We start from the raw sequence: 111,019 nt of genomic DNA on the forward strand, positions 1-111,019 counted from the left end.
GACGATGAAGAAGAAGACGGCGAGCAGTCCGTCGCTCACCCAGTGCCCGAGCGACAGGTCGAGTCCCGTGAACGGGACCGCGAGGTGCGCATGCTTGAACTCGACGAGGTCGTGCCCGATCGGCGAGTTCGCGATCACGAGGCCGAGGACGGCGGCGGCGAGCAGGAGCGACGCGGAGACGCGCTCGGAGCGGAGGAAGTTCATGGCACCTCTGACGGAGTCGGGAACGGCGACGGAGCCGTGCGGAAACAGCGACGACGCTCGGACGCGTCGGCCGACCAGACTTCCCGGCACACCTGCCGTCGAGTCTATCGGTCGGCGCGGTTAGGCTCGCAGCGACGGGTCGCGCTGCGGCCCGTGGAGGGGCGGTGGGTCATGACTCGAACGGCGGGCGGGCACGGCACGGGCGAGCACGTGACGACGGATGCCGCGGCCGCGGCGTCCGTCGCCGGAGACGGGCTGCTCGAGCTCGTCGCCATGGTCGGCCGCCTGCGCGGTCCCGGCGGGTGCCCGTGGGACGCCGATCAGACCCACGAGTCGCTCGTCCAGTACCTGGTCGAGGAGTGCTGGGAGCTCATCGACGCGATCGAGTCCGGCAGTCGCGAGGAGATGATCGAGGAGCTCGGCGACGTGCTCTACCAGGTGCTGTTCCACGCCGACCTCGCTGCGCACACCCCGGGCGAGGACTACGACATCGACGACGTCGCGCGTCACATGACGGCGAAGATGGTGGCGCGGCATCCGCACGTCTTCGGCGATCGCGAGGCCGAGACCGCGGCGGACGTCGTCGCGTTCTGGGACGACCTCAAGGCCAGCGAGAAGCCGCATCGCACGAGCGTGCTCGACGGCGTGCCGCAGGGCATGCCCGCGCTCGCGCTCGCCCAGAAGCTGCTCGGCAAGGCCGAGAAGGTCGGCGTGACGAGGGCGGCGACGGATGCCGCGTCCGCGCCCGCCTCGGAGGCCGAGCTCGGCGACACCCTGATGGCGCTCGTCGCCTCCGCCCGAGCACAGGGGTTCGACGCCGAACGCGCGCTCCGCGGCGCCATCCGTTCGATGCAGGACGACGTGCGCGCCGCCGAGGCCTGATCCGGTCCCTCGCGCGGAGAGCGGTGTTCGACCGCTCGCTGCGCTCGGATCAGGCGATCCGGCTCCCGCGGGGGAGCCGCTGCGCGGGCGTCGCCGTGCGCCGGACGGCCCAGACGAGCGCTCCGGCCGCAAGCAGCAGGTGGATCGCGAGGCCGACGAACCACGAGGGCACCGACCGCTCGTAGACGGCTTCCGGTGTCTCCGTGTCGTCATCGATGACCGCACCGTTCGGGGTCCAGTTCGCGCACTCGTCGTATTCGACCTCGAGCTCGGGCGCGTGCTGCGACTGGCGGACCCCGACCGCGATCCACGTGAACAGGTCGGTCGGGGTGCCGCTCGAGTCGAAGCTCGCCGGCGCGGCATCCGCCACCACCACGTACGGGTTCGCGGCGAGGAACCCCCAGACGTGGTCGAACCTCGGCACGTCGTACGTCCAGGTCTGGGGCGGGAGGCAGGGCGGCTCCTCGCCGGGCGGGACCCCGTCCTCCTCGACCACTTGCCAGTCGACATAGTGGTTGACCGAGCGGACCTCGGACTGCACGGACGCGCCGCCGAGCCCGAACGCGATGAGCGTGCCGATCGAGAGGGCGGCGACGACCAGGTAGGTGACCGCGACCGAGAACAGGGGGCGGTTCAGCAGGCCCGAGAGCCCGACGCCGATCGCGGCGACGACGCCGAGCTCGAGGGCCGTCACGAGCGTAGAGACGGCGATCGTCGATGCCGGGACCTCGCCGAGCGTGACCGCGAAGACGAGGAACGGGAGGGCGGCCGCCAGGAACGCGAGCGCGGTGATCCACGCCGCGAGCCACTTGCCGAGCACGATCTGGGTCGTCGTCACGAGAGTGACCTGGGTCGTGGCGAGCGTGCCCGCGTCGCGCTCGCCGTTGATCGCGTTCGCGCTGAGCGCGGGGGAGACGAGCGTGCCGAGCAGCAGCACGAAGAACACGATCGACGAGAAGACCCCGCCGCCGCCGTCGAGGAACGCGTTCGTCGCAAGCACCAGCAGCACGGTGACGCCGGCGACGAGCACGACGAACACGCCGAGGAGCACGTACCAGGCGACCGTGCGCACGCGCTGGCGCAGGTCGAGCGTCACGACGAGCCAGAGGCCCTGCAGGAACCCGGTCATGCGTCCTCCTCCCCGTTGCGGCTGAGATCGAGGAACACGTGCTCGAGGTCGCCGACCGCCGGAGCGAACGACGAGACCGGGACCCCGGCGCCGACGAGGTGGGCGATGAGCTGCGCGGCGTCCTCCTCGGTCGCGAGCGGGACGATCGCGCCCAGGTTGTCGATGCGCGCCACCTCGCCCCATCCGGCGGCGTCGAGTGCGGTCCGGAGCCGTTCGGGGTCGAGCGAACGCACCCGCCAGTCGCGCGCGGTGCGCGCCGCGCGCGCGATCTCGTCGGCCGCCGCCGTCACGCCGCCGGAGAGGTAGACGGCCTGGTCGGCCATCTCCTCGAGCTCGGCGAGCACGTGGCTCGAGACGAGCACCGTGCGGCCCTCGGACGCGAGGCGGCGCACGAGCGCGCGGAGCCCCGCGCGCGCGACCGGGTCGAGCCCGGAGGCGGGCTCGTCGAGCAGCAGCACCTCCGGGTCGTGCACGAGCGCGCGGGCGAGGCTCAGTCGCTGCTTCTGCCCGCGCGAGAGCACCCGGGTCGGGCGATCCGCGAGTTCGTCGAGGTCGACGAGCCCGATCAGCTCGTCGGCGCGCGCCCTCGCGGCATCCGTCGAACGCCCGTACAGCCGTGCGCTGGTCACGAGCGCCTCCCGCACGGTGAGGGATGCCCACGAGCCGAGCAGGTCGGGCATCCAGCCCATGCGCGCCCGGACCTCGGCCGGATCGGTCACGGGATCGAAGCCCGCGACCCGGATCGTGCCGGCGTCGGGCCGGAGGAGCGAGGCGAGCATGAGCAGCAGGGTGGTCTTGCCCGAGCCGTTCGGACCGATGAGCCCGGCGACGTGGCCGGGCTCCACGGTGAACGTCGCGTCCCGTACGGCGTGCACGTCGCCGAACGCGCGTGCGACCCCGGACACCTCGATGCCGGCCATCCGACCTCCCTCGGGTCGGCGCGGCGCCGACGAGACGCGAGCCTAGCGAGCCGGCGAGCGGGGCAGGCCGCGGATCGCCAGGATGTGGAGAACTCCGTCCGGAAGGGGCGAGCCGTCGGTGCCGTCCGCGCGCTCCGCGCCGCGTTCGGGCGGGGCATCCGCTGCTGGAAGAATGGAGCGCATGGCCCAGACCGTGACGCCCCCGCGCGGCATGCGCGACTTCCTGCCCGCCGAGAAGGCCCGCCGCGAGCACGCGCTCTCGGTGATCCGCGGGGTGTACGCGACCCACGGCTTCGACGAGATCGAGACGCCCGTCATGGAGGACTCGTCGCGCCTGCACGCCGGCCTCGGCGGCGACAACGAGAAGCTCGCGTTCGCAGTCATGAAGCGCGGGCTCACGACCGACGACCTGGCGGCGGCCGCGGCATCCGGCGACGCCCTCTCACTCGCCGACCTCGGCCTGCGCTACGACCTGACGGTGCCGCTCGCCCGGTTCTACGCGACCCACCGGGCCGCGCTGCCGCCGGTGTTCCGCGCCATCCAGATCGCGCCGGTGTGGCGCGCCGAGCGGCCGCAGAAGGGCCGGTACCGGCAGTTCGTGCAGTGCGACATCGACATCATCGGCGAGGCCGGCCCGCTCGCCGAGCTCGAGCTGCTCACCGCGACCGTCGGCGCGCTCGACGCGCTCGGGCTCGAGGGCTGCCGCATCCGCCTGAACGACCGGCGCATCCTCGCCGGCATCCTCGGATCGTGGGGCGTCCCCGAGGAGCTGCGCGAGCGCGCGCTCATCACCATCGACAAGCTCGACAAGATCGGGCCCGACGGCGTCGCGGCCGAACTCGCGACGCTGGGCGTCGAGAAGGCGGACGTCGCCGACGAGCTGCGCGCGCTGGCCGCCGCCGACTGGCACCTCGCGGACGGCGTCGTCCCGCCGCCCGCCTGGCTCGACGTCGACGCGTACCGCGAGCTCATGGCGCTCCGCGACGCCGTCCCGGGCACGCCCGTCGACTTCGACCCGACCCTCGTGCGCGGCATGGGCTACTACACGGGCACCATCTTCGAGATCGCGCACCCCGACCACGGCTACTCGCTCGGCGGCGGCGGCCGCTACGACCACATGATCGGCCGCTTCCTCGGGCACGAGGTGCCCGCGTGCGGGTTCTCGATCGGGTTCGAGCGCATCGTCGACCTGCTCGCCGTGCGCGACGAGGGGCGCCCGCGCTCGGTGGTGCTCGTGCACGACGCCGACCTCGAGCCGTCCGCACTGCTCGCCCTCAAGCACGAGCTCGTGGCATCCGGCATGCGCGTGCGCTTCGAGCGGCGCGTGAAGAACCTCCGCGGCCTCCTCGACCGCGTGACCGCCGACGGCTTCGACGCCTGGGCGCCCGTGAACGCCGAGACGACGGATGCCTCGTCGCTCGCGTTCCGCGACCTCGGCGAGTAGCGCGCGGCTGTCCGCCGACATACGCGAGCGGCCCTCGGAACCGGGGTCCTAGACTGTCCTGCGGGCAACGACGGAGTCGTCCACGCACATCCCCATCACAGAGGAGTTCACTGTGGCATTCATCGAAGCTGTCGGCGCACGGGAGATCCTGGATTCGCGCGGCAACCCCACGGTCGAGGTCGAGGTCCTCCTCGACGACGGGACCGTCTCGCGGGCCGCGGTGCCCTCGGGGGCGTCGACCGGCGCGTTCGAAGCGTACGAGCTGCGCGACGGCGAGGCCGACCGCTACCTCGGCAAGGGCGTGCAGAAGGCCGTCGACGCCGTGCTCGACGAGCTCGGCCCGGCCATCGAAGACCTCGACGCCGCCGACCAGCGCGTCGTCGACGCCGCCCTCATCGAGGCCGACGGCACCGACAACAAGAGCCGCCTCGGCGCGAACGCGATCCTCGGCGTGAGCCTCGCGGTCGCCAAGGCCGCGGCCGACTCGGCCGACCTGCCGCTCTTCCGCTACCTCGGCGGCCCGAACGCGCACGTGCTCCCGGTTCCGATGATGAACATCATCAACGGCGGCGCGCACGCCGACACCGGCGTCGACATCCAGGAGTTCATGGTCCTCCCGGTCGGCGCGCCGACCTACTCCGAGGGCCTCCGCTGGGGCGTCGAGACCTACCACGCGCTGAAGAGCCTGCTGAAGTCGAAGGGCCTCTCGACGGGCCTCGGCGACGAGGGCGGCTTCGCGCCCGACCTCGAGAACAACCGCGCGGCGCTCGACCTCATCGCCGAGGCGATCGGCAAGGCCGGCTTCACGCTCGGCACCGACATCGCGCTGGGTCTGGATGTCGCATCGACCGAGTTCTTCGAGAACGGCGTCTACCGCTTCGAGGGCCAGGACCGCACCGCGGCCGAGATGAGCGCGTACTACGCCGAGCTCGCCGCCGCGTACCCGCTCGTCTCGATCGAGGACCCGCTGGCCGAGGACGACTGGGAGGGCTGGGCGACGCTCACCTCCGAGCTCGGTTCGAAGCTGCAGCTCGTCGGCGACGACCTGTTCGTCACCAACCCGGCGCGCCTCGCCGACGGCATCGCCAAGCACGCGGGCAACTCGATCCTCGTGAAGGTCAACCAGATCGGCACGCTCACCGAGACGCTCGACGCCGTCAAGCTCGCGCAGCGCGCCGGCTACACCGCCGTGCTCTCGCACCGCTCGGGCGAGACCGAGGACACGACGATCGCCGACCTCGCCGTCTCGACCGATTGCGGTCAGATCAAGACGGGCGCGCCCGCCAGGTCCGAGCGAGTGGCCAAGTACAATCAGCTTCTGAGGATCGAAGAAGAGCTCGGCGAGGCCGCGGAGTACGCGGGCCGCTCGGCATTCCCGCGCTTCACGGCGTGACGCGTACCTGAGACGCACGACGGGGGTGGCCGGAGGCCGCCCCCGTCGGTCGTTTCCAGGAGGTGAGGAGGACGATGAACGCTGCACGTCGTCCCTCGCGTCCGGAGCGTACGAGGCCCGGCACCACGAACGCCGACCGCGCCGCGCAGAAGTCCGCGACGCAGAAGTCCGCGGCGGCGAAGACCGCGACCGCGAAGTCCGCGAAGGCGAAGTCCGCGATGGCGAAGCCCGCGAAGGCGAAGCGCGCGCCGCGCCAGTCGATCCGCCAGGTCGCGGAGACCTGGCTCGCCGGCATCCGGTTCTCGGGCTTCTCGATCATCATGATGGGCGTCCTCGTGCTCGCCGTGGTGGTCCTCGCGCCGAGCATCGCGGCGTACGCCGCGCAGCGGCAGCAGATCGCCGAGCTGAAGGCCGACGTCGCCCGGCAGGAGGCCGAGGTCGCGCGCCTCACCGACGAGCGCGAGCGGTGGAACGACGAGACCTTCATCGTGACCCAGGCCCGCGAACGGCTGTACTACGTGCTTCCGGGCGAGGTCAGCTACCTCGTCATCGACGACCGCGATCCCGCCGCCGCGGTCTCCGCCGATCGCGCGGTGTCCGCCGAGGTCACCGAGGCGCGGGGCGACTGGATGCAGACGATGCTGCGATCGGTCATGACCGCGGGGCTCGCTCAGAGCGCGACGGATGGCGCGGGTACCGCGCCCGACCCGGCCGGCACCGAACCCGACCCGACCGACCAGCCCGCCGACGAGGGGACCCGATGACCCGCCCGCCGTTCGAACCCGTCACCGAGCGCGACCTCCGGATCGTGTCGGTCCAGCTCGGCCGACCCGCGCGCGACGTCGTCGGCATCGCGGCGCGCTGCGTGTGCGGTGCGCCCACGGTGGTCTCGACACGCCCGCGGCTCTCCGACGGCACGCCGTTCCCGACCTTCTACTACCTGACGCACCCGGTGGCGACGGCCGCGATGTCGTTCCTCGAGGCCGCGCAGCTCATGGTCGAGTTCACCGAGCTGCTCGCCGACGACGCCGAGCTCCGGGAGGCGTATCGCGCGGCGCACGAGCAGTACCTCGCCGACCGCGAGATGTTCGGCGTCGTCGACGAGATCGCGGGCGTCTCGGCGGGCGGCATGCCGACCCGCGTCAAGTGCCTGCACGCGCTCGCCGGCCACGCCCTCGCCGCCGGTCCCGGGGTGAATCCGATCGGCGACCTGGCACTCGAACGGTCGACGTGGTCGCCCGCTGTCTGCCGGTGCCCCGACTACGGCGTCGACGACGTCGACGAGGAGGCGCCCGCGTGAGTCCGGCCCGCAGCCGTCGCGTTCGGCGACCCGCTGAGCGGTCGTCGAGGCCCGCGCGCCGACGCTCGATCTGGCGTGCGAGCGTCGGCGCCCTCGTCGCCGGGGTGCTCGCGCTCTCCGGGGCCGCCCCGGCGCAGGCCGACACCGTGCGCGACCTCGAGTACTGGCTCAACGATTACGGCTTCACGCAGGCGTGGACCACGTCGCGCGGTGACGGCGTGACCGTCGCGATCATCGACACCGGCGTGAACGGCGACGTCGCCGAGTTGCAGGGCGTCGTGATCGGGGGCACGGATGTCTCGGGCATCGGCTCTCCCGACGGCCAGACGCCGGTCGGCGAAGAGGAGGAGCACGGCACGATGGTGGCCTCGCTCCTGGCCGGTCGCGGCACCGGTGAGGGCAACGGCGTGATCGGCGTCGCGCCCGATGCCGACCTGCTGACGGCATCCGTCGCCTTCGGCCTCGAGACCGGCGCCGAGAAGACGAACGACGAGCAGATCGCCGAGGCCGTGGTGTGGGCGGTCGACAACGGAGCCGACGTCATCAACATGTCGCTCACCCGGAACACGCCCGACTGGCCCGAGAGCTGGGACGACGCGTTCCTCTACGCGTTCGAGAACGACGTCGTCGTGGTCGCCGCGGCCGGCAACCGGGGATCCGGGACCACTCAGGTCGGCGCGCCCGCGACCATCCCGGGCGTGCTCGCCGTCGCCGGCGTCGACCGCGACCAGAATGCGAGCTTCGACGCGAGCTCCCAAGGCATCACCATCGCCGTCGCCGCGCCGAGCGAGGACCTCGTCGGCGTGCTGCCCGACGGCAGCCACGTCGTGTGGTCGGGCACCAGCGCTGCCGCACCGCTCGTGTCGGGTCTCGTCGCGCTCGTGCGCGCCGAGTACCCCGAGCTGGATGCCGCGAACGTCATCAACCGCGTCATCCGCACCGCCGACCCGAAGGGCGAGGAGGTGCCCGGCCCGCTGTACGGCTACGGCATCATCGATCCGGTCGCGGCACTCACTGCCGAGGTCGAGGCGGTGGAGCAGAATCCCCTGGGCAGCCTCGAGGAGTGGATCCGCGTCCACCGGCGCGCCGACGTTCCCGATGAGGAGGGCTCGGGGAGCACCGACGACCAGGAGATCGTGCCGATCGCCGACCCGCCGCCGCCGCGAGCGGACAGCGCGAAGACGCTCCTGCCGACCCCGTGGACGTTGTCTTATATCACGGTGCCGCTCTCGCTGGTCGCCGGGTTTGGTACGCTAGCAGCGCTGTTGGGCATCGGCGCCACTCGGCACATCAGGCGTTCCACGCGGTCCGACGCGTAGGCGACGCAGGCATCACAGATCCAAGGAGTCCATTCACCGTGCCCAAGATTCTGATCGTCGGTGGCGGCTATGCGGGGTTCTACACGGCGTGGAAGCTCGAGAAGTGGCTGCGTCCCGGCGAAGCCGAGGTGACCGTCGTCGACCCGCTGCCCTACATGACCTACCAGCCCTTCCTCCCCGAGGTGGCCGCGGGTTCGATCGAGGCCCGCCACTCGGTGGTGTCGCTGCGTCGTCACCTGAAGAAGACCAACGTCATCACGGCGAAGGTGACCGGCATCGACCACGCGTCGAAGTCCGCGACCATCACGCCCGAGGCCGGCGAGCCGTGGCAGTTCGACTACGACGTGGTCGTGGTCACCGGCGGTGCCGTCTCGCGCACCTTCCCGATCCCCGGCGTCGCCGACCAGGCGTACGGCCTCAAGACGATCGAGGAGGCCGTCGCGATCCGCGACCGCCTGCTCACGAACTTCGACAAGGCCGCGAACCTGCCGGCCGGCCCCGAGCGCGACCGCCTGCTGACGGTCGTCGTCGTGGGCGGCGGCTTCGCCGGCATCGAGGTGTTCGCCGAGCTCCGTTCGTTCGCGAGCGCGCTGCTCGAGTTCTACCCGCAGCTCTCGTTCGACGACACCCACTTCCACCTCATCGAGGCGATGGGCCGCATCATGCCCGAGGTGTCGCTCCCGACGAGCCACTGGGTCATCAAGCACCTGGCCCAGCGCGGCGCCGAGATCCACCTCGACACGCAGCTCACGAGCGCGGTCGACGGCCGGATCGAGCTCTCGACGGGCGAGACCTTCGAGACCGACCTCATCGTGTGGACCGCGGGCGTCATGGCGAACCCGGCCATCGTGCGCACGAGCGACCTGCCCGTCGAGGAGCGAGGGCGCATCAAGGCCCGTCCCGACCTCCGCGTGGGCGACGAGGACGACATCGTTCCCGACGCGTGGGCGGCCGGCGACATCGCCGCCGTGCCCGACCTCACCGGCGGAGGCGTCGGCGGCTACTGCGTTCCGAACGCACAGCACGCGGTGCGCCAGGGCAAGCTCATGGCGAAGAACATCGTCGCGGTCCTCCGCGGCGAGGAGCCGAAGGACTACATCCACAAGAACCTCGGCGCGGTCGCCGGCCTCGGCATCGGCTCCGGTGCGTTCCAGTCGGGCAAGATCGCGATCACGGGCCTTCTCGCGTGGTTCGCGCACCGCGGCTACCACGGCCTCGCGATGCCCACGTGGGAGCGCAAGTTCCGCGTGTTCTGGGGTTGGTGGAACAACTTCTGGCTCGGCCGCGACATCGTCTCGCTCAGCGCCGTGCAGAACCCGCGTGCCGAGTTCGAGCGCTTCGCCGCCCGTCCGAAGCCGGCCGGCGAGGTCGCCGCACCCGCCGCCCCGGCGAAGCCCGAGGCCAAGAAGGCCGTGACGAAGTCGGCGAAGCCGGCCGAGAAGGCCGTCGCCGCCAAGTAGGGCGCCTATGCTGTGACGCGGTGCCGGCCCTCGGGCCGGTACCGCGCTCCCGTAGCCCAATCGGCAGAGGCAGGCGACTTAAACTCGCCTCAGTCTGGGTTCGAATCCCAGCGGGAGCACCGAATCCGGGGTGACCGATGCCGTCGATACCGCCGATCGGCGGCCGGCCGCGGCCGCCTCAGGAGAGCCGGTCGATCCGCCGCAGGATCAGGCCCTCACGGAGGGCCCAGGGCGAGACCTCGAGCGTCTTCGCCTTGAACGCGCGCATGGTCTCGGAGAGCACCACGGCCCCGGCGACGATCTGGAAGGTCCGGTCGGCGGTGATGCCGGGCAGGTTCGGCCGCGCGTCGGCGGGGATCTTCGCCAGGCGCGGGATCCAGTCGTCGAGGCGTGAGAGCTTCAGGATGCTGCGCTCCTCCGAGCCGACGCCCTCCTCGGTGCTCCCGGCGAGCCGGGCGAGCGACCGGATGGTCTTCGACGACCCGACGACGTGGTCGACCTCGGGGATGCCGCCGATCTCCTCGACGGTCGAGCGCAGCACGGCGCGCGCGTGCGCGCGGAGCGCGTCGACCTGCTCGTCGGTCGGCGGGTCGGTGGCGAGGTACTCGATCGTGGAACGGCCGGCGCCGAGGGGCACCGACCGGGCGTGGTCGGGGACCTCGTCGCCGCCGTGCGCGATCTCGAGCGACCCGCCCCCGATGTCGAAGAGCAGGATGCGGCCGGCCGACCAGCCGTACCAGCGGCGCACGGCGAGGAACGTGATGCGCGCCTCGTCGGCGCCGCTCAGGACGTCGAGGTGGATGCCGGCGGCCTCCTCGATGAGGGCGAGCACCTCGGCGCCGTTCGTGGCCTCGCGGATCGCGGAGGTGGCGAACGCGAGCAGTTCGTCGATGCCCGATTCCTTCGCGACAGCGGATGCCTCGCGCACGGCCTCGAGGATGGCGTCGACGCCGTCCTGGCTGATCGACCCGTCGTCGTCGAGGTAGCGCATGAGTCGCAGCACCGCCTTGTGCGACGCGGCCGGGATCGGGCGCGCGCCGGGGTGCGCGTCGACCACCAGCAGGTGGACGGTGTTGGATCCGACGTCGAGAACCCCGAGGCGCATGAGGCGAGCGTAGCGGGAGGCTGGTGCGATGCGCGCGGTGCGTGCATACTGGGTCGAACTGGGACGATCGTCCCAGTTTTCGTGTCTCGCCCAAGGCGCCGAGCACGAGTCCGAGAGGAGCGCCGTGTCCCGCATGTCCGCCGCCGAGCGCCGCCCGGTGCTCATCGAGGCGGGCCTGCGCGTCATCGCGCGCGAGGGCATCGCCGGCGCGAGCACGCGGGCCATCGTGGCCGAGGCGGGGATGTCGCTGGCGAGCTTCCACTACGCGTTCGACTCGCGCGACGCGTTCCTCGACGAGCTCATCGCGACCGTCGTCGCGCGTGAGGCCCAGGCCGTGCTGCCCCTGCCCGACGTCGACGGCGACCTGCGCGAGGTCGTCGACGCGGCCTTCCGTCGCTACCTCGAGCACCTGCGGGCCGATCCGGCGCACGAGCAGGCCATGCTCGAGCTCACGCAGCACGCGCTGCGCGCGCCGGAGCGGCATCCGCTCGCCGTCGCCCAGTACCGGCGGTACGCCGACCTCGCCGAGCGCGCGCTCACGCTCGCCGCCGAGCGGGCCGGCGTCACGTGGCGCGCGCCCGTGTCGGAGGTGGCCGGGGTGCTCATCGCGTTCTCCGACGGCATCACCCTGAACTGGCTCGTCCACCGCGACGACGACGCCGCGCTGGCGGCCGCCCGCGCCGCCGCCGACGCCCTCTCGAGAATGGCGGAACCCCGGTGACCCGGACCCACGACGCCTCGCCCACGCCGCCCGGAGCGGCGTCGACCACGACGCCGGCCGCCGGCGCGTTCGAGGAACCCACCCGCCCGGTCCGCGCCGGTTGGATGGCCGCGTTCGCCGCGGCCTGGCTCGGCATCTGGATGGCGCAGCTCACCCCCGTGCAACTGCTGCTGCCGGCCCAGATCGACGCCGAGCTGCACCCCGACGACTGGATCGAGAGCGTCGTCGCGTTCGGCGTGGTCTCCGGGATCGCCGCCGTCTTCGTCGTGATCGCCTACCCGCTGACAGGCGCCCTCTCCGACCGGACCACGTCGCGGTTCGGCCGTCGCCGGCCGTGGATCGCGGGCGGCGCCGTCCTCTTCGCCGGGTCGCTCGTGCTGCTCGGCCTCCAGCACGAACTGTGGGCCATCGGCGTGGCGTGGGTCGGCGCGACCATCGGCTTCTGCGTGATGACCGCGGCGCTGACGGCGACGATCTCCGACCAGGTGCCGGTCGAGCAGCGCGGCGTGGTCTCGGGGTGGATGTCGGCACCGCAGGCCGTCGGGATCATCCTCGGCCTCGTGCTCGTGACCATGGTGTTCACGGGTCAGCTCACGGGCTATGCCGTGATCGCGGCGGCGCTCCTCGTGCTGGCGGTTCCGTTCCTCCTCCGCCCCGACGCCCCGCTCGCCCCAGCCGAGCGCGCACGCGTGACCGCCCGCGGCATCCTCTCGAGCCTCTGGATCAGCCCGCGCGCGCACCCCGACTTCGGCTGGACCCTGCTGAGTCGCGTGCTCGTCTCGATCGGCAACGCGCTCGGCACGAGCTTGCTGCTGTACTTCCTGATGTTCGGCCTCGGCGACCCGAACGCCGAGGACGACCTGCTCGTGCTGACCCTGATCTACATGGTCTTCGTGATCATCGCCTCGCTCGCGTTCGGCCGGCTCTCCGATGCGCTCGGACGGCGGCGGATCTTCGTGCTCCTCGCGTCGGCGCTGCAGGGGGTCGCGGCGCTGCTGCTCGCCGTCATGCCGTCCGTCGCCGTCGCGATGGTCGCGGCCGGCCTCCTCGGCCTCGCGTACGGGTGCTTCCTCTCGGTCGACCAGGCGCTCGCGACCCAGGTGCTTCCCGATCCCGCCGCGCGCGGCAAGGACCTCGGCATCATGAACATCGCGACCGCCGTGCCCCAGTCGATCGGCCCGCTGCTCGGCGCGCTCGCCGTCGCCGCGACGGGCTCGTTCACGCTCGTCTTCGCACTCGGCGCGGCGTTCGCGTTCGCCGGTGCGGTCGCGGTCTCGCGGGTGCGGGGCGTCCGGTGACGGCCGCGCTCGACCTGCGCGGCGCCACGACGGCGACGACGGATGCCGCGGCGCACGCTCCGGCCGAGCGCGCCGTCGGCGCGCAGCCCTGGCTCGAGCCATCCGCCCACTGGCCGGCGCTCAACGAGGCGACGCGGCACCTGGACGCGCCCGTCGGCGCGCTGCACCTGGGCGCCCTCCGCTGGAACGCGCACGAGATGCTGCGCCGCGCCGCGGGCACGCCGATCCGCATCGCGACGAAGTCCGTGCGAGTCAGGGCGGTGATCGAAGCCCTCCTCGACCTCCCCGGCTACCGGGGCGTGCTCGCATACACGCTCGCCGAGGCGATCTGGCTGGCCGAGCGGATGCCGCGGCTCGACGACCTCGTCGTCGGGTACCCCACTGCGGAGACCGCGGGCATCCGCCGGCTCTCGACCGACCCCGACCTGGCGCGCCGCATCACGCTCATGGTCGACGCGCCCGCGCAACTCGACCTCGTGGACGCCGTCCTCCCGCCGTCGCAGCGCGAGGAGATCCGGGTGTGCCTCGAGCTCGACGCCTCGTGGCACGCGCCCGTGCTCGGTCACCTCGGCGTCCGGCGATCGCCGGTGCACGAACCCGACGACGCCGGCGCGCTCGCCGCGTACGTCGCCGGCCGCCGCGGGTTCCGCCTGGTCGGCGTGATGGCGTACGAGGCGCAGGTCGCGGGCGTCGCGAACGCGCCGCACGGTCGCCCGGTCGACGGGGCCGTCAACCGCTGGATGCAGTCCCGCTCGATGCCCGAACTCGTCGACCGCCGGGCGCGAGCCGTCGCCGCGGTGCGCCGCCACGCCGATCTCGAGTTCGTCAACGGCGGCGGCACCGGCTCGCTCGAGGCCACCGCGGCCGACCCGTCGGTCACCGAGCTCGGCGCGGGCTCGGGCATCCTCGCGGGCCACCTGTTCGACGGCTACGCGCACTTCACGCCCGCGCCGGCGGCCGCGTTCGCGCTCGACGTGGTGCGTTCGCCGAGTGCGCGCCACGCGACGATCCTCGGCGGCGGCTGGGTGGCCTCGGGTCCGCCCGGCGGCGATCGATTGCCGCGGATCGCCTGGCCCGAGGAGCTGAGGATGCTGCCGCGGGAGGGCGCCGGCGAGGTGCAGACCCCGGTGACCGGGCGCGGTGCGCCGCGGCTCCGGCCCGGCGACCGGGTCTGGCTGCGGCACACGAAGTCGGGCGAGCTCGCCGAGCACCTGAACGAGTTCGCGCTCGTCGACGGCGACGAGGTCGTCGGCACCGTGCCGACGTACCGTGGAGAGGGGAAGGCGTTCCTGTGACGGCGAGCGGAGCGGTCTGGCGCAACTGGGGGCGCACCGCGGCGGTGCGTCCGAACCGGATCGAGCGTCCGGCCGACGAGGGCGCCGTGCAGCGCGCGGTCGTCGCGGCCGAGGGGCGGCGCATCAAGCCCGTCGGCTCGGGCCACAGCTTCACGGCGATCGCGGCGGCCCCCGACATCCAGCTCGACCTCGCCGACCTCTCGGGCGTGTATGCCGCGGATGCCGCGACCGGGCGCGTCTCGCTCGGCGCCGGCACCCCGCTGCATCGACTCCCGCACCTGCTCGCGCCGTACGGCCTCGCGATGCCGAACATGGGCGACATCGACCGGCAGACGATCTCCGGGGCGACCTCGACGGGCACGCACGGCACCGGCATCGGCTTCGGCGGCCTCGCGACGCAGGTCGTCGGCGCGCGGCTCGTCACCGGCACCGGCGAACTCCTCACGGTGAGCGAGACCGAGCGGCCCGAACTGCTTCCCGCGGTGCGGGTCGGCCTCGGCGCGCTCGGCGTGATCACCGAGCTCACGCTCCAGCTCGTGCCGCGCTTCGTGCTGCACGCCGTCGAACGGACCGAGCCGCTCGACCTGGTGCTCGACGAGTGGATGCCACGGGTCCGCGAGCACGACCACTTCGAGTTCTACTGGTTCCCGCACACGGCGACAGCCCTGACGAAGACGAACACGCGGCTGCCCGGCGACGCGCACCGTACGCCGCTCGGTCGCGCCGAGCGCTGGCTCTCCGACGAAGTGCTCGCGAACGGCGTCTACCGCGCGATGTGCGCGCTGGGCCGGATCGCGCCCCCGGTCACGCCGCCGCTCGCCCGCCTCGTCGATCGGTTCACGGGCAATCGCGACTTCAGCGACTTCTCGCCGAACGTGTTCACGACGAACCGGTCGGTCCGGTTCCGCGAGATGGAGTACGCGATCCCGCTCGAGGCGATCCCGGAGGCGTTCCGCGCCATCCGCTCGCTGATCGAGGCACGCGGATGGCGCATCAGCTTCCCGATCGAGGTGCGCGCCGCGGCATCCGACGAGAACTGGCTCTCGACCGCCTACGGACGGCAGACCGGGTACATCGCCGTGCACCGGTACTTCCGCGAGGACCCGACCGAGTACTTCGCCGGCGTCGAGGAGATCATGCGGTCCTTCGGCGGACGGCCGCACTGGGGCAAGATGCACACGCAGACGGCCGAGACGCTCCGCGAGGTCTACCCGCGCTTCGACGAGTTCCTCGAGGTGCGCGACCGACTCGACCCCGACCGGCGGTTCGCGAACCCGCACCTCGACCGCGTGCTCGGCGGCGCCGAGGGGCGGGGCGGCCGGTCGACGGTCAGGGCGTTCGACGGCGCAGCGTGATCGACCCGAGCACGATCGACCCGATGATCCACGCCCCGATCACGAGGACCTTCCCCCAGATCCACGCGGCGTCCTCCGAACCGTCGGCGACGGCCGTGAGCGCATCGATCGCGAAGCTCAGCGGAAGCGCATCGCCGATCGCCTGGAGCACCTCGGGCAGCTGGTCGCGGGGCAGGAAGATGCCGCCCAACAGGATCTGAGGGAACACGAGCACCGGCATGAACTGCACGACCTGGAACTCGGTGCGCGCGAACGCGCTCGCGAGGAGCCCGAGCGACGTGCCGAGCAGGGCGTCCGCGACCGCGACCGCGAACAGGAGCCAGACCGACCCCTCGATCTCGAGGCCGCACACCCAGACGGCCCACGACACCGCGATCGCCGTCTGGAAGATCGCGAGCAGGCCGAAGGCGAGCGCGTACCCGAGGATGAAGTCGCCTTTGCCGAGCGGCATCGAGAACAGCCGCTCCAACGTACCCGTCCGGCGCTCGCGCAGCGTCGCGATGCTCGTGACGAGGAACATCACGATGAACGGGAACAGCGCGATCATCGCCGGGCCGATGTCGGCGAACACGTCGGTGTCGGTGAAGATCCACGCGACGAGGCCGATCAGCAGGCTCGGCACGACGAGGAGCAGGCCGATCGTGCGAGGGTCGTGGCGGATCTGGCTGAGCACCCGACCGGCGGTCGCGAGGGTGCGCATCGGGGTCATCGCGGCGCCTCCTCGTCGGTCATCGGCGTCGTCGCGCGCTCGATGAGCGTGAGGAACGCGGTCTCCATGTCGTCGGTGCCGGTCGCGGCGAGCACGTTCGCCACGGTGGCGTCGGCGAGGAGCTCGCCGTTGCGCATGAGCAGGAGCTGGTCGCAGCGCTTGGCCTCGTCCATCACGTGGCTCGAGACGATGAGCGTCGCGCCCTCGTCGGCGAGCTGGTGGAACAGCTCCCACAGCTCGACACGGAGGACCGGATCGAGCCCGACCGTGGGCTCGTCGAGCACGAGGAGCTCGGCATCGCCGAGGAGCGCGGTGGCGAGCGAGACCCGGCTCCGCTGCCCGCCGGAGAGCGAGCCGGCGAGGCGCCGCTCGACGTCGCCCAGGTGCGTCCGCGCGATCGCCTCGTCGACCTTCGCCTTCGGCACGCCGAGCACGCGCGCGAAGTAGGCGAGGTTCTGGCGCACCGTCAGGTCGTCGTAGACGCTCGGCTGCTGCGTGACGTAGGCGACGCGGCTGCGGAGTTCGCGCGAACCAGCGGCCAGGCCGAGGACCTCCACGGTGCCGGACTGCACGACCTGCACGCCCACGATCGAGCGCATGAGCGTCGTCTTGCCGCTGCCGCTCGGGCCGAGGAGCCCCACGATGCGTCCGCGCCGAACGGTGAGCGAGAGCCCGTGCAGGACCGGCGTCTTCGCGCGTCGCACGTGCAGGTCGCGGACCACGATGACGGCCTCGGCGGCGTCGCCGCCATCCGCTCCGCCGGAACCCGGCACCTGAACCGATTCGGTCGGGGCGCGATGACGCGCGTGCGCGGCGGAGGACTCGTCCACGGGCCGAGCCTACGCCCGGAGGCGCGCCTCCGCTCGCTTCGAGTCTCATGGGAGTTCCCCGCACGTCAGCGGCGTGATCGTTAGGATTGAATGTCCGCAGATTTCGTCGCCGAAGCCTCAGGAGTCCCCGCCATGGAATGGCTGATCCCGCTCATCATCGTCGTCGTCCTCGTCCTGGTGATCGGCATCTACCTGTGGGCGACCTACAACTCGCTCGTCACGCTCAACGTGCGCGTCGACGAGGCCTGGAGCGACATCACGGTGCAGCTGAAGCGGCGCGCCGACCTCATCCCGAACCTCATCGAGGCGGTCAAGGGCTACGCCGCGCACGAGAAGGCCGTCTTCGAGAACGTGACGAAGGCGCGCGCCGAGACGCTGTCCGCGAGCGGGCCGGCCGAGGCATCCGCCGCTGAGAACCACATGCAGCAGGCCCTGAAGTCGATCTTCGCGGTGGCCGAGGCCTACCCCCAGCTCCAGGCGAGCCAGAACTTCCTGCAGCTGCAGTCCGAGCTGGTCGACACCGAAGACAAGATCCAGGCGTCGCGCCGCTTCTACAACGGCGGCGTGCGCGAACTCAACACCAAGATCAAGGTCTTCCCGAACACGCTGTTCGTCCGCAGCCTGGGCTTCCACGAGCGCGAGTTCTTCGAGGTGACGGAGGCGGCGGCGATCGCCGAGCCCCCGCGCGTGCAGTTCTAGCCGCCGATGTACCGAGCGATCGCCCGGAACAAGCGCAACTCCGTCTTCACGATCATCCTCTTCCTCGCCATCGTCGGCGGACTCGGCTACCTCGCCGCGGTGATCTACCAGGACCTCACGATCGTCGTGATCACGCTCGTCATCGCGACGGGGTACGCGCTCTTCCAGTACTTCACCGCCGACCGCCAGGCGCTGGCGATGTCCGGGGCCGTCGAGATCCACAGCGTGTCGGAGCATCCGCGGCTGTGGCGCACGGTCGAGAACCTCTCGATCACGACGGGCACCCCGATGCCGCGGGTCTTCGTGATCTCCGACCCCGCGCCGAACGCCTTCGCGACGGGGCGCGACCCCGAGCACGCGGTCGTCGCGGCGACCACGGGGCTCCTCGAGATCATGGACGACTCGGAGCTCGAGGGTGTCATGGCGCACGAGCTCGGGCACGTGCGCAACTACGACATCCGGCTGTCGATGATCGTGTTCGGCCTCGTCGTCGCCGTCGGCTTCATCTCCGACATGTTCGTGCGCATGGCGTTCTTCGGCCGCAACAACAACGGCAACCCGGTCGTCATGATCTTCGGCCTCGTCGCGATGCTCATCGCCCCGCTCGTGGCGAGCCTCGTGCAGCTCGCGATCTCACGACAGCGCGAGTACCTGGCGGATGCCACGGGCGCGATGACCACGCGGCACCCCGACGCACTCGCCCGAGCACTCCTGAAGCTCGAGCAGTACGGGCGCCCGATGCGGCGGCAGAACTCGTCGATGGCGCACCTCTGGATCGCCGACCCGCTGAAGCCGGGCGTCATCGACCGGCTGTTCGCGACGCACCCGCCGATCGCCGAGCGGGTCCAGCGGCTCCACGAGATGGGCCGCAGCTTCTAGATCGCCGCCGCCCTGGTCGATGAAGCGCCGAGCGCGGCGCCCAGGGCGGGGGAGAGGTCGCCGCGACCGGCCACCGACACCTCGTCGACCCCCTGCCATGCCGCCGCCTCGCGCAGCACCGGCGCGAGGCGCTCCGCAAGCTCGGGCGGCGCTCCCTGTTCGGCCCACGCCGACTGCACGCGGAGCACGCCGGCCTTGCGATCGCTCTTGAGGTCGACCCGGCCGACCACACGGTCGTCGACGAGCACCGGGAGCGAGTAGTAGCCGAACTTCCGCTGGGGTTCGGGGGTGTAGATCTCGATGCGGTAGTGGAAGTCGAAGAGGCGCTCGGTCCGCGGTCGGAACCACACGACGGGATCGAACGGCGAGAGCAACGCGACGCCCTCGATGCGGCGCGGCCTGCGGGCGTCGCGATGCACCCAGGCGGGCCCCGGCCGGCCGCCGTTGCCCCAGCCGGGCACCTCGACGGGCACGAGCACGCCCGCATCGACGAGGTCGGCGATCGCGGGGCGCACGTCGGCCTGCCGCATGCGCCAGTAGTCGGCCAGGTCGGCCGAGGTCGCGATGCCGAGCGCGGCCGCGGCCCGCTCGACGAGCAGGCGGATCGAATCGGGCTCGGACGGCCCGTGCTCGAGCAGGTGCGGCTCGAGCGCCTGCTCGGGGAGCGCGTAGACGCGCTCGAACCGGCGACGCTCGACGCAGACGACCTCGCCGGTCCGGAACATCCACTCGAGCGTGCGCTTCGCATCGGACCAGCCCCACCAGGGCCCGCGCCGCTCGTTCGCATCGTGCTCGATCGCGCTCGCCGGCATGGGTCCGTTCTCGGCGAGCTCGGAGCGCAGCCATGCGGCGAGCTCGCGGTTCTCGCTGAGCCAGCCGCCCCACTCGGACGTGCCCTCGCGGCGGTACTCGGCGCGACGGAACTCGAACAGCGGCCACAGCTCTCGCGGGATGAAGGCCGCCTGGTGCGCCCAGTACTCGACGAGGCGCCCCCGGCGCCCCCACGCCATGCGGTCGAGCAGCTCGCGGTCGTACCGCCCGAGGCGGCTGAACGCGGGGAGGTAGTGGCTGCGCTCGAACACGTTCACCGAGTCGATCTGCAGGAGCCCCAGCCGGTCGACCACGCCGGAGACCTGCCGCGTGCCCGGCGTCGTGGGAACGGAGCGCCCGAAGCCCTGGGCGGCGAGGGCGATGCGGCGTGCGAGCGCCGGCGAGACGGAGTCGACCATGGTGCCTCGACCATAGCCGCGACCGCCGACACATGGCCGACCGAGCATGGGTCCGCGCCTAGACTGTGACGGTGACCGAGGCGAAGGGGACCTCGCGTGCGCGGCGGATGCGCGTGCGCCGATCCTCCACGTCCGAGCGGGCGGCCGATCAGGCCCCACGCGATGCCGAGCCGGTGCGCGACGCCGCGGCATCCGTGCCCTACCCGATGCGCGTCGCGGCCGCCTGGTCGTGGCGACTGCTGCTCGTCGGCGGCGTGCTCGCCGTCGTGATCTTCCTGATCATCCAGCTCCGCCTGGTGATCATCCCCGTGCTCGTGGCGATCCTCATCTCCGCGCTCCTCGTACCGTTCTCCGGGTTCCTGCAGCGGCACCGCTGGCCGAAGGGTCTCGCGGTCGCGGCCGCGATGGTCGCGACGCTCGCCTTCGTCGGCGGGCTGCTCACGCTCGGCATCTCCCAGATCGTGCGCGGCTCCTCCGACCTCGCCGAGCAGAGCATCGTTGCGTGGGAGGACTTCCGCTCCTGGCTCCTCGAGGGGCCGCTGCACGTGACACCCGACCAGATCGACCAGTTCGTGCAGCAGGCCGTCGAGGCCGCCCAGTCGCAGAGCGGGGTGCTCGTCTCGGGGGCGTTGTCGGTCAGCTCCTCGATCGGGCACTTCCTCGCCGGGCTGCTGCTCGCGCTCTTCGCGACGCTCTTCATCCTCATCGACGGCCGGGGCATCTGGGACTGGATCGTCGGGATCTTCCCCCGGCGGGCGCGTGCCGCGATCGACGGGGCCGGCCGGTCCGGTTGGGCGACGCTCGAGAACTTCGTCCGCGTCCAGATCTTCGTGGCGGCCATCGACGCCGTCGGCATCGGCCTCGGTGCACTGCTGCTCGGCGTGCCGCTCGCGATCCCGATCGCCGTGCTCGTCTTCCTCGGCTCGTTCATCCCCATCGTCGGTGCGGTCGTCACCGGTGCCCTCGCCGTGTTCGTGGCGCTCGTCTACAACGGCTGGGGCATCGCGCTGGCGATGCTCGGGGTCGTGCTGCTCGTGCAGCAGGTCGAAGGACACGTGCTGCAGCCCCTGATCATGGGCACGGCCGTGAAGGTGCACCCGCTGGGCGTGGTCGTCGCGGTCGCCACCGGGTCGCTGCTCGCGGGCATCCCCGGGGCGCTGTTCGCGGTGCCGGTCGCCGCGGTCGCCAACGTCATGATCATGTACATCTCAGGCGGCGCCTGGAAGCAGGCCGAACCGCCCCCGCCCGCCGAGATCCGATCTCCGCTGTGGCGCACGGTACCCCAGCGACCCGGATACGGACGGTGACATGAACCACGCCCTCGACACCACCTCCACGGCGCCGCACGGCGCGAGCGGGGCCCTGCCCGGGATCCCCGGCCCCACGCTCGCGGACTTCGAGCACGCCCAGCGCACGGTCGCCGCCATCGCGCGCCGCACCCCGATGGAGACCTCGCGCCACCTCGGCGCGATCGCGGGAGTGCCCGTGCACCTGAAGTGCGAGAACCTGCAGCGCACGGGCTCGTACAAGCTCCGCGGCGCGTTCAACCGCCTCTCCGCGCTCACAGCCGAGGAGCGGGCGCGGGGCGTCGTCGCCGCATCGGCGGGCAACCACGCGCAGGGCGTCGCCTACGCCGCGCGCGAGCTCGGCGTCCGCGCCACCATCTTCATGCCCGTCGGCGTCGCGCTGCCGAAGCTCGAGGCGACCCGCGCGTACGGCGCCGACGTCGTGCTCCGCGGCGACTCGATCGGCGAGACGCTCGAGGCCGCCGCACGCTTCGCCACCGAGACCGGAGCGACCGTCATCCCGCCGTACGACCACGCGGACGTCATCGCCGGGCAGGGCACGCTCGGCCTCGAGATCCTCGAGCAGGCACCGGATGCCACGACCATCGTCGTGCCGATCGGCGGCGGCGGGCTCGCCGCCGGCATCGCGAGCGCCGCGAAGCAGAAGGCGGCGGCGCTCGGCCGGAGCATCCGCGTGATCGGCGTGCAGGCGGAGAACGCCTCGCCCTACGTGCCCTCGCTCGCCGCGGGCGAGCCGACGACGGTGCCCGTCGTGCCCACGATCGCCGACGGCATCGCCGTCTACCGGCCCGGCGAACTCAACTTCGAGATCATCCGCGACACGATCGACGAGATCGTCACGGTCACCGAGGACGACATCGCCCGCGCCCTGCTGGTCCTGCTCGAGCGCGCGAAGCTCGTCGTCGAGCCGGCCGGAGCGGTCGGCGTCGCCGCCCTGATGACCGGCAGGGTGCACTCCGACGGGCCGCTCGTGGTCGTGCTCTCGGGCGGGAACATCGACCCGCTGCTCATGCAGCGGGTCATCGCGCACGGGCTCGCGGCATCCGACCGCTACCTGACGCTGCGCATCGGGCTGCCCGACCGGCCGGGCCAGCTCGCGCGCATCTCGGAGCTCCTCGCCGCGGCGAACGCGAACGTCGTCGAGGTGCTGCACACGCGCCACGGCGCGGGCATGCAGATCTCGGAGGTCGCGCTCCAGCTCTCGGTCGAGACCCGGGGCCCCGCGCACCGCGAGGAGGTCGTGGCGACCCTGCGCCGAGCCGGCTACGAGCCCGAGATCATCGCGGAGTGAGCCTCGGGTGACCCCGGAAACGCGGAACGGCCCCTCCTGACGGAGGGGCCGTTCGCGTTCGAGCCGGTCAGTGCCTCACTGGCCCGACCAGGTGTCGACGCCCGTGACCTTCACGGCGATCTCGCGGCCGTTCGGGGCCGTGTACGACGTGGTGTCGCCGACCTTGAGGCCGAGGATCGCCGCGCCGAGCGGCGACTGCTCGCTGAAGACGTCGAGCTCGGAGTCGCCGGCGATCTCGCGGCTGCCGATGAGGAAGCGCTCCTCGTCGCCCGCGACGACGGCGGTGATGACGGTGCCCGACTCGACGACGCCGCTCGAGGTGGGGGCTTCGCCGACCTCGGCGTGGCGGAGCAGTTCGGTGAGCTGTCGGATGCGGGCCTCCTGCTTGCCCTGCTCGTCTTTCGCGGCGTGGTAGCCGCCGTTCTCCTTGAGGTCGCCCTCCTCACGCGCGGCCTCGATGCGCTTGGCAATCTCTTCGCGGCCGGTGGTGGAGAGGTGCTCGAGTTCGCTGTTCAGGCGGTCGAAGGCCTCCTGAGTGAGCCAGGTGACGGTGGCGTCCTGCGCCATGGTGCACACTCCCGTGAATAGACATGTCGCCCCAGCGTCTGCCGGGGCGAATCCCCAATTCTACCGAAGCCAGCAGTTCGAGATCAAACCGGTGTTCGCCTCCTGCGCCGTGCGCACGGTCTCGGTGAACGTCCGCAGCGGTCGGTCGGATGCCGGGATCTCGACGACCTTCCACCCCACGACGGTGAAGTCCTCGTTGTAGGCCTGCACGATGCACGCCGTGGCGTTGCCCGAGGGCACCGAGAGGCGCCAGGTCACCTCGACCGCACGCGTGTCGAGCAGTTCGTGGCCGAGGTCGGTGGCCTGCACGAGCGGCTTGCTGCCGTCGAGGCCCGCCCACACCACCCAGGAGACGAGGACCACCGCGAAGGCGATCGCGGCGCCGACGAGGACGAACCGGTCGCGACGGCGACGGGCCGGGGTCCGGCCGTAGCGGCCGGCGAGGTCGGATGCCGCGGGCGCGTCGCCCTGTGCAGCGCCGGCGGCGGCGGCGGCGACGCCGTCGAGTGCGGCGTCCTCGGCCGCCGCGTCGGCGGACTCGCGTGGGGGCACCGCGCGGCTCCTTCCCGGGTGGATCGTCTAGGCTTGGCTCCCAGCCTAACCGTCCGTCCCTGAAGGGAATCCGATGCTCGTCGCGTCCGCCGTCACCACTCGCGGAGACCGTCGATGAGCCCCGCGCTCGCGTCGGCGTTCACGTTCGTCGCGGCCGCCGAGGAGGAGTTCGACCCGAACGACGTGACCCCCGGCGTGGTCGGCTTCATCGCGACGATCCTCATCATGGTCGCGGTGCTGCTGCTCGTGCTCGACATGGTCCGCCGCATCCGCCGGGTCAACTACCGCGCGGAGGCGCGCGAGCGCATCGAGGCGGAGGAGGCCGCCGCGGCCGAGGCGGCGGCCGGGAACGTCACGTCGGCCGACGACGCGTCCGAGGTGCAGGCGGATGCCGCGGCATCCGATGCACCGCCCGCCGACCGCGACGAGCGGTAGCGCTCGAGCCGTACGCCGGCGACTCGCCGCCGCCCGGCGCCGCCCGTCAGCCCCCGTGGTAGGCGGGCTGGATCGCGATGAGCAGCGTCGCCGCCCAGTGGCACATGAACGCCAGCACCGTGCACACGTGGAAGATCTCGTGGAAGCCGAAGTGGCCGGGCCACGGGTTCGGCTTCTTCAGGCCGTACACGACGGCGCCGATCGTGTAGAGCACGCCGCCCACGATCACGAGCACCATCATCGCCACGCTCGCCGCGAGCAGGTCGCCGAGGTACATCACGGCGGCCCAGCCGAGCAGCACGTAGATCGGCACGTAGAGCCAGCGCGGCGCGCCGATCCAGAACACACGGAAGGCGATGCCGACGAGCGCGCCGCCCCACACGAGCACCAGAAGGAGGAGGCCCTTCTCGGGCGGAAGCGCGAGGACCGACAGCGGGGTGTAGGTGCCGGCGATCAGCAGGAAGATGTTCGCGTGATCGATGCGCTTCAGGATCACCTTCGTGCGCGGCCGCCAGTTGAACCGGTGGTACAGGGCCGAGTTGCCGAAGAGCAGCATCGAGGTCAGCATGAAGACCGCCGAGGCCCACTTCGCGGCCGGGCCGTCGGCGAGGACGATGAGCACGATGCCCGCCGCGATCGTGAGCGGGAAGGTCGCGGCGTGGATCCAGCCCCGCCACGACGGCTTGACGTCGGTCGGATGCTCCGGCGAGGCATCGATGAGGGGGAGGTTCGGCAGGTCGGGGCCGAGACGTTCGTCGGCCGCGACCGCGGCGTCGGCGCGATCGAGTTCGGCCACCGGTCGATGCAGGTGCTCGGCGACGTCTTCTGGCTCGCGCTGGGTCATGGTCACAGCGTAGGACGAGCCCCATCACGGCTTGCTGTGAGTGTCCGATCGCGTGCGGGGGAGTAGCGTGGTCGGGTGCAGACGAGCGATCAGCGCCCCGGTCGCGGCCTCCTCTATCGGCTCTACCAGAACCGGCTCCGCCGGGAACTCGACCAGGCGGAACTCCCACGACACGTGGCCATGATCATCGACGGCAACCGTCGGTGGGCGAAGCAGCTGGGCTACGACTCGGCCGCGCACGGCCATCGCGCCGGCGCGGCGAAGATGCGGGAGTTCCTCGAGTGGTGCGACGACCTCGGGATCTCCGTGGTGACGCTGTACCTGCTCTCGGCCGACAACCTCGGCAACCGGACCTCGGAGGAGCTCGCCGACCTCATCGAGATCATCGCCGAACTCGCCGAGGAGCTCAGTCACTACCGCGACTGGCGCGTCCAGCACGTCGGGTCCGACGCCGGCCTCCCCGAGCCGCTCGTCGCCGCGCTCGACGCCGCCGAGCACCGCACCGAGGGCAAGAAGGGCCTGCACGTCAACCTGGCGGTCGGCTACGGCGGGCGGCGCGAGATCACCGACGCGATGCGCTCGATCGTGGCATCCCACCATGCCGAGGGCCGCAGCCTGGAGGACCTCGCCGAGTCGCTCACGCCCGAGCTGATCGGGGAGCACCTCTACACCGGCGGACAGCCCGACCCCGACCTCGTGATCCGCACCTCGGGCGAGCAGCGCCTCAGCGACTTCATGCTGTGGCAGGCCGCGCACAGCGAGTTCTACTTCGTCGAGGCGCTCGGCCCCGACCTCCGCGAGGTCGACTTCCTGCGCGCCATCCGCGACTACACGCGCCGACACCGTCGCTTCGGCGGCTGATCGCGCACACGTGCCGATCAGGATTCTGTCAGGATATGCCTCGGAGAAGGGGGCACCGCCCGTGAGCATGGACGACTACCTGGCCGGGTTCGGCGAGGAACCCGGCTACCTCGACTACGCCCGGGTGGGCCCGCTGGCGCGCGTCGCGGCGGAGGAGACCCTGGCGTTCACGCAGGTGCTCGAGCGCGCACGCCACGGCAGCATGGAGGCCTTCGCCCAGCAGGACCGGCGGCTCCGCGAGGCGGCATCCGCCTTCACCGGCATCGCGGCCGACCGCATCGTCGCGATCCCGAACACGTCGACGGGCCTCATGCACGCGATGTTCGGGCTGACCGGCACCGTGCTCCTCTCGCCGGGCGAGTTCCCGAGCGTGCCGATCGCCGCGGTGCGGGCGAACGAGGCGCTCCACTCGGTGCAGCCCGCGTGGCTCGAGACCGACCACGGCAAGGTGACCCCGGGCCTGATCCGCGACCAGCTCGAGTCGAACGTCGCCGCGGTCGCCGTCAGCCTCGTCGACAGCCGGACCGGCTACCTGTGCGACCTCGAGGGCATCCGCCAGGTGATCGGCGACCGGCTCCTCATCGTCGACGCGATCCAGGGCTTCGGCATCGTCGATGCGCCGTGGGAGGTCGCCGACGTCGTCGTCACCGGCGGGCAGAAGTGGTGCCGCGCCGGGTGGGGCACGGGCGTCATGGCCCTCTCCGAGCGGGCGGCCGAGCGGCTCACGCCCGTGTTCTCCGGGTACACCGGCACGACCGACGACGAGGTGTGGGACGAGGTGCCGCCGCCCGCGCCCGGCGCGCGGGCGTTCCGCGTGTCCAATCCCGACCCGATCGCGGGGGCCCGCTTCGCGGCCGCGCTCGAGGAGCTCGCCGAGGTCGGCGTGGCGGCGGTCAACGCCCGCGTGGCCGAGCACGTCAGCCGAGTGATCGACCTCGCCGACGAGTTCGCCGTCCCGGTCGTGAGCTCCCGCGACGAGCGGGAGCGCGCCGGCATCGTGGTGCTCGAGCCCGAACCCGAGCAGGTCACCGTGCTCACGGCCTCGCTGCACAACCACGGCCTGACCACGACCACGCGACTCGGCACCGTGCGCCTCGGCGTGCACGCGGCGCTCCACGAGGAGACCGTCGAGATGCTGCGCGGCGCCTTCGTCTCGTTCAACACCGCCGCGGCGTACTGAGCCCTCGCGTTCGAGCCGTCGCGCTCCGAGCCGCCGATTGTGAACAGCGGATGTCGCGCCGCGTGTCGCTTCGGCGGATGTCGCCGGTCGGACGTACCGTCAGGACATCGGGCAAGGCGCCCGGTCGAGTCGGCTCGTGAACCGCTCGTGGGAGGATCGCCGGCCGGCGCGTGAGCCGAGCGAGAGCTCGGGGCAGGAGCGGTCGTGACCTCTGTCGATCCCATCAAGCCCCTCGGACCGGTCGAGCCGGAGGCGCAGCACCAGCGCCGTCCCGGCGAGGCGTCGGCCGGGGGTGCCGCGCAGGACGAGCGCACCTACGTGCTGGACACGTCGGTGCTGCTGTCGGACCCGCGCGCCCTGTTCCGATTCGCGGAGCACCCGGTGGTGCTGCCCGTCGTCGTCATCACGGAGCTCGAGGCCAAGCGCAACGACCCCGAGATCGGGTACTTCGCCCGAGCGGCGCTGCGGCTGCTCGACGACCTGCGCGTGCAGCACGAGCGACTGGACTTCCCGATCCCCGTCGGGGACGGCGGGTCCCTCCGGGTCGAGCTGAACCACTCGAGCCTGTCGGTCCTGCCGAGTGGCCTGCAACTGGCAGACAACGACTCGCGCATCCTCGCGTGCGCGATGAACCTCTCCAACGACGGCGTCGCCGTGACGGTCGTCTCGAAGGACCTGCCGCTGCGCATCAAGGCCGCCTCCATCGGCCTCGACGCGCAGGAGTACCGCGCCGAGCTCGCCGTCGACTCGGGGTGGACCGGCATGGGCGAGGTCGCCCTCGGCTCGAACGACATGGCGAAGCTCTACGAGCACGAGCACCTCGAGACGGACGCGGTCGTGGGCATGCCGGTGAACACCGGACTCGTCATCCATTCCGACCGCGGGTCGGCGCTCGCCCGGGTCGTCGGCGATCGCGAGGTGCGGCTCGTCCGCGGCGACCGCGACGCGTTCGGCGTGCACGGCCGCTCGGCCGAGCAGCGCCTGGCGATCGACCTGCTGCTCGACCCCGAGATCGGCATCGTGTCGCTCGGCGGCCGCGCGGGCACCGGCAAGTCGGCGCTCGCGCTCTGCGCGGGGCTCGAGGCCGTGCTCGAACGGCAGCAGCACAAGAAGATCATGGTCTTCCGCCCGCTCTACGCGGTCGGCGGCCAGGAACTCGGCTACCTGCCAGGCGATCAGGGCGAGAAGATGAACCCCTGGGCGCAGGCGGTCTTCGACACGCTCGGTGCGCTCGTCTCCGACAACGTGCTCGACGAGGTCGTCGACCGCGGCATCCTCGAGGTGCTGCCGCTCACGCACATCCGCGGGCGGTCGCTGCACGACGCGTACGTGATCGTCGACGAGGCGCAGTCGCTCGAGCGGAACGTCCTGCTCACGGTCCTCAGCCGCGTCGGGCAGAACTCGCGCGTGGTGCTCACGCACGACGTGGCCCAGCGCGACAACCTGCGCGTCGGCCGCCACGACGGCGTCGCGAGCGTGATCGAGACGCTGAAGGGGCATCCGCTCTTCGCCCACATCACGCTCACGCGGTCGGAGCGTTCCGCGATCGCCGCCCTCGTCTCCGAGATGCTCGACGGCGCCGAGCTCGCCTGACGCCGGCAGCACGCCCGGCACGCGCCCCGCCCACGCACGACGGCCCCGGAACCGCGAGAGCGGATTCCGGGGCCGTCGGCGTTGCGTGCGAACGGATGCCGCGGGCTCAGCCCTGCTGCGGCGGGCGGGTCATCGAGAGCAGGTGGAGCGCCTCGTCGAGCTCGGCCTCGGTGAGCTCGCCCCGCTCGACGTGACCGAGGTCGATCACGGCCTCGCGCACGGTGATGCCCTTCGACACCGAGTGCTTCGCGATCTTCGCCGCGGCCTCGTAGCCGATGATCTTGTTCAGCGGGGTCACGATCGAGGGTGACATGCCCGCGAGCGCCGTCGTGCGCGCCTCGTTGACCTGCAGGCCGTCGACCGTCTTGTCGGCGAGCACGCGCACCGAGTTCGAGAGCAGGCGGATCGACTCGAGGAGCGCGGTGCCCATGACGGGGATCTGCACGTTGAGCTCGAACGAGCCGGAGGCGCCCGCCCACGCGATCGTCGCGTCGTTGCCGATGACGCGCGAGGCGACCATGAGCACGGCCTCGGGCACGACCGGGTTGACCTTGCCGGGCATGATCGACGAGCCGGGCTGGAGGTCGGGGATGAAGAGCTCGCCGAGGCCCGTGTTCGGGCCGGAGCCCATCCAGCGGACGTCGTTGCAGATCTTGGTGAGGCTGACCGCGATCGTGCGCAGGGCGCCCGACGCGTCGACCAGGCCGTCGCGGTTGGCCTGGGCCTCGAAGTGGTCGGCGGCCTCGGTGATCGGCAGCTCGGTCTCCTGCTGGAGGAGTTCGATCACCAGCTGCGGGAAGCCGGCGGGCGTGTTGATGCCGGTGCCGACGGCGGTGCCGCCGAGCGGCACCTCGGCGACGCGGGGGAGCGCCGTGCGGACGCGCTCGATGCCGAGGCGGATCTGGCGGGCGTAGCCGCCGAACTCCTGGCCGAGCGTGACGGGCGTCGCGTCCATCAGGTGCGTGCGACCGGCCTTGACGATGCCGGCCCACGCCTCCGCCTTCGCCTCGAGGGCGACCGCGAGGTGGTCGAGCGCCGGGATCAGGTCGTCGATGAGCGCGGCGGTCACGGCGATGTGCACCGAGGTCGGAAAGACGTCGTTCGAGGACTGCGAGGCGTTGACGTGGTCGTTCGGGTGCACGGCGCTGCCGAGCTTCTGCGTCGCGATGGTCGCGAGCACCTCGTTCATGTTCATGTTCGAGGACGTGCCCGAGCCGGTCTGGTAGACGTCGACCGGGAAGTGCTCGGTGAAGCCGTGCGTGCCCGCGATGACCTCGTCGGCGGCGTCGGCGATGGCCTGCGCGAGCTGGCCGTCGAGGACGCCGAGGCGCGCGTTGGCGAGCGCAGCGGACTTCTTGATGCGGGCGAGCGCGGCGATCTGGGCGGGCTCGAGGCCGGCGCCCGAGATCGGGAAGTTCTCGACCGCGCGCTGGGTCTGCGCGCGATAGAGCGCCGCTGCGGGGACCCGCACCTCGCCCATCGTGTCGTGTTCGATCCGGTAGTCGGCGGCGTTGTCCACCACGGTGTGCTCCACTTCGATCTCGGAATACGTGCGGCGCGGCGGTGGGATGCCGCCGGCGGCGTCAGATGCGACCGACGACGACGTCGGTCTCGGCGCGGCCCTCGAGCAGGCGGTAGTTCGCGCCGACGACAGCCAGCGTACCCGCTGCGATCGCGTCGCTGATCACCTCGGAGCGCTCGAGCAGCTGGGAGACCGTGTTGCGGAGGTGCTCCCGGCCGACGTAGCCGGCGTCGAGGTGGTCGGTCGCGATCGGGCCCTCGTCGATGCCGGCGACCTTCCGCACCGCGGGCACGATCTCGTCGACGATGCCCCTGATGTGCGCCGGGAGCGGTGCGGCGTCCTCCGCCTGCGAGTCGATCGCCGCGCGCACCGCGCCACACTCGTCGTGGCCGAGCACGAGGATGAGGGGGACGCCGAGGACGGCGACGGCGTACTCGAGCGAGCCGAGCACCGAGTCGGAGGGGACCTGGCCGGCGTTGCGCACGACGAAGGCGTCGCCGAGTCCGACGTCGAAGATGATCTCGGCCGACAGGCGCGAGTCGCTGCACCCGAAGATCGCGACGAGCGGTCGCTGGTGGTTCGCGAGCTCGGTCCGGCGGTCGACGTCCTGTCGGGGGTGCAGGGGTGCGCCGGCCACGAACCGGGCGTTGCCGGCACGCAGCTCGCGCCACGTCTCGGCGGGGGTGGTCGGTCGTGCGGGTGCGTGCTTGCTCACGGCCGCTCCTCTCATCGCTGCGCGTCGATCGCCGGCGCGAGCGCGCCGGCGAGGGTCTCGAACTCCTCGGGGGTCGCGGTGCCGAGCACCACGAAGGTGCTCTCGCCCGCCTCGGTGACGAGCCCGTATCGCGCGTTGCCGACGTCGGCGTCGGTCTCGCGGTTGTCGTAGACCGTCCACTCGACGCCGTCGACGGTGACGACGCCGGTCGCGATCGTGTTCTTCAGCAGCTCGGCCGTCCAGGTCGGGTTCGCCCCGAGGCCCTGGTACATGCCCGCGTACTCGTCGCTCGGCGTGAGGTACCCGGCGTACCAGGCGGTGATGCCGTCGGCGTCGCGCGTGCGCAGTTCTGCCGCGTTCGAGCGCCAGCCGTCGGGCAGTTCGGGCACGGCGAGCGGTTCGTCGATGCCGACCTGCGCCTGGTCGGCGACGGAGGCCACGTCGATGTCGCGCTCGATCGGGGTGTCGCTGCGCGGCACGAGCAGCACGATGAGCGCGACCACGGCCACGCACGCCACGAGCGAGCCGATGAGGTTGCGCAGCGTCTGCCGCTCGCGGTGCTTGCGGGACTGCTCGGCCCTGCGATCGGCCGTCTCCTGCGGGGTCTCGGGGCGGCCGAGCTCGGCGACGACCCGCGGCGCGCGCGCGGCCATCAGGCCTCGCCGCCGTCGAGGTCGAGCGCGTCGGGCGCGGTCGGTGCGCCCCCGGCGGTCGCGGAGGTACCGCCCGAGGCGGCGGCCGCCCCGGCGCGCGCCGCGTCGAGCCGCGCCTTGGCGCCGACGAGCCACTCCTCGCACCGCTGCGCGAGGGCCTCGCCCCGCTCCCACAGCGCGAGCGACTGCTCGAGCGTCGCGGAGCCCTGCTCGAGCTCGCCGACGACGCGCACGAGTTCGTCGCGCGCCTGCTCGTAGCTCAGCTCGGAGACATCCGTCGAAGTGGGGGGCATGGAGGGCATTCTATTCGGCGTCGCCGAGCGCTCCCCGAGATGTCGCCGCGAGACGACCCTCGGCGAGCGTGATCCGCAGCCCGGTGCCCTCGGGCGCCTGCTCGGGGTCCGTCAGCACGCCGTCGTGCTCGCGCTGCACGATCGCGTACCCGCGCTGCAGCGTCGCGAGCGGAGAGAGGGCGCGCAGCTGCGAGCGGAGCTCGGCGGTCCGGACGGCGGCGCGCTCGATCGCGCGCTCCGCGAGGTCGCTGCCGCGCGCGACCCACCGGGTGACCTCCTCGGCTCGGCGGTCGATCATCCACCCCGGGTCGGCGAGCGCCGGCCGGCTCCGCAGGTGCCCGAGCCGGTCGACCTCGTGGTTCACGAGCGTCGTCACGCGCATGCGGAGGCGCGCGCGGGCCTGCTCGACCCGGATCAGCTCCTCGGCGACGTCGGGCACGACGCGCTTCGCGGCATCCGTCGGCGTCGACGCCCTGAGGTCGGCGACCTCGTCGAGCAGGGGGCGGTCGGCCTCGTGGCCGATCGCGCTCACGATGGGGGTGGATGCCGCGGCCGCGGCCCGCACGACGCGCTCGTCGCTGAACCCCAGCAGGTTCTGGAAGTCGCCGCCGCCGCGCGCGACGATGATGACGTCGACCTCGGGGTCGGCGTCGAGGCGACGGATGGCGCCCGCCACCTCGGGCGCAGAGCGGTCGCCCTGCACCGCGGCGTACGCCATCCGGAACTCGACGGCCGGCCAGCGCAGGCGGGCGTTGCGCACCACGTCCTTCTCGGCGTCGCTGTCCCTGCCCGTGACGAGGCCGATGACCTGCGGCAGGAAGGGCAGCGGCCGCTTCCGGTCGGCGGCGAACAGGCCCTCTGCCGCGAGCTGCGCGCGCAGCCGCTCGAGCCGCTCGAGCAGGTCGCCGAGCCCCACATGGCGGAGGTCGAAGACCTGCATCGTGAGCGAGCCGCCCTTGACCCACCAGTTGGGCTTCACGAGCGCGACGGCGTGGTCGCCCGCCTTGAACTGCTCGGTGAGCTTCGCGCGCGTCGACGACCAGATCGTGAACGACACCGTGGCATCCGTCTCGAGGTCCTTCAGCTTGCCGTAGACGTTGCCGGCGGACACGCCCCACTGCGTGATCTCGCCCTCGATCCAGACGGTGCCGAGACGGTCGAGGTACTCCTTCAGCTTCGCCGAGAGCACCGAGACGGGCCAGGGCCTCTCGCGGGTGGTCGGTCCCTCGGCCATGCGCCTCCCAGCGGCCCGTCATCATCGCCCGCGTAGGATGGCACCCGTGACGAGCTTGACGGATGCCCCGCGAATCGACCTCGGCATGCCTCGGATCCCGAGCGTGCGCGGCCGGCTCAAGGATATCCCCGTCCCCGGACGCAAGAAGGTGCTGCTCGCGGCGCCGCGCGGCTACTGCGCGGGCGTCGACCGGGCGGTGATCGCCGTCGAGAAGGCCCTCGACCACTACGGCGCGCCCGTGTACGTGCGCAAGCAGATCGTGCACAACATCCACGTCGTGACCGAGCTCGAGAAGCGCGGCGCGATCTTCGTCGAGGAGGTCGACGAGGTGCCCGAGGGCGCCCACGTCGTCTTCAGCGCGCACGGCGTCTCGCCTGCGGTCGTGAACTCGGCCGCGGAGCGCGGCCTGCACGCGATCGACGCCACGTGCCCGCTCGTGACCAAGGTGCACCGCGAGGCCGTGCGCTTCGCGCGCGACGACTACGAGATCCTGCTCATCGGCCACGAGGGGCATGAAGAGGTCGAGGGCACGGCCGGCGAGGCGCCCGACCACGTGACCCTCGTGAACAGCCCCGACGACGTGCCGAACATCGAGGTGCGCGACCCCGAGAAGGTCGTGTGGCTCTCGCAGACCACGCTGAGCGTCGATGAGACCATGGAGACCGTGCGACGCCTGCGCGAGCGGTTCCCGAACCTGCAGGACCCGCCGTCCGACGACATCTGCTACGCCACGCAGAACCGCCAGGTCGCGATCAAGAAGGTCGCGCAGGGCGCCGACCTCGTGATCGTCGTGGGCTCGGCGAACTCGTCGAACAGCGTTCGCCTCGTCGAGGTCGCACTGGAGTACGGCGCCAAGGCCGCCTACCGGGTCGACTACTCGACCGAGGTGAAGCAGGAGTGGCTCGAGGGCGTCGAGACGGTCGGCGTCACGAGCGGTGCGTCCGTGCCCGAGGGGCTCGTGAAGGAGGTGCTCCTCGAGCTCGAGGACGCCGGCTTCGGCGACGTCGAAGAGGTCAAGACGGCCGAGGAGGACCTGATGTTCTCGCTGCCGAAGGAGCTCCGCAAGGACCTCGCGGGCAACCGCGACGCGCGGGCGCTGGGCGGCCGCAACCGGGCGGGCGCGAACGCCTGAGCCGTCGCGCCGCGCCGGGCGGCGCGGCCGAGCGTCGCCGTGCGACTCGCACGACCGCGCCGCGCGGCGTCAGACGCCCGTCATCCGCTCCAGGTACGACTGGAACGTCGGGTCGGTGAGGAACACGATCGACGTCAGCACCATGGTCGCGAGGAACGCCACCGCGCCGCCGACGAGCGGCACCCAGAACGCGAGCTTGCGCGCCCGCAGCCGCATGATCGACCACCCGAGCACGGCCGCGTAGAGCGCGAGCATGAACACCGTGCCGATGAGCGCGAGCGTCGGCAGCCACGCCTGGGGTGTGTAGGTGCCGACGCCCTGGTCGGCGTAGACGCCCTGGATGGCGCCCGGCAGCTGCTGCAGGCTGACCGACGTGTTCCACGCGCCGATCGCGCCGAGCGCGAGCAGCAGGATCGTGAAGAACCGGTCGGTCGTGCGCGGCGGGCGGCCCGTCGTGTCGGCCGCGGCCGGCCCGGTCGCGCGGGTCGGCGCGGGTGCTGCGGGCGGGGGCGGCGGTGCCGGGGCGGATGCCGCGGCATCCGCTCGCTCATCGGCCGGAGGCTGCCACGACCAGCCCTCGGGCGCGTACTCGCCGTACTGCGGGCGAGGCCGCTCGTCGCGCGGCGGGGGAGCGGCGCCGTCGTCGGCGCGCTCCGGCGTCTCGTTCCGAGCGGCCTCGTCCTGCGTCATCCGTCGCCCTACGCCGTGAGCGAGTTGCCGGCCGAGCCGAGCTGGCGGGTCGACTCGCCGACGCGCACCGCCATGGCGGACTCGGCGACCTTGCCCCAGGCGCGCGGGTCGTACTGCTTCTTGTTGCCGACCGAGCCGTCGACCTTGAGCACGCCGTCGTAGTTCTGGAACATGTAGCCGGCGATCGAGCGCGTGAAGGCGTACTGCGTGTCGGTGTCGATGTTCATCTTCACGACGCCGTTGGCGACCGCCTCGGCGATCTCGGCGTCGGTCGAGCCGGAGCCGCCGTGGAAGACGAGGTCGAGCGGCTTCTCGCCCGTTCCGTACTTCGCCGCGAGGCCGTCCTGGATCTCCTTGAGGAGCGCCGGACGGAGCTTCACGTTGCCGGGCGCGTACACGCCGTGCACGTTGCCGAACGTGAGGGCGGCCATGTAGCGGCCCTGCTCGCCGAGGCCGAGCGCCTCGACCGCCGCGATCGCGTCGTTCAGGGTCGTGTAGAGCGCCTCGTTCGAGCCCTCGTGCTTGACGCCGTCCTCCTCGCCGCCGACGACGCCGATCTCGACCTCGAGGATGGCGTTGATGTTCTTGAGCTTCGGGAGGATCTCCTTCGCGATCTCGAGGTTCTCCTCGAGCGGCACGGCCGAGCCGTCCCACATGTGCGACTGGAAGATCGGGTTGCGGCCCGCCTTGACCTCTTCCTCGGAGGCGGCGATGAGCGGGTACACGAAGTCGTCGAGCGCGTTCTTCGGGCAGTGGTCGGTGTGGAGCGCGACGGTCACGGGGTAGGACTTCGCGACCTCGGTGGCGAACTTCGCGAACGCGAGTGCGCCCGTCGCGCGGGCCTTGACGGTGTGGCCGGCGAAGTAGTCGGCGCCGCCGGTCGTGACCTGGATGATGCCGTCGGAACCCGACTCGGTCAGGCCCTGCAGCACCGCGTTGAGGGTCTGCGAGCTCGAGACGTTGAACGCCGGGAAGGCGAAACCCTTGGCCTTGGCGGTGTCGAGCATCTCGGCGTACTGCTCGGGCGTTGCGATGGGCATACCTTGCTCCTTCGGAGGTGAGTGGGATCGGCACGAGTCTACCGAGGTGTCGAGTCCGCCTCAGGTGCGATGACGCAAGGGGTGACGGATGCCGCGGCGCGCGCGGCAGGATTGGGGCGTGACTCAGGATCCCGGGGACTTCCACGACGCACTGGCCGACGGCGTCGCCGCCGCCGTGCGGGCCGCGGCGCTCGCGGCCGTGCCGTTCGTCGGCAGCGGCGACCGCGACGCGGTCGACGGCGCCGCGGTCGCGGCGATGCGATCGGCGCTCGCGGGGCTCGCCGTCGACGGGCGCGTCGTCGTCGGCGAGGGCGAGAAGGACGAGGCGCCCATGCTGCACCTCGGCGAGCGGTTCGGCACGGGCGACGGTCCGGCCGTCGACGTCGCCGTCGACCCGGTCGACGGCACGAGCCTCGCCGCCGCCGGCCTACCCGGGTCGATGGCGATCCTCGCGGTCGCGCCGCGCGGCGGCTTCCTCGACATCGGCCCCGCGCACTACATGGCGAAGCTCGTCTCACGCGTACCCGGGCTCGAGATCGACGCGCCGGTCCGCGAGGCGATCGCGCGCATCGCCGAGGCCCGCGGTGCGCCCGTGTCGGAGGTGCGGGTCGCGGTGCAGGATCGGCCGCGGAACGAGGCGATCGCCGAGGCGGCCGAGGCGACCGGAGCGCAGGTCGAGCGGTTCGTGCACGGCGACGTCGAGCGGTGCCTGCGCGCCGCCCGCGCCGACGGCGACCTCGACCTCGTGATCGGCATCGGCGGCGCGCCCGAGGGCGTGCTCACGGCTGCCGCAGTCCGCGCGCTCGGCGGGTGGATGCAGGCGCGCCTCGCGCCGCAGTCGGCGGGGGAGTCCGAGCGGCTCGCGGCCGCGGGCGTCCCCCTCGGTCACGTCGTCGGACTCGACGAGCTCTGCGCCGAGCCCGTGGCGGTCTTCCTCACCGCGGTGACGCCGTGCGACCTCGGGCCCGGCGCCCGGCTCGATGCGGGACGTTCGTGGGGGATCGGGTCGACGGAGGTCTTCCGCGGCTAGTCTGGAGGCGACCTGTCCGAGAGCAGGCAGCTGATCGGAGTCGCATGGCCCGCAAGTCGCTCGTCGCCACCGTCGCGGATGCCGTCCTCGACGCGATCGTGCGCGGCGACCTCGCGCCGGGCGACTCGCTGCCGAGCGAGGCCGAGCTCGGCGGCATCCACGACGTCAGCCGCATCACCGTGCGCGAGGCGATCAAGACGCTGCAGGCGCAGGGCGTCGTGCGCGTGGAGAACGGCCGCGGCAGCTACGTGAACCCCATCGACGAGTGGGTCTCCCTGGACGCCGTGCTGCGCGTCACGTCGGCCGGCGGGCGCGACGACACCGTCGCCGTGCAGCTCATCGAGGTGCGGCGGATGCTCGAGACCGGCGCCGCCGCGCTCGCCGCCTCGCGGTGCGACGACGACGACCTCGAGCGGCTCGCCGCGTGCGTCGCGGAGATGCGCCGCGCCCACGACGCCGGAGAGGTTCCCGAGTTCGTGCGGGCCGACCTCGAGTTCCACGACATCATCCTCGGGGCGAGCGGCAACGTCTTCCTGCGGGTGCTGTTCGAGCCGCTCGCGCGCGTGCTCGCCGAGCGCCGCGCGCAGACCTCGCGCGTCCCGGAGATCCAGGCCCACGCGATCGACGAGCACGCCCGCGTGCTCGAGGCGCTGCGCACGGGCGACGCGGAGGCGTCGCGGCGTGCCATGGACCGGCACATGGACCAGACCATGGCCGACCTGCAGCACTACGTGCTCGGTGCGGAGCAGGCCGTCTCCTCCTAGCCGCCGTGCCGGGCAGGGCCCGCGACGGAGTCCTCGTCGCGAGCGGGTTCGAGCCCTGCGCTTGACATCCGCGTTCAGGGCGCTAACCTATATGACAGCAGATAGCAGATGGGTCGAAGACCCGGCTGCGGATACGAAGGAGTAGCCACCATGGACGAACGCGAACTGCTCGCGGCATTCCCGGGTCCCGTCGAGGTCCCCGCCGCTCGCGTCGCCGCGGCGATCGCCGCCGCACCCCGCACCCTCGTCGTCCTCGACGACGACCCGACCGGCACCCAGTCCGTCGCCGGGCTGCCGGTGCTGACCGGCTGGGAGGTCGCGGACTTCGCCTGGGCCATCGCGCAGGGTGCGCCCGCCGTGTACGTCCTCACGAACACGCGCAGCCTCGACCCCGAGACCGCCGCCACCCGGAACCGTGAGATCGTCCGGAACGCGCTCACCGCGGCATCCGGCCGGCCCCTCGCCTTCGTCAGCCGCGGCGACTCGACGCTCCGCGGGCACTTCCCGCTCGAGACCGACGTCATCGCCGAGGAGCTCGAGGCCGCGGGCGCGGGCGTGGTCGACGGCGTGGTCGTCGTCCCCGCGTTCCCCGACGCCGGCCGCATCACGGTCGGCGGCGTGCACTACATGCGTCGGCCCGACGGCATCGTACCCGTCGGCGAGACCGAGTTCGCCCGCGACTCCACGTTCGGCTACGCAGAGTCCGAACTCGCGCGGTGGGTCGAGGAGAAGACCGGCGGCCGCGACCGCGCCGAGGACGTCATCGTGCTCGACCTCGCGACCATCCGCGCGGGCGCCGAGGCGATCGCCGCGGCGCTCGCCGGAGCATCCGCCCGCCGCCCGGTCGTCGCCGACGCCGTCACCGAGGACGACCTGCGGCTGCTGGCGCTCGGCCTCGACCTCGCCGAACGGGCCGGCAAGACCTTCCTCTACCGCGTCGGCCCGCCGTTCGTCCGCGCCCGGATCGGGCAGGAGCCGCGGCATCCGCTCACCGCCCCCGAGATCTTCGGCGCCCGCCCGCCCGCGACCCGCGGCGGACTCGTCGTCGTCGGCTCGCACGTCGGCCTCACCTCCCGCCAGCTGGCGGCGCTGCGCCGCGAACGGCCGGCCGCGGTGACGTTCGAGATCGACGTCGACCGCGTGGTCGGGGCGGATGCCGCGGGCGCGGCCGACCTCGAACCCACCGCGTACCTCGCCGAGATCTCCGCGGGCATCGCGACCGCGCTCGAGACGGGCGACGTCATCGTGCACACGAGCCGCACGCTCGTGAAGACCGACGACCCAGACGAGAGCCTCGCCATCTCCCGGCGGGTGTCGGCCGCCGTGGTCGACGTCGTGCGCCGTACGCTCGCGCTTCGCGCTCCGCGGTTCGTGATCGCGAAGGGCGGCATCACCTCGAGCGACGTCGCCGCGCACGGCCTCGGCATCCGCCACGCCACCGTCCGCGGGCCGATGCTGCCCGGCATCGTCTCGCTCTGGGAACCCACCGACGGCCCCGCCGCCGGCATCCCGTACATCGTCTTCGCCGGCAACGTCGGCGACGACGACTCGCTCGCCGACGTCGTCGACGTCCTGAGCGCCGCCTGACCCGCGGCTCCGCACCAACGCTCGACCGAGGAGGATCGACATGACCACCACCACCGCCACCCGCACGGGAACCGTCGCCGTGCTCGGGCTCGGCGCCATGGGCCTGCCCATGGCCACGCGCCTCACCACCGGCCTCGCCGTGCACGGCTTCGACATCGCCCCGGCTCGGCTCGAGCTGGCCGCCGAGGCCGGCGTCGCGCCGTTCGGCTCGGCGCGCGAGGCGGTGGCCGACGCCGACGCCGTACTGCTCGCCGTGCGCGACTCGGCCCAGCTCGACGACCTGCTCTTCGCCGATTCGACCGGCATCGCCGCGGCACTCGCGCCCGGTGCCGTCGTAATCCTCACCAGCACGGTCGGCACCGACGGCATCGCCGCGGTCGCCGAGCGACTCGCGGCGCACGGCGTCGACCTCGTCGATGCGCCGCTCTCGGGCGGCCCCGTGCGCGCGGGCGCGGGCGACCTGCTCATCGTCGTGGGCGCCGAGCCCGCCGCCCTCGAGAAGGCGCGCCCGGTGCTCGAACTCCTCGCCTCGACGCTCACCGTGGTCGGCGACCGGCCGGGCGACGGCCAGGCGCTGAAGACCGTGAACCAGCTGCTCTGCGGGGTGCACATCGCCGCCGCCGCCGAGGCGCTCGCGCTCGCCGACGCGCTCGGACTCGACCTCGACCGCACGCTCGACGCCCTGCAGGCGGGCGCCGCGGGTTCCTTCATGCTCGGCAACCGCGGCCCTCGCGTCCTGCAGGCGTACGACGAGGGCGGCGCCGAGGTGCTCAGCCGTCTCGACATCTTCGTCAAGGACATGGGCATCGTCGGGAAGGCGGCCCGCGCCGCCGGCCTCGCCACGCCCGTGGCATCCGCCGCCGAGCAGCTCTACCTCATCGGCCAGGCCCAGGGCCTGGGCGCCGCCGACGACTCCGCGGTCGTCCGCGCGGTCGCCCCGGAGCGCCGCCACCGCTGAGCGGCCCCCGCCGCCCACCAGTTCACCCCCGGCTCCACCCGCACCACCGCTCCAACCGTCCACCCCGAGCGCGGGCCGCCCCGGCACCGCACGTACCCTCAACGTCAAAGGAGACATCATGTCGACGATCGCCCTCTTGGCCATCGCGGCGGGAGGCATCGGCCTCCTGCTGCTGCTCATCATCAGGTTCAAGGTCCACGCGTTCCTCGCCCTGCTCATCGTGAGCGTGCTCGTCGGCCTCGCGGCCGGCCTGCCGCTCGCCACCATCCCCGCCACGGAGGACCAGCCCGAACAGCTCGGCATCATCCCCGCGATCGTCGCGGGCATGGGCGGAACGCTCGGCACCGTCGCGATCCTCGTCGCGCTGGGAGCGATGCTCGGCAAGATCATCGAGCTCTCGGGCGGCGCGGAGAGCCTCGCCGGACGATTCACGAAGATCCTCGGACCCAAGCGGATCGCCGGGGCGCTGACCGCCGCCGCGCTCGTGCTCGCGATCCCCGTGTTCTTCGACGTCGGCTTCATCGTGCTCGTGCCGATCATCTACGGCTTCGCGAAGCTCGCCGGCGTGAACCCCGTGAAGTTCGGCCTCCCGATCGCCGGCATCATGCTCGCCGTCCACGTCTCGATCCCGCCGCACCCCGGCATCGTCGGCGGCGCCGCGCTCCTCGGCGCCGACCTCGGCTGGATCACGCTCATCGGCCTCGCGGTCGCCGTCCCGCTCGGCGTGCTCTCGCACTTCGTCTCGAAGTGGCTGAACCGCCGCGACTTCCCGATGCTCGCGGCGACCGCCGAGGCGTTCCGCTCCTTCGGCGCCGAGCGCGACGACCTGGGCGGCCGCGGTGGCGGCAACGGCGGTGGCGGCGCGGGCGGCTCGTCGCGCGGCCTCACTCCGACGGGCGCCACCTCGGTGCTCACCAAGACGGAGGCCCCGCCGAGCGCGGGCATGATCGTCGGCCTGATCCTCACCCCGCTCGTCATGATCGGCCTCGGCACCGTCGGCGCCACGTTGCTGCCTGCCGGCGACCCGGTCCGCGACGTGCTCGGCTTCATCGGCTCGCCGATCTTCGCCCTCCTCGTGACGGTGCTCCTCGCCGGGTACCTGCTCGGCACGCGCCGGGGCTGGTCGGCCGCCCACCTCGCGGAAGTCTCGGAGTCGGCGCTCGGCCCGGCCGCCGTGGTGATCCTGGTGACCGGCGCGGGCGGCGCGTTCGCGAAGATCCTGACCGAGTCGGGCATCGGCACCGCGCTCTCCGAGTCGCTGCTCGCGACGGGCCTGCCGCTCCTCGTGCTCGCCTTCCTGGTCTCGCTCGCGCTCCGCGCCGCTCAGGGTTCGGCGACCGTCGCGATCCTCACGACGTCCGGCCTGCTGGCCGCGAGCGTCGCCGAGGGCGGTTACACGCCGCTGCAGATCGCCCTGCTCGCCCTCGCCATCGCGTTCGGCGCCCTCGGGCTCTCGCACGTCAACGACTCGGGCTTCTGGGTCGTGACGCGCTACCTCGGACTGTCGGTCCGCGACGGCCTGCGGAGCTGGACGATCCTGACGACCGTGCTCGGTCTGGCCGGGTTCCTGCTCGTCTCGGTCGCGTGGGGCATCGTCAGCGCGATCGGCGCCTGACACGCGCGAGACCGGATGCCGGGAGGCCGTGCCGCGCGTCGGCCCCTCCCGGCTTCCGCCCCTCGACTGCGCGGATCCGCGACGCGTGCGCGAGGTCCGGCCCGCGCAACCGTCGCGGATCCGCGCACTCGAGCGCGGCGCAGGACGGCGTCGCGTTCGCGCCGACCGTTAAGAATGCACGAACTTTCACGCCCGATCGCGGTCGCACCGGCCCGTTCCGGCACCCCCGTCAGTAGGCTCGAAGACAGTCGCCCCGGCCCGTTCCGAGCCGTGCGGGCGCAGCGCCCATGAACCAGGAGGATCCCTCGATGGCGAGCACCGAACACGACAGCCTCTACCTGCACCCCGACCGCAACATCGCGCTCGAGCTGGTCCGGGCGACCGAGGCGGCCGCCATCCGTTCGTACCCGTGGATCGGCCGCGGCGAGAAGCTCGCCGCCGACGGGGCCGCGGTGGATGCGATGCGCGCGTTCCTCGGCACGGTGAACTTCGACGGCGTCGTGGTGATCGGCGAGGGCGAGAAGGACGAGGCGCCCATGCTCTTCAACGGCGAGCGCGTCGGCAACGGGCGCGGGCCGGCGTGCGACATCGCGGTCGACCCGATCGACGGCACGTCGCTGACCGCTGCCGGTCGCCAGAACGCGCTGTCGGTCATCGCGGTCGCCGACCGGGGCACCATGCTCGACGCGTCCTCGGTGTTCTACATGGACAAGATCGTGACGGATGCCTCGGGCTTCGGCGTCGTCGACATCCGCAAGCCCATCGGCGAGAACCTGCGGGCGCTGGCGAAGGCCAAGGGCAAGGAGGTCGGGGAACTGCGCGTCGCGGTCCTCAACCGTCCCCGGCACGAGCAGCTGATCGCGGAGATCCGCGAGGCGGGCGCCGGCACGCGGCTGATCAGCGACGGCGACGTCGCGGGGGGCATCAACGCGGCCCGGTACGAATCGCGCATCGACATGTGCGTCGGCATCGGCGGCAGCCCCGAGGGCATCACGACCGCGTGCGCGATCAAGGCGCTCGGCGGGTTCATGCAGGGCCGGCTCGCGCCGAAGGACGACGAGGAGCGGGCGCGCGGCGAGGCCGCGGGCCTGGACTGCGACCAGGTCTACGAGCTCGACGACCTCGTGCGCAGCGACAACACGTTCTTCGTCGCGACGGGCGTGACCGATGGCGAGCTCGTCGACGGCGTGCGCAAGAAGGGCCCGATCATCCGCACCGAGTCGATCGTGCTCCGCGGCAAGTCGGGCACCATCCGCCGCATCGTCGCCGACCACCTCGTCGAGAAGTGGCTCGACGACACCGACCGCTGATCGCCGGGTCGCGGGCGCTCTGATCCAGGTGCTCGCCCCACTGCCCTGAGCGGACGGGCCTGTCCGATTCCGGGCGAGTGCCGCAGACTGGTCGGGTGACCTCCGAGACCCGGATGCCGCGCGCACTGCGGCCGTTCTCCTCGGCCCAGTATCGACGGCTCGTGGTCGCCCTCTCCGCGTCGTTGCTCTCGGCGGGGGCGTGGATCGTCGCTGCCGCGTGGCAGGTCATCGAACTCGGCGGAACGCCGATCGACCTGTCGATCGTGGCCGTCGGGGCGAGCCTCGGTCTCGTGCTGGCCGTGCTCGTCGGCGGGGTCGTCGCCGATCGCGTGCCGCAGCGGCGGATCCTCCTCGTCATCGAGACGGCGCGGGCCGTGGTCTTCGCGGTCGCCGGCCTGCTCGCCGCGGCGGGGCTCATCGAGGTGTGGCATCTCGCGGTGCTCTCCTTCGTCCTGGGCGTCGCCGACGGGTTCTTCTACCCGGCGTACTCGGCGTGGCTGCCGGCACTGCTGCCCGCTGAGCAGCTGCTCGCGGCGAACGGCGTCGAGGGCGTGCTGCGACCGGTCGCCCAGAATGCGGCGGGCCCGGCGCTCGCGAGCCTGCTCATCGCGGTGCAGGCGCCGTGGCTCGCGTTCCTCGTCGTCGGCGCGCTGCAGGTGGTCGCGATCGTCGCGCTCGCGGTCATGCGGACCACTCCGCTGCGGCGCGACCTCGAGGAATCGGAGGCGCACCCGCTCCGGCAGATGGCGGTCGACCTCCGCGACGGCTTCGCCTACCTGCTGCGCACGAGGTGGCTCTTCGCTACGCTGGCGTTCTCGATCCTGCTCGTGCTCGTCGTGATCGGCCCGATCGAGGTGCTGATCCCGTTCGCCGTGCGCGACCAGACCGGCGGCGGGGCCGGCGAGTTCGCGCTGGTGCTCGCGTCGTTCGGGATCGGCGGGGCGATCGGGTCGTTGCTGGTGTCGTCGTTCCGGCTCCCGAGACGCTACCTGACCCTCATGATCCTCGCGTGGGGGTTCGGGTGCCTGCCGCTCGCCGTGATCGGCGTGACGCCCTGGCTCTGGGTGATGGTCGTCGCGACGTTCGTCTGCGGCTTCCTGTTCGATGCGGCCCAGGTCGTGTGGGGCACGCTGCTGCAGCGGCGCGTGCCGCCCGCGATGCTCGGACGCGTCTCGAGCCTCGACTTCTTCGTCTCGCTCGCCCTCATGCCGTTGTCGATGGCGATCGCGGGGCCGGTCGGCGAGTGGCTCGGGCTCGCACCCGCCTTCCTCATCGCGGGCGTCGTGCCGCCGATCCTCGCGATCGTGACCCTTGCGACGGCGCGACTCGGACAGGACGAGCTCGCGCACCCGCTCGACGACGGCCAGATGGATGCCATGCAGACGACGGGTGCCGAGGCGGCCGCGGGGTTCGCGCCGCCGGTCGATGAGCGGCACGCACCCCCGGACTCCGAGCAGTCGACCTGACCGCGCGGCGAGCGGTCGCCCGACGTCAGGAGGACGCCGAGCGCCGGATGTGCTCGTCGAGGTCGGCGCCGTCGAAGTCGTCGTCGATCTCGAGCGTGAACCCGTCGGTCGCCTGGGCTTCAGGGTCGGCCGCCTCGGCCCCGCCGCGGGCCTCGTCGGCCGTCGGCGACGCGGCCGCCTCGGCGCCGAGCGGATCGCCCCCGGTGAGTTCGGGCGCCGACAGGCGCCGGGGGGACTCGTGGATCGGCGTCGGCTCCTCGACGAGCGAGAGCTTGGTCTCGTTGATGCCCGGGAACTGGCGCGCGGTCACGAGCACGCGCGACTCGAGCGAGCTGGCGAACTTGTTGTAGCTGTCGACGGTGCGCTCGATGGCCTTGCGCAGCGAGTCGGCGTGGCCGGCGAGCACCCCGATGCGCTGGTATAGCGTGGTGCCGAGGTCGAACAGCTTCTTCGCCTCGTCGGAGACCGCCTGCTGCTGCCACGCGTAGTCGATGGTCTTGAGGACCGCGAAGAGGTTCACGGGCGAGGCGAGCGCGACGCGTCGCTCGAACGCGTAGTTGAGCAGGCCGGCGTCGGCCTCGAGGGCGGCCGAGAGCAGCGACTCGTTCGGGATGAACGCGATCACGAACTCGGGGCTCGCGGCCAGGCCCTCCCAGTAGGTCTTCTTGCCGAGCGCGTCGATGTGCGACCGCATGGCCTTGACGTGCTTCTCGATGAGCGACTTGCGCCGTGCGCCCTCTTCGCCGGTGGCGGTCTCGGGAATGCTCGACGCCTCGAGGTAGTGCTCGAGCGGAACCTTCGAGTCGAGCGGGATGTACTTGCCGCCGGGGAGGTTCACGACCATGTCGGGGCGGCCGCGGCCCTGGTCGGTCGTGACCTGGGTCTGGAGCTCGAAGTCGACGTGCTGGGTGAGGCCGGCGGCCTCGACGACGCGGCGGAGCTGGGTCTCGCCCCAGACGCCGCGCGTGCTGTTGTTGCGCAGCGCGCTCGCGAGGGACTCGGTCGTCGCGCGGAGCTCGGCGTCGGAGAGCTGCGCGCGCTTCAGCTGCTCGGCGATCGAGCCGTACTGCTCGCTGCGCTGCTGCTCGAGCTCGGACACCTTGCGCTGCATCGTCGAGAGCGTCTCGCGCACCGGGCTCAGCGCCTGCAGCACCGCGCTCTCGCGGCGCTCGCGTTCGCTCCGCTCGGCCTGGTCGAGCCGCTGCTGCTCGAGCAGCTCGCGCTGGCGCTGCCCCTGCTGCTCCACCTGCTCGCGCAGGCCCGCGGCGGCCGTCTCGGCGGCGGCGAGCTCGGCGCGGAGCGCCGCCTGCACGGTCTGCTGCTCGGCGAGCAGCCGCGCGCGCTCGGCGTCGGCGGCCGCACGCTGTTCGAGGAGCGCCCGCTCGTGTCGTGCCTCGACGAGCGCCGGGTCTTCGGTGGCGGTCGCCTCGCCCGCGGGGCGACGCTGCGCGACGACGTGCATGACGAGGGCGCCGAGCGTGCCGCCGACGACGAGCCCGATGACGAGGAGGAGGAGGTCCATGTCGGCCAGTGTGGCAGCGGCCCCCGACATCCCTCGGCAGGCCGCCCGGCAGGGCGGCGAGCGGCCCTGCGAGATGCCCGACCGGCAGGCGCGGGAGCAGCAGCGGACTACTGCAGCGCCATCGGCCCGTGCTCAGCGCCCCGTTCGCGCGACGCGACCGCGCCGATCGCCCCGACCCGCACCCGGGTCACGTGCGCGAGTCGTTCGAGGTCGCCCGCCTCGTGCCGCTTCGCGGCGTGCACGACGATCGCCGCGCACGCCTCGGCGTCGGCCAGCGCGTCGTGGTGGGCGAAGTCGTCGAACCCGGCCGCCGCGGCGGCCGAGGTCAGCCGGTACGACTCGAGGTGGTACGTGCGCCGCGCGATCTGCAGGCTGCACACGTAGCGGAAGTCGGGCACCGCGAGGCCGTGGGCCTCGGAGGTCGCCCGGATCACGCCCATGTCGAATCCGGCGTTGTGCGCCACGAGCCAGTCGTCGCCGGCGAACTCGCGGAGGAACGGCAGGTGCACCTCCCACCCGTCAGCACGCTTGACCAGGTCGGGGGTGATGCCGTGGATCCGGATGTTCCAGGGCGAGAAGTCGCCGTGCGGGAACGGCGGGCGGATGTAGCGGTGCTCGCGCTCGACGACGCGGCCGTCGACGACCTTCACCAGCCCGATCGAGCAGGCCGAGGCGGCGGAGGGGTTGGCGGTCTCGAAGTCGATCGCGGTGAAGCTCACTGGCACGCGGGCATCCTCGCACGCGCCGCCGACGCGGCCCGGCGGCGGGATCGGCGCGCCGCGGGCACCGCACCATTGACGCGCGTGCCCGCAGGGCGTGGAATGTCCGGTGGGCGGCATCCGGGGGTGGGCGATGGCTGGCGAGGACGACACGGCGACGAGCGTGCGCGGCGGACTCGTCGCGGATCCGGCCGACCCCGACACGCGCCGCGCGGCGCGATCGTTCGGCGCCGTGGCATCCGTCTACGGATCGGCCCGGCCCGGGTACACGCTCGAGGCCGTCGAATGGCTGGTCGGCGACGCCGGTCGCGTGCTCGACCTCGGCGCGGGCACCGGTCGACTGACCGAGGCGCTCATCGCGCTCGATCGGGACGTGGTCGCCGTCGACCCCGTCGAGGAGATGCTGGACGAGCTCGAGATCAGGGTGCCGGGCGTGCCGCGCATCCTCGGCACCGCCGAGGACCTCCCCGTCGAGGACGCCTCGTTCGACGCGGTCGTCGCGGGCCAGGCGTGGCACTGGTTCCTCCGCGAACGCGCCGTGCCCGAGATCGCGCGCGTGCTCCGCCGCGGCGGCGTGCTCGGCCTCGCCTGGAACCGCCGCGATGCGAGCCCCGATTGGCTCAGGGCCGCGGGCGAGATCATGCACGAGCAGGAGGACCCGTCGGCCTCGTTCGCCTCGACGGTGCGCATCGGGGGCCCGTTCGGTGCGGTCGAATCCCATCGGGTCGAGTGGGTCCAGCGGATGTCGCGCGCGAGGTTCCTCGACCTGGTCCGCTCGCGCAGCCGGTGGATCACCGCGCCGCCCGACGAGCAGCGGACGGTGATCGCCGCCGTCGAGACCCTGCTCGTCACGCACCCGGATGTCGCCGGGGCCGACGAACTCGCGATCCCGTACGTCACGCACTGCTTCCGCGCCGTCCGCGGCTGACCGCCGAGCGGCGCGCGCGACCGTCCGTCGTCCCCGTCGGAATCGGCCGCGGCGAAGGTCCGCGCCCCGGGCGCTCAGGCCGCGAGGGCCCGTGCGTCCGGGTGGCCGTAGACCGCGTACGCGAGCGCGCACGCCTCGCCCGCCGCCCGCGCCGCCTCGCGCGCCAGGCGGGAGGCCCGATCCACCGGCGATCCGTCCGCGAGTTCCGCGGAGAAGGCCGCCAGGAACGTCTCCGAGAGCGCGCTCCGGCCGCCGCTGCCGCCGCATTCGACGACCACGCCGGCTCCGTTGCGCATCGCGTCGGCGGCGCCGCCGTCGGCGGCCCCGCTCCCGCCGGAGCCGAGGGCGACGACGGATGCCGAGGCGATCGTCGTCGCCGGGCGCCGCGCCGAGGCATCCGTCGTCGACAACCGCACGGCAGCCGGCGGCGCCACGTCGTACAGCCAGCGGGTGAGGCCGAACTGGCCGAGGAACGGGTCCGCGTCCGACGGCGCGGTGCCCGGGCGACGCACGACGAGCAGTTCCCACGGCAGTTCGGTCTCGCCGGTGGTCTGGACGACGAACCCGTCGAGGTCGGCTCGGCGGGACCAGAGCAGGTCGCGGGCGCGTCGGTCGAGCACGCGGTCGGCGAAGCGGGCGCCGACCTCGCGGAGCGCCTGCTCGACCGCGCCCGCGCGCTCGGCGACGGGCAGTTCAGCGCCGACGTCCTTGGCTCGGGCGAGCGAGTCGCGCACGTCCTGCACGAGGCGGGACTTGTCGGCGAGCCGGACGCGGAACCGGTGCACCTCGGGCCCGACGCAGAGTGCGACGTGGAGGATCGAGCGACCCCGGGCGTGCTCCTCGTCGACGCGCAGCGTCGGTCGGGAGGCGATCAGCGGGTCCGCGGTGCCGATGCGCACCGACGCCCGTGCCAGGCCGGCCTGGTCGTGGTCGTCGGAGGCGACGACCTCGCTCGTGAGGCGTGCCGTCGCGAGCGGCAGTTCGCCCTCGCCGCGCACCAGCACGGTCACCTCGGCGGGACCACGGTCGACGGCGAGCATCGAGAATCGGATCTCGGCGGGTGCCGTCGCGGAAAGCCGGACCTGGCGACTGCGCCGACCGCCGACGAGGAATCGCAGGCCCCGCGGCACGACCGTCACGGTGACCGGGCGACCGGTGCTGCCGACCTCGCCGCGACCGCTGCCGCCGCTGCCCCCGCCCTCGATGCGAGGCGCCGGCGATTCCGAGGTGGTCGCGGCCGCGGCATCCGCTCGCACCAGCCTGACCGTGAGCGTCGTGGTCGATCCGACCGTCACGATCGGCGTGAGCTCGGCCTGCAGGTGCGCCGCTGCGGCTCCCTCTGCGACGACGCGCCCGTCCTGCGGCATCCGTTCCCCCTTCGACGGCGTGGTCGCCGTACAGAAATCAGGGCACCCGAGTGGGCGCCCGCGGAGCGAGACTACGCAGCGCGTGCCCGGCCCGCCTCAGGGTGTGCACCGAACCTCGCCGGACGGGTCGGGCGCTCCCGGCGTCCGCACAGTCTCGGAAGCCGTAGCATTCCCCGGTGCCACGTCGCCGCGCGTTCGTCCTGCTCTCCCTCGCCAACCTGTTCTGGGCGGGCAACTTCGTGTTCGCAGGCGTCATCGCCGAGCAGGTCGACCCGGTGTCGCTGACGTTCTGGCGGTGGTCGCTCGCGGCCCTTCCGCTGCTCGTCGTGGCGTGGATCGCCGAGCGCCCCGACTGGCGCGCCGCCGCGCGCGAATGGCGCTGGCACCTCGTTCAGTCGGTCTTCGGCCTGACCGGGTACGCGCTGCTGCTCTACGCGGGCATCGGCATGACCGGGTCGGTGACGGCATCCGTCATCAGCGCGATCAACCCGGCGACGATCGCGCTCGCCGCGGCGGTCCTGCTGGGCGAGCGGATGTCGCGGACGCAGGGCCTCGGGATCGTGATCGCGTTCGTCGGGGTCGCCGTGGTGCTCACCGGCGGGGACCCGCTGGCGGCGTTCGCGGAGGGGTTCGGGGTCGGCGACCTGTTCGTGCTCGGCGCCGTCATCGCGTGGACCGTCTACTCGATCATCGCCCGGCGCCTCACGACGCCGCCGATCACGGCGACCGCGCTGCAGGCCGCCTTCGCCACGGTCAGCATGCTTCCGGTGATCGCCGTGACCGGGCTCACCGCGCCATCCGACCTCGGCGGCACGCTCGCCGTCGCCTACATCGTCCTGCTGCCCTCGGTCGCGGGGTACGCGCTCTGGAACGCCGGCTCGGCGAGCGTCGGGCCCGCACGGGCCGGGGTGTTCCTCAACCTGCTGCCGGTGTTCACGGTGGTCATCGCGCTGCTGCTCGGCCGGCCGATCGACCCGGCCGCCATCGTCGGGGGCGCGGTCGTGCTCGTCGGCGTGTACCTGACGGTGCGCGTACCGCGGGCGAAGGTCGCGCCCGCGGAGCCGGCTTCGGGCGACCTCGTCGGCCCCGCGGGTCTCTCTCAGGACGACGACGTCGCCGGCTCGGCGCCGACCGGACCCGTGCCCCTGCCCCGGTAGACTGGTCGCCCGTGGCACTCACCATCGGAATCGTCGGACTCCCGAACGTCGGCAAGTCGACCCTCTTCAACGCCCTCACCAAGAACACGGTGCTCGCGGCGAACTACCCGTTCGCGACGATCGAGCCGAACATCGGCGTGGTGAACCTGCCCGACCCACGACTCGAGACGCTCGCCGGCATCTTCGGCTCCGAGCGCATCCTGCCCGCGGCCGTGTCGTTCGTCGACATCGCGGGCATCGTGAAGGGCGCCTCCGAGGGCGAGGGCCTCGGCAACAAGTTCCTCGCCAACATCCGCGAGGCCGACGCGATCGCGCAGGTCGTGCGCGGCTTCGAGGACTCCGACGTCGTGCACGTCGACGGCAGGGTCGATCCGAAGAACGACATGGAGACGATCAACGCCGAGTTGATCCTCGCCGACCTCGAAACGCTCGAGCGCGCGATCACGCGCTACGAGAAGGAGGTCAAGGGCAAGAAGCTCGACCCGTCGGTGCTCGCCGCAGCGAAGGAGGCGCAGGAGGAGCTGCAGAAGGGCACGCCGCTCTCGGCCTCGAAGGTCGACCTCGCGCCGATCGCCGAGCTCGGCCTGCTCACCGCGAAGCCGTTCATCTACGTCTTCAACGTCGACGAGGCGGTGCTGACGGATGCCGCCCGCAAGGCGGAGCTCGCCGCACTCGTCGCGCCCGCCGAGGCGGTCTTCCTCGACGCCAAGATCGAGTCGGAGCTCATCGACCTCGACCCGGCGGATGCCGCCGAGCTGCTCGCCTCGACCGGCCAGGATGAGTCGGGTCTCGACCAGCTCGCGCGCGTCGGCTTCGACACGCTGGGCCTCCAGACCTACCTCACCGCCGGCCCGAAGGAGTCGCGCGCCTGGACGATCCGCAAAGGCTGGAAGGCCCCGCAGGCGGCCGGCGTGATCCACACCGACTTCGAGAAGGGCTTCATCAAGGCCGAGGTCATCTCGTTCGCCGACCTCGTCGAGACCGGCTCGGTCGCCGAGGCCCGCGCCAAGGGCAAGGCCCGCATGGAGGGCAAGGACTACGTCATGCAGGACGGCGACGTGGTGGAGTTCCGCTTCAACGTGTAGCGCCGCTCGGAAATGAGCTGGAGTCGCAGCCCGAATCGCTCAACGTGGTACGGGGAGCTCGCGGGGACCGTCATCGTCGGTATTCTCCTGCCGGTCATGTTCATCGCGCTGATCGACCTCTGGACGACCGCAGGTGGGAGATGAGCGCAGGGGTGGACCTGGGCGGGCGGTGGGGCGAGGGCACCCTTGGTTCTGCGGTCGCCTCGATCGGCTTCATCGTCGTCGCCTTCATCGTGGCCGAAGTGATGTTGATCCGATCGCTGTGGCGGCGATGGACGGTGAGGGCTCGCTGTCGGCGTCGCCGACGGTGATCGGCGACGTGGTCGAATTCCGTCACAGTCAGGCATCTGGGAGAAACCATGGTCGACGAGGGCGATCGGGGGAGAGCGCTGGCAGTCGCCGTGGCTGAGCGGGTCACCGCGAAGTACCCTGCGACCTCTGTCGAGATTCGCGACGGTGGAGGTTTCCACGGGACAGTCGCGACCTTCACCCCTCGAAACCCCGGCGGCGCCCCGCTGGTGTTGCTCGCCGCATATGACTGGTCCTTCGACATCCACGCTGGGCGGTTCATTCTCTTCGACACGGAGCCGATGGAGGGGAGCGAGCCCGAGCAGGTCGACCTCATCGTGGAGGCGATACTGGAAGTGGCGCGCGAAGGAGTCTCGCGGGGCTTCTTCGACCGCCTCATCTCATTCGGACGAGATCGAGTGGGGCCGTGGAGCAAGTAGTGGACGGGTATGTGGTGGAGTTCCGCTTCAGTTCATAGTGCGCGGAGCACTCAGACCTTCGTGACCCATCGCCAGAGCCACCAACCTACGGCGCCGATCGATACGACGACGAGGATCCAGAAGGCCGCCAGTCCGACGAAGGTCCAGACCGTCGGCTCCGGGTAGACGATCACAGGGCCGAACAGGCCGGCCCATGCCAGCAGGCCGAAGAAGAGGTATATCGCGTACGCCGTGACGAGGAAGAGCGGCAGCGCGATGAGGATCCGCGCTCCTCGAGTGCGCGGGTTCGGCGGCGGTTCCGACATGTGGCCCCCAGCTCGAGGACGCCTTCCAAATGTCGCCCTCCGCGCCGATCCTACTGGTCGGGCTCGCTCGCGGCCGCGAGCGATCGGTCGGAGACGACTGCGCTGCAAGTGGGTGGCCGAGCCCGACGAGCCCGACGACTCACTCTGCCGGCGGCAGCCTCGGGTGGTCCGTGGGGTAGATGCCGATCGCGAATCCGTACGTGGTGTCGCCGGAACGCGGCATCCGGTCGAAGTCATCGACGAGCTCGGCCATCCGTTCCCAGAACTGCGACGCCTGCTCGTCGGTGATCCGCGCATGGCGGATGAATCCCCAGAGTCGACCCTGCTCGAAGGCGTTCGCCGATTCGCGCGCCGCTACCTCGAAGTCGTTGAAGTCGCCCGTCGCCGCGTGGTTCCCCGAGGGCTGCTCGAGCGCGATCGTGAACATCCGAGCCGTGCGCCCGTAGAACCGCTCCTCGATCGCGCGGACCTTCCGCGTGCGCACCACCCGGAGCAGGCCGTTCCTGGCCAGCACGTCGACGTGGTGCGCGACCGTGCTCTTGGGGCGGTCGACGGCGGTCGCGAGCTCGGTGACCGTGGCGGCCCGCTCGTGGAGGAGTTGCAGGATCGTGGTGCGGAGCGGATGGCCGATGGCCTGCACCTGGGCCGGCCGGGTCAGCACGATCCGATCCGCCAGCTCGTAGTCAGGGGGGTTGTCCGCCATGGTCGATCAGACTAGCATCACGGAATGTTCGAGAATAGTCGATCAATGAGTCGGGGAGACCGCTGACATGGCCGAAGTACTGCTGTTCCACCACATCCAGGGCCTGACGGACGGGGTGCGCTCCGTCGCCGACGAGCTGCGACGGGTCGGGCATGTCGTACACACGCCCGACCTGTTCGACGGCCGCACCTTCGACAGCCTCGAGGAGGGATCCGCGTTCGTGCGAGACACGGGCTTCGACGCCCTCTGGGAGCTCGGCAGCGCCGCGGCCGACGAACTCGGCGATGGGCTCGTCTACGCCGGGTTCTCGTTCGGCGTCATGATCGCCCAAGGGCTCGCGCAGACGCGGCCGGGCGCCCGAGGCGCCCTGCTGCTCTACTCCTGCATCCCCGTCTCCGAGTTCGGGGAGGCGTGGCCGGAGGGCGTGCCGGTGCAGATCCACGGCAAGGAGGGCGACGAGTTCTTCCTGGAGGACCTGCCTGCGGCGCGCGAGCTCGTCGCCTCGACGGCCGACGCGGAACTCTTCCTCTACCCGGGCGACCAGCACCTCTTCGCCGACGCCTCGCTCGATGCCTACGACCCCGAGGCATCCGCTCTGCTCATGTCGCGCGTGCGGGCGTTCCTCGCCGGTCCGGCCGTGCGCTGACGCCCCGACGATCCCTCCCGCCGGTGATCGCGCCGACGGGAGGTGGTTCGACCGTCAGTCGAGGCCGAACGCGTACAGCTTGTCGTTGGGCATACCGAGGCCGAGGTAGTCGTACCCGGATCCCCAGTACACGGTCCCGTTCGAGATCGCTGCGCCCGAGATGCAGGACCCGCCGCTCGCGAACGCCCAGAGCACCTCGCCGGTCGTCGCGTTCAACGCGTACATGTGGCCCTGCGGGTCGAGTGCGCACCCGAACACGACGCCGTTCGCGGTGGTCACCGGTCCGGCGGTCGATCCGCCGTACGTCGGCCTGGTCTGCCAGCGGATCTGGCCGGTCCGGGCATCGAGCGCGCTCCACACGCCGTCCGTCGAGTCGAGGTACGGGAGCTGGTTGCTGTTGGCGTTCGCGGTGTAGACCTGCGACCCGTCGGTGGCCGATCCCCACTCCAGGCCGCCGAACGTGCCGCCGGGACCCGCCTCGGTCGTCCACAGGATGGCGCCCGTCGCGGGATCGAGTGCCCAGAACTTCCCGCTCTCCTGGCCGACGCCGAGGGTCTCCACGCCCTTGTTCCGGTCGGACTTCGCTGTGAAGAGCATCGGCGCCTGCCCGAAGTCGTGACCCGGGCCGTGCGGCTCGGGGCAGTTGACGCCGTCCCCGAGACCGGGGATGCACGCGAAGTTCCACGCGTCGAACGGCAGCGTCCGAGTGACCCACTTGATCGCTCCGGTCCGGAGGTCGAGGGCGACGATGGAGTCGAACAGGTCGTCGGCCGGGATGCACGCGCGTTGGGCGTTCGGGTCATCGCCCGCCGCCTCCACGCAGGAGAGCACGTCGTCCGGCAGGTCGGAATTGCTGCCAGTCGCGATGTAGACCGACTTGCGCTTGGTGTCGATCGCCGGCGAGCTTCCCGACACGGCCGCCCCCGGGTAGCCCACGTCCGCCATGTAGGTCGTCCAGAGGATCGCACCGGTCGCGAGGTCGAGCGCGACGAGGCTCCCGCGGAAGCTGCAGCAGGGATAGTCGGGAATCACGGCGGCGTAGTACGGCTCGATCGAGTCGGTGCCGACGTACACGACACCGTCGAACACCGTCGCCGATTGCGTGATCATCGCCGTGGGGTGATCCTCGACCTGCGTGCTCCACAGCAGTTCGCCGGTCGCCTTGTCGACCGCGACCACCTCGCCGCCGCCGCCGCCGAACGGACCCTGGTTCCCGAAGACCAGGGCGGTGTCGGTCACCGCCGGTGTCGCGATGGCCGTGTCGCCCAGAACGCCGGTGTACGAGCTGATCTTCGCGGACCACACCTGCTGGCCCGTCGCGCGATCGACGGCGAACAGGTTGCCGGCTCCGTCGGGGACGTACACCCGCGTCGCGTCGACGGCGGGCGTCGCCGCGACGTTGCCTCCGGTGGTGAACACCCACTTGACGGAGAGCCCGCCGACGTTCGCGGCCGAGATCTTCTTCTCGGATGCCGCGTACCGCGTGTTCTCGCGGTCGCCTCCGGCCACGGGCCATCCGTTGCCCGGGCTGCCTCCCGGCTTGCCTCCCGAGTTGCCTCCCGGGGCCGCGAGCGCGGCGCCACCGCCGATCAGGAGGGCGATGATCGCTCCTCCGGCGACGCCCGCCCGGACGGCATTCCGCCATGTCGTGCGCATCATCGCACCCCTCTCTCACCGTCTGAACGGGTCACGAGTGGAACTGCGGCACACGCTACGACTGCCCTTGCGCGGCGGACAGGCCCCGTACGGGGGCCGTCACGCCGTCACTCGAGCGGGCTGACGACGGTCACGCGGAACGGCTCGGCCATGAGCTCTGCCAGCGGTCCGAAGGCGTTCGTGGCCATCGCGTCCTCCAGGTGCTCCATGCGGGCCTCGACCGAGTCCCAGTCGGCGATCTCCACGAGCAGGTCGGGGTCGTCGAGCACCTCGTAGCGGGTGCTGCCGAGGAACCCGCGTCGCCCCCGCCCGCGCGTGGCGACGAGGTCGTCGAGCAGGCGCCTGAGCTCGTCCCGCCTGCCGGGCTGGGCCTTCATCTCGATGATCACCTTGATGGCCATGTCACACCACTTCCTCGTGCTGGAGATCGGCGCGGACGGAGGCGCCGCCCAGAGGCTACGCCGGTCGCGCGCCGTCCGGCAGTCCCCGATCCGCCGCATCGTTCGCAGCCTCGCCGCCGGAAGTCGGAGGTCGCGGGAACTCGGCACGAATCAACATGAGCAAACGTCAGGAATCTCTTGCGTCCCGGGCTGAGCGGCGTATGATCGTGTTCACCACCGGAGGACGCTCCGGCATAGAAAGGCCCCGACGAGTCGACAGACGCCGAGGCCTTTCAGGCTGTCCGGGGTGTTTCGGCAGCGGAAGCCGTGTTCACCCGGTTCCGCGTCGCGTGCAAGACTCGCCTCAGTCGCGACACAAGCATGGCGTGAGGATCGCCAGCACCGACGCCGCAGACGCCGACACGACCCGGGGGGTGGCGATGCCCGATGCAGCCGAACCGCCCGCGACGCCGACGCACGGAGACGACCTCGCCTGGTTCACCGACGTCGTGCACGAGCACTCGCGCGCACTCGTGAAGTACTTCGCGCGGCGCGGCCCGAGGCAGGATGCCGAGGACCTCGCGGCCGACGTGTTCGCGACCGCGTGGCGGCGCCGCGACGACGTGCCGCGCGAGGCGGTGCTGCCGTGGCTGTACCGCACTGCCGGGTTCACGCTCGCCAACCACCGGCGAAAGCTCGTCGACCTCCCCGTCGAGCACGTTCCCGACGCGGGAACCTCGCGTGTCGACGAGGACCCGGAGCTCAGCGCGCTGTTCGACGCCGAACTGCGTGGGGCGCTCCTGAGCATCGGCGAACGCGATCGGCACATCATCCTGCTCCACGCGTGGGAGGGCCTCGACGGCGAGTCGCTCGCCGAGGTGCTCGGCATCTCGCGATCGGGGGCGGATGCCGCGCTCTCGCGTGCCCGCAAGCGCCTCCGCGAGGCGTGGGGCGAGCGCACGTCGTTCTGAACCGTGCAAGGTTCCGCCGACGCGGGACACATGCAGGGTGAGAGAGTCCGGCAGGAACACGAACGAGGTGGGCGACATGGACGAGCGCGAGGAACGCCGCGATCCGATCGACGAGCTGCGGGCGGCCGATCCCGCGGAGGGCGTCGAGCCGCGCGCCGGCTTCGCCGACGAGGTCGTCGCGCGCGTCGCGGACGAGAGCGCGGTCGCGGCATCGCAGGCGAGTGCGATCAAGACGACGGATGCCGCGGCATCCGCCCGCCCGCCGGTCGCCGACCTCACGGCCGAACGCACCCGCCGGCGCCCGCGCTGGCTCCCGGTCGCCGCCGTCGCGGCGTCGCTCGCCGTCGTCGGCGCAGTCGGCTACGGCGTCGGCGCCGCCACCGGAACGACGACGAATCTCGCGGATGCCGCCGCCCCGCCGATCTCGCTGCAGCGTCAGGCCGGCGCGGGGACGACCGAAGCCGGGCCCGTCGCGCCCGGTGCGGCGGCCGACTCGCGGTTCACCGGCGCCGGCGCCGCCGACCTGTCGTACCCGTACGGCTTCGGGCGCAACGCGTTCCACGCGAGCGGGCTGTCGACGGAGGGCGGCACGGCCGCCGCGTACGCGTTCGACGCGCCCGCGGCATCCGACACGGCCACCATCGCGGCGCTCGCCGCCGCGCTCGGCGTCGAGGGGGAGCCCGTGCTCGCCGACGGGGCCTGGACGGTCGGCCCGTCGGACGGTTCGGCGCCGACGCTGTGGGTGTCGCTCGACGGCACGATGAGCTTCTCGTACACCGATCCCGGACTCGACCCCTGGGTCTGCGAGGACGGCGCGGACGTGTGCGAGCCGTCAGGCGAGATCCCGAGCGAGCAGGTCGCGATCGACGCGCTCCGGCAGCTGCTCGCCGACGCGGGGCGCGACGCGGGCGCCTACGAGTTCTCCTCGGAGACCTGGGAGGGGGCGGTCACCCGCACGGCGACCGCGTGGCCGGTCGTCGACGGCCAGCGCGTCGACACCGGCTGGTCCGTCGAGGTCACGAACGACGGCCTGTACAGCGCCTACGGCGCGCTCGCCGAGCTCGTGCCGCTCGGCGACTACCCGGTGGTGAGCGAACAGGAGGCGTTCGAGCGGCTCTCCGACCCGCGCTTCGGCGCGCAGATGACGATCATGCCGTTCGCGGTCCGCGAGCAGGCGAGCGACGAGATCGCCGAATGGGTGCCGCCGACCGAGCTGCCCGCGGTGCCCTCGCCGGGCACGGCCCTCTCATGGCCGGTGAACGACGTCGACATCGTCGAGGCGCGCCTCGGGCTCGCGAGCCAGTGGCAGCCCGACGGCAGCGTGCTCGTGGTCCCGGCGTACGAGTTCACCGATGCCGCGGGCGGCGCGTGGTCGGTGATCGCCGTCGCCGACGAACAGCTCGACTTCTCGATGGAGTAGGCGCCGCTCGGCCGGTCGCCCGAGCCCTGTCGGCGCCGGGGCGATCGGGCTATGGTCGAGGCAACCCGCGACGGTGCGGGAGGGGGAGCCGAAGCACATGAGCGATCACGTCTACCGCGTCACCGAGATCGTCGGGAGTTCGCCCGACGGCACCGACACCGCGATCCGCAACGCCATCGCACGAGCGACCGCCACGCTGCGTCACGTCGACTGGTTCGAGGTCGTGTCGACCCGCGGCGTCGTCGAGGGCGGCGGCGTGGCGCACTTCCAGGTCACCCTGAAGGTCGGGTTCCGGCTCGAGGAGTAGGCGCGTCGAGCGCCGGGCGCCGTCGCGTCGCGACGGGTGGTGCGGCTTCAGGCGAGACCGGCGGTCGCGTCGTCGATCGGCTCGTTCCGCAGTCGGGGCTCGGTCCGAAGCTCGGGCCGCACCCCGGCCTTGTCGGCGTAGAACGCGCGGATCCGGTCCATGTCGGAGGCAACGTTCCCGGTGAGCTCGAACGTCGGGCCGAGGCCCGTCGTCATGGTCGTGCGGTCGACGAACCCCAGGGTGACGGGCATGCCGGTCTCGCGCGCGATGCGGTAGAAGCCCGACTTCCAGTACGCGTTCGAGCCGCGAGTGCCGTCGGGCGTCACGACCAGGCCGAACACCTCGCCGGCGCGGATGCGGTCGACGACCTCGCCGACGACCCGGCTCGGGTCGTCGCGGTCGACGGGGATGCCGCCGAGCCCGCGCATGATCGGACCGCGCCAGCCGCGGAACAGGCTCTTCTTGCCGAGCCAGCGCACGTCGATGCCGTAGTGCCAGGCGATCGCGAGCATGAGGACGAAGTCCCAGTTCGACGTGTGCGGGGCGCCGATGAGCACGGAGGGTCGGCCCGGAGCGGCCTCGCCCGCGAGGGACCACCTGCTGAGGGCCCAGTAGACGCGGGAGACGAGTCGTCGGAGCATCCGGCAACCCTATTCGGGCGTGCATGCGCCGATCGGCATGCGTTCGCCGGCGAGGCGCGGCGTCGCGGTCACGTTATCGCGCACCGGTCGGCCACGGCCAGCATTCGCGCGGGTCCGCCGGCATCTCGATCGCATTCCGGATGCGCGGGTCGGGACGCAGGCGGATGCCGGTCGGCCGCGTCCTGCCTATGATCGCGCTGTGGACCCGAACGCCGCACGCACGATCCTCTCGATCCCCGCCGACCAACCGCTCTCCCTCGAGGCGGTCGACGCCGCGTACCAGCGCGAGCTCTGGCTGCGGCATCCGTCGCGGTACCCCGACGCCGACGGTCGTCGCGCCGCCGAGGCGTGGCGCGACGCGCTCGGTCGTGCGCGCGCGGTGCTCGTGGCGGAGCTCGCCGCGTCGGCCGGATCGACGACGGCGGATGCAGGCACCCCGAACCCGACGCGCCGTGGACTCTCCGGCGGCGCGATCGCCGGGATCGTGGCCGGCGGGGTCGTGCTCGTCGCACTGCTCGTCGCCGGCGGCATCGGCCTGTTCGGGCTCGTGCGCGACGTCGCGTCGACGGCGATCGCGGAGTCGAGCGAGCCGTCGGGCCCCGATACCGACGGAGCGGACGTCGACGTCGAGCGGTACGAGTCGTACGAGACCGGCTACGAGTTCCCGGCGGCGCTCGAGGCGTACTGGGACGGCCGCTACGACGCCGACTGCTCGATCGGGTTCGTCGAGGGATGCTGGCAGATGGCGCTCTTCACCGAGTCGGACTGCGGCGAGCTCGAGGTGACCATCGTCTTCAACGACGACGCCGACTCGTGGGTCGCGGAGGAGACGGAGACCCGACTGGTCTCCGGAGTGCGCGCGGACCAGGCCGTGCCGGTCGTCTTCGGCAACGACGACCGGGAGTTCGGCTGGATCGATCAGGTGCGCTGCACCGACGGCGCCGACACCTGACCGATCAGCGAGTTCCCGCAGGCGGGGGAAGGTGGCGCCGGTCCCGCTCGGACGCGATCCAGTCCCGCTGCCGCTCGGTGCGGGCGTAGCCGAGCCCGAGGCCGACGGCGACGAGGGCGGCACCGACCACGTAGGTCGCCCAGAACCAGGGCTGGAATCCCGGGGCCAGCAGGACGTACACGGCCCCGATGAGGACGACGGCGATGCCCGACGCCTCGGCGATGAGTGAGGCGAGGCGCAGGCCGGGATGGCGCGGCGCCGATGCCCGGAGGGCGTAGGCCGAGGCGTGGTCGTCGCGGACCTGCTCGACGAGGTCGCGTTCCGGCGACGGCGACATGCCCGCGAGGACCGCGGTCAGCTGCTCGGCGCGGCGGAGGTCGTCCCGGCCGGCGCCGATCCGCGTCGAGACCACCGCGCCGACGATCGTGAGCACGGCGACGACGATGGGGATGACCGCGGTGCCGACGGCCGTGGCGCCGGTCTCCATCGACTCCAGCATCATGCGCCTCCGCCCCGCCGTCGCGCTTCATGGTAGTCCCCGAGCGGGGAGCGGGGAGCGGGGAGCGGGGAGCGGGGAGCAGGGAGCGCGGAGCGTCAGCGCGCCGGCCGTCGCCGCATCAGGCCGCCGGCTCGGGGCAGTGGAGGTGCGTCGGCGTCGTGGCATCCCCGCGATCGATGCGGTGCTCGGCCATCAGCGCTCCGCACAGCGGGCAGGTCGGGTCGGCCGGCGGCACGTAGGGCGCCTCGGGGCGGCCGATCCCCACCTGCGCGGGCCCCGCCACGGGATAGAGGAACTGGTTGACCCGCGACCAGAACCCGGGGACGCCCTTCCACGGGTTCGGCAGTTTCTGTTCGTGCACGAATGATTAGTGTACAGACTATTCTGGAGGTCATGACCGATCCGCTCGAGCTCGACCGACAGCTCTGCTTCGCGCTCGCGGCGACGAGCCGCGAGGTCGTGCGGCTCTACCGGCCGTCCCTCGAGCCGCTCGGGCTCACGCATCCGCAGTACCTCGTCATGCTCGCGCTCTGGGAGCAGAGCCCGCTGCGGCTGCGCGAGATCGCCGATCGCCTCCACCTCGAGCCCGCGACTGCGAGTCCGCTCATCGGCCGGCTCGAGGCGCTCGGGCTCCTCACGCGGCGGCGCAGCACCGCCGACGAGCGAGCCGTCGACATCGCGCTCACCACCGACGGCGAGGCCCTGCGGGAACGTGCGCTCGCGGTGCCCGGCGAGGTCGTCGAGCGCCTCGGCTACCCCGTCGAGCGACTCGAACGCCTGCGCGACGAGCTCACGGCGCTCCTCGACGCCGCGCACCGCGTCGGCTGACACGATCGCCGCCGCAGCATGGGCCGATGGTCCGTGTCAAGTCCCTCCCGCGATCCGGGATCAGTCCGTACAACTGACTGCGCGGGTCCCCGAAGCCCGCGACAGGCCGTCGGTCACCGCGCGGAGTTCGACCACGCGGGCGTCCCGGGACCCCCGGGCGATCGACGGCCTGACCCGTTCCATCGCCATGCCCGGAAGGACCCTCGCCCGTTGGGAATGCTCCACGTCGGCCGCATCACGCGGATCGACCTCCCCGACGCCGTGCTCGCCCACGTGCACGCCGTCCTCATCGCCAAGCTCCGAGTCCACGAGCCGGTGCTCGTCGGATGGATCTCGCCCGACGGGCGACGAGACGAAGTGCTCGTGCACCCGTCGATGTCGCTCGTCGTGCGCTACGACGCCGACGACGCCGTCGGCCTCGACCGCGCATGGCTCGAACGACTCATGCGCTCGGCGAACGGCGTCGGCGGGCTGCAGCTGACGCCGGACATGATCGACGCGATGCGAGCCCTGGGAGCCGCCGGCGCCGGCGCGCCGGCCGGTGCGGTCGAGCCCGCGAGCTGAGGTGCGACCATCGCGGATGTCGGCCGCGGATGCGACCATGGACGCGTGCCCGAGATGCCCGAGGTCGAGGCGCTCGCCGGGTTCCTCGCCGAGCGCACGGTCGGGCACGCGATCGCGTCGGCCCGCGTCGCGGCGATCGCCGCGCTGAAGACCTTCGATCCGCCGCTGCACGCGATCGAGGGGCGCCCGATCGTCGCGGTCGGGCGGCACGGCAAGTTCCTCGACGTCGAGTTGGGTGGGGCGGATCCCTCCGCCGAGGCCTCGACCGACGGGTCGTTGCACCTCGTCTTCCATCTCGCCCGCGCCGGGTGGCTGCGCTGGTACGACGAGCTTCCGGCGACGGTCCTCCGCCCGGGGCGTTCGCCGATCGCGCTGCGCGTCCGGCTCGACGACGGCGCGGGCTTCGACCTCACCGAGGCCGGCACGAAGAAGTCGCTCGCGGTGTACGTGGTGCGAGACCCGGCCGAGGTGCCCGGCGTCGCGCGCCTCGGTCCCGACCCGATGGCCGACGACTTCACGCTCGAGCGGTTCGCCGAGATCCTCGGCGGGCGTCGCACGCGGATCAAGGGGCTGCTCCGCGACCAGTCCGTCCTCGCAGGGATCGGCAACGCCTACTCCGACGAGATCCTCCACGCCGCGAAGATGTCGCCCTACAAGATCGCGGCGACGCTCGACGCGGCCGAGGTCGAGCGACTCTTCGCCGCGATGCGCGGCACGCTCGGCGAGGCGCTGGCCGAGGCATCCGGCAAGCCCGCCGCAGAGCTCAAGGACGCCAAGCGGCGCCACCTGCGCGTGCACGGGCGCACCGGGCAGGCGTGCCCGGTGTGCGGCGACACGATCCGCCAGGTCGAGTTCCACGACTCGACCTTCCAGTACTGCCCGACCTGCCAGACCGGCGGCACCCCGCTCGCCGATCGCGTGCTCTCCCGGCTCGTGAAGTAGCTCCTCCGAGCGGGCTGTGGGGATGCCGCGAGGCACCTGTGGTCGCTGCCGCGCGTCGCCCGGGCGTGCTTGCATGCTGCCATGGGCTCGTTCGCGATGTTCCCGCTGGGCAGCGTGCTCTTCCCGCACATGCCGCTCGCCCTGCGCGTGTTCGAGCCGAGGTACCTGGTGATGATGTCCCGGGTCCTCGACGAACAGCCGTGCGAGTTCGGCGTGGTGCTGATCGAGAGCGGTCGCGAGGCGGCGGGCGCCGAGTCGCAGCGACGGTTCGGCGTCGGCACCGTCGCACGGGTCACCGAGCTCGGCGCGACCGACGGCGACCTCGCGGTCATCGCCCGGGGCGGGCGACGCATCGAGGTCGTCGAGTGGTTGCCCGACGACCCGCACCCCGCCGCCGTCGTCCGGGACCTGCCCGAACTCGAGTGGGATGAGCGCCTGCGCCCGCTGCTCGAGAAGGCCGAACTCGTCGTGCGCCGCACCATCGCGCGGGCGAGCGAGTTCGTCGAACTGCCCTGGGACGCCGACGCGGCGCTGAGCGACGACCCCGCCGTGGCGGCATGGCAGCTCGCCGGGATCGCGCCGCTCACGCCGCTCGACCAGGTGCGGCTGCTCGCATCGACGAGCCTGCGCTCGCTGCTCACCGAGCTGGTCGAACTCACGCTCGGTGCGGGTGAGGTCCTCACCACGTCCTGGGCGTCGGTCGACGACCTGGATGCCGAGATCGCCGAGGCGCTCGACCGCCCGGACGACGATCGAGCCGGACCCGGCGACGATCCGCGCGACGATCCCGGCGACGGCGAACCGTCCTCCGGGACCGAGGGGAGCGACCCATGACCGACCGCTGGAACCGCATCCGCTGCCCGAACTGCGGCGAGACCTCCGCCGCGCTCGTGACGGTGGTGCCGACGATGGGCGACGCGGGTCTCGCGGTGACCGACTACCGATGCCCGAGCGGATGCCGCCTCGACGAGCTGCACGCTGAGATCGACGAGGCGCTCGGCATCCGGCACGTCTTCGGCTGATCGCCCGGTCGGCTCAGGCCTCGCGAGCGTGTCGGGGCGCGTGCTCGTCGGTGTCGACCCGGTCGTCGTCGCCGGTGGCGGTCCGCGCCGGAGCGGCCGGGGCCGTCTCGACGCGCTCGGTTCCGTCGGCGGGAACGGCGTCGGTGCGCCGTCCGTCGGGGATCGCGTCACCCTCGGCGGCCGTCGGCGATGCCTCGGCTGCGGCCGGAGCCGTCGCCGGTGCTGCGTCCGCGGGGGTCGCATCCGGGTCGATCTCCATCGCGCGTCGCTCCTGCTTCGCCTGCGCGTCGCGCAGCTCGGCGGCCTGGTCGCGGTGCTCGCGGCTCGACTCGGCCAGTCGCTCGGCCTCGAGCCGCGCGTTGGCGGCGTCGGCCTCGGCGGCGCGGGCCGCGGCATCCGCCTGCATCGCCTTCGCCTCGCGCTCGCGCGCCTCGCGATCGGTCTGCGCGGCCTGCTCGCGTATCTCCGCCGCGTGGGCGCGCTGGGCCTCGGCGCGGGCCTCGCGCCGTCGGCCCGCGGTCGCCACGAGCACGATCGCCGCGACCACGACCAGGAGGGCGATGACGCCCACGACGATCCAGATGGTGGTGCTGGTGTCCACGTTCGCACGTCCCTTCGTCAACTGTGGTCACTCAACCCCACGTCGCGGACCCGCGAACAGGGGTTGCAGATGAGGGCGCGGTGTGGTTCGCGCGACCGGTGGATGCAGAATTCGCCGATCGCTCACGTTCGCTTATGCTGGCAGCACCCTTCCCCCTGAACGGGGGAACCCGTTCAGACTGGGATCGGCGCCCCCCGACAGTGCCGGTCGGCTTGGAGTGTCCGTGGGACGTCATAGCGTCGCGGCTCCGGCGAAGGCGCCGAGCCGCAGATTCATCCTGTCCATCGTCGCCGGGGTGGCCGTCATCGGCATCGTCGCGTCCGGTGTGTACCTGTGGGTGGGAGGCCACCTGAACCCCATCTTCGCCTCCGCCGGCGAGCCGGCGTGCGCGGAGATCGACGAGCTCTCGATCGTCGCCGACACGTCCATCGCGCCGGCGATCGCGGAGCTCGCCGCCGACTTCGACGCCGACACCACGCGATGCGTCGAGACCTCGGTGCGGGCGCAGGATTCCGCCGACACCGCCGCCGAGCTCGCGTCAGGCACGCTGTCCGCCGACGCCTGGGTGCCCGACTCGAGCAGCTGGCTCACACGCACCGCATCGACCGCGGCCTCGCTCGGGCTCGGCGAACCCCAGGCGACCGTGGGCGATTCGGTCGCGACCTCGCCCGTCGTGTTCGCCGCGCCCGCCAGCGAGGCGCAGGAGCTCGCGGCCGAGCCCGTGAGCTGGGCGCGCGTGCTGAACGGCACGTTGCCCGCGCTCCTGCCCGACCCCGAGGCATCCGCCGCCAGCCTGGCGAGCCTCTACGCGCTGAAGGGGCAGTCGTCGCCCGACGACCCGCGGCAGTTCGCCGGGGCGCTCATCGCGCTCGGCAAGTCGATCCCCGCCTCGGCGGATGCCGCGATGACCACGGTCGCCTCGGCGAGTGCGCCGACCGTCGTGCTGACGAGCGAGGCGAGCGTCGCCGCGCACAACGCGGATGCCTCGGCCGAGCCGCTCGTGGCGGCGTACCCGGAAGAGGGCACGATCGCGCTCGATTACCCGTTCGTGCGCATCGGCGACGCCGAGTCGGCGAGCCTCGACGACTTCGAGGTCGCGCTCGGCACGGCGACCGAGCACTTCCTCGAGGCGGGGTTCCGAGCCCCCGACGGCACGGGCGAGGTCGATTCGCCTGGCGTGGCCGCGACCGCGCCGCCGACCCAGACCGAACTCGATGCCGCGGCCCAGATCGAGATCCTGCGTTCGTGGGGCGTCCTGACGCTCCGTTCGCGGATGCTGGCCGTGATCGACGTGTCCGGGTCCATGGAGGAGCCCGCCGAGAACGGCCTGCGCCGCATCGACATCTTCCAGCAGGCCGCCGTCGGCGCCATGTCGAAGTTCTCGGGCGAGGTCGAGCTCGGCGTGTGGGTGTTCTCGACGGCCCGCAACGGCGACCTCGACTACGAGGACCTGTCGCCGATCGCGCCGCTCGCCGACGCGTCGCACACGCAGCAGATCCAGCAGATCATCGGGTCCCTGCCCGCCCGCCTCGGCGGGGCGACGGGCCTCTACGACACGACGCTCGCCGCCTACAAGCGCGTCCAGGAGTCGTACGATCCCGACAAGGTCAACTCGGTGCTCGTCATCACCGACGGCAAGAACGAGGACCAGAACGGCATCAGCCTCGACCAGCTGCTCGCCGAGCTCAAGAAGCTCGAGGACCCGACCAAGCCCGTCGCCGTGATCATGATCGGTTTCGGCCCCGACACCGACCTCGACGCCATGAAGAGGATCGCCAAGGCGACCAAGGGCGGCGCGTACTCGGCGACCAAGCCGGAGGACCTCGGGACGGTGCTCGTCGACGCGCTCTCGCAGCGCACGTGCCGGCCCGACTGCGGCTGAGCGTCGGACCGACGCGGACGACGAAGGGCGCCCTCTCCGGAGGGCGCCCTTCGTCGTCGGCCTGGTGCGGTCAGTGCCCGGTGCCCGCGCCCGCCGGCATGTCCGCCGGTCGGCGCACGAGCGTCGCGCCGACGATCGCGAGCAGCGAGACGATCGCGCCGACGAGGAACGCGCTGCGAACGCCCGCGGCCTGCGCGACGATCGCATCGGCGCCGCCCGCCGAGGCGCCGACCGCGGTCGCGGTCATCACCGTGATGAAGAGGGCGGTGCCCGCCGCCCCGGCGACCTGCTGGAGCGTGCCCACGATCGCCGACCCGTGCGAGTACAGGTGCGGCTCGACCGACCCGAGGGCCGTCGTGAACAGCGGCGTGAACATGAACGCGAGCGAGATCGAGAGCACGACGTGCGCGGCGAGGATCATCCACGGCGGCGTGGTCTCGGTCACGAGCGTCAGCGACCAGAGCACGGCGCTCACGCCGATGCTCGCCGGGACGAGCAGCGGCGTGGGGCCGACCCGGTCGTAGAGCCGGCCGACGGTCGGTCCGAGCAGGCCCATGACGAGGCCGCCGGGCAGCACGAGGAGGCCGGTCGCGAGCGGCTCGAGTCCGAGCACGTCCTGGAGGTAGATCGGCAGCAGGATGATCGTGCCGAAGAGCGCGGCCATCATCACCGCCATGAGCGCGATCGAGACGGCGAAGTTCCGCGAGCGGAACGTGCGCAGGTCGAGGAGGGCCCGATCGCGGCGCTGCAGGAACAGCTGGCGGACGATGAACGCCGCGATGCCGAGCGCGCCGACCGCCAGGGCGATCCACATCGGAACCGCGTCGCCGGGCGCGCGGCCGCTCGCGACCTCGCCGACGAGGCTGAGGCCGTACACGAGCCCGCCGAAGCCGAACGCGGAGAGCACCACCGAGAACACGTCGATCGGGAAGACGCGGGTCTCGCTGATGTTCTCGACGCGTCGGAGCCCGATGACGAGCATCGCGACCGCGATCGGCAGCACCAGCCAGAACATGTAGCGCCAGCCGAGCGTGTTGAGGATCAGGCCCGAGATCGCGGGGCCGATCGCCGGCGCGACCGACATCACGATCGAGACGCGCCCCATGAAGCGGCCCCGGTCGGCCGGTGCGACGACGGTCATCAGTGTCGTCATGAGCAGCGGCATCATGATCGCGGTGCCGGTGGCCTGGATGATGCGGCCGCCGAGCAGGACCTCGAAGCCCGGTGCGAGCGCGGCGAGCAGCGTGCCCGCGGAGAAGAGCGTCATCGCGGCGCCGAAGATCGGCCGGGTCGGGAAGCGCTGGAGCAGGAACCCGGTGATCGGGATCACGACGGCCATGGTCAGCATGAACGCGGTCGTCAGCCACTGCGCCGCGGAGAGCGTCACCCCGAGGTCGTCGACGAGCTCGGGGATCGCGACGCTCATGATGGTCTCGTTGAGGAACACCGTGAAGGTCGCGGCGAGCAGGAGCCAGATCACGCGCGTGTTGCGCGCGCCGTGCTCGGGGCGGGCGGCGACGATGTGCTGGTCGATGGCGCGATCGGCCGCCTCGGCCTCGGCGGTGGCGAGGTCGGGCTCGGGCACGGTGATCGAATCGGTGTCGGGTGCGGATCGTTCGCTCACGGTGCGTCCTGTCGTCTGTTCGTCTCGTCGTCGTCGTTGCTCGGTTCGCCGGGCGCGGCAGGCCGCTCCCGGCTGGGCGAACGAGGAATGCAACCCGCAGTCGTGCGAGCGCTATTCCCGATGCCCGGGATGCATGCGAATGCATGCATCGACTCGGACTTCCCCCAGGTCGGGCCGGCGGCGTCGCACGGACCCGATCAGGGGACGATACCGCGCACCGCCGACACCGCTTCGGCGAGCGCACCCGCGGCGGTCGCGGCATCCGCCTCGTCGACCTCACTGCCGAACGAGAACCGCACGGCCGTCTGCGCCACCTCGGGCGGGAAGCCCATGGCCGTCAGCACGTGCGACGGCTCGTCGCTGCCCGCGGCGCAGGCCGACCCGCTCGAGACGACGACCCCGCGCCGTTCGAGCTCGAGCAGCACCGCCTCGCCGCTCGTGCCGGGGAAGACGTACGAGACCGTGCCCGGCAGCCGGCGCGTCGGGTGGCCCGTGGGCACCGCATCGGGCACCGCCTCCGCGACGAGTCCGCGGAAGCGCGTCGCGGCGGCGGACACGCGCGCCGCGGCATCCGCTCGCTCATCGTCGGCGAGCCGCAGCGCCGTCGCGAACGCGACCGCGCCCGCGACGTTCTCGGTGCCCGAGCGGCGACCCCGCTCCTGGCCGCCGCCGTGCAGCACGGGCTCGATCGGCAGTCGACCGCGCACGATCAGCGCGCCCGTGCCCTTCGGTGCGCCGACCTTGTGGCCGGCCAGCGAGAGCGCGTCGACGCCGAGCTCGTCGATCGCGAGCGGGAGCCATCCGGCCGCCTGCACGGCGTCGGTGTGCATGAGCGCGCCCGACGCGTGCGCGACCGCGGCGAGTTCCGCGACCGGGTTCACCGTGCCGACCTCGTTGTTCGCCAGCTGCACCGAGACGAGCGTCGTGTCGGGTCGGATGACGCGGGCCAGCGCCGCGGGCGCGACGGCGCCCGTCGCATCGACCTCGACCTCGTCGACCTCGAACCCGTGCAGGCGCCGGAGCGCGTCGGCGGACGCGAGCACGGCCTCGTGCTCGACGGGGGAGACGACGACGTGCCGTCCGCGCGGGTTCGCGAGCGCGAGGCCGATGATCGCGAGGTTGTCGGCCTCGGTGCCGCCCGAGGTGAACACGACGTCGCCGGCGCGGCATCCGACCACCGACGCGACCTCGTCGCGCGCCCACCCCAGCGCGCGCGCGGCTTCCTCGCCGACGCCGTGCCGGCTCGACGGGTTGCCGAACGCGCCCGTGAGGTAGGGCCACATCGCCTCGAGCGCCTCGCGGCGGACGGGCGTCGTGGCGGCGTGGTCGGCGAAGATCACGCCGGGCCCGCCTCGATGACGACGTCGAGGCCGAGGTCGAGCGCGCGCGCCGAGTGCGTGAGCGCGCCGACGGAGATGACGTCGACGCCCGTCGCGGCGATGCCGGCGACCGTGTCGAGGTTCACCCCGCCCGAGGCCTCGACGATCGCGCGGCCGTCGATGAGCGCGACGCCCTCGCGCAGCGCGTCGAGGTCGAAGTTGTCGAGCATGATCGTGTCGGCGCCGCCCGCGAGGACGGCCGGGATCTGCTCGACCCGGTCGACCTCGACCTCGAGGTGGGCGGTGTGCGGCATCCGCTCGCGCGCCGCGCGCAGCGCCTCGGCGAGGTCGGCGCCGCCCGCGGTGAGCACCGCGAGGTGGTTGTCCTTGGCCATGATCGCGTCGGAGAGCGACCGGCGATGGTTGCGGCCGCCGCCGTCGCGCACGGCCTGGCGTTCGAGGCTGCGGAGGCCCGGCGTGGTCTTCCGCGTGTCGACGATGCGCGCACGGGTGCCCGCGACCGCCGCGACGTAGCGCGCGGTCAGTGTCGCCACGCCCGACATCCGCTGCACGAGGTTCAGCGCGACGCGCTCGGCGCGCAGGATGCCGCGGGCCGGCCCGGCCACGCGCGCGAGCACGTCGCCCGCCGCGAACGGCTCGCCGTCGGCGGCGAGCACCTCGACCGCGATGCGCGTGTCGACGAGCCGGAACGTCGCCTCGACGACACGCGCCCCGCTGAACACGCCGGGTTCGCGCGCGACGAGCTCGGCCGTCGCGGTCGCCGCCTCGGGGATCAGCGTCTCGCCGGTGAGGTCGCCCCACGGGGCGTCCTCGTCGAGCGCCATCAGCACGATCCGCTCGATCTCGCGGGTCTCGGTCATCAGGCGGCCTGCCTCTCCAGGGTCGGGCGGTGCGCGCTTCGCGCACCGGCGGGGGCTGCCGGCTCGTCGGTTCGCGTGTGGGCGCCGATGCTCTCGGAGCGCGCGAGCGCCGCGGCGACGGTGAGCCGGGCGAGCTCGAGGAGGTTGCGGTCCTCGACGCTCCGCCGGTCGACGGGCTCCGGGGCGTGCCAGGCGTCGAGGCGAGCGGATGCCTCGGCGAGGCCGGCCGCGTCGCGCTCGAGCCCGACGTGGTCCCACATCAGCCGCTGCAGCTCCTCGCGCTCGACCGGCCCGCTCACCCGGCCCGCGTCCGCATCGGCGGATATACGATCCGCCGCGCCGCCCGGGCCCGGGCCGCCTCCCGTGCGGCGGATCGTATATCCGCTGTCGTGAACGTGGGAGATGAGATCGGCAGGGGCGGATGCCGCGTGCGCGATCGCGGCGGCGGCGCGCTCGGCGAACACCGCGCCCTCGAGGAGCGAGTTCGAGGCGAGCCGGTTCGCCCCGTGCACCCCGGTGCGGGCCGCCTCGCCGACGGCCCAGAGGCCGAGGAGGCTCGAGCGTCCGTCGAGGTCGGTGACGATCCCGCCCATGGCGTAGTGCGCGGCGGGCACGATCGGCACGGGCTCGAGCGACCAGTCGAAGCCCGCGGCCCGGCACGCCCGGTCGAGCGACGGGAACCGCCGCGCGAGGAACTCCGCACCGAGCGCGGTCGCGTCCAGGCGCGCCGGCTCGCCGCCCTGCTCGGCCATCCGCCGCCATACGGCGCGGGCGACCACGTCGCGCGGGGCGAGCTCGCCCCGCGGGTCGACGTCGAGCAGGAACCGGTGCCCGCCGGCGTCGCGGATGACCGCGCCCTCGCCGCGCACGGCCTCGGAGATGAGGGGCGTTCCCGGCACCGCCAGCGCGGTCGGGTGGAACTGCACGAACTCGAGGTCGGCCACCTCGGCGCCGGCTCGAGCCGCGGCCGCGACGCCGTCGCCGGTCGCGACGTCGGGGTTCGTCGTGTGGGCGTACAGCATGCCCGAGCCGCCCGTCGCGAGCACGACGGCGTCGGCCCGGAGCTCGCGCATCGAGCCCGCGCCATCCGCCCCGCCCTCGACGAGCACCTGCGCGCCCACGACCCGGCCGCCCTCCACGACGAGGTCGACGAGGGTCGCGTGCTCGAGCACGCGGATGCCGCGACGACGGACCGTCCCGACGAGCGCCGCCTCGATCGCCGCGCCCGTCGAATCGCCTCCCGCGTGCAGGATGCGGGCACGCGAGTGCGCCGCCTCGAGCCCGCGCGCGATGCCGGACTCGTCGCGGTCGAACGCGACGCCGAACCGGATCAGGTCGCGGATCCGGGCCGGTCCCTCCGACGTCAGGATCTCGATCGCCTCGGGATCGCCGAGCCCGGCGCCCGCGGCGAGCGTGTCGGCGGCGTGGCGCTCCGGGGCGTCGCCCGCGAAGACCGCGGCGGCGATGCCGCCCTGCGCCCACGGCGTCGAGCCCTCGTCGATGGCGGCCTTCGTCACGACGGTGACCTCGCAGCCCGCCTCGGCGGCGCGGATCGCCGTCCACAGCCCGGAGATGCCGGAGCCGACGACGAGCACGGCGGTCATGTCAGGCTCCGGTCGTGGCGGGAGCGGGGGAGGCACCCGAGCGCGCGGCCGCGGCATCCGTCGCCGCCGCGATCGTGGACCCGGCCGGGACCGGCACCGAGGCCGGGGGCTTCGCCGCGAGCATGCGCTCGAGCGCGAGGCGCGCGGGTTCCGCGACGTCCTCGGCGACCGAGATGCGGTTGACCACACGGCCCGCCACGAGCTCCTCGAGCACCCACGCGAGGTAGCCCGGGTGGATGCGGTACATCGTCGAGCACGGGCACACGACCGGATCGAGGCAGAAGATCTCGTGCTCGGGGTGCTCGGCCGCGAGGCGCTGCACGAGGTTGATCTCGGTGCCGATCGCGAACGTCGAGCCGGCGGGCGCCGCCTGGATCGCCTTGACGATGAAGTCGGTCGAGCCCGCGGCATCCGCCGCGTCGACGACGGGCATCGGGCACTCGGGGTGCACGATGACCTGCACGCCGGGGTGCTCGGCGCGGGCGCGCTCGATCTGGTCGACCGTGAACCGCTTGTGCACCGAGCAGAAGCCGTGCCAGAGGATGACGCGGGCGTCGGCGAGCTCCTCGGCGGTGTTGCCGCCGAGGGTCTTGCGCGGGTTCCACATGGGCATGGCCTCGAGCGGCACGCCCATGGCCTTCGCGGTGTTGCGGCCGAGGTGCTGATCGGGGAAGAACAGCACGCGCTGCCCGCGCTCGAACGCCTGCTCGAGCACGACGCGGGCGTTCGACGAGGTGCAGACGATGCCGCCGTTGCGCCCGACGAAGCCCTTCAGCGCCGCGGACGAGTTCATGTAGGTCACGGGGATCACGGGAACCCGGCCGTCGGCGTCGACGGCGGCGAGGTCGCCGTAGACCTCCTCGAGCTGCTCCCAGCACTCCTCGACGCCCGACTCGTCGGCCATGTCGGCCATCGAGCAGCCCGCGGCGAGGTTCGGCAGGATCACGGCCTGGTCGGGCCGCGAGAGCATGTCGGCGGTCTCGGCCATGAAGTGCACGCCGCAGAACACGATCGCCTCGGCCTCGGGGCGCGTCATCGCGGCGTTCGCGAGCTGGAACGAGTCGCCCGTGAAGTCGGCGTGCTGCACGACCTCGTCGCGCTGGTAGAAGTGGCCGAGGACCACGACCTTCTCGCCGAGCGTCGCCTTCGCGGCGCGGATGCGGTCGTGCAGCTCGGCGTCAGTCGCCTCGCGATACTCGGCGGGCAGTGCGCCCTGGCGCGGCGAGCCGGTCGGGATCACGTCGCCCATGGACGAGCCGGGCCCGTAGCCGGCGGGCCCGGCGTCGAACTCCCACGGCCCCTTCGCGAGGTCGGGCGTGCAGGTCTCGCCGGCGGCCTTCCCGGCCGTGATGAGCCGGATGGTGCGGTCGACGGATGCCGCGAGGCGGACCTCGCGCTCGGGCGTGGTGGCGGTGGTGCTCATTGCGGTTCCTTGCTGTGCGTTCCGGGCCTGGTGGGGGATGCGGTGGCGGATGCCGCGTGCGGCTGCGCGGGCGCCGGTGAGGGCGACGCCACGGGCGAATGGGCGGGATCGAAGCGGTAGAGGGCCGGCGGGCGGTGCCGCGTGCCCGCGAGGCGCTCGCCGGTGTCGATGAGGGTGCCGGACGCCTCGATCGTGCGTCGGAAGTTCGCGGGGTCGAGGCGGCGCCGGAGCACGGCCTCATGCACCCGGCGGAGCTCGGCCATCGTGAAGCGCTCGCCGAGGAGCGCGTGCGCGATGCGCGAGTAGACGAGCTTGGTGCGCAGGCGCCGGAGCGCGTAATCGATGATCGCGGCGTGGTCGAAGGCGAGGTCGGGCAGGGCGTCCTCGTCGAACCAGCGGACGTTCTCGTCGGAGACGGCGCGCTCCACCTCGTCGGAGTGCACGAGCGCCCAGTAGACGACGGAGACGACGCGCTCGCCGGGGGAGCGGTCGGGGTCGCCGAACGTGTAGAGCTGCTCGAGGTACTTCGGCGCGAGTCCGGTCGTCTCGTTGAGGGTGCGGGCCGCGGCACCGTCGAGCGCCTCGCTCACCGGGAGCCAGCCGCCCGGCAGCGCCCACTGGCCGAGGCCGGGTTCGCGCAGGCGGCGGACGAGCGGGATGCGCAGGCTGGCGGGGCGCTCGCGGTCGTCGGCGACGCCGTCGGCCTGGTCGGGGGCGAGGGCGAAGATGACCGTGGAGACGGCCAGGCGCGCGTGCGTGTCGTGCTGCGACATCCGTTCGCCCCTCTCGCCGTGCTTAGAGTCACCGTGACGCTAAGTGGTTCGAGGTCAGCTTACAGTCACGGTGACACGAACGCGAATCGCATGACGCCGACGCCCGCGACGCGCGCACGGCACCGGGCGCGCGGACCCGGGCGCGCGCGTTGGTAGACTGCCCCCGACAACCGCATACCGGGCCATCGACGCATCGCGGGAGAGCCGGCCGGAACCCCCTGGGAACCGGACGGCACCGAAGGAGCAAGCCTCCCCGCCAATCTCTCAGGTCGCATCACCGCGATGACGAGGCCGACTCTGAAAAGCGGATGCCGCAACGGCGGCTTCCCGCCGAAGGTGAAAGCACAGCTCCCCCGGAGCGTCGCGAAGCTCTCAGGCCCATGACAGAGGGGGAGTTCTTCCGCGGCGACCGCCGCGTGATCCGCGCGATCCTGGAGAACTCGTGACCGACGCACCCGGAACCACCGAAACCGGCACCACCGAGCGCCGCAGCCCCCTCGACGAGGTGCACCGTGCCGCGGGCGCGTCGTTCACCGACTTCGCCGGCTGGCAGATGCCCGTGCGCTACTCGAGCGACCTCGCCGAGCACCACGCCGTGCGCGAGCACGCCGGCCTCTTCGACCTCTCGCACATGGGCGAGATCGTCGTCGTCGGGCCCGAGGCATCCGACGCCCTCGACTACGCGCTCGCCGGCAAGCTGTCGGCGATCGTCGAGGGCCAGGCGAAGTACTCGCTCCTCCTCGCCCGCGACGGCGGGGTCATCGACGACCTCGTCATCTACCGCACCGGCCCCGACCGCTACATGGTCGTCGCGAACGCCGCGAACCGCCACGTCGTCGCCGAGGAGCTCCGAGCGCGCACCGCGCCGTTCGAGGCCGACGTCTTCGACGAGTCCGACGACATCGCGCTCGTCGCGCTGCAGGGCCCCGACGCGCTCGAGGTGCTGCAGCAGGCCCCGGGCTTCGGCATCGAGGGCCCCGGCAACGACGAGGAGGACTTCGTCGCCGCCGTCGCCGCACTGAAGTACTACCGCGCGATCGCCGCGACGTGGGAGGGTGCGCCCGTGCTCGTCGCCCGGACCGGGTACACCGGCGAGGACGGCTTCGAGCTCTACGTCGCGCCCGAGCGCGCGAAGGCGCTGTGGGAGACGCTGCAGGAGACCGGCGGGCCGCGCGTCGTGCCGTGCGGTCTCGCGAGCCGCGACACGCTCCGCCTCGAGGCGGGTATGCCGCTGTACGGCCACGAGCTCTCGCGCGACATCTTCCCCGTGCAGGCCGGCCTCGGCCGCGTCGTCGCGTTGACCAAGGACGGCGACTTCGTCGGCCGCGCCGCGATCGAGCAGGGTCCCGCCGAGGGCGCGCCCGTGCTCGTCGGCCTCACCGCCGAGGGCCGACGGGCGCCGCGAGCCGGCTACGCCGTGTTCGACGGCGCCGGCGAGGACGCCCGCGAGGTCGGCGAGATCACCTCCGGCGCCCTCTCGCCCACGCTCGGACACCCCGTGGCCATGGCGTTCGTCGCGCCCGACGTCGCGGAGGTCGGCTCGTCGCTCTTCGTCGACGTCCGCGGCACGCGAGTCGCGGCATCCGTCACCGCACTGCCGTTCTACAAGCGCGGCGCCTGACCCACGAACCCGCCGGCGGCCGCGTCGCCGGTCCAGCACCACACGACCACGAGGAGCACCCCATGACCGACCGCAGCGAACTGCAGTACACCGCCGAGCACGAGTGGGTGAAGGTCGACGGCGACACCGTCACCGTCGGCATCACCGACTACGCCGCCGAGAAGCTCGGCGACGTCGTCTACGTCGACCTGCCCGACGCGGGCAGCACCGTCGTCGCCGGCACCGTCGTCGGCGAGATCGAGTCGACGAAGTCGGTCGGCGAGCTGTTCGCCCCGGTCGACGGCGAGGTCGTCGAGTCGAACCAGGCCGTCGTCGACTCGCCCGAGCTCGTCAACAGCGACCCCTTCGGCGACGGATGGCTCCTGAAGCTCACGACCACGTCGCTGCCCGCCCTGCTCAGCCTCGACGAGTACCGCGCCCTGACCGGCGAGTAGGTCTCGAGCCGCGGGCTCCGCCCGCTCCTCGACCCGCGAACGACAAGGAAGACGATGACCACCAGCACCTCCCCGGCCTTCGACGTCGACGCCTTCGGGCGCCGGCACATCGGCACCACCCCGCGCGACCACGAGTGGATGCTCGCCGCGCTCGGCTACGACTCGCTCGACGCGCTCATGGACGCGGCGGTGCCGAGCGCCATCCGCATGCACGAGGTGCTCGACTCGGTCATCCCGGCCGCGGCGACCGAGCGCGAGGCGCTCGCCGAGCTGCGCGAGCTCGCCGACGCGAACACCGTGCGCACGTCGATGATCGGGCTCGGCTACTCGGGCACGATCACGCCCGCAGTGATCCAGCGGAACGTGCTCGAGAACCCGAGCTGGTACACGGCCTACACGCCGTACCAGCCCGAGATCTCGCAGGGCCGCCTCGAGGCGCTCATCAACTTCCAGACGATGGTCACCGACCTCACCGGGCTCGACACCGCCAACGCGTCGATGCTCGACGAGGGCACCGCGGTCGTCGAGGGCATGCTCCTCGCGCGCCGCGCCTCCAAGTCGAAGTCGAACCGCTTCGTCGTCGACGCCGACGCCCTGCCGCAGACGCACGCGCTGCTCGTGTCACGCGCCGAGGCCGTCGGCATCGAGCTCGTCGTCGCCGACCTCGACGAGACGACGGATGTCGCCGCGCTCGGCGAGCACTTCGGCCTCTTCGTGCAGTACCCGGGCGCTTCGGGCCGCGTGTGGAACCCCGCGTCGGTGATCGCCGCCTCGAAGGAGCAGGGCGCGCTCGCGGTCGTCGCGGCCGACCTGCTCGCGATGGCGCTGCTGACGAGCCCCGGCGAGCTGGGGGCGGATGTCGCGGTCGGCACCTCGCAGCGCTTCGGCGTGCCGATGGGCTTCGGCGGCCCGCACGCGGGCTACATGGCGGTGCGAGCCGGCCTCGAACGCCAGCTCCCCGGCCGACTCGTGGGCGTCTCGCAGGATGCCGCGGGCCACCCCGCCTACCGGCTCAGCCTCCAGGCGCGCGAGCAGCACATCCGTCGCGAGAAGGCGACCTCGAACATCTGCACCGCGCAGGTGCTGCTCGCCGTGATGGCCTCGATGTACGCCGTGTACCACGGGCCGCGAGGCATCCGCCACATCGCGGTGACGACCGCGGCGAAGGCGAAGGCGCTCGCCGACGCGCTCACCGGGTACGGCCTGACGCTCGCGCACGACGCGTACTTCGACACGATCCGCGTGCACGTCCCGGGGCTCGCCGCGAACGTCGTCGCACGTGGCCGCGAGCTCGGCGTGAACCTCTGGGAGTCCGACGAGGCGACGGTGCACGTCGCGGTCGACGAGACGACGACCGAGGCCGAGCTCTCGCTCGTCGTCGAGGCGTTCGGATTCGACCCGCGCACCGAGGTGCCGGTGTCGCTCCGCGAACTTCCCGCGAGCCTGCCCGACGCCCAGCGCCGCACGTCGTCGTACCTCGAGCACCCCGTGTTCAACACGCACCAGTCCGAGACGCAGATGATGCGGTACCTGAAGACGCTCGCCGACCGCGACTACGCGCTCGACCGCGGCATGATCCCGCTCGGGTCGTGCACCATGAAGCTCAACGCGGCGACCGAGATGCAGGCCGTCACCTGGCCCGAGTTCGCGAACCTGCACCCGTTCGCGCCCGAGGCCGACGTCGTCGGCTCGCTCGGCCTCATCGAGCAGCTCGAGAGCTGGCTCGCCGAGGTCACCGGCTACGACACGGTCTCGCTGCAGCCCAACGCGGGCAGCCAGGGCGAGCTCGCGGGCCTGCTCGCGATCCGCGGCTACCACCTCGCCAACGGCGACGACGAGCGCGACGTCTGCCTCATCCCGTCGAGCGCGCACGGGACCAACGCCGCGTCGGCGGTGCTCGCGGGCATGAAGGTCGTCGTCGTCGCGACCGACGAACTCGGCAACGTCGACCTCGACGACCTCCGCGCGAAGATCGCCGCGAACGCCGAGCACATCGCGGCGCTCATGATCACCTACCCGTCGACCCACGGCGTCTACGAGCACGAGGTGAAGTCGATCACGCAGGCCGTGCACGACGCCGGCGGCCAGGTCTACATCGACGGCGCGAACCTCAACGCGCTCCTCGGCTTCGCGCGCTTCGGCGACGTCGGCGGCGACGTGTCGCATCTCAACCTGCACAAGACCTTCTGCATCCCGCACGGGGGTGGCGGCCCAGGCGTCGGCCCGGTCGCGGCGAAGGCGCACCTCGCGCCCTTCCTGCCCGGCCACCCGATGGCGCAGCGCGCCGACCACGCCGGCGGCGTCGAGCACGGCGGCGGACCGGTCTCGGCCGCGCCGTACGGCAGCCCGTCGATCCTGCCGATCTCGTGGGCGTACGTGCGCATGATGGGCGCCGAGGGCCTGAAGCAGGCGACCGCGACCGCGGTGCTCGCGGCCAACTACGTCGCCGCGCGCCTGCGCGACCACTTCCCGGTGCTCTACACGGGCGAGAACGGGCTCGTCGCGCACGAGTGCATCCTCGACCTTCGGCCGCTCACCGCGGAGACCGGTGTCTCGGTCGACGACGTCGCCAAGCGCCTCATCGACTACGGCTTCCACGCGCCGACGATGTCGTTCCCCGTCGCGGGCACGCTCATGGTCGAGCCGACCGAGTCGGAGGACCTCGCCGAGCTCGACCGGTTCGTCGAGGCGATGATCGCGATCAAGGCCGAGGCCGACGCCGTCGGCCGCGGCGAGTGGCCGGCCGAGGACAACCCGCTCCGGAACGCCCCGCACACCGCCGAGTCGGTCATCGCGGGGGAGTGGACCCACCCCTACACGCGCGAGCAGGCCGTCTACCCGGTGCACTCCCTGGTGCGCAACAAGTACTGGGCGCCCGTGCGCCGCATCGACCAGGCGTACGGCGACCGCAACCTCGTGTGCGCCTGCCCGCCGATCGAGGCGTTCGCGTAGCGGTTTCGAACGGAGCGCCGCGGACGGTCGTCAGGCCGTCCGCGGAGCGACGTGCCGCCCGCGCTCGACGTACGCGACCGAGCGGCGCTCGACGGCCGCGGCGCGGCGACGTGCGACGCGGCGTTCCGCCTCGCGGATCTCGGTCTCGTCCGCCGTGAAGCGGTGGTCGGTGCGACGGCCGGCGAGTCCGCCGGCGTTGACGGCGTGTGCGAGGTCCATGCTTCCTTCTCCCGAGGTCGGACCGGGCGGTTCGGGCCCGGCATCGACCATGTTCCGCATGGTCGCAGGTCGCGACATCCGGGACGCCCCTCGACCAGCCCCGGGAGTACACTGAGGATCACTCGCACAAGGGGGGTGCGCATGATGCCGATGGATGTCGTCGCCCTGCTCGCCACGCTCGGTTTCGCGGGGCTCATGGTCGGCTGCACGCTCGCCGGCGCACGGGGGCTCGGACTCGAGCAGCGCGCGGACCTGCTCGACCGACGCAACCCGCAGCTGGCCGATGCCCTCCGCCGGGCCGAGTCCTTCACCGACCTCTCGCGCGGCGGCTTCTACGGTGGCGCGGAGCAGTTCTCCGTGGTCTGCACGCCCGGCCGCCGCAGCTGGATCGATGGAGCGCTCGTCCGATCGAACGACTCCGACCTGCGCGTCGAACCGCCGGAGGAGACGCTGCCGCCGATGCCCGCGACCGTGGTCGCGCTCGCGGGAGCGCGTCACATGGCCGACGCGCCGCGGCCGCGGCATCCGTCGACCCTGCCCGTTCGACCGGACGCGCCCGTCGGTCAGTCGGCGGGCGGCGCGAAGAGCCCGGGCCACCAGCCGACCGCGAGCGGGTAGCCGACGAAGCTCACGATGTCGAGCAGCCAGTGCGCGATGACGAGCGGCATCGTGCGGCCCCAGCGCGTGTAGGCCCAGCCGAAGACGACGCCCATCACGGCGTTGCCGATGAACCCGCCGAACCCCTGATAGAGGTGGTAGCTGCCGCGCAGCAGCGCGCTCGACAGGATCGTCGCCCACGGGCCGACGCCGAGTTCGCGCAGGCGGGTGAAGAGGTAGCCGACCGCGATGACCTCCTCGGTGAGCGCGGCCTTGAGGGCGGCGAGCACGAGGATCGGAATCGTCCACCAGTAGGTGTCGAGCGGCTGGGGTACCACGGCCACGGTGAACCCGAGCGCGCGGCCGGCCGCGTACAGCGCGAGCCCGGGCACGCCGATGACGGCCGCGAGCAGCAGGCCGGATGCCGCGTCCCGGCCCGGTCGCGTCAGGTCGAAGCCGATGCGGCGAAACGGGCTGCGCCCCGGCTGCCAGAGCAGGTAGAGCACGAGGGCGACGACCGCGAGCCCGAAGACGACGTCCAGGAACTGGTAGGTGAAGTCGAGCCACTCGCGCGAGGACCGCGACTGGTTCAGCGCGGCGCTCTGCTCGCCGAGCGGGCGCTCCGCGGTGAGCCGGCCGATGATCGCCACGATCGAGTAGACCGCCGACGCCCCGAGCGAGAGCGCGAGCACGATGGCCACCTCGAAGCGGAGACGTCGTGCCGCAGGCATGCGGCAATCCTCGCACGGGCGCCGATGACGCAAGAATCGTGCGTCGGCGCCTGCTCATCTGCGCACGTACCCGTCGCAAGATTGCGCCTCGGTAACGGTTCCGCCGTGAAGTTTGTTCGGCGATGACCCGCTTATAGTCTCGATTCACCTACCAGCGCCCCCCTGCTCGACCACGAATCGAACAGTCGTGCGCTCATCTCACAGGAGGAACATTGAAGATCAAGAGAATCGGCGTTGGCGCCATTGCTCTTGCGGCGGCCGGAGCGCTCACGCTCGCCGGTTGCTCGTCCAGCAACGAGCCCGCGGCCGAGGGCGACTCGACCGCGGTCATCTCGGTCAACAACACCGAGCCGCAGAACCCGCTGATCCCGACGAACACGAACGAGGTCGGCGGCGGCCTCGTCCTGCAGAACATCTTCGCCGGTCTCGTGTACTACGACGCCGAGGGCGCCGCCCACAACGACGTCGCCGAGTCGATCGAGACCGACGACGCACAGACCTACACGATCACGATCCGCGAGGGCCTCACGTTCACCAACGGCGACCCGGTCGACGCCGAGTCGTTCGTCACGGCCTGGAACTACGGCGCCGCGCTCGACAACGCGCAGCTCTCGAGCTACTTCTTCGAGCCGATCGAGGGCTTCACGTACGACGAGAACGTCGACGAGCTCTCGGGCCTCGAGGTCGTGGACGACCTGACGTTCACGGTCACGCTCAAGCAGCCCGAGTCTGACTTCCCGCTGCGACTCGGCTACACCGCGTACTTCCCGCTCCCCGCCTCGGCGTGGGACGACCTCGAGGCGTTCGGCGAGAACCCGGTCGGCAACGGCCCGTACATGATGGACGGCGAGGGCGCGTGGCAGCACAACGAGCGCATCGACGTCGTGAAGAACGAGGACTACGACGGCCCGCGCGAGGCGCAGAACGGCGGGATCGACATGATCCTGTACGCGAGCACCGACGCGGCCTACGCCGACCTCCAGGGCGGCAACCTCGACATCCTGCAGGATGTTCCGGACAGCGCCCTCGAGACCTTCGAGACCGAGTTCGAGGGTCGTTCGGTGAACCAGCCGGGCGCCGCGAATGCGACGATCACCATCCCGGAGCGCCTCGAGCACTTCAGCGGTGAAGAGGGCAAGCTCCGTCGCGCCGCGATCTCGCACGCGATCGACCGCGAAGAGGTCACCGATGTGATCTTCAACGGCACCCGCTCGCCCGCGTTCGACTTCACGTCGCCGGTCATCGACGGCTACTCGGAGGACATCCCGGGTTCCGACGTGCTCGAGTTCGACCCGGAGCTCGCGAAGGAGCTGTGGGCCGAGGCCGACGCGATCAGCCCGTGGAGCGGCACCTTCGAGCTCGCCTACAACGCCGACGGCCCGAACCAGGGCTGGGTCGACGCCGTGGCGAACCAGCTGAAGAACAACCTCGAGATCGAGGCCGCCGGTGCTCCCGTCCCGACGTTCGCCGAGCTCCGCACCTCGGTTACCGAGGAGACCATCACCACGCCGTTCCGCACCGGTTGGCAGGCCGACTACCCGTCGCTCTACAACTTCCTCGGACCGCTGTACGGCACGGGCGCGGGCTCGAACGACGGTAAGTACTCGAACCCCGAGTTCGACGCGCTCCTCGAAGAGGGCGCCGCGGCGACCGAGGTCGAGGCCGGTATCGAGAAGTTCCAGCAGGCTCAGGAGATCCTCTTCGAGGACCTCCCCGTGATCCCGCTCTGGTACACCAACGGCCTCGGCGCCTGGGGCGAGCAGGTCGACAACGTCGAGTTCGGTTGGGACACCTGGCCGATCCTGAACCAGGTCACCAAGAGCGAGTAATTCTCGAACGGGGTGTCAGGGGTTAGACTCTCTGTCGCCCGTGGGGCGGCGGTCCAGTGGATCGCCGCCCCACTCCCACGTATCCGGGGTGTGCCGAGACGCGTAACATCGTGTGTGCGCACTCCCATATCGGTGAGGTTTTCTTCCACAATGTCAACACACGCAGATCGCGGGGCCTGATCAATGGCCGGCTACATCGCGCGCCGACTGCTTCAGGCGATCCCTGTCCTGCTCGGCACCACATTCCTGATCTACTTCATGGTGTTCGCCCTTCCCGGCGACCCGATCATCGCGCTGTTCGGTGAGAAGACGCCGTCCCCGGCGGTCGTCGAGCAGCTCCGCGAACGGTACAACCTGGACCAGCCGTTCATCGTCCAGTACTTCCTCTTCCTCGGCGGCATCTTCCGCGGCGACTTCGGAACCTCGTTCTCCGGCCAGCCCGTCTCCGAGATCCTCGCGGCGACCTTCCCGGTCACGCTGCGCCTCGCGGTGCTCGCGGTCTTCTTCGAGATGGTCGCCGGTATCACGATCGGCCTGGTCTCGGGGCTTCGCAAGGGCGGCATCTTCGACGCGAGCGCGCTCGTCGTGAGCCTGATCCTCATCTCGCTCCCGATCTTCGTCATCGCGTTCGTCGCGCAGTTCATCTTCGGGATCCAGCTCGGATGGTTCCGAACGACGGTGAGCTCCGGAGCGCCGATCCAGGACCTGATACTCCCGGCGATCGTGCTCGCCACGATCAGCTTCGCGCAGATCACCCGACTGACGAGGGCGTCGGTCATCGACACGGACACCCAGGACTTCGTTCGCACCGCCGCGAGCAAGGGCCTGAGCCGCCGGCGGATCGTTCCCGTCCACATCCTCCGCAACTCGCTCATTCCCGTCGTGACCTACCTCGCCGTCGACTTCGGCGTGCTCATGGTGGGTGCGACGGTGACCGAGGGCATCTTCAACGTGCCCGGCGTCGGCCGGACGCTCTACCAGGCCATCATCCGCGGCGAGGGACCGACCGTCGTCTCGTTCGTGACCGTGATGGTGCTGATCTACCTCGTCATCAACCTGCTGGTGGATCTGCTGTACGCCGTTCTCGACCCGAGGATCCGCTATGCCAAGTAACACCCGACCCACGCAGGCGCACTACGTCGCGCCCCTCGAAGAGACGCCGCTGGTCGCGATCGACTCAGTGAAGGCCGACGGCAAGCCGTCGAACCTGTGGACCGACGCCTGGAAGGACGTGCGCAAGCGTCCGATGTTCTGGATCTCGGCCGCGCTGATCCTGTTGGTCGTGATCGTCGCCCTCTTCCCCGGGTGGTTCACGCAGGTCCCGCCGAACAACGACTGCCAGCTCTCGAACAGCAACGGCGGGCCGCAGCCCGATCACCCGCTCGGGTTCACGAAGCAGGGATGCGACATCTACTCGCGCATCATCCATGGCACCTCGACCTCGCTGTCCGTCGGGCTGATCGTGACGTTCATCGTCGCGACCCTCGGCATCGTCATGGGCGCCCTCGCCGGCTTCTACGGTCGCTGGGTCGACGCGGTGCTCTCGCGCCTCGGCGACATCTTCTTCTCGATCCCCTACATCCTCGCCGCCGTCGTCATCATGTCGGTGCTCTCGCAGTACGCGAACGTGTGGGTGATCTCTCTCGCCATCGGCATCTTCGCGTGGCCTGCGACGGCTCGTGTCCTGCGTGCCGAGATCCTGAGGGTGAAGAACTCCGACTTCGTGATGGCCGCCACGGCACTCGGCGTCTCGCGCTTCCGGATCCTCGTCCGGCACGTGCTGCCGAACTCGATCGCGCCGGTGATCGTGATCACGACGATCTCGCTGGCATCGGCGATCGTGGCCGAGGCGACGCTCTCGTTCCTCGGCGTCGGACTGCCCTCCTCGACCATGTCGTGGGGCAACGACATCAGCCAGGCGCAGACGGACCTTCGCACCGCCCCGCAGACGCTGATCCTGCCCTCCATCGCGCTCTCGGTCACGGTGCTGAGCTTCATCATGCTCGGCGAGGTCGTCCGCGACGCGCTCGACCCGAAGGCGAGGGCGCAGCGATGACCGAGATCGTGAACGGAACCGATGTGCACCAGGCAACGACGAGCGACACGGAGCGCCCGATCCTCGAGATCAAGGACCTCGAGGTCGCGTTCAACACCCAGACCGGCAAGGTGAAGGCCGTCGACGGCGTGAACATCACGCTGTATCGCGGCCAGAGCCTCGCGATCGTCGGCGAGTCCGGATCGGGCAAGTCGACGACCGCGCACGCGATCATCAACCTGCTCCCCGGCACCGGACACATCGCCGGCGGACAGATCCTCCTCGACGGCCAGGACATCTCCAAGGCCTCCAAGAGGGAGATGGAGTCGATCCGCGGTCGCAAGATCGGCTTCGTGCCGCAGGACCCGATGTCGAACCTCAACCCCGTATGGTCCATCGGGTTCCAGGTGGAGGAGGCCATCAAGGCCAACGGCATCGCCACTGGCCGGAAGGAAGTCAAGGCGCGCGCCATCGAGGTGCTGCAGCAGGCCGGCCTGAGGGACGCCGACCGTCGACTCAAGCAGTTCCCGCACCAGTTCTCGGGCGGGATGCGCCAGCGCGTGCTCATCGGCATGGGTCTGGCGGCCGATCCGCAGCTCCTGATCGCCGACGAGCCGACCTCGGCGCTCGACGTCACGGTGCAGCGGGTGATCCTCGATCACCTCGAGTCGCTCACGCGCGAGCTCGGGACGACCCTGCTCTTCATCACGCACGACCTCGGTCTGGCCGCGGAGCGCGCGGAGCAGCTCGTCGTGATGTACAAGGGCAAGATCGTCGAATCGGGCCCATCGCTCGAGATCCTGCAGAACCCGCAGCACCCGTACACGCAGCGACTGGTCGCTGCGGCGCCGAGCCTCGCGTCGCGCCGCATCCAGGCGACGGGCAGTGTGGCAGCGGCCGAGGCGTCGATGTCCGAAGGCGCGGCCGCGGCGGCGGGCGACTCGATCGACCTGATCGCGACGGCGGAGGCGCGTCACGAGGCGCTGGAGAGCGCGGTCGGACAGCCGCCGGCGATCGTGGTGGAAGACCTGACCAAGGTCTTCAAGATCCGCGGGTCGGGCGACTTCACCGCGGTCGACGGCGTGTCGTTCCAGATCGCCAAGGGCACAACCACGGCCCTCGTCGGAGAGTCGGGTTCCGGCAAGTCCACCGTTGCGAAGATGCTGCTCAAGCTGGAGGACTCCACGAGCGGCAAGATCGTCGTCGGCGGCAAGGACCTCGCGAAGCTCAGCGAGAAGGAGCTCTTCGCGCTCCGAGGTCGCATGCAGCCGGTGTTCCAGGACCCGTACGGTTCGCTGAACCCGCTCCGCAACATCGGGAACACGATCGCCGAGCCGCTGTCGACCCACAAGGTCGGCGATCGGGCGTCGCGCCGTGCGCGCGTGTTCGAGCTGCTCGACCAGGTCTCGCTGCCGCGCACGCTCGTCGGCCGCTACCCGAACGAGCTCTCCGGGGGCCAGCGACAGCGCATCGCGATCGCGCGTGCGCTCGCGTTGAAGCCCGAGATCGTCGTGCTCGACGAGGCCGTGTCGGCGCTCGACGTGCTCGTGCAGGCCCAGATCCTGCGCCTGCTCGCCGACCTGCAGGCCGAGCTCGATCTCACGTACCTCTTCATCACGCACGACCTCGCGGTCGTCCGCGTCATCGCCGACCACGTCTGCGTGATGCAGAAGGGGCGCATCGTCGAGGCCGCGACCACCGACGAGGTGTTCGAGAACCCGCAGGAGCAGTACACCAAGGATCTCCTCGCGGCGATCCCCGGTGCGAACCTCCAGATCGGCGCGTAGTCGCGCTGAACTGCCGGACGCCCGGTCTCCGCTCGCGGAGGCCGGGCGTCCGCCGTTTCCGCCGGACGCGGTAGGCTGGTCTGGCGCGATCCGTGACTTCGGCTCCTCGCGCTCCCACCGACTCCACTCCAGCGCCTCGGCGCTGCCGATCCGCGCCCCGGAGCCGCACGGCGACCGGAGGCCACGCGAGGACCACACCATGGCCAAGGCCACCCGCAACGACCTGCGCAACGTCGCGATCGTCGCCCACGTCGACCACGGCAAGACCACGCTCGTCGACGCGATGCTGCAGCAGACGAACTCCTTCGACGCGCACGCGCACGTCGAGGAGCGCGCGATGGACTCGAACGAGCTCGAGCGCGAGAAGGGCATCACGATCCTCGCCAAGAACACGGCGATCTCGTACAACGGCGTGCACGCGGGCGGATCCCCGGTGACGATCAACGTCATCGACACCCCCGGCCACGCCGACTTCGGCGGCGAGGTCGAGCGCGGCCTGTCGATGGTCGACGGCGTCGTGCTCCTCGTCGACGCGAGCGAGGGACCGCTCCCGCAGACGCGCTTCGTGCTCCGCAAGGCGCTCGAGGCACGCATGCCGGTGATCCTCCTCGTGAACAAGACCGACCGTCCCGACGCCCGGATCGACGAGGTCGTCGCCGAGAGCCAGGACCTGCTCCTCGGCCTCGCCTCCGACCTCGCCGACGACGCTGCGTCGGCCGGAACGGATGGCGACCTCGACCTCGACGCCATCCTCGACGTGCCCGTCGTCTATGCGTCGGGTCGCAACGGCGCGGCGAGCCGCACCCAGCCCGAGAACGGCGCGCTGCCCGACAACGACGACCTCGAGCCGCTCTTCGAGGCGATCCTCGAGCACATCCCGGCGCCGACCTACGACGACGAGCACCCGCTGCAGGCGCATGTCACGAACCTCGACGCCTCGCCGTTCCTCGGCCGCCTCGCGCTGCTCCGCGTCTTCCACGGCACCATCAAGAAGGGCCAGACCGTCGCGTGGGTCAGGCACGACGGGTCGGTGCAGAACGTGCGCGTGACCGAGCTCTTCCTGACGAAGGCGCTCGACCGCTACCCCGCCGAGAGCGCCGGCCCCGGCGACATCGCCGTGGTCGCGGGCTTCGAGGACATCATGATCGGCGACACGCTGGCCGACGCCGAGGACGTGCGCCCGCTGCCCGTGATCGAGGTCGACGAGCCCGCCATCTCGATGACGATCGGCACGAACACCTCGCCGCTCGTCGGCAAGGTCAAGGGCCACAAGCTCACCGCGCGCATGGTGAAGGACCGCCTCGACCGCGAGCTCGTCGGCAACGTCTCGCTCCGCGTCGTCGACATCGGCCGCCCTGACGCGTGGGAGGTGCAGGGCCGCGGCGAGCTCGCGCTCGCGATCCTTGTCGAGCAGATGCGCCGCGAGGGCTACGAGCTCACCGTGGGCAAGCCCCAGGTCGTCACCAAGCAGGTCGACGGCAAGCTGCACGAGCCGTTCGAGCACCTCACGATCGACGCGCCCGAGGAGTACCTCGGTGCGATCACGCAGCTCCTCGCCGCGCGCAAGGGCCGCATGGACAACATGTCGAACCACGGCACCGGCTGGGTCCGCATGGAGTTCATCGTGCCGAGCCGCGGCCTGATCGGCTTCCGCACCGAGTTCATGACGACCACGCGCGGCACCGGCATCGCGAACGCGATCTCGCACGGCTACGACGAGTGGGCGGGGCAGATCGTGACGCGCAACAACGGATCGATCGTCGCCGACCGCGCGGGCGTCGTGACGCCGTTCGCGATCATCGCGCTCCAGGAGCGCATGACCTTCTTCGTGAACCCCACCGAGGAGGTCTACGAGGGCATGGTCATCGGCGAGAACTCGCGCAACGACGACATGGACGTGAACATCACGAAGGAGAAGAAGCTCACGAACATGCGTTCGTCGACGGCCGACACCTTCGAGTCGATGACGCCGTCGCGCCAGCTCTCGCTCGAGGAGTGCCTCGAGTTCGCCCGTGAGGACGAGTGCGTCGAGGTGACCCCGACCGCCGTGCGCATCCGCAAGGTCGAGCTCGACGCCACGGCGCGTGCGCGGGCCGCATCGCGCCTGAAGAAGCAGGGCTGACACCCGGTCGAAGGGGGATGCCGCGGGGAGCCCGCGGCATCCCCTTTCGGCGTCTCGGCGGTGGCGCGTTCGTCATCGATGCGGGCAGTGGAGGAACCTCACAGAAACGACCTCGTATGGTTGTCGGGTTCTTCGAAACCCGAGTTTGTCGTTACGCAACCGTTACCTGAGTACCAACTTCCCCCGCTTATGAACTTCCCCCAGCCCCAGCATGGCCGTCGTGCGGCCGGACGGCCCCGTTACCGCCGCACCGCCCCCGCAACGCCCATCACCCGCGCCGTCCCCGACGCCCCGCAGGAGACCGTGGCCCCGGCACGTCCGGCCGGCCGTCGTCGCGCCGCAGCCGCCCTGCGCCCCGTCATGACGATCGGCGCCATGACCTTCGCCGGTGGCATGCTGCTCTCGACGAGCGTCCCCGCGCTCGCGGTGACCGCGACCGACACCGTGGCCCGCGCCTCCGTGTACGCCCCCGCCGAGGACACCATCTCGCTCCGCTCGCAGACCCTCGAGGTCGGTTCCGAGGTCGCGCTCGAGCCCATCGAGGTCGGCGGCTTCGACGTCGAGGCGGCCCCGCCGCCCATCGAGTCGAGCGTCGCCGGCGTGGGCGAGGTCTCCCTGCTGCAGGCCGACCGCGTCGTGTGGCCGGTTGACCCCTCGCGCACCGCGTCGGGCTTCGGCCCCCGCATCGCGCCGTGCGCCGGATGTTCCACCTTCCACGACGGCATCGACTTCAACCCGGGCGTCGGCGCGACCATCGGCTCGATCGCCGACGGCGTCGTGATCACGGCCACCGAGGCCGGCGGCGGCCTGGGGGTCTACGTCGAGGTGCAGCACAACATCGACGGCGCGGTCGTCACCTCGCTCTACGCCCACATGCAGTACGGCTCGCTCGCCGTCGCTCCCGGCCAGCGGGTGACCGCCGGTCAGCCGCTCGGCGCGGTCGGAACGACCGGTCAGTCGACCGGACCGCACCTCCACCTGGAGATGTACGGCGCCGACGGCGTCCGCTTCGACGGGATGGCCTGGCTCAGCTCGCACGTCAACGGCTGAGGTTCGCGACAGCGACGACGCCGGCTCACGTGCCGCGGTGCGTGCCGCGGCACCCCTCGCCTCAGCGACCCGAGAACTCGGGCTCGCGCTTCTCGATGAACGCGGCGACGCCCTCGCGCATGTCGGCGGTGCGGAACGCGTCCGCGAAGCCGGCGACCTCGAGCGAGGCCGCGGTCTCCGTGGGGGTTCCTGCCGCATCGACCAGCACGCGCTTGGCGAGGGCGACCGCCGTCCAGGCGTTCGCCGCGACCTCCTCGATCGTCGCGCGTGCGCCCGCGAGCAGCGCTTCCCGGTCGGCGAAGCGCCGCGCGACGAGGCCGGCCGCCTCGGCCGTCGCGGCGTCGATGCGCCGGCCCGTGAAGATGAGCTCCTTCGCGAGCGAGAGCCCGACGGCGCGCGGCAGGCGGACCGTGCCGCCGAACCCGGGGATGAGACCCAGCCGGACCTCGGGCTGGCCGAACGAGGACGCATCCGTCGCATAGATCACGTCGCACGCGAGTGCGAGCTCGAGCCCGCCGCCGAGCGCGAACCCGTCGACGCACGCGATGACGGGCGCCGGGAATGCCTCGATCGCCGAGGCGACGCGATGCCCGAGACGTGAGGCCTCAGCACCTTCCTCGGGAGTGAGCGTCGAGAGCGAGCGGATGTCGGCGCCGGCGACGAACGCGCGGCCGCCCTCGCCGACGACGATGACGCCGCGGACCGCGTCGGCCTCTTCGAGGAGCTCGTCGAAGGCGTCGGCGAGCGCGCGGAGCACCTCGGGGGAGAGCGCGTTCAGCGCCTTCGGCCGGTCGATCACGACGGTGGCGACGACGCCGTCGCGTTCGATGCGCACGGGCGCGCGGTCCGCGTCGGTTCCGGGCTGTTCGGTCATCCTCGATCGTCCTTCCCGCGGCGTTCAGCCGCACCGCCGACCACGCTACGGCATGGCGCCCACGGGTCGAGCCGGGCCCGTCGGGACGGACCCAGCCACGGCGGATAGACTCGCGCCCATGCCTCTCCTCTCCAGGCGCGCACGCGCCACGGCCGTCGCGGCGAGCCTCGCGGCGGCAGCCCTGCTCTCCGGGTGCACGGGCACCGTGCAGGAGGCCGTCGAGCGCGGTGTCGAGGACGCCGTCGAGGGTGCGACGGGCGGTCAGGTCGACCTGAGCGGCGAGCTCCCGGCCGACTTCCCGGCGTCGGTGCCGGTCATCGACGGCGACGTCGAGCTCGCCGGCGGCGCGGCGGACGCCGAGGGGTGGGTCGTGGTCATGAGCTCCGAGGCGACGGATCCGCTGGGCGACGCCCGCGCCGCGATCGAGGGCGCCGGGTTCCGCGAGGACCCCACGCTGGCCCAGGCCACCGCGGCCGGGTCCGCGTACACCGACGGCGAGTACCTCGTCATCCTCGCGGGCGAGGGCGGCACGGTGACCTACACCGTGACGCCGGCGCCGTGAGCGCCGCCGGCGAGCGCGGCTCGCTCGGCTCCCGCATCGGCACGCTGGCGATCGCGTTCGCGGTCGGCGTGGTGTACGGCACCATCGCCACGATCGGGCACCGCCATGCGTTCGAGGTCGCCGGGGTCTCGATCCCGTGGGGCCTCGTCGCCGGACTCGTCGGCGTCGCCGCCCTGCTCGTCGGCATCCGGCTCGTCGCGGGCGGGAGGGCGGCCGCGACGGCCGCCGCGGTCGGCGTCGTCGGCACCGTGGCCGTGCTCTCGCTGCCCGGTCCCGGCGGTTCGGTGCTCGTGGCCGACGGCGTCGTGGGCATGGTCTGGGCGATCGGCCCCGCCATCGTTTCGGTATTGGTCGTCGCGTGGCCCTCGCTGCCATCGCGCGAGGCGCGGCGCGCATAGACTGGCAGTCCAGCATCACCGAAGGGACAGCGACCCACCGTGACCTATGTCATCGCCCTGCCGTGCGTCGATGTGAAGGACCGTGCCTGCATCGACGAGTGTCCCGTCGACTGCATCTACGAGGGTGAACGCTCGCTCTACATCCACCCCGACGAGTGCGTCGACTGCGGAGCCTGCGAGCCGGTGTGCCCGGTCGAGGCCATCTACTACGAGGACGACCTCCCCGACGAGTGGGCCGACTACTACAAGGCGAACGTCGAGTTCTTCGACGAGGTCGGCTCGCCCGGCGGAGCCGCGAAGGTCGGCGTCATCCCGAAGGACCACCCGCTGATCGCCGCGCTGCCCCCGCAGGGTCACTGACCATGGCGCTCGGGGCCCTGCCCGAGTACCCCTGGGACCTCATGGTCCCGTACCGCGATCGTGCGGCCTCGCATCGCGACGGCATCGTCGACCTCTCGATCGGGTCGCCGATCGATCCGACGCCGAACCTGGTCCGCGAGGCGCTCGCGGCGGCGACCGACGCGCACTCCTATCCGACGACCGTGGGCACGACCGCACTGCGACGCGCGATCGTCGACTGGTTCTCGCGTCGTCGCGGCGTCGAGGGCCTCCAGGCGGATGCCGTGCTGCCGACCGTCGGCTCGAAGGAACTCGTCGCACTGCTGCCCTTCTTCCTCGGGGTGGGCGCCGGCGACGCGGTCGTCCATCCGCGTGCGGCCTACCCGACCTACGAGATGGGCGCCGTCTTCGCGGGTGCCGAGGCCGTGGCATCCGACGACCCCGCCGACTGGCCGGCGAACACTCGGCTCGTGTGGTTGAACTCCCCGGGCAACCCCGACGGCCGGGTGCTCGGCGTGCCCGAGCTCCGTCGCGCCGTGGCGCGGGCTCGCGAGCTCGGCGCCGTCATCGTGGGCGACGAATGCTACGCCGAGCTCGGCTGGGAGGAGCCATGGCGGGAGGGGGCCGTCCCGAGCGTGCTGGACCCGGCGGCGACCGGCGCCGACCCGCGCGGCGTGCTCGCGATCTACTCGCTCTCGAAGCAGTCGAACATGGCCGGGTACCGGGCCGCGTTCGTCGGCGGCGACCCCGAGCTGATCGCGCGACTCACGACCGCGCGCAAGCACGCCGGGCTCATGGTGCCCGCGCCGCTCCAGGCGGCCATGGCGGTCGCGCTCTCCGACGACGCGCACGTGCAGGAGCAGAAGGCGCGCTACCGCGCGAGGCGCGACGAGCTCCGGCCCGCCCTCGAGGACGCCGGCTTCCGCATCGACCACAGCGAGGCGGGGCTGTACCTCTGGGCGACCGAGGGCAGGGATGCGTGGGAGTCGATCGGACGCCTCGCCGACCTCGGCATCCTCGGCGGACCCGGGCACTTCTACGGGCCGCACTTCCCGCAGCACGTGCGACTGTCGCTCACCGCCACCGACGAGCGGATCCGTCAGGCCGCCGCCCGCCTGCGGGCGACGGCGGTGCGCTGATCGCGCCGATCGTCACCGAATCGTCGCCATGACTGTGGCACCACTCCAATCGATCGCGTGATCCATTGGCGGATGCGACAGTGTGCGCCGGACCCGTCTAGGCTGTAGTCGGGCCGCGCGCGCCGACCGGTGCCGGACCGGAGAGCAGGGAACCGCGAGACAGTGACGATCACAGGAGACGCCGTGAGCAACGTCGTGAACGAATCCGTCGGGGTCGACGCCGACACCGCGACGCTGAACTTCCCCGGCGGGACGGCCGAATTCCCGATCCACCACGCCTCGCAGGGCAACCCGAGCATCGACCTGTCGACGCTCACCCGGCAGACCGGTCTCACCGCGCTCGACTACGGGTTCGTGAACACCTCGTCCACGCGATCGTCCATCACCTACATCGACGGCGAGCAGGGGATCCTGCGGTACCGCGGCTACCCCATCGAGGAGCTGGCGGAGCACTCGACCTACCTCGAGGTCGCCTGGCTGCTCATGTACGGCGAGCTGCCCACGGCCGACCAGCTCGCCGAGTTCGACGAGAAGATCCGTCGGCACACGCTCCTTCACGAAGACCTGAAGCGGTTCTTCTCCGCGCTCCCGCACACCGCGCACCCGATGGCGGTGCTCTCGAGCGCCGTCGCCGCCCTCTCGACCTACTACGAGGACTCGTCCGACCCCCACGATCCCGACCACGTCGAGCTCACGACCATCCGCCTGCTCGCGAAGATGCCGGTGATCGCGGCCTACGCGCACAAGAAGAGCATCGGCCAGGCGTTCCTGTACCCCGACAACTCGCTGAACTTCGTCGAGAACTTCCTGCGGCTCAACTTCGGCAACATGGCCGAGCCGTACCGCATCGATCCGACGCTCGCGAAGGCGCTCGACCGTCTGCTCATCCTCCACGAGGACCACGAGCAGAACGCGTCGACGTCGACGGTGCGCCTGGTCGGTTCGACCGGCGCGAACCTGTACGCGTCGATCTCCGCGGGCATCCAGGCGCTCTCGGGCCCGCTGCACGGCGGCGCGAACGAGGCCGTGCTGCAGATGCTCGCGCAGATCCGCGACTCGGGCGAGGGCGTCGGCAAGTTCGTCGAGCGCGTCAAGCGCAAGGAGGACGGCGTCAAGCTCATGGGCTTCGGCCACCGGGTCTACAAGAACTACGACCCGCGCGCGAAGATCGTGAAGACCAGCGCCGACGCGGTGCTCGAGGGCCTCGGCGTGAACGACCCGCTGCTCGACATCGCGAAGGAACTCGAGCAGTTCGCGCTGGAGGACGACTACTTCAAGCAGCGGCGCCTCTACCCGAACGTCGACTTCTACACCGGCGTCATCTACAAGGCCATGGGCTTCCCGACGCGGATGTTCACCGTGCTCTTCGCCATCGGCCGCCTGCCCGGGTGGATCGCGCACTGGCGCGAGATGAACCTCGACGGGGCCACGAAGATCGGTCGTCCGCAGCAGCTGTACACGGGCTCACGCGAGCGGCACTACCCGACGCACTGAGCCGCGCCCGATCCGCGGCGAGAACGAACGGCCCGTCCTCGGACGGGCCGTTCGTCGTTCCCTGGCTCGGATGCCGCAGCCCGCGTCAGAGCGCGGCGATCTCGTCGGCCGCGGCGTCGTCCACCGGCGCCGAGCGGTGCTCGACCAGACCCGGCCGCGGGTCGAGGTGGATGCCCGCGAGCATGCAGCGGACGGACCCGCCCGCAAGCTCGATCGTCGGCACGTCGAGCGGCAGCAGGCGCGCGGTGCGCTCGATCCGGGCCCGCTGGTCGATGGTCAGCGCGTCGAACGCCGTGCGCGAGAGCGCGAGCACGCGGCCGTCCGCGGACCAGAGTTCGAGGGCGTTGCCCGCGAACGCGTCGACCTGCGCGTTGTCGAGCTCGATCACGTCGCGTCGGCCGCGGGCGGCCAGCCGGCCGAGCACCTCGTCGCGGCGCGCGGGCGAGACGAACATGTCGGCGGCGACGAGCGCGAACTCGGTCGCGATGCTGAGGATCACGTTGGTGTGGTACACCGCGACGCCTCGCCCGTCGACCGCGTCGAAGACCATCGGCTCGTAGCCGAAGTTCGTGCAGAACCGCTCGAGCGCGATCGGATCGGCTCGGTTGGACCGTGCGGCGTACGCGATGCGCGACTCGTGGTCGAGCACCATCGCCCCGGTGCCCTCGAGGAAGACGTCGTCGTACTCGAGCCCGGAGTAGTCGATGACGTCCTGGACACGGTACGTGGTCTTCAGGAGCTCCACGATGTCGCTGCGGCGCTCGGTCCGACGATTCGGCGTGAACATCGGGAACAGCGCGATGTGCCCGCCCGAGTGCGTCGAGATCCAGTTGTTCGGGAAGACGCTGTCGGGTCGGTGCGCGGTCTCGTCCTCGAAGAGGTGGACGGTCACGCCCGCGGCCTCGAGCGCGGCGGCGGCGCGCGTCACCTCGTCGTACGCCGACGCGGCGAGACGATCGGGGTCGAGCCCGCCGGCGTCGGGCTGGAACCCGTTGTCGGCGAGCGTGTGCGGATTCGGCGCGAAGTGGTGCGGCCGCACCATGACGACCGCGGCGGGGGACTGGACGGACATCCGCTCAGCCCACCGGCGAGAAGGCGCCGACGAGGCCGAAGAGGTCCTTCGGGTCGTCCGGGTCCGCGACGAGGTCGATCCGCTGCTCGTACCGGGTCCCGGCGACCTGGTCGCGCGCGTACCGCAGGGCCGAGAAGTCCTCGATGGCGAAGCCGACGGAGTCGAAGACCGTGATCGCGTCCGCTTCCGCTCGACCCGCGCGGCGACCCGCCAGGACCTCCCAGAGCTCGGTGACGGGGAAGTCGGCGGGCTTGGCCTGGATCTCGCCCTCGATGCGCGTCTGGGGCGTGTACTCGACGAACACGTCGGCGCGGTCGAGGATCGCGGGGTCGAGCTCGGTCTTGCCGGGGCAGTCGCCGCCGATCGCGTTCAGGTGCATGCCCGGGCGGACCCACTCGTCCGCGACGACGGTCGCGCGCGCCTTGTCGGCCGTGCACGTCGTCACGATGTCCGCGCCGTCGAGCGCCTCCGCCGCGCTCCCGGCGACCTCGATCGCGAAGCCGAGCGGGAGCATGTTGCGGACGAACTTCGCGATGGCGTCGGGGTCGACGTCGAACACGCGGAGCGTGGTGATGCCGAAGGCGTGGCGGAAGGCGAGCGCCTGGAACTCGGCCTGGCTGCCGGTGCCGATCATCGCCATGACCCGGGAGTCGGGGCGCGCGAGCAGCTTCGCCGCGAAGGCGGAGGTCGCGGCGGTGCGGAGCGCGGTGAGCACGGTCATCTCGGCCAGGAACGTGGGGTAGCCGTTGTGGACGTCGGCGAGCACGCCGAAGGCGGTGACTGTCTGGTAGCCGCGGGCGGGGTTCGAGGGGTGGCCGTTGACGTACTTGAAGGCGTAGGACTCGTGGTCGCTCGTCGGCATGAGCTCGATGACGCCGAACGGCGTGTGGCTCGCCACGCGGGGCGTCTTGTCGAAGCTCTCCCAGCGTGCGAAGTCCTGCTCGAGGTACTCCATGATCCCCGCGATGATGCGCTCGGGGCCGGTTGCGGCGACCCATCCGACCATGTTGCGTACGTCGACGAAGCTCGTCATCTCGATCCTTTCAGTTCGGTGATTCGAGGGTACGATCCGTCGATATGCAACAGCAACGACCCCTCTGCGCACGGATCGTCACCCAGATGAGCAGTCTGCGATACGGCGATGTACGATCTGTACATGGAACCACTCGACGACCTCGACCGCCGCCTGCTGGCGCTGCTCCGTGAGGACGGCCGCACTCCCGTGGCGGAGCTGTCGCGCCGGCTCGGCGTCGCACGGGCGACGGTCACGGGGCGGATCGACCGGCTCGTGGCATCCGGCATCATCGTCGGTTTCTCGGTGCGCGTGCGCGACGAGACGGACCCGCTCTCGATCCACGCGATCTCGTTCATCGAGGTCGAGGGGCGCACGACCGACGACGTGATCCGCCGCCTGCGAGGGTTCCCCGAGATCATCGCGCTGCACACGACGAACGGCGGATGGGACCTCGTCGCCGAGCTCCGGACGGAGACGCTCGGCGAGTTCGACCGCGTGCTCGGGCGCATCCGCTCGATCGACGGCGTGGTCAACAGCGAGACGAGCCTGCTGCTGAGCTCGGTGCTGCGCTGAGCTCGGTGGGGCGCTGAGACCCGGGCGCCGCGTCAGCGGCCGGGCTGCAGCACGAGCGTGTCGGTCGCGGCCCGTCGCACCGCGCGCGTCGAGAACGGCCACTCGCGCGTCTCGCCCGCCTGCCACAGCTCGGCCTGGTCGTCGTAGTGCGGGTGGAAGGCGTGCCCGGAGGCGCCGGTCAGGTTGACCCAGGTCGAGTCGTTGAAGTTCTGGAGGTCGATCACCATGCGCATCGAGGGCACCCAGTTCACCTCGTAGCCGAGCGTCGCATCCCACCCGTTGGCGTTCACGATCGCCGAGCCGCCGCCCGTCTCGTACGGCCCGCGGTTGAACAGCCACTCGATCGGTCCGATGCCGGACTCGCCGAACGTCTGGTTCGTCAGGGTCAGCGTGTGCAGCTCCCCCCACCGCCACGACGCGGGGTCGTCGCCCATAAGGGCGGATGCCTCGGCCCACGCCGTGCCAAGGGCCGCGGCGAGCACGGCGTCGCGTCCGGTCGCGCCGGACGCCCGATCGGACCACCACGCGTCATCGGGCTGGCCGAGCAGGGTGCCGAGCACCGAGAACCAGCGGTCGCCGCCGACGGGACGGGTCGATTCGGGAAGGCCGCCGAACATGCCGTCGAGCAGGGTGCGCCAGAACACCGCGAAATACGCCGCCTGGGCGCTGTCGGCGTCGGCCGAGGCGTCCCAGTCGGCGAGCAGGCGCGCGCCGCGTGCGGCGTCGCCGTCGAGGTCGAGTTCCGCGATCACCGGCAGGAAGGCCTCGGCGTTGGCGTCGCGCGTGTCGAACTGGATCTCGCCCATCGCCTCGACGGTGATCGGCTCGCCCTCGGCGATGAGCTCGCCGAGCCGGCGCTCGATGCCCTCGGCGCGGTACCCGAGGTCCCAGTCGCGCGTGAGCATCGGGCCGTCCTTCTCGACGGCGTTGTTCGCGGTCACGATGTAGCCGCGGTCGGGGTTCAGCACCGACGGCAGCTCGTCGTAGGGGACCGTCCCGGTCCAGCCGTTCTCGCTGGTCCAGCCCGGCAGCGGCACGGTCCCGTCGCCCGAGGCGCGCACGGGGATGCGGCCGGGCGCCTGGTAGCCGATGTTGCCGTCGACGTCGGCGTAGACGAGGTTCTGCGAGGGCACCTCGAAGCGCTCGGCGGCGGCGCGGAACTCCTCCCAGGTGGAGGCCCGGTTCATCGCGAAGATCGACTGCGGGGTGCGACCCGGCTGCAGCGCGGTCCACTGGAGCGAGACCTCGAGCTCCGCCCCCTCGGTCGCGGCGGGCTCCTCGGCGTCGTCGGCGGCCGCGTAGCCCTCGGCGACGGCGGCGAAGTCCGCGCCGATGCCGGTCACGATCGGTCCGCGCGCCGTCGATCGCACGGTGATGGTCACGGGTTCGCCGCCGGCGACCTCGATGACCTCCTCGCGCGTCGTGAGCGGTTCGAGCGCGCCGTCGAACTCGTACGAGTCCTCCGTGACGCGCTCGAGGTAGAGGTCGGCGACGTCGGGCCCGAGGTTGGTGAAGCCCCACGCGATGCGCTCGTTGTGGCCGATGATGACGCCGGGGAGCCCCGAGAACCCGTAGCCGGCGACGTCGAACGTGCAGTTCGACGTGAGCTCGGCGCAGTGGAGCCCCATCTGGACCCAGATCGACGGCATCGCCGGCCCGAGGTGGGGGTCGTTGGCGAGCAGCGGCTTGCCCGTGTCGGTGAGTGCGCCCGAGACGACCCACGAGTTCGACCCGATGTCGCCGCCCTCGGGGCCGAGCAGCTGCGGCAGTGCGTCGAGTCGGGCCGCGAGGTCGCCGAGCAGGTTCGCCGTCTCCGGGTCGGCGGTGGTCGCGGCGAGGGACGCGGCGGACTCCCCGCGGGCCGCGGTCGCGGCCTCGACCGCGCGCACGTCGAGCCCGGCGGGTGCGGCCGCGACCGGTCCGCCCACGATGGTCGGCTTCGCCGACCACGGGAAGTCGGGGTGCAGCTGCGCGACCTGCTCCGAGCTGAGCCCGGAGGAGAGCAGGAGCGCGCGGTCGATCTCGTCGCCGAGGTTCGACCGGAGGTCCCAGGCCATGGCCTTGAGCCACGCGATCGAGTCGACCGGGGTCCAGGGCTCCGGCTCGTAGCCCGGGTTCTGCAGGGCGAGCACGCCGTACTCGAGCGAGAGCTCGACACCTGATCGCTCGGCGAGGTAGGCGTTCACGCCGTCGGCGTACGCCTCGTAGAGCGCCCGCGAGTCCTCGTCGAGCATCTCGAACTCCTGCTCGGCGATGCCGCGCCAGTCGAGCGTGCGGATGAACGCGTCGGTCGCGACCTGCGACTCGCCGAACAGCTCCGCGACTCGGCCCGCGGTGACGTGCCGGCGGAAGTCCATCTCCCAGAAGCGGTCCTGCGCGTGCACGTACCCCTGTGCGAAGAGCAGGTCGTGGTCGGTCTCGGCGACGAGCTGCGGGATGCCGGCGTCGTCGCGGTACACCGTCACCGCGCCGTTCAGGCCGGCGACCGAGATGCGCCCCGACTCGACCGGGAAGGAGCGGTGCACCGTCCACCAGCCGAACCCGACCGCCGCGACGCCGAGAACGAGCACCGTGACGAGCGCCCCGACGAGGAACTTCGCCCAACCGGTCCGTCGGGTCCTCGGCGCGTCGGTTCCCACGTCACTCCTTCGTGTCGCCGCATGGCTCGGGCCGCTCGTCCGAGCGGCCCCGGGTCATCACTGTACCCCGCCGCACGCGACGCGTCGGCTCGCGGCGCCGGGCGCGGCCTCAGGCGTGCAGCGCGGCGTTCAGCGCGATGCCCTCGCCCCCGCGCGAGAGCACCTCGACGCGCCCGTCGAGGGAGTTGCGGCGGAACAGCAGGTTGGGCAGGCCCGAGAGCTCGACCGCCTTCACGATCCGGTCGCGCTCGCCGGGGCCCCCGCGGAGCACCACCTTGGTGCCGGCGGTGACGTACAGCCCGGCCTCCACCACGGAGTCGTCGCCGATCGAGATGCCGATGCCCGAGTTCGCGCCGAGCAGGGCGCGCTCGCCGATCGCGACGCGCTGCGTGCCGCCGCCCGAGAGCGTGCCCATGATCGAGGCGCCGCCGCCGATGTCGCTGCCGTCGCCGACGACGACGCCCTGCGACACGCGGCCCTCGACCATCGAGGACCCGAGCGTGCCGGCGTTGAAGTTCACGAAGCCCTCGTGCATGACCGTCGTGCCGGGTGCGAGGTGCGCGCCGAGGCGCACGCGCGACGCGTCGGCGATGCGCACGCGATCGGGGATCACGTAGTCGAGCAGGCGCGGGAACTTGTCGAGGCCGGTGACGTGGATGCCCGCACGCTGGAGTGCCGGACGCAGCCGGTCGAGGTCGTCGGGGTGCACCGGTCCGGCGTTGGTCCACGCGACGTTCGGCAGGTGTCCGAAGACGCCGTCGAGGTTGAGCCCGTTGGGGCGGACGAGCAGGTGCGAGAGGAGATGGAGCCGCAGGTACGCGTCGGACGTGCTCGCCGGTGCGTCGGCGAGGCGGATGGCGACGCGCACGGCCTCCACGCGGACCCCGCGCCGCTCGTCCGGGCCGACCGACCCGACGGGCGGCTCCCACTCCGGCGCGTCGGCGGGCTCGCCGAGCTGCGGCGCCGGGAACCACGTGTCGAGCACCGTGCCGTCGCCGGCGATCGTGGCGAGGCCGTCGCCCCAGGCGGTGGCGGGCGCGGTCGGGTTCGACGAGTCTGCGGGCATGTTCCAAGGGTACCGAGCGCGATGGGCGGGCGACGGCGGATGACGCGGGGCGGGGGCCGCCGCATCCGCCCTCGTAGACTCTGGGCATGGCTGCACCCGTCCCGCCCACGGCCGCCCTCGACCTGTCGGCCGACGTCGTCGCCATCACGCAGGCGATCTGCGACGTCCCGAGCGTCTCGGGTGAGGAGGGTGCGCTCGCCGACCTCGTGCAGGACGCGTTGGCGGATGCCGCGCACCTCGAGGTGATCCGCGACGGCGACACGATCGTCGCCCGCACGAACCTCGGGCGCGACCGGCGCGTCGTCATCGCCGGGCACCTCGACACCGTGCCGATCAACGGCAACGTGCCGACCCGGTTTGAAGTCGACGGCGACCGGCAGGTGCTGTGGGGCCGGGGGACGGTCGACATGAAGGCGGGCGTCGCCGTGCAGCTGAAGCTGGCGCACGAGCTCGCCTCGCCGATCGTCGACGTGACGTGGATGTGGTACGACCACGAGGAGGTCGCGGCCGACCTGAACGGGCTCGGCCGGGTCCTGCGTCTCCGGCCCGACCTGTTCGAGGCCGACTTCGCGATCCTCGGCGAGCCGACGCGCGGCGAGGTCGAGGGCGGCTGCAACGGCACGCTCCGGATCGAGTTGCGCGCGACGGGGCGCCGGGCGCACTCGGCGCGCAGCTGGGTCGGCGAGAACGCGATCCACAAGCTCGCGCCCGCGCTCGAGCGGCTCGCGGCGTACGAGGCCGAGACCGTCCGCGTCGACGGCCTCGACTACCGCGAGGGACTGAACGCCGTCTTCATGCACGGCGGCATCGCGGGCAACGTCATCCCCGACGACGCCGTGCTCACGCTGAACTACCGCTTCGCGCCGAGCCGGTCCGTCGAGGAGGCGACCGAGCGCGTCCGAGCGCTCTTCCCCGAGTACGAGCTCACCGTCACCGATGCGTCGGAGGGCGCGCGGCCGGGGCTCGACGACCCGCTCGCGCAGGAGTTCGTGCGCGCCGTCGGCGCCGACGCGCAGCCGAAGTACGGGTGGACGGATGTCGCACGCTTCAGCGCGCTCGGCGTGCCGGCGGTGAACTTCGGCCCGGGCGACCCGCTCCTCGCGCACGCCGACGACGAGCGCGTCGACTGCGACGAGATCATCGCGTGCGAGTCGGCGCTGCGCGCCTGGCTGACGGGAGCGGCGCGCTGAGCCGATCCGTCGGCGAGGAGACCGCGGCGGGTGCGCCCGAGCCGCGGCAGGCCGACGCGCACCGGGTCGGGCGGTGGTCGCCGCGCGTGCGGTGGCGCCTCCTGCCGTGGTGGGGGCGGGTCGTCGTCGTCTACCTCGCCGCCCGTGTCGTGTCGATCGTCGTCGTGCTGCAGTTCGCGCACGCGCAGCCGGCGAACGCCTGGACGGGCGCGCGACCCGGCTACTTCGAGTACGCGAACATCTGGGACGGGCGCTGGTACGCGTTCATCGCCGCCGCCGGGTACCCGACCGAGTTGCCGTTCACGGAGGACGGCCACGTCGCGGAGAACGCCTGGGCGTTCCTGCCCGTGTTCCCCGGCGTCGTGCGGCTCTTCACCACGGTCGGCGTGCCGTGGGACGTCGCATCCGTCGTCATCGCGCTCGTCGCCGGCCTCGCGGCGGCGCTCGTCCTCCACCGGCTCATGTCGCGCGTCCTCGACCCCGACCAGGCGCTCTTCGCGGTCGTGCTCTTCTGCGTCGCGCCGGTCTCGCCGATCATGGGGTTCGGCTACGCCGAGTCGCTCGGCTTCCTCTGGCTGGCGCTCGCACTGCTGCTCCTCGTCGACCGACGGTACGGATGGCTCGTGCCCGTGATCGGCATCTGGGCCTTCACCCGGCCGGGGGCGCTCGCGTTCGCGCTCGCGCTCGGGCTGCACTGGATCGTGCGGTGGTTCACGCGGTCCCGGGACCCGTTCCCCGTCCGCGAGCGCGTGGTCGCGGCATCCGTCGCCCTGTTCGCCGCCGTCGTCGGGCTGGCCTGGCCGGCGATCGCGTGGGCGTTCACCGGCGAACCGGCCGCCTACACCGACACCGAGCTCGCGTGGCGGGCGCCGTACATCGGCTACGTCGAGCTGGTGCCCCTCACGCCCTGGTTCCAGTCGGGGGACTGGTGGCTCGGCCAGCCCATGGGGACGATCCTGCCGATCGCGCTCGTCGTGGGGTTCGCCGTGCTGCTCTTCACGCCATGGGTGCGGCGGCTCGGCGTCGACATCAGGCTCTGGCTCGCGAGCTACGCGCTGTACCTGCTCGCCGTCTTCTTCCCGCAGTCGAGCACGTTCCGGCTGCTCGCGCCCCTCTTCCCGATCGTCGGCGCGTTCGCCGTTCCGCGCTCGCCGTGGTGGCGCGGTTCGCTCGTCGCGGCCTCGATCGCGCTGCAGGCCGTGTGGCTGCGGATCGGGTGGTTCATCGACGGGTACGACTGGACGCCGCCGTGAGCGGCGGGTCGTCCACAACGCCCGGCCCGGTGTCCCGGGCGGGCGTCCCGATACGGGATAATGGAGATTCAGCCACGAAAGGGGTAGCTCAATGGCGGCCATGAAGCCACGCACTGGAGACGGACCGATGGAGGCTGTGAAGGAGGGGCGGCTCATCATCGTGCGCGTACCCCTCGAGGGTGGCGGTCGCCTCGTCGTCTCGGTGAACGACGCTGAGGCCAAGGAGCTCTACGACGTCCTGGGGGGCGTCGTCAACGCGGCCTAGTCAGGCGCCCAGCTTCACGATCTGCAGCAGGCCGTCCCCGGCCGGCGAGATCGCGGTGACGACGGCGGAAGACGCCGCGAGTTCCGAGATGAGCCCGCGGAACGCCGTCGCCACCTCGTCCCGCCGAGCCGGGTCGGCCACCCTCCCCTTCCACAGGGCCCGCGCGACCAGCACGCTGCCGCCCGGCTTGGCCAGGCGCAGCCCGTGCTCGACGTACTCGATGACCGAGGCGGCATCCGCGTCGATGACGACGACGTCGTACGACCGCTCGTTCATGCGCGGCAGCACCTCGCCGGCGCGGCCGGCGATGAGGCGCACACGCGCCGGCGCGATGCCCGCGTCCGCGAAGTGCTCGCGCGCGTGCTGCTGGTACTCGGTCTCGGCGTCGATCGAGGTCAGGTGCGCCGACCGTGCGGCCTGCAGCATGTGGAGCCCCGAGACGCCCACCCCGGTGCCCACCTCGATGATCGCGCGGGCGTCGCTCGCGGCGGCGATCACGGCCAGCTGCGCGCCGACGGCCGGGGAGACCGGCTCGACGCCGAGCTCGAGGGACTGCTGACGGGCCTTCGCGATCGACTCCGATTCGACGACGGATTCGTCGACGTACTTCCAGTTCAGGTCGTGTTCGGACACGTGGCGGCTCCCGGGGACTCTGTCGACCCCCAAGCCTAGGGGTCGAGGCAACGGTCGATCGCACGCCTCGCCGCCGACTATCCTTGACCGCATGGGCGGCCTCACCTTCGACAAACTCCTCATCATCGGGGTGATCGCCGTCTTCCTGCTCGGTCCGGAGCGGCTCCCTCACTACGCGGCGCAGCTCGGCAAGTTCGTGCGGTCGATGCGCGACATGGCGAACGGTGCGAAGGACCGCATGCGCGAGGAGATGGGCCCGGATTTCGACGACGTCGACTGGCGCAAGCTCGACCCGCGCCAGTACGACCCGCGTCGCATCGTGCGCGAGGCGCTGAGCGAGGTCGACCCGTTCGCCGAGCCGGCCAAGCCGGTCGTCGCCCGAGCCGCGGTGAACGAGAACTCCGCCTACCTGCAGCGCAAGCGCAAGCTCGACGCGATCGCCGCAGGGGAGTCGGCGCCGTTCGACTCCGAGGCGACCTGAGGCCGAACCCGGCCTGATCGCGCACCGGTCGGCCCGGGTCAGGCGCGACGGATGGCGCGGAGCACTCGTGCGAGCACGACCAGCAGGTCGCTGAGCCGCGCATAGTCGCGCCCGGTGTGCGGCAGCGGGATCACCCGCGTGTTCACCGACACCGTCACGGGGTCGACGAACCGGAGGAGCCCCTCGCGCCCGTTGCGGCGACCGATGCCCGACGCCTTGAGGCCGCCCATCGGCGCGTCGACGGAGCCGAAGCTCCCGCGGTACCCCTCGTTGACGTTGACGCTGCCGGCGTCGAGCTGGTCGGCGACGCGGAGCGCGCGGCGGGTCGAGCCGGCGAGCACCGACGCGTTCAGGCCGTACTCCGACGCGTTCGCCGCGAAGACCGCCTCGAGTTCGTCGTCGACGACGTGGAGCGAGGCGATCGCACCGAAGGTCTCCTCGTCGAGCGCGCGCATGCCGGGCGCGACGTCGGCGAGGACGGTCGGCTCGAACGCCCACGGCCCGATGTCGGGTCGCGCGTTCCCGCCGACGACGACCCGCGCGCCCTTCGCGAGGGCGTCGTCGAGGTGCCCGCGGATGCGGTCGAGTTGGGCCGCCGTGGCGAGGCTGCCGTAGTCGGCGTCGTGATCGAGGCCCGAGCCGATCCGCGGGTCGGCCAGGCGCGCGGCGAGCGCCGTGGTGAAGGCGTCCGCGACGCGCCGGTGCACGTAGATCCGCTCGACCGATACGCACAGCTGGCCCATCGACGAGAAGCACGCGTGCGCGGCATCCGCCGCCGCCTGCTCGACGTCGACGTCGTCGAGCACGATCAGCGCGTTCTTGCCGCCGAGTTCGAGGGAGGCGCCGACCAGCCGCCGGCCGGCCTTCTCGGCGATCCGGCGCCCGGTCGCGGTCGATCCGGTGAAGCAGATGTAGTCGGCCTCGTCGGTCAGGGCCTCGCCGACCTCGGCGGCCTCGCCCGCGACCACGGCCCAGACGGACTCGGGAAGCCCCGCGTCGATGAACGCGCGGCGGAGCGCCAGCACCGAGAGCGCGCCCTGGTCGTCGGCCTTCTGCACGACCGCGCACCCCGCGGCCAGCGCCGGGATCACGTCCATCGCGGCGAGGCTGATCGCGTAGTTCCACGGCGTGATGACGCCGACGACGCCCTTCGAGCGGTAGCGGATGCGCGTGGTCATCGCGACGGGGATTCCGGCGCGTCGGCGGCCGCCGCGCAGGACGCGCTGCGCGCGGAGCGCGTTCCACCTGGCGACCGAGAGCGCCTGGAACACCTCCTCGAACGCCTGGCCGCGCGTCTTGCCGCTCTCGAGCTGGGTCAGGTCGAGCAGTTCCTCGCGCCGGGCGACGATGAGGTCGTGTGCGCGGAGCAGGATCCTCCGACGCGCGGCGAACCCGGCCCGGGCCCACGCGACCTGCGCGAGCCGTGCGCGCGAGACCGCGCCGCGCACGTCGTCGGCGCTCGATCGCGGCAGCTTGACGAGCGTCTCGCCGGTCGCCGGGGTCGGAATCGCAGCGGTGCGGCCGGTCGTGGCGATCAGGTCTGCGGCGAGGGCGTCGCGCGCGGGGCTCGGGGCGACGGCCGGGGTTCGGGTGGCGGCGTTGGACACGCGGCAAGTCTAGGGGTGCGCAGACCGGGGGACCGTGTCCGGATCGGCCTCGCCGAGTGGGTATGCTTCCCCGCATGACTTCCCCGGAACGGCGGCTCTCCCGCGGCATCGTGGCCCGGTACGCCGTCGGCTCGATCGGCACCGGCGGGTTCGCGACGCTGCCCGGTCTCGTGCTCGTCTTCTACCTGACCGACACCCTCGGCGTCACGGCCCTGCTCGCCGGACTCGTCGTGACCGCGGCGAAGGTGTGGGACGTGCTGATCGATCCCTGGATCGGCGACCGGAGCGATCACGCCCTCGCGGTCGCCGGCACGCGCCGGACCTGGATGCGCGTCGGCGCGCTCGTGCTCCCGGTCGCCTTCGTCGTCACGTTCGCCGCGCCCGCCGCGCTGGGCCCGGTCGTCGCGGGTGCGTGGGTCATGGTCGCGTTCCTGGCGACGGCCACCGCGTTCAGCCTGTTCCAGGTGCCCTACATCGCCTTGCCGGCCGAGCTCACCGACGACTACGACGCGCGCACTCGGCTGCTCACCTGGCGTGTGGTCGTGCTGAGCCTCGCGATCCTCCTGTTCGGCGCGGGCGGCCCGATGCTGCGACGCGCGGGCGGCGACGACGAGGCGATCGGGTACCTGGTCATGGCCGTCGTCGCGGGCGTCGTGATCGGCGTCGGCATGCTCGTCGCCACGACCACGGCGCCGACCGGGATGGTCGTCGAGGAGCGGGCGCGACGCAGCCTCGCCGCCGGCTACGCCGAGGGGCTCGACGCGCTGCGCCGCAGCCGGCCGTTCCGCCTGCTGCTCGCCGGCTTCCTGCTCCAAGGCCTCGCGACGGGCGTCATGCTCGCCGGTGCCAACTACGTCGCCGTGTGGGTCCTCCACTCCGAGGATGCGCTGACATTCCTCTTCGTCGCCCTCATCGGCCCCGCCATCCTGTGCGCTCCGCTCTGGGGCCGGCTCGCACGCCGCATCGGCAAGGAGCGCTCGTTCGTCTTCGCGAGCGCCCTGTTCGCCGTGGCATCCGCCGCCCTCGTCGGCATGCTGTGGGCGCCGGGCGCCTGGGTGTACGCCCCGGTCGCGATCGCGGGCGCCGCGTACGCCGGCATGCAGTCGCTGCCGATGGCGATGCTCCCCGACGTCGTCGCACACGACGCGCGGACGAACGGACCGGGACGCGCCGGCACGTTCGGCGGGGTGTGGACCGCCGGCGAGACCACCGGGATGGCGCTCGGCGCGACACTGCTCACGATCGTGCTCGCCGCCACCGGCTACCTCGAGTCGGTCGGATCCGACGTGGTCGCGCAGCCCGACGCCGCGGTCGCGGGGATCGCGCTGAGCTTCAGCGTGCTGCCCGCACTGCTCGTGCTCCTCAGCCTCGTGCCGCTGCTGCGCTACCCGCTGCGGCGCACCGACATCGACACCCCCGTCCCCACCGAGGAGATCGCCCGATGAACGCCTTCGAACGCGAGCCCGACGAGGTGCTCGCGGAGCTCGCAGCGCTGCGCGAGGCCGACGCGCCGACCCACGGCGGTCGCGTGCTCTCGTACGTCTACGACTCGGGCCTCGCCGAGCTCGACGAGCTCGCCGCGCGCGCGGCCCGGCTCGTGCAGCCGGTCAACGGCCTCGACCCGACGACGTTCACCTCGGTCGCGGCGATGGAGGCGGGCGTCGTCGGCTTCGCGCGTCGGGTGTTCCACGGCGAGGCCGCGGGCGAGGCCGGCCCGGGCGCGCCCGCGCCGGGCGCCGAGGTCGTCGGCTCCGTCACGTCGGGCGGCACCGAGAGCTGCCTGCTGGCCGTGAAGACCGCGCGCGACGTCTGGCGCGAGGCGAACCACGGTGACGAGCGGATGCCGCGGCTCGTCGCCCCGACGACGGTGCACGCCGCGTTCCACAAGGCCGCGCACTACTTCGGGCTCGAGCTCGAGCTCGTGCCGGTCTCCGCGGACACCGGAGCGCCCGACGTGGCCGACGTCGTCGCGCGACTCGACGACGACGTGGCCCTCGTCGTGATGAGCGCGCCCTCGTACCCGTTCGCGACGCTCGACCCGATCGGCGAGGTCGCGTCGGCGACCGCCGAGCGCGGGATCGCCCTGCACGTGGACGCGTGCATCGGCGGGTTCGCGCTGGCCTTCCGTGACGGGCTCCCCGACTGGGACTTCCGCGTTCCCGGCGTGACGAGCCTGTCGGCCGACCTGCACAAGTACGGGTACGCGCCGAAGGGCGTCTCGGTGCTCCTGCAGCGCGGCCGCGACCGGCAGCGCCGGCAGTACTTCGCCACGACCGCGTGGCCCGGGTATCCGGTCGTCAACCCCACGATGGCCGGCTCGAAGCCCGCCGGTCCGCTCGCCGCGGCGTGGGCGATCGTGCAGGTGCTCGGCGAGCCCGGGTTCGCCGAGCTCACCGCCCGGGCGACCACGGCGACCGCGACGCTCCGCGAGGCGATCGACGGCATCGAGGGGCTCGAGGTCGTCGGAGATCCCGTCGGGCCGCTCCTCGCGGTCCGGTCCGATGCCTCCGTCCCGTCCGAGCGTCGGGTCGACCCGCACCACTGGGCGGATGCCGCGCGGGGCGCCGGCTGGCACCTGCAGCTGCAGCCGGGCATGTTCCAGTCCGACGGCACCGTGCTGCCGCACACGACGCACCTGACCGTCACCCCGGTCACCGACCACGTGGTCGGCGAGCTGGTTCCGGCGCTCGCCGCCGCGGCGGATGCCGTCCGCGGCGTGCCGGCGATCGACGGCGGCGCGCTCGTCGGCGGCCTCATCGACCGACTTCCGGGCGGGGCGACCGCGCTCGCCGCATCCTCCGGGCCCGACTCCGACACTGCGGCCGCGCTGCTCTCCGCCTTCGGCCTCCTCGGGGGCAAGGGAGCCGGTGGGGCCCTGCCCGAGCGGATGGCGCCGGTGCTCGCGCTCGTCGAGGCGCTGCCCGGGCCGCTCACCGAGCGGCTCCTCGTCGAACTGCTCGCGCGGGTCGTCGAGCCGCGCTGAGGGCCCGCGCTGGGCGGCCCGCGGCGCCGCTCGGCGCCGCGGCGGCGGCCTACAGCCCGCAGCGCTCGGCGTAGTAGCGGTACAGGTCGGCCTTGAGCTCGGCGCCCGAGGCGACCTCGAGGCGACCCTCGCGACCGTCGCCGGTCGCCACGGTGAACGGCAGGATGGTGCCGCGCTTGTCGTCGGCGAGCGCGTGCGCGTCGCACCGGGCCGGCCGGACCGCGAGCGCCGCCTCGACGGGTGCGTCGCCGGCGGCGACGTCGATCCCGAGCGGCCAGTCCTGGCCCTCCTCGTTGCCGATGAGCGTCGTCGCCGTCACGCCGTCGATCGAGAGGGTGCCGTCGCCGGATGCCACGGGCGCGACGGTCACGTCGATCCACGCGCGCTGGTCGGCGCCCGTGCCCATCGTGCGCAGGCGTTCGGGCAGCTCGATCGCGGCGACCGCGGCGACCGACTCGGCGAGGCAGTCGGCGTCGGCGATGCGCGCCATCGTGTCGAAGGGGTCGTCGGGCTCGATGCTGCCCTCGCGTTCGGTTCCGTCGGCCGCGACGACCCGCAGGTCGATCGAGACCGCGCTCGGGTCGCCGTCGCACACGCTGCCGGTGAGGTCGAGGCGGATGTCGATCGCGTCGCCCGTGCCGAGGTCGAACGGCTCGTCGCGGTCCATGCCCGGTTCGAGGGCGGGGGAGCTGACCGAGAGCGAGGTCACGGTGACCGGCTCGCCGGTGTTCTCGAGGTGCACGACGAGACGGCCCTGCGGCACGTCGAGTCGTCCCTGCTGCACCGCGACGGCGAGGCCGTCGGGCAGGTCGTCGCCGCCGCTGCCGGTGCCGCCGCCGTCGGCCGGCGCGCCGCACGCGGCGAGCACGCCGATCGCGAGTGCCGCGACGAGCAGGCCCGCGGGCCCGACGCGCGCGCGCCGCGTGGACCGGACGCTGGAGCGGGCGGCACGCGGCATCCGTCTCACCGCACCGAGACGTCGAGACGACGACCGGAGAGCGAACGCGGGCGGCCGGCGAGGAACGCCGCGACCTTCTCGATCCCACGCGCGGCCGGGTCGTCGGGCTCGGCGAGTACGACCGGCATCCCCTCGTCTCCGCCGCGCCGGAGCGCGACGCTGAGCGGCACCGCGGCGATGAGCGGCACCGGCTCGTCGACGCCGTCGGAGAGCCGTCGCGCGACTTCGGCGCCGCCGCCCGAGCCGAACAGGTCGAGGAGCGACCCGTCGGCCTGGGCGAAGCCCGCCATGTTCTCGATCACTCCGACCACGCGCTGGCCGGTCTGCCGGGCGACGAGACCCGAACGCTCGGCGACGTCGGCGGCGGCCGGCTGCGGGGTCGTCACGACGACGACCTCGGCGTTCGGCAGCAGCTGGCCGAGCGAGATCGCGACGTCGCCCGTGCCCGGCGGCAGGTCGACGAGCAGCACGTCGAGGTCGCCGAAGTACACGTCGGTGAGGAACTGCTGGAGCGTGCGGTGCAGCATCGGGCCGCGCCAGGCGACCGCGACCGACGAGCCCCGCCCGCCCGGCTCGGTCGGCTCGACGAACATGCCGATCGAGATGACCTTCACGCCGAAGGCGACGGGCGGCAGGATCATGTCGTCGACGCGGGTCGGGCGTGCGGCCGTGCCGTGCTCGTCGACGAGTCCGAGCAGGCCCGGAATCGAGAAGCCGTGGACGTCGGCATCGACGAGCCCCACCGAGAGGCCGCGCGCCGCGAGCGCGACCGCGAGGTTCGCGGTGAGCGTCGACTTGCCGACGCCGCCCTTGCCGCTCGTGACCGCGATCACGCGCGTGAG

The 111,019-nt window shown here is 72.1% G+C and carries 109 protein-coding genes, 1 tRNA gene and 2 riboswitches (2 of these 112 running past the window's edge); of the genes, 65 read left to right on the plus strand and 45 right to left on the minus strand.

Features of this window, described 5'->3' with window-relative positions:
- Positions 1-204, minus strand: the start of a protein-coding gene (nhaA, locus tag GJ743_RS08715) for a Na+/H+ antiporter NhaA (protein ID WP_155051517.1). The gene continues 999 nt to the left of window position 1, outside the view; only the first 204 of its 1,203 coding nucleotides appear in the window; it begins with the start codon at positions 202-204; its stop codon lies beyond the left edge, outside the window.
- Positions 205-375: 171 nt separating this feature from the next.
- On the opposite strand from nhaA, the gene GJ743_RS08720 reads away from it, so the two are divergent.
- A complete protein-coding gene (locus tag GJ743_RS08720) occupies positions 376-1,086 on the plus strand; it encodes a MazG family protein (protein ID WP_155051518.1) in 711 nt (236 codons plus the stop codon).
- A 49-nt stretch (positions 1,087-1,135) separates the two neighbouring features.
- On the opposite strand, the gene GJ743_RS08725 is transcribed toward GJ743_RS08720, so the two are convergent.
- Entirely contained in the window at positions 1,136-2,215 is a 1,080-nt protein-coding gene (locus GJ743_RS08725; protein WP_155051519.1) for an ABC transporter permease, read from the minus strand.
- Positions 2,212-3,135 carry an ABC transporter ATP-binding protein gene (locus tag GJ743_RS08730; protein ID WP_155051520.1) on the minus strand — a complete coding sequence of 308 codons (924 nt, stop codon included), beginning with the start codon at positions 3,133-3,135 and terminating at the stop codon, positions 2,212-2,214. Before GJ743_RS08730 ends, GJ743_RS08725 begins: the two co-directional genes overlap by 4 nt.
- Before the next feature lie 181 nt (positions 3,136-3,316).
- Here GJ743_RS08730 and hisS point away from each other — a divergent pair, with 181 nt between their 5' ends.
- The 7 genes from hisS to GJ743_RS08765 all read left to right on the plus strand — a co-directional run bounded on the left by hisS (position 3,317) and on the right by GJ743_RS08765 (position 10,170).
- A complete protein-coding gene (hisS, locus tag GJ743_RS08735) occupies positions 3,317-4,579 on the plus strand; it encodes a histidine--tRNA ligase (RefSeq protein ID WP_155051521.1) in 1,263 nt (420 codons plus the stop codon).
- 112 nt (positions 4,580-4,691) lie between these two features.
- Complete coding sequence (gene eno / locus GJ743_RS08740; RefSeq protein ID WP_328288977.1) at positions 4,692-5,972, plus strand: phosphopyruvate hydratase; 1,281 nt, start codon at positions 4,692-4,694, stop codon at positions 5,970-5,972.
- Between the two features lie 74 nt (positions 5,973-6,046).
- Positions 6,047-6,736, plus strand: a complete 690-nt coding sequence (locus GJ743_RS08745) for an FtsB family cell division protein (RefSeq protein WP_230386663.1) — start codon at positions 6,047-6,049, stop codon at positions 6,734-6,736.
- Positions 6,733-7,272 carry a DUF501 domain-containing protein gene (locus tag GJ743_RS08750; protein ID WP_155051523.1) on the plus strand — a complete coding sequence of 180 codons (540 nt, stop codon included), beginning with the start codon at positions 6,733-6,735 and terminating at the stop codon, positions 7,270-7,272. Before GJ743_RS08745 ends, GJ743_RS08750 begins: the two co-directional genes overlap by 4 nt.
- Entirely contained in the window at positions 7,269-8,591 is a 1,323-nt protein-coding gene (locus tag GJ743_RS08755; protein ID WP_328288978.1) for a S8 family serine peptidase, read from the plus strand. Before GJ743_RS08750 ends, GJ743_RS08755 begins: the two co-directional genes overlap by 4 nt.
- 38 nt (positions 8,592-8,629) lie before the next feature.
- The gene (locus GJ743_RS08760) at positions 8,630-10,051 is read left to right on the plus strand and encodes an NAD(P)/FAD-dependent oxidoreductase (RefSeq protein ID WP_328288979.1); all 1,422 of its coding nucleotides are present in this window, start codon (positions 8,630-8,632) and stop codon (positions 10,049-10,051) included.
- Positions 10,052-10,096: 45 nt separating this feature from the next.
- Positions 10,097-10,170: transfer RNA gene (locus GJ743_RS08765), tRNA-Leu, on the plus strand.
- A 59-nt stretch (positions 10,171-10,229) separates the two neighbouring features.
- Here GJ743_RS08765 and GJ743_RS08770 read toward each other — a convergent pair.
- Positions 10,230-11,156: a Ppx/GppA phosphatase family protein gene (locus tag GJ743_RS08770; protein WP_155051524.1), complete on the minus strand. Its 927-nt coding sequence runs from the start codon at positions 11,154-11,156 to the stop codon at positions 10,230-10,232.
- 133 nt (positions 11,157-11,289) lie between these two features.
- Between GJ743_RS08770 and GJ743_RS08775 the strand changes: the two genes are divergently transcribed.
- Genes GJ743_RS08775 through GJ743_RS08790 form a run of 4 tightly spaced genes read left to right on the plus strand, consistent with a single transcriptional unit; the run spans position 11,290 to position 15,825 of the window.
- Positions 11,290-11,877, plus strand: a complete 588-nt coding sequence (locus GJ743_RS08775) for a TetR/AcrR family transcriptional regulator (protein WP_230386680.1) — start codon at positions 11,290-11,292, stop codon at positions 11,875-11,877.
- On the plus strand, positions 11,874-13,175 hold the full coding sequence (locus GJ743_RS08780) for an MFS transporter (RefSeq protein WP_328288980.1): 1,302 nt from the start codon (positions 11,874-11,876) through the stop codon (positions 13,173-13,175). The genes GJ743_RS08775 and GJ743_RS08780 overlap by 4 nt, the downstream gene beginning before the upstream one ends.
- Positions 13,172-14,470, plus strand: a complete 1,299-nt coding sequence (locus GJ743_RS08785) for an alanine racemase (protein ID WP_376862006.1) — start codon at positions 13,172-13,174, stop codon at positions 14,468-14,470. Before GJ743_RS08780 ends, GJ743_RS08785 begins: the two co-directional genes overlap by 4 nt.
- A complete protein-coding gene (locus GJ743_RS08790; protein ID WP_196216968.1) occupies positions 14,467-15,825 on the plus strand; it encodes a D-arabinono-1,4-lactone oxidase in 1,359 nt (452 codons plus the stop codon). The genes GJ743_RS08785 and GJ743_RS08790 overlap by 4 nt, the downstream gene beginning before the upstream one ends.
- On the opposite strand, the gene GJ743_RS08795 is transcribed toward GJ743_RS08790, so the two are convergent.
- Positions 15,800-16,534, minus strand: a complete 735-nt coding sequence (locus GJ743_RS08795) for an ABC transporter permease (RefSeq protein WP_155051526.1) — start codon at positions 16,532-16,534, stop codon at positions 15,800-15,802. The genes GJ743_RS08790 and GJ743_RS08795 overlap by 26 nt on opposite strands.
- A complete protein-coding gene (locus tag GJ743_RS08800) occupies positions 16,531-17,364 on the minus strand; it encodes an ABC transporter ATP-binding protein (RefSeq protein WP_376862008.1) in 834 nt (277 codons plus the stop codon). The genes GJ743_RS08795 and GJ743_RS08800 overlap by 4 nt, the downstream gene beginning before the upstream one ends.
- A 132-nt stretch (positions 17,365-17,496) precedes the next feature.
- Here GJ743_RS08800 and GJ743_RS08805 point away from each other — a divergent pair, with 132 nt between their 5' ends.
- Together GJ743_RS08805 and GJ743_RS08810 are read left to right on the plus strand one after the other, a co-directional pair.
- On the plus strand, positions 17,497-18,063 hold the full coding sequence (locus GJ743_RS08805) for a LemA family protein (protein ID WP_155051527.1): 567 nt from the start codon (positions 17,497-17,499) through the stop codon (positions 18,061-18,063).
- A 6-nt stretch (positions 18,064-18,069) separates the two neighbouring features.
- Complete coding sequence (locus tag GJ743_RS08810; RefSeq protein WP_155051528.1) at positions 18,070-18,942, plus strand: M48 family metalloprotease; 873 nt, start codon at positions 18,070-18,072, stop codon at positions 18,940-18,942.
- Here GJ743_RS08810 and GJ743_RS08815 read toward each other — a convergent pair.
- Positions 18,939-20,171, minus strand: a complete 1,233-nt coding sequence (locus tag GJ743_RS08815; RefSeq protein WP_155051529.1) for a winged helix-turn-helix domain-containing protein — start codon at positions 20,169-20,171, stop codon at positions 18,939-18,941. The genes GJ743_RS08810 and GJ743_RS08815 overlap by 4 nt on opposite strands.
- A gap of 71 nt (positions 20,172-20,242) precedes the next feature.
- Here GJ743_RS08815 and GJ743_RS08820 point away from each other — a divergent pair, with 71 nt between their 5' ends.
- Together GJ743_RS08820 and ilvA are read left to right on the plus strand one after the other, a co-directional pair.
- The gene (locus tag GJ743_RS08820; protein WP_328288981.1) at positions 20,243-21,478 is read left to right on the plus strand and encodes an AI-2E family transporter; all 1,236 of its coding nucleotides are present in this window, start codon (positions 20,243-20,245) and stop codon (positions 21,476-21,478) included.
- A 1-nt stretch (position 21,479) separates the two neighbouring features.
- Positions 21,480-22,769 (plus strand): threonine ammonia-lyase, encoded by a 1,290-nt coding sequence (gene ilvA / locus GJ743_RS08825; RefSeq protein WP_155051530.1) that lies wholly within the window; start codon positions 21,480-21,482, stop codon positions 22,767-22,769.
- A 75-nt stretch (positions 22,770-22,844) separates the two neighbouring features.
- Here the strand turns inward: ilvA and greA are convergent, their stop codons facing one another.
- Both greA and GJ743_RS19525 read right to left on the minus strand, forming a co-directional pair.
- Complete coding sequence (gene greA, locus GJ743_RS08830; protein ID WP_155051531.1) at positions 22,845-23,336, minus strand: transcription elongation factor GreA; 492 nt, start codon at positions 23,334-23,336, stop codon at positions 22,845-22,847.
- 60 nt (positions 23,337-23,396) lie between these two features.
- A complete protein-coding gene (locus GJ743_RS19525; protein WP_155051532.1) occupies positions 23,397-23,888 on the minus strand; it encodes a DUF4307 domain-containing protein in 492 nt (163 codons plus the stop codon).
- Positions 23,889-24,002: 114 nt separating this feature from the next.
- Here GJ743_RS19525 and GJ743_RS08840 point away from each other — a divergent pair, with 114 nt between their 5' ends.
- Positions 24,003-24,323, plus strand: a complete 321-nt coding sequence (locus GJ743_RS08840) for a hypothetical protein (protein ID WP_196216963.1) — start codon at positions 24,003-24,005, stop codon at positions 24,321-24,323.
- 46 nt (positions 24,324-24,369) lie between these two features.
- On the opposite strand, the gene trhA is transcribed toward GJ743_RS08840, so the two are convergent.
- Complete coding sequence (gene trhA, locus GJ743_RS08845; RefSeq protein WP_155051533.1) at positions 24,370-25,167, minus strand: PAQR family membrane homeostasis protein TrhA; 798 nt, start codon at positions 25,165-25,167, stop codon at positions 24,370-24,372.
- Between the two features lie 75 nt (positions 25,168-25,242).
- Between trhA and GJ743_RS08850 the strand changes: the two genes are divergently transcribed.
- The 3 genes from GJ743_RS08850 to GJ743_RS08860 all read left to right on the plus strand — a co-directional run bounded on the left by GJ743_RS08850 (position 25,243) and on the right by GJ743_RS08860 (position 28,801).
- Entirely contained in the window at positions 25,243-26,028 is a 786-nt protein-coding gene (locus GJ743_RS08850) for an isoprenyl transferase (protein WP_328288982.1), read from the plus strand.
- A gap of 67 nt (positions 26,029-26,095) precedes the next feature.
- Complete coding sequence (locus GJ743_RS08855) at positions 26,096-27,208, plus strand: aminotransferase class V-fold PLP-dependent enzyme (RefSeq protein ID WP_155051689.1); 1,113 nt, start codon at positions 26,096-26,098, stop codon at positions 27,206-27,208.
- Between the two features lie 318 nt (positions 27,209-27,526).
- The gene (locus GJ743_RS08860) at positions 27,527-28,801 is read left to right on the plus strand and encodes a PhoH family protein (protein WP_376862017.1); all 1,275 of its coding nucleotides are present in this window, start codon (positions 27,527-27,529) and stop codon (positions 28,799-28,801) included.
- Positions 28,802-28,907: 106 nt separating this feature from the next.
- On the opposite strand, the gene GJ743_RS08865 is transcribed toward GJ743_RS08860, so the two are convergent.
- The 5 genes from GJ743_RS08865 to xseA form a co-directional block, all read right to left on the minus strand.
- Positions 28,908-30,323 carry a class II fumarate hydratase gene (locus GJ743_RS08865; protein WP_328288983.1) on the minus strand — a complete coding sequence of 472 codons (1,416 nt, stop codon included), beginning with the start codon at positions 30,321-30,323 and terminating at the stop codon, positions 28,908-28,910.
- A gap of 61 nt (positions 30,324-30,384) precedes the next feature.
- A complete protein-coding gene (locus GJ743_RS08870; RefSeq protein WP_328288984.1) occupies positions 30,385-31,038 on the minus strand; it encodes a carbonic anhydrase in 654 nt (217 codons plus the stop codon).
- A gap of 11 nt (positions 31,039-31,049) precedes the next feature.
- Positions 31,050-31,691 carry a DUF4245 domain-containing protein gene (locus GJ743_RS08875; protein WP_155051535.1) on the minus strand — a complete coding sequence of 214 codons (642 nt, stop codon included), beginning with the start codon at positions 31,689-31,691 and terminating at the stop codon, positions 31,050-31,052.
- Positions 31,691-31,993, minus strand: coding sequence for an exodeoxyribonuclease VII small subunit (locus tag GJ743_RS08880; protein ID WP_155051536.1), 303 nt, complete (start codon positions 31,991-31,993; stop codon positions 31,691-31,693). The genes GJ743_RS08875 and GJ743_RS08880 overlap by 1 nt, the downstream gene beginning before the upstream one ends.
- A gap of 1 nt (position 31,994) precedes the next feature.
- On the minus strand, positions 31,995-33,218 hold the full coding sequence (gene xseA / locus GJ743_RS08885; protein WP_155051537.1) for an exodeoxyribonuclease VII large subunit: 1,224 nt from the start codon (positions 33,216-33,218) through the stop codon (positions 31,995-31,997).
- 85 nt (positions 33,219-33,303) lie between these two features.
- On the opposite strand from xseA, the gene GJ743_RS08890 reads away from it, so the two are divergent.
- Positions 33,304-34,350, plus strand: coding sequence for a 4-hydroxy-3-methylbut-2-enyl diphosphate reductase (locus tag GJ743_RS08890; protein ID WP_155051692.1), 1,047 nt, complete (start codon positions 33,304-33,306; stop codon positions 34,348-34,350).
- A gap of 69 nt (positions 34,351-34,419) precedes the next feature.
- Here the strand turns inward: GJ743_RS08890 and GJ743_RS08895 are convergent, their stop codons facing one another.
- Together GJ743_RS08895 and fbaA are read right to left on the minus strand one after the other, a co-directional pair.
- Positions 34,420-35,040 (minus strand): DUF6264 family protein, encoded by a 621-nt coding sequence (locus GJ743_RS08895; RefSeq protein WP_155051538.1) that lies wholly within the window; start codon positions 35,038-35,040, stop codon positions 34,420-34,422.
- Positions 35,041-35,048: 8 nt separating this feature from the next.
- Positions 35,049-36,080 (minus strand): class II fructose-bisphosphate aldolase, encoded by a 1,032-nt coding sequence (gene fbaA / locus GJ743_RS08900; protein ID WP_155051539.1) that lies wholly within the window; start codon positions 36,078-36,080, stop codon positions 35,049-35,051.
- A gap of 118 nt (positions 36,081-36,198) precedes the next feature.
- Between fbaA and GJ743_RS08905 the strand changes: the two genes are divergently transcribed.
- The 7 genes from GJ743_RS08905 (at position 36,199) to GJ743_RS08935 (ending at position 44,810) form a co-directional block, all read left to right on the plus strand.
- Complete coding sequence (locus tag GJ743_RS08905; protein WP_196216964.1) at positions 36,199-37,110, plus strand: fructose-bisphosphatase class II; 912 nt, start codon at positions 36,199-36,201, stop codon at positions 37,108-37,110.
- 44 nt (positions 37,111-37,154) lie between these two features.
- Positions 37,155-37,874, plus strand: coding sequence for a FadR/GntR family transcriptional regulator (locus GJ743_RS08910; RefSeq protein WP_155051541.1), 720 nt, complete (start codon positions 37,155-37,157; stop codon positions 37,872-37,874).
- A gap of 150 nt (positions 37,875-38,024) precedes the next feature.
- Positions 38,025-39,461, plus strand: coding sequence for a four-carbon acid sugar kinase family protein (locus tag GJ743_RS08915; RefSeq protein WP_230386664.1), 1,437 nt, complete (start codon positions 38,025-38,027; stop codon positions 39,459-39,461).
- Positions 39,462-39,501: 40 nt separating this feature from the next.
- Positions 39,502-40,419 (plus strand): NAD(P)-dependent oxidoreductase, encoded by a 918-nt coding sequence (locus GJ743_RS08920; protein WP_155051543.1) that lies wholly within the window; start codon positions 39,502-39,504, stop codon positions 40,417-40,419.
- 118 nt (positions 40,420-40,537) lie between these two features.
- On the plus strand, positions 40,538-42,034 hold the full coding sequence (locus GJ743_RS08925) for a GntP family transporter (protein ID WP_155051544.1): 1,497 nt from the start codon (positions 40,538-40,540) through the stop codon (positions 42,032-42,034).
- 308 nt (positions 42,035-42,342) lie between these two features.
- On the plus strand, positions 42,343-43,344 hold the full coding sequence (glpX, locus tag GJ743_RS08930; protein WP_155051545.1) for a class II fructose-bisphosphatase: 1,002 nt from the start codon (positions 42,343-42,345) through the stop codon (positions 43,342-43,344).
- A 95-nt stretch (positions 43,345-43,439) separates the two neighbouring features.
- Positions 43,440-44,810: an MFS transporter gene (locus tag GJ743_RS08935; RefSeq protein ID WP_328288985.1), complete on the plus strand. Its 1,371-nt coding sequence runs from the start codon at positions 43,440-43,442 to the stop codon at positions 44,808-44,810.
- A gap of 25 nt (positions 44,811-44,835) precedes the next feature.
- On the opposite strand, the gene GJ743_RS08940 is transcribed toward GJ743_RS08935, so the two are convergent.
- Both GJ743_RS08940 and GJ743_RS08945 read right to left on the minus strand, forming a co-directional pair.
- Positions 44,836-46,332 (minus strand): DNA recombination protein RmuC, encoded by a 1,497-nt coding sequence (locus GJ743_RS08940; protein ID WP_155051546.1) that lies wholly within the window; start codon positions 46,330-46,332, stop codon positions 44,836-44,838.
- 107 nt (positions 46,333-46,439) lie between these two features.
- Positions 46,440-47,057, minus strand: a complete 618-nt coding sequence (locus GJ743_RS08945; RefSeq protein WP_328288986.1) for an exonuclease domain-containing protein — start codon at positions 47,055-47,057, stop codon at positions 46,440-46,442.
- A gap of 127 nt (positions 47,058-47,184) precedes the next feature.
- Between GJ743_RS08945 and GJ743_RS08950 the strand changes: the two genes are divergently transcribed.
- A complete protein-coding gene (locus tag GJ743_RS08950; protein WP_155051547.1) occupies positions 47,185-47,979 on the plus strand; it encodes a class I SAM-dependent methyltransferase in 795 nt (264 codons plus the stop codon).
- 74 nt (positions 47,980-48,053) lie between these two features.
- Here GJ743_RS08950 and GJ743_RS08955 read toward each other — a convergent pair whose 3' ends face one another.
- The gene (locus GJ743_RS08955) at positions 48,054-49,346 is read right to left on the minus strand and encodes a DUF7363 domain-containing protein (RefSeq protein ID WP_155051548.1); all 1,293 of its coding nucleotides are present in this window, start codon (positions 49,344-49,346) and stop codon (positions 48,054-48,056) included.
- A 176-nt stretch (positions 49,347-49,522) separates the two neighbouring features.
- Here GJ743_RS08955 and GJ743_RS08960 point away from each other — a divergent pair, with 176 nt between their 5' ends.
- From GJ743_RS08960 to GJ743_RS08970, 3 genes are all read left to right on the plus strand, one after another.
- Positions 49,523-50,503, plus strand: a complete 981-nt coding sequence (locus tag GJ743_RS08960; protein ID WP_155051549.1) for a DMT family transporter — start codon at positions 49,523-49,525, stop codon at positions 50,501-50,503.
- 11 nt (positions 50,504-50,514) lie between these two features.
- The gene (ychF, locus tag GJ743_RS08965) at positions 50,515-51,588 is read left to right on the plus strand and encodes a redox-regulated ATPase YchF (RefSeq protein WP_328288987.1); all 1,074 of its coding nucleotides are present in this window, start codon (positions 50,515-50,517) and stop codon (positions 51,586-51,588) included.
- A 359-nt stretch (positions 51,589-51,947) separates the two neighbouring features.
- Positions 51,948-52,316, plus strand: a complete 369-nt coding sequence (locus tag GJ743_RS08970; RefSeq protein WP_155051550.1) for a hypothetical protein — start codon at positions 51,948-51,950, stop codon at positions 52,314-52,316.
- A 50-nt stretch (positions 52,317-52,366) separates the two neighbouring features.
- Here GJ743_RS08970 and GJ743_RS08975 read toward each other — a convergent pair whose 3' ends face one another.
- Both GJ743_RS08975 and GJ743_RS08980 read right to left on the minus strand, forming a co-directional pair.
- Entirely contained in the window at positions 52,367-52,621 is a 255-nt protein-coding gene (locus tag GJ743_RS08975; protein ID WP_155051551.1) for a hypothetical protein, read from the minus strand.
- 139 nt (positions 52,622-52,760) lie between these two features.
- Positions 52,761-53,324, minus strand: coding sequence for an ArsR/SmtB family transcription factor (locus tag GJ743_RS08980; protein ID WP_155051552.1), 564 nt, complete (start codon positions 53,322-53,324; stop codon positions 52,761-52,763).
- A gap of 67 nt (positions 53,325-53,391) precedes the next feature.
- On the opposite strand from GJ743_RS08980, the gene GJ743_RS08985 reads away from it, so the two are divergent.
- Positions 53,392-53,970, plus strand: coding sequence for a dienelactone hydrolase family protein (locus GJ743_RS08985; RefSeq protein ID WP_155051553.1), 579 nt, complete (start codon positions 53,392-53,394; stop codon positions 53,968-53,970).
- A 54-nt stretch (positions 53,971-54,024) separates the two neighbouring features.
- On the opposite strand, the gene GJ743_RS08990 is transcribed toward GJ743_RS08985, so the two are convergent.
- Positions 54,025-55,629: an outer membrane protein assembly factor BamB family protein gene (locus GJ743_RS08990; RefSeq protein ID WP_155051554.1), complete on the minus strand. Its 1,605-nt coding sequence runs from the start codon at positions 55,627-55,629 to the stop codon at positions 54,025-54,027.
- 104 nt (positions 55,630-55,733) lie between these two features.
- Positions 55,734-56,027, minus strand: coding sequence for a putative quinol monooxygenase (locus GJ743_RS08995; protein ID WP_196216965.1), 294 nt, complete (start codon positions 56,025-56,027; stop codon positions 55,734-55,736).
- Between the two features lie 419 nt (positions 56,028-56,446).
- Between GJ743_RS08995 and GJ743_RS09000 the strand changes: the two genes are divergently transcribed.
- The 3 genes from GJ743_RS09000 to GJ743_RS09010 all read left to right on the plus strand — a co-directional run bounded on the left by GJ743_RS09000 (position 56,447) and on the right by GJ743_RS09010 (position 58,704).
- The gene (locus GJ743_RS09000) at positions 56,447-56,977 is read left to right on the plus strand and encodes an RNA polymerase sigma factor (RefSeq protein WP_155051556.1); all 531 of its coding nucleotides are present in this window, start codon (positions 56,447-56,449) and stop codon (positions 56,975-56,977) included.
- 76 nt (positions 56,978-57,053) lie between these two features.
- Positions 57,054-58,397 (plus strand): hypothetical protein, encoded by a 1,344-nt coding sequence (locus GJ743_RS09005; protein ID WP_155051557.1) that lies wholly within the window; start codon positions 57,054-57,056, stop codon positions 58,395-58,397.
- A 97-nt stretch (positions 58,398-58,494) separates the two neighbouring features.
- A complete protein-coding gene (locus GJ743_RS09010) occupies positions 58,495-58,704 on the plus strand; it encodes a dodecin (RefSeq protein ID WP_155051558.1) in 210 nt (69 codons plus the stop codon).
- Positions 58,705-58,751: 47 nt separating this feature from the next.
- On the opposite strand, the gene GJ743_RS09015 is transcribed toward GJ743_RS09010, so the two are convergent.
- Positions 58,752-59,345 (minus strand): 1-acyl-sn-glycerol-3-phosphate acyltransferase, encoded by a 594-nt coding sequence (locus GJ743_RS09015; RefSeq protein ID WP_155051559.1) that lies wholly within the window; start codon positions 59,343-59,345, stop codon positions 58,752-58,754.
- A gap of 199 nt (positions 59,346-59,544) precedes the next feature.
- Between GJ743_RS09015 and GJ743_RS09020 the strand changes: the two genes are divergently transcribed.
- Positions 59,545-60,297, plus strand: a complete 753-nt coding sequence (locus GJ743_RS09020) for a hypothetical protein (protein ID WP_155051561.1) — start codon at positions 59,545-59,547, stop codon at positions 60,295-60,297.
- Between the two features lie 4 nt (positions 60,298-60,301).
- Here the strand turns inward: GJ743_RS09020 and GJ743_RS09025 are convergent, their stop codons facing one another.
- Both GJ743_RS09025 and GJ743_RS09030 read right to left on the minus strand, forming a co-directional pair.
- Positions 60,302-60,784 carry a hypothetical protein gene (locus GJ743_RS09025; protein WP_155051563.1) on the minus strand — a complete coding sequence of 161 codons (483 nt, stop codon included), beginning with the start codon at positions 60,782-60,784 and terminating at the stop codon, positions 60,302-60,304.
- Positions 60,785-60,914: 130 nt separating this feature from the next.
- Positions 60,915-61,157, minus strand: a complete 243-nt coding sequence (locus tag GJ743_RS09030) for a hypothetical protein (protein WP_328288988.1) — start codon at positions 61,155-61,157, stop codon at positions 60,915-60,917.
- A gap of 32 nt (positions 61,158-61,189) precedes the next feature.
- Between GJ743_RS09030 and GJ743_RS09035 the strand changes: the two genes are divergently transcribed.
- From GJ743_RS09035 to GJ743_RS09055, 5 genes are all read left to right on the plus strand, one after another.
- The gene (locus GJ743_RS09035) at positions 61,190-61,624 is read left to right on the plus strand and encodes a MarR family winged helix-turn-helix transcriptional regulator (protein WP_230386665.1); all 435 of its coding nucleotides are present in this window, start codon (positions 61,190-61,192) and stop codon (positions 61,622-61,624) included.
- Between the two features lie 216 nt (positions 61,625-61,840).
- Positions 61,841-62,188 (plus strand): DUF7882 family protein, encoded by a 348-nt coding sequence (locus GJ743_RS09040; protein ID WP_446680582.1) that lies wholly within the window; start codon positions 61,841-61,843, stop codon positions 62,186-62,188.
- A gap of 45 nt (positions 62,189-62,233) precedes the next feature.
- Positions 62,234-63,130, plus strand: coding sequence for an Fpg/Nei family DNA glycosylase (locus tag GJ743_RS09045; protein ID WP_328288989.1), 897 nt, complete (start codon positions 62,234-62,236; stop codon positions 63,128-63,130).
- A gap of 81 nt (positions 63,131-63,211) precedes the next feature.
- A complete protein-coding gene (locus GJ743_RS09050) occupies positions 63,212-63,964 on the plus strand; it encodes an LON peptidase substrate-binding domain-containing protein (protein ID WP_230386666.1) in 753 nt (250 codons plus the stop codon).
- On the plus strand, positions 63,961-64,152 hold the full coding sequence (locus GJ743_RS09055) for a hypothetical protein (RefSeq protein ID WP_155051569.1): 192 nt from the start codon (positions 63,961-63,963) through the stop codon (positions 64,150-64,152). Before GJ743_RS09050 ends, GJ743_RS09055 begins: the two co-directional genes overlap by 4 nt.
- 13 nt (positions 64,153-64,165) lie before the next feature.
- Here the strand turns inward: GJ743_RS09055 and GJ743_RS09060 are convergent, their stop codons facing one another.
- Positions 64,166-64,753, minus strand: coding sequence for a hypothetical protein (locus tag GJ743_RS09060; RefSeq protein WP_155051571.1), 588 nt, complete (start codon positions 64,751-64,753; stop codon positions 64,166-64,168).
- 223 nt (positions 64,754-64,976) lie between these two features.
- On the opposite strand from GJ743_RS09060, the gene GJ743_RS09065 reads away from it, so the two are divergent.
- Positions 64,977-66,635, plus strand: a complete 1,659-nt coding sequence (locus tag GJ743_RS09065) for a VWA domain-containing protein (protein ID WP_196216966.1) — start codon at positions 64,977-64,979, stop codon at positions 66,633-66,635.
- 70 nt (positions 66,636-66,705) lie between these two features.
- Here the strand turns inward: GJ743_RS09065 and GJ743_RS09070 are convergent, their stop codons facing one another.
- The 6 genes from GJ743_RS09070 to GJ743_RS09095 form a co-directional block, all read right to left on the minus strand.
- Positions 66,706-68,259: an MDR family MFS transporter gene (locus GJ743_RS09070; RefSeq protein ID WP_376862010.1), complete on the minus strand. Its 1,554-nt coding sequence runs from the start codon at positions 68,257-68,259 to the stop codon at positions 66,706-66,708.
- Positions 68,260-68,456: 197 nt separating this feature from the next.
- Positions 68,457-69,599 carry a cysteine desulfurase family protein gene (locus tag GJ743_RS09075; RefSeq protein ID WP_328288990.1) on the minus strand — a complete coding sequence of 381 codons (1,143 nt, stop codon included), beginning with the start codon at positions 69,597-69,599 and terminating at the stop codon, positions 68,457-68,459.
- Positions 69,596-70,459 (minus strand): carboxylating nicotinate-nucleotide diphosphorylase, encoded by an 864-nt coding sequence (gene nadC, locus GJ743_RS09080; protein WP_155051575.1) that lies wholly within the window; start codon positions 70,457-70,459, stop codon positions 69,596-69,598. The genes GJ743_RS09075 and nadC overlap by 4 nt, the downstream gene beginning before the upstream one ends.
- A complete protein-coding gene (gene nadB / locus GJ743_RS09085) occupies positions 70,459-72,063 on the minus strand; it encodes an L-aspartate oxidase (RefSeq protein WP_155051576.1) in 1,605 nt (534 codons plus the stop codon). Before nadB ends, nadC begins: the two co-directional genes overlap by 1 nt.
- A gap of 1 nt (position 72,064) precedes the next feature.
- Positions 72,065-73,486 (minus strand): quinolinate synthase NadA, encoded by a 1,422-nt coding sequence (gene nadA / locus GJ743_RS09090; RefSeq protein ID WP_155051577.1) that lies wholly within the window; start codon positions 73,484-73,486, stop codon positions 72,065-72,067.
- Positions 73,483-74,259 (minus strand): NUDIX hydrolase, encoded by a 777-nt coding sequence (locus GJ743_RS09095; RefSeq protein WP_155051579.1) that lies wholly within the window; start codon positions 74,257-74,259, stop codon positions 73,483-73,485. The genes nadA and GJ743_RS09095 overlap by 4 nt, the downstream gene beginning before the upstream one ends.
- 186 nt (positions 74,260-74,445) lie before the next feature.
- Positions 74,446-74,549: riboswitch (glycine riboswitch) on the plus strand.
- Position 74,550: 1 nt separating this feature from the next.
- Positions 74,551-74,656, plus strand: a riboswitch (glycine riboswitch).
- Positions 74,657-74,701: 45 nt separating this feature from the next.
- On the opposite strand from GJ743_RS09095, the gene gcvT reads away from it, so the two are divergent.
- The 3 genes from gcvT (at position 74,702) to gcvP (ending at position 79,266) form a co-directional block, all read left to right on the plus strand.
- Positions 74,702-75,880 carry a glycine cleavage system aminomethyltransferase GcvT gene (gene gcvT / locus GJ743_RS09100; protein WP_328288991.1) on the plus strand — a complete coding sequence of 393 codons (1,179 nt, stop codon included), beginning with the start codon at positions 74,702-74,704 and terminating at the stop codon, positions 75,878-75,880.
- A 62-nt stretch (positions 75,881-75,942) separates the two neighbouring features.
- Complete coding sequence (gcvH, locus tag GJ743_RS09105) at positions 75,943-76,314, plus strand: glycine cleavage system protein GcvH (protein ID WP_155051580.1); 372 nt, start codon at positions 75,943-75,945, stop codon at positions 76,312-76,314.
- 54 nt (positions 76,315-76,368) lie between these two features.
- On the plus strand, positions 76,369-79,266 hold the full coding sequence (gcvP, locus tag GJ743_RS09110; protein ID WP_155051582.1) for an aminomethyl-transferring glycine dehydrogenase: 2,898 nt from the start codon (positions 76,369-76,371) through the stop codon (positions 79,264-79,266).
- Positions 79,267-79,296: 30 nt separating this feature from the next.
- On the opposite strand, the gene GJ743_RS09115 is transcribed toward gcvP, so the two are convergent.
- Positions 79,297-79,485, minus strand: coding sequence for a hypothetical protein (locus GJ743_RS09115; protein WP_155051584.1), 189 nt, complete (start codon positions 79,483-79,485; stop codon positions 79,297-79,299).
- Between the two features lie 141 nt (positions 79,486-79,626).
- Between GJ743_RS09115 and GJ743_RS09120 the strand changes: the two genes are divergently transcribed.
- Complete coding sequence (locus GJ743_RS09120; RefSeq protein ID WP_155051585.1) at positions 79,627-80,103, plus strand: hypothetical protein; 477 nt, start codon at positions 79,627-79,629, stop codon at positions 80,101-80,103.
- Here the strand turns inward: GJ743_RS09120 and GJ743_RS09125 are convergent.
- Complete coding sequence (locus GJ743_RS09125) at positions 80,049-80,813, minus strand: CPBP family intramembrane glutamic endopeptidase (protein WP_155051587.1); 765 nt, start codon at positions 80,811-80,813, stop codon at positions 80,049-80,051. The genes GJ743_RS09120 and GJ743_RS09125 overlap by 55 nt on opposite strands.
- 212 nt (positions 80,814-81,025) lie before the next feature.
- Between GJ743_RS09125 and GJ743_RS09130 the strand changes: the two genes are divergently transcribed.
- The 6 genes from GJ743_RS09130 (at position 81,026) to GJ743_RS09155 (ending at position 89,636) form a co-directional block, all read left to right on the plus strand.
- Entirely contained in the window at positions 81,026-82,642 is a 1,617-nt protein-coding gene (locus GJ743_RS09130) for a peptide ABC transporter substrate-binding protein (protein ID WP_155051588.1), read from the plus strand.
- 183 nt (positions 82,643-82,825) lie between these two features.
- Positions 82,826-83,755: an ABC transporter permease gene (locus tag GJ743_RS09135; protein ID WP_155051590.1), complete on the plus strand. Its 930-nt coding sequence runs from the start codon at positions 82,826-82,828 to the stop codon at positions 83,753-83,755.
- On the plus strand, positions 83,745-84,698 hold the full coding sequence (locus tag GJ743_RS09140) for an ABC transporter permease (protein WP_155051592.1): 954 nt from the start codon (positions 83,745-83,747) through the stop codon (positions 84,696-84,698). The genes GJ743_RS09135 and GJ743_RS09140 overlap by 11 nt, the downstream gene beginning before the upstream one ends.
- Entirely contained in the window at positions 84,695-86,464 is a 1,770-nt protein-coding gene (locus GJ743_RS09145; protein WP_155051594.1) for a dipeptide ABC transporter ATP-binding protein, read from the plus strand. Before GJ743_RS09140 ends, GJ743_RS09145 begins: the two co-directional genes overlap by 4 nt.
- A 199-nt stretch (positions 86,465-86,663) precedes the next feature.
- Entirely contained in the window at positions 86,664-88,586 is a 1,923-nt protein-coding gene (typA, locus tag GJ743_RS09150; protein ID WP_155051596.1) for a translational GTPase TypA, read from the plus strand.
- 375 nt (positions 88,587-88,961) lie between these two features.
- On the plus strand, positions 88,962-89,636 hold the full coding sequence (locus tag GJ743_RS09155) for a M23 family metallopeptidase (protein WP_155051597.1): 675 nt from the start codon (positions 88,962-88,964) through the stop codon (positions 89,634-89,636).
- Positions 89,637-89,697: 61 nt separating this feature from the next.
- On the opposite strand, the gene GJ743_RS09160 is transcribed toward GJ743_RS09155, so the two are convergent.
- A complete protein-coding gene (locus GJ743_RS09160; RefSeq protein ID WP_155051598.1) occupies positions 89,698-90,510 on the minus strand; it encodes an enoyl-CoA hydratase/isomerase family protein in 813 nt (270 codons plus the stop codon).
- A 118-nt stretch (positions 90,511-90,628) separates the two neighbouring features.
- Between GJ743_RS09160 and GJ743_RS09165 the strand changes: the two genes are divergently transcribed.
- The 5 genes from GJ743_RS09165 (at position 90,629) to GJ743_RS09185 (ending at position 94,442) form a co-directional block, all read left to right on the plus strand.
- The gene (locus GJ743_RS09165; protein ID WP_155051600.1) at positions 90,629-91,072 is read left to right on the plus strand and encodes a hypothetical protein; all 444 of its coding nucleotides are present in this window, start codon (positions 90,629-90,631) and stop codon (positions 91,070-91,072) included.
- On the plus strand, positions 91,069-91,470 hold the full coding sequence (locus tag GJ743_RS09170) for a histidinol dehydrogenase (protein ID WP_155051601.1): 402 nt from the start codon (positions 91,069-91,071) through the stop codon (positions 91,468-91,470). Before GJ743_RS09165 ends, GJ743_RS09170 begins: the two co-directional genes overlap by 4 nt.
- Positions 91,471-91,509: 39 nt before the next feature.
- Complete coding sequence (gene fdxA / locus GJ743_RS09175; protein ID WP_129235541.1) at positions 91,510-91,830, plus strand: ferredoxin; 321 nt, start codon at positions 91,510-91,512, stop codon at positions 91,828-91,830.
- A gap of 2 nt (positions 91,831-91,832) precedes the next feature.
- Positions 91,833-92,948: a succinyldiaminopimelate transaminase gene (dapC, locus tag GJ743_RS09180; RefSeq protein ID WP_155051602.1), complete on the plus strand. Its 1,116-nt coding sequence runs from the start codon at positions 91,833-91,835 to the stop codon at positions 92,946-92,948.
- 195 nt (positions 92,949-93,143) lie between these two features.
- Positions 93,144-94,442 (plus strand): citrate synthase, encoded by a 1,299-nt coding sequence (locus GJ743_RS09185; RefSeq protein WP_328289013.1) that lies wholly within the window; start codon positions 93,144-93,146, stop codon positions 94,440-94,442.
- Positions 94,443-94,527: 85 nt separating this feature from the next.
- Here the strand turns inward: GJ743_RS09185 and ctlX are convergent, their stop codons facing one another.
- Positions 94,528-95,514: a citrulline utilization hydrolase CtlX gene (gene ctlX / locus GJ743_RS09190; RefSeq protein WP_155051604.1), complete on the minus strand. Its 987-nt coding sequence runs from the start codon at positions 95,512-95,514 to the stop codon at positions 94,528-94,530.
- A gap of 4 nt (positions 95,515-95,518) precedes the next feature.
- Complete coding sequence (locus GJ743_RS09195; RefSeq protein WP_155051606.1) at positions 95,519-96,547, minus strand: ornithine cyclodeaminase; 1,029 nt, start codon at positions 96,545-96,547, stop codon at positions 95,519-95,521.
- A gap of 123 nt (positions 96,548-96,670) precedes the next feature.
- Here GJ743_RS09195 and GJ743_RS09200 point away from each other — a divergent pair, with 123 nt between their 5' ends.
- Positions 96,671-97,102 carry an Lrp/AsnC family transcriptional regulator gene (locus GJ743_RS09200; RefSeq protein WP_155051607.1) on the plus strand — a complete coding sequence of 144 codons (432 nt, stop codon included), beginning with the start codon at positions 96,671-96,673 and terminating at the stop codon, positions 97,100-97,102.
- A 32-nt stretch (positions 97,103-97,134) separates the two neighbouring features.
- On the opposite strand, the gene GJ743_RS09205 is transcribed toward GJ743_RS09200, so the two are convergent.
- Entirely contained in the window at positions 97,135-99,741 is a 2,607-nt protein-coding gene (locus GJ743_RS09205) for a penicillin acylase family protein (RefSeq protein WP_328288992.1), read from the minus strand.
- A 109-nt stretch (positions 99,742-99,850) separates the two neighbouring features.
- The gene (gene dapD, locus GJ743_RS09210; protein WP_155051609.1) at positions 99,851-100,807 is read right to left on the minus strand and encodes a 2,3,4,5-tetrahydropyridine-2,6-dicarboxylate N-succinyltransferase; all 957 of its coding nucleotides are present in this window, start codon (positions 100,805-100,807) and stop codon (positions 99,851-99,853) included.
- Positions 100,808-100,893: 86 nt separating this feature from the next.
- On the opposite strand from dapD, the gene dapE reads away from it, so the two are divergent.
- The 3 genes from dapE (at position 100,894) to GJ743_RS09225 (ending at position 103,515) form a co-directional block, all read left to right on the plus strand.
- Positions 100,894-101,997, plus strand: a complete 1,104-nt coding sequence (gene dapE / locus GJ743_RS09215; protein WP_155051611.1) for a succinyl-diaminopimelate desuccinylase — start codon at positions 100,894-100,896, stop codon at positions 101,995-101,997.
- Positions 101,952-103,250: a hypothetical protein gene (locus GJ743_RS09220; protein ID WP_328288993.1), complete on the plus strand. Its 1,299-nt coding sequence runs from the start codon at positions 101,952-101,954 to the stop codon at positions 103,248-103,250. The genes dapE and GJ743_RS09220 overlap by 46 nt, the downstream gene beginning before the upstream one ends.
- Before the next feature lie 91 nt (positions 103,251-103,341).
- A complete protein-coding gene (locus GJ743_RS09225; protein WP_019179788.1) occupies positions 103,342-103,515 on the plus strand; it encodes a DUF3117 domain-containing protein in 174 nt (57 codons plus the stop codon).
- On the opposite strand, the gene GJ743_RS09230 is transcribed toward GJ743_RS09225, so the two are convergent.
- Positions 103,516-104,148 carry an O-methyltransferase gene (locus tag GJ743_RS09230; protein WP_328288994.1) on the minus strand — a complete coding sequence of 211 codons (633 nt, stop codon included), beginning with the start codon at positions 104,146-104,148 and terminating at the stop codon, positions 103,516-103,518. It abuts the gene before it with no gap.
- A gap of 91 nt (positions 104,149-104,239) precedes the next feature.
- Here GJ743_RS09230 and GJ743_RS09235 point away from each other — a divergent pair, with 91 nt between their 5' ends.
- Positions 104,240-104,629: a twin-arginine translocase TatA/TatE family subunit gene (locus GJ743_RS09235; protein ID WP_155051613.1), complete on the plus strand. Its 390-nt coding sequence runs from the start codon at positions 104,240-104,242 to the stop codon at positions 104,627-104,629.
- Between the two features lie 38 nt (positions 104,630-104,667).
- Here GJ743_RS09235 and GJ743_RS09240 read toward each other — a convergent pair whose 3' ends face one another.
- Positions 104,668-106,236, minus strand: coding sequence for a succinic semialdehyde dehydrogenase (locus tag GJ743_RS09240; protein WP_328288995.1), 1,569 nt, complete (start codon positions 106,234-106,236; stop codon positions 104,668-104,670).
- Between the two features lie 74 nt (positions 106,237-106,310).
- Here GJ743_RS09240 and GJ743_RS09245 point away from each other — a divergent pair, with 74 nt between their 5' ends.
- Complete coding sequence (locus GJ743_RS09245) at positions 106,311-107,681, plus strand: MFS transporter (RefSeq protein ID WP_155051615.1); 1,371 nt, start codon at positions 106,311-106,313, stop codon at positions 107,679-107,681.
- Positions 107,678-109,219: a pyridoxal phosphate-dependent decarboxylase family protein gene (locus tag GJ743_RS09250; RefSeq protein WP_155051616.1), complete on the plus strand. Its 1,542-nt coding sequence runs from the start codon at positions 107,678-107,680 to the stop codon at positions 109,217-109,219. Before GJ743_RS09245 ends, GJ743_RS09250 begins: the two co-directional genes overlap by 4 nt.
- Before the next feature lie 49 nt (positions 109,220-109,268).
- Here GJ743_RS09250 and GJ743_RS09255 read toward each other — a convergent pair whose 3' ends face one another.
- Together GJ743_RS09255 and GJ743_RS09260 are read right to left on the minus strand one after the other, a co-directional pair.
- Positions 109,269-110,177, minus strand: coding sequence for a hypothetical protein (locus GJ743_RS09255; RefSeq protein WP_155051618.1), 909 nt, complete (start codon positions 110,175-110,177; stop codon positions 109,269-109,271).
- A gap of 5 nt (positions 110,178-110,182) precedes the next feature.
- Positions 110,183-111,019, minus strand: partial view of an Mrp/NBP35 family ATP-binding protein gene (locus GJ743_RS09260; protein ID WP_155051620.1) — the 3' portion only. Its footprint extends 339 nt past the window's final position; 837 of the gene's 1,176 nt are visible here — the last part of the coding sequence; its start codon lies beyond the right edge, outside the window — the gene reads right to left on this strand; the stop codon is at positions 110,183-110,185.

This window comes from Agromyces bracchium (genome assembly GCF_009709675.1).
Classification (GTDB): Bacteria; Actinomycetota; Actinomycetes; order Actinomycetales; family Microbacteriaceae; genus Agromyces; species Agromyces bracchium.

Excerpts from the sequence above, each read along its gene's own strand:
- GJ743_RS08720 (WP_155051518.1), top strand. The coding sequence starts at position 376 with ATGACTCGAACGGCGGGCGGGCACGGCACGGGCGAGCACGTGACGACG.
- GJ743_RS08725 (WP_155051519.1), bottom strand. The coding sequence starts at position 2,215 with ATGACCGGGTTCCTGCAGGGCCTCTGGCTCGTCGTGACGCTCGACCTG.
- GJ743_RS08730 (WP_155051520.1), bottom strand. The coding sequence starts at position 3,135 with ATGGCCGGCATCGAGGTGTCCGGGGTCGCACGCGCGTTCGGCGACGTG.
- hisS (WP_155051521.1), top strand. The coding sequence starts at position 3,317 with ATGGCCCAGACCGTGACGCCCCCGCGCGGCATGCGCGACTTCCTGCCC.
- GJ743_RS08745 (WP_230386663.1), top strand. The coding sequence starts at position 6,047 with ATGAACGCTGCACGTCGTCCCTCGCGTCCGGAGCGTACGAGGCCCGGC.
- GJ743_RS08750 (WP_155051523.1), top strand. The coding sequence starts at position 6,733 with ATGACCCGCCCGCCGTTCGAACCCGTCACCGAGCGCGACCTCCGGATC.
- GJ743_RS08770 (WP_155051524.1), bottom strand. The coding sequence starts at position 11,156 with ATGCGCCTCGGGGTTCTCGACGTCGGATCCAACACCGTCCACCTGCTG.
- GJ743_RS08775 (WP_230386680.1), top strand. The coding sequence starts at position 11,290 with ATGTCCGCCGCCGAGCGCCGCCCGGTGCTCATCGAGGCGGGCCTGCGC.
- GJ743_RS08795 (WP_155051526.1), bottom strand. The coding sequence starts at position 16,534 with ATGACCCCGATGCGCACCCTCGCGACCGCCGGTCGGGTGCTCAGCCAG.
- GJ743_RS08805 (WP_155051527.1), top strand. The coding sequence starts at position 17,497 with ATGGAATGGCTGATCCCGCTCATCATCGTCGTCGTCCTCGTCCTGGTG.
- GJ743_RS08810 (WP_155051528.1), top strand. The coding sequence starts at position 18,070 with ATGTACCGAGCGATCGCCCGGAACAAGCGCAACTCCGTCTTCACGATC.
- GJ743_RS08815 (WP_155051529.1), bottom strand. The coding sequence starts at position 20,171 with ATGGTCGACTCCGTCTCGCCGGCGCTCGCACGCCGCATCGCCCTCGCC.
- ilvA (WP_155051530.1), top strand. The coding sequence starts at position 21,480 with ATGAACCACGCCCTCGACACCACCTCCACGGCGCCGCACGGCGCGAGC.
- greA (WP_155051531.1), bottom strand. The coding sequence starts at position 23,336 with ATGGCGCAGGACGCCACCGTCACCTGGCTCACTCAGGAGGCCTTCGAC.
- GJ743_RS08840 (WP_196216963.1), top strand. The coding sequence starts at position 24,003 with ATGAGCCCCGCGCTCGCGTCGGCGTTCACGTTCGTCGCGGCCGCCGAG.
- trhA (WP_155051533.1), bottom strand. The coding sequence starts at position 25,167 with ATGACCCAGCGCGAGCCAGAAGACGTCGCCGAGCACCTGCATCGACCG.
- GJ743_RS08855 (WP_155051689.1), top strand. The coding sequence starts at position 26,096 with ATGGACGACTACCTGGCCGGGTTCGGCGAGGAACCCGGCTACCTCGAC.
- GJ743_RS08875 (WP_155051535.1), bottom strand. The coding sequence starts at position 31,691 with ATGGCCGCGCGCGCGCCGCGGGTCGTCGCCGAGCTCGGCCGCCCCGAG.
- GJ743_RS08880 (WP_155051536.1), bottom strand. The coding sequence starts at position 31,993 with ATGCCCTCCATGCCCCCCACTTCGACGGATGTCTCCGAGCTGAGCTAC.
- xseA (WP_155051537.1), bottom strand. The coding sequence starts at position 33,218 with ATGGCCGAGGGACCGACCACCCGCGAGAGGCCCTGGCCCGTCTCGGTG.
- GJ743_RS08890 (WP_155051692.1), top strand. The coding sequence starts at position 33,304 with ATGCCTCGGATCCCGAGCGTGCGCGGCCGGCTCAAGGATATCCCCGTC.
- GJ743_RS08895 (WP_155051538.1), bottom strand. The coding sequence starts at position 35,040 with ATGACGCAGGACGAGGCCGCTCGGAACGAGACGCCGGAGCGCGCCGAC.
- fbaA (WP_155051539.1), bottom strand. The coding sequence starts at position 36,080 with ATGCCCATCGCAACGCCCGAGCAGTACGCCGAGATGCTCGACACCGCC.
- GJ743_RS08910 (WP_155051541.1), top strand. The coding sequence starts at position 37,155 with ATGGCCCGCAAGTCGCTCGTCGCCACCGTCGCGGATGCCGTCCTCGAC.
- GJ743_RS08915 (WP_230386664.1), top strand. The coding sequence starts at position 38,025 with ATGGACGAACGCGAACTGCTCGCGGCATTCCCGGGTCCCGTCGAGGTC.
- GJ743_RS08920 (WP_155051543.1), top strand. The coding sequence starts at position 39,502 with ATGACCACCACCACCGCCACCCGCACGGGAACCGTCGCCGTGCTCGGG.
- GJ743_RS08925 (WP_155051544.1), top strand. The coding sequence starts at position 40,538 with ATGTCGACGATCGCCCTCTTGGCCATCGCGGCGGGAGGCATCGGCCTC.
- glpX (WP_155051545.1), top strand. The coding sequence starts at position 42,343 with ATGGCGAGCACCGAACACGACAGCCTCTACCTGCACCCCGACCGCAAC.
- GJ743_RS08940 (WP_155051546.1), bottom strand. The coding sequence starts at position 46,332 with ATGGACCTCCTCCTCCTCGTCATCGGGCTCGTCGTCGGCGGCACGCTC.
- GJ743_RS08950 (WP_155051547.1), top strand. The coding sequence starts at position 47,185 with ATGGCTGGCGAGGACGACACGGCGACGAGCGTGCGCGGCGGACTCGTC.
- GJ743_RS08955 (WP_155051548.1), bottom strand. The coding sequence starts at position 49,346 with ATGCCGCAGGACGGGCGCGTCGTCGCAGAGGGAGCCGCAGCGGCGCAC.
- GJ743_RS08970 (WP_155051550.1), top strand. The coding sequence starts at position 51,948 with ATGGTCGACGAGGGCGATCGGGGGAGAGCGCTGGCAGTCGCCGTGGCT.
- GJ743_RS08975 (WP_155051551.1), bottom strand. The coding sequence starts at position 52,621 with ATGTCGGAACCGCCGCCGAACCCGCGCACTCGAGGAGCGCGGATCCTC.
- GJ743_RS08980 (WP_155051552.1), bottom strand. The coding sequence starts at position 53,324 with ATGGCGGACAACCCCCCTGACTACGAGCTGGCGGATCGGATCGTGCTG.
- GJ743_RS08985 (WP_155051553.1), top strand. The coding sequence starts at position 53,392 with ATGGCCGAAGTACTGCTGTTCCACCACATCCAGGGCCTGACGGACGGG.
- GJ743_RS08990 (WP_155051554.1), bottom strand. The coding sequence starts at position 55,629 with ATGATGCGCACGACATGGCGGAATGCCGTCCGGGCGGGCGTCGCCGGA.
- GJ743_RS08995 (WP_196216965.1), bottom strand. The coding sequence starts at position 56,027 with ATGGCCATCAAGGTGATCATCGAGATGAAGGCCCAGCCCGGCAGGCGG.
- GJ743_RS09000 (WP_155051556.1), top strand. The coding sequence starts at position 56,447 with ATGCCCGATGCAGCCGAACCGCCCGCGACGCCGACGCACGGAGACGAC.
- GJ743_RS09005 (WP_155051557.1), top strand. The coding sequence starts at position 57,054 with ATGGACGAGCGCGAGGAACGCCGCGATCCGATCGACGAGCTGCGGGCG.
- GJ743_RS09010 (WP_155051558.1), top strand. The coding sequence starts at position 58,495 with ATGAGCGATCACGTCTACCGCGTCACCGAGATCGTCGGGAGTTCGCCC.
- GJ743_RS09015 (WP_155051559.1), bottom strand. The coding sequence starts at position 59,345 with ATGCTCCGACGACTCGTCTCCCGCGTCTACTGGGCCCTCAGCAGGTGG.
- GJ743_RS09025 (WP_155051563.1), bottom strand. The coding sequence starts at position 60,784 with ATGGAGACCGGCGCCACGGCCGTCGGCACCGCGGTCATCCCCATCGTC.
- GJ743_RS09035 (WP_230386665.1), top strand. The coding sequence starts at position 61,190 with ATGACCGATCCGCTCGAGCTCGACCGACAGCTCTGCTTCGCGCTCGCG.
- GJ743_RS09040 (WP_446680582.1), top strand. The coding sequence starts at position 61,841 with ATGCTCCACGTCGGCCGCATCACGCGGATCGACCTCCCCGACGCCGTG.
- GJ743_RS09050 (WP_230386666.1), top strand. The coding sequence starts at position 63,212 with ATGGGCTCGTTCGCGATGTTCCCGCTGGGCAGCGTGCTCTTCCCGCAC.
- GJ743_RS09055 (WP_155051569.1), top strand. The coding sequence starts at position 63,961 with ATGACCGACCGCTGGAACCGCATCCGCTGCCCGAACTGCGGCGAGACC.
- nadC (WP_155051575.1), bottom strand. The coding sequence starts at position 70,459 with ATGACCGAGACCCGCGAGATCGAGCGGATCGTGCTGATGGCGCTCGAC.
- nadB (WP_155051576.1), bottom strand. The coding sequence starts at position 72,063 with ATGACCGCCGTGCTCGTCGTCGGCTCCGGCATCTCCGGGCTGTGGACG.
- nadA (WP_155051577.1), bottom strand. The coding sequence starts at position 73,486 with ATGAGCACCACCGCCACCACGCCCGAGCGCGAGGTCCGCCTCGCGGCA.
- GJ743_RS09095 (WP_155051579.1), bottom strand. The coding sequence starts at position 74,259 with ATGTCGCAGCACGACACGCACGCGCGCCTGGCCGTCTCCACGGTCATC.
- gcvH (WP_155051580.1), top strand. The coding sequence starts at position 75,943 with ATGACCGACCGCAGCGAACTGCAGTACACCGCCGAGCACGAGTGGGTG.
- gcvP (WP_155051582.1), top strand. The coding sequence starts at position 76,369 with ATGACCACCAGCACCTCCCCGGCCTTCGACGTCGACGCCTTCGGGCGC.
- GJ743_RS09115 (WP_155051584.1), bottom strand. The coding sequence starts at position 79,485 with ATGGACCTCGCACACGCCGTCAACGCCGGCGGACTCGCCGGCCGTCGC.
- GJ743_RS09120 (WP_155051585.1), top strand. The coding sequence starts at position 79,627 with ATGATGCCGATGGATGTCGTCGCCCTGCTCGCCACGCTCGGTTTCGCG.
- GJ743_RS09125 (WP_155051587.1), bottom strand. The coding sequence starts at position 80,813 with ATGCCTGCGGCACGACGTCTCCGCTTCGAGGTGGCCATCGTGCTCGCG.
- GJ743_RS09135 (WP_155051590.1), top strand. The coding sequence starts at position 82,826 with ATGGCCGGCTACATCGCGCGCCGACTGCTTCAGGCGATCCCTGTCCTG.
- GJ743_RS09140 (WP_155051592.1), top strand. The coding sequence starts at position 83,745 with ATGCCAAGTAACACCCGACCCACGCAGGCGCACTACGTCGCGCCCCTC.
- GJ743_RS09145 (WP_155051594.1), top strand. The coding sequence starts at position 84,695 with ATGACCGAGATCGTGAACGGAACCGATGTGCACCAGGCAACGACGAGC.
- typA (WP_155051596.1), top strand. The coding sequence starts at position 86,664 with ATGGCCAAGGCCACCCGCAACGACCTGCGCAACGTCGCGATCGTCGCC.
- GJ743_RS09155 (WP_155051597.1), top strand. The coding sequence starts at position 88,962 with ATGACCTTCGCCGGTGGCATGCTGCTCTCGACGAGCGTCCCCGCGCTC.
- GJ743_RS09160 (WP_155051598.1), bottom strand. The coding sequence starts at position 90,510 with ATGACCGAACAGCCCGGAACCGACGCGGACCGCGCGCCCGTGCGCATC.
- GJ743_RS09165 (WP_155051600.1), top strand. The coding sequence starts at position 90,629 with ATGCCTCTCCTCTCCAGGCGCGCACGCGCCACGGCCGTCGCGGCGAGC.
- dapC (WP_155051602.1), top strand. The coding sequence starts at position 91,833 with ATGGCGCTCGGGGCCCTGCCCGAGTACCCCTGGGACCTCATGGTCCCG.
- ctlX (WP_155051604.1), bottom strand. The coding sequence starts at position 95,514 with ATGTCCGTCCAGTCCCCCGCCGCGGTCGTCATGGTGCGGCCGCACCAC.
- GJ743_RS09195 (WP_155051606.1), bottom strand. The coding sequence starts at position 96,547 with ATGACGAGCTTCGTCGACGTACGCAACATGGTCGGATGGGTCGCCGCA.
- GJ743_RS09200 (WP_155051607.1), top strand. The coding sequence starts at position 96,671 with ATGGAACCACTCGACGACCTCGACCGCCGCCTGCTGGCGCTGCTCCGT.
- dapD (WP_155051609.1), bottom strand. The coding sequence starts at position 100,807 with ATGCCCGCAGACTCGTCGAACCCGACCGCGCCCGCCACCGCCTGGGGC.
- dapE (WP_155051611.1), top strand. The coding sequence starts at position 100,894 with ATGGCTGCACCCGTCCCGCCCACGGCCGCCCTCGACCTGTCGGCCGAC.
- GJ743_RS09225 (WP_019179788.1), top strand. The coding sequence starts at position 103,342 with ATGGCGGCCATGAAGCCACGCACTGGAGACGGACCGATGGAGGCTGTG.
- GJ743_RS09235 (WP_155051613.1), top strand. The coding sequence starts at position 104,240 with ATGGGCGGCCTCACCTTCGACAAACTCCTCATCATCGGGGTGATCGCC.
- GJ743_RS09245 (WP_155051615.1), top strand. The coding sequence starts at position 106,311 with ATGACTTCCCCGGAACGGCGGCTCTCCCGCGGCATCGTGGCCCGGTAC.
- GJ743_RS09250 (WP_155051616.1), top strand. The coding sequence starts at position 107,678 with ATGAACGCCTTCGAACGCGAGCCCGACGAGGTGCTCGCGGAGCTCGCA.
- GJ743_RS09255 (WP_155051618.1), bottom strand. The coding sequence starts at position 110,177 with ATGCCGCGTGCCGCCCGCTCCAGCGTCCGGTCCACGCGGCGCGCGCGC.